General features: G+C 59.4%; 116 protein-coding genes and 3 tRNA genes (1 of these 119 cut by a window edge). 71 read left to right on the plus strand and 48 right to left on the minus strand.

Annotated features, from left to right (window positions below; all coding sequences use genetic code 11):
* The 8 genes from ACIROW_RS20930 to ACIROW_RS20965 all read left to right on the plus strand — a co-directional run.
* Positions 1-107, plus strand: partial view of a helix-turn-helix domain-containing protein gene (locus ACIROW_RS20930; protein ID WP_402278510.1) — the 3' portion only. It extends 472 nt beyond the left edge of the window; the window shows 107 of its 579 coding nt (coding positions 473-579); the start codon falls outside the window, past its left edge; its stop codon occupies positions 105-107.
* A 105-nt stretch (positions 108-212) separates the two neighbouring features.
* The gene (locus ACIROW_RS20935) at positions 213-674 is read left to right on the plus strand and encodes an Rrf2 family transcriptional regulator (protein ID WP_402278512.1); all 462 of its coding nucleotides are present in this window, start codon (positions 213-215) and stop codon (positions 672-674) included.
* The gene (locus tag ACIROW_RS20940) at positions 671-1,369 is read left to right on the plus strand and encodes a class I SAM-dependent methyltransferase (protein WP_402278514.1); all 699 of its coding nucleotides are present in this window, start codon (positions 671-673) and stop codon (positions 1,367-1,369) included. The genes ACIROW_RS20935 and ACIROW_RS20940 overlap by 4 nt, the downstream gene beginning before the upstream one ends.
* A gap of 132 nt (positions 1,370-1,501) precedes the next feature.
* A complete protein-coding gene (locus ACIROW_RS20945; RefSeq protein ID WP_402278516.1) occupies positions 1,502-2,686 on the plus strand; it encodes a glycerophosphodiester phosphodiesterase family protein in 1,185 nt (394 codons plus the stop codon).
* A 261-nt stretch (positions 2,687-2,947) separates the two neighbouring features.
* Entirely contained in the window at positions 2,948-3,592 is a 645-nt protein-coding gene (locus tag ACIROW_RS20950; protein ID WP_402278518.1) for a LysE family translocator, read from the plus strand.
* Between the two features lie 110 nt (positions 3,593-3,702).
* On the plus strand, positions 3,703-5,283 hold the full coding sequence (locus ACIROW_RS20955; RefSeq protein ID WP_402278520.1) for an FAD-binding oxidoreductase: 1,581 nt from the start codon (positions 3,703-3,705) through the stop codon (positions 5,281-5,283).
* Entirely contained in the window at positions 5,252-6,712 is a 1,461-nt protein-coding gene (locus ACIROW_RS20960; protein WP_402278522.1) for a diguanylate cyclase, read from the plus strand. The genes ACIROW_RS20955 and ACIROW_RS20960 overlap by 32 nt, the downstream gene beginning before the upstream one ends.
* The gene (locus ACIROW_RS20965; RefSeq protein WP_402278523.1) at positions 6,702-7,538 is read left to right on the plus strand and encodes a TIGR02285 family protein; all 837 of its coding nucleotides are present in this window, start codon (positions 6,702-6,704) and stop codon (positions 7,536-7,538) included. Before ACIROW_RS20960 ends, ACIROW_RS20965 begins: the two co-directional genes overlap by 11 nt.
* A gap of 70 nt (positions 7,539-7,608) precedes the next feature.
* Here the strand turns inward: ACIROW_RS20965 and ACIROW_RS20970 are convergent, their stop codons facing one another.
* On the minus strand, positions 7,609-8,472 hold the full coding sequence (locus ACIROW_RS20970) for an aldo/keto reductase family oxidoreductase (protein ID WP_402278524.1): 864 nt from the start codon (positions 8,470-8,472) through the stop codon (positions 7,609-7,611).
* Positions 8,473-8,613: 141 nt separating this feature from the next.
* Here ACIROW_RS20970 and ACIROW_RS20975 point away from each other — a divergent pair, with 141 nt between their 5' ends.
* Positions 8,614-9,516, plus strand: a complete 903-nt coding sequence (locus ACIROW_RS20975; RefSeq protein WP_402278526.1) for a LysR substrate-binding domain-containing protein — start codon at positions 8,614-8,616, stop codon at positions 9,514-9,516.
* A gap of 41 nt (positions 9,517-9,557) precedes the next feature.
* Here ACIROW_RS20975 and ACIROW_RS20980 read toward each other — a convergent pair whose 3' ends face one another.
* Complete coding sequence (locus ACIROW_RS20980) at positions 9,558-10,331, minus strand: SDR family oxidoreductase (RefSeq protein WP_402278528.1); 774 nt, start codon at positions 10,329-10,331, stop codon at positions 9,558-9,560.
* A gap of 309 nt (positions 10,332-10,640) precedes the next feature.
* On the opposite strand from ACIROW_RS20980, the gene ACIROW_RS20985 reads away from it, so the two are divergent.
* A complete protein-coding gene (locus ACIROW_RS20985; RefSeq protein WP_402278530.1) occupies positions 10,641-11,546 on the plus strand; it encodes a LysR family transcriptional regulator in 906 nt (301 codons plus the stop codon).
* Positions 11,547-11,928: 382 nt separating this feature from the next.
* On the opposite strand, the gene ACIROW_RS20990 is transcribed toward ACIROW_RS20985, so the two are convergent.
* Positions 11,929-13,425 (minus strand): FAD-dependent oxidoreductase, encoded by a 1,497-nt coding sequence (locus tag ACIROW_RS20990; protein ID WP_402278532.1) that lies wholly within the window; start codon positions 13,423-13,425, stop codon positions 11,929-11,931.
* A gap of 158 nt (positions 13,426-13,583) precedes the next feature.
* Between ACIROW_RS20990 and ACIROW_RS20995 the strand changes: the two genes are divergently transcribed.
* Positions 13,584-13,952, plus strand: coding sequence for a MarR family winged helix-turn-helix transcriptional regulator (locus ACIROW_RS20995; RefSeq protein WP_402278534.1), 369 nt, complete (start codon positions 13,584-13,586; stop codon positions 13,950-13,952).
* Positions 13,953-14,302: 350 nt separating this feature from the next.
* Here the strand turns inward: ACIROW_RS20995 and ACIROW_RS21000 are convergent, their stop codons facing one another.
* On the minus strand, positions 14,303-15,400 hold the full coding sequence (locus ACIROW_RS21000) for an AGE family epimerase/isomerase (protein ID WP_402278536.1): 1,098 nt from the start codon (positions 15,398-15,400) through the stop codon (positions 14,303-14,305).
* A 348-nt stretch (positions 15,401-15,748) separates the two neighbouring features.
* On the opposite strand from ACIROW_RS21000, the gene ACIROW_RS21005 reads away from it, so the two are divergent.
* The 3 genes from ACIROW_RS21005 (at position 15,749) to ACIROW_RS21015 (ending at position 17,676) form a co-directional block, all read left to right on the plus strand.
* Positions 15,749-15,910 (plus strand): methyl-accepting chemotaxis protein, encoded by a 162-nt coding sequence (locus tag ACIROW_RS21005; protein ID WP_402278776.1) that lies wholly within the window; start codon positions 15,749-15,751, stop codon positions 15,908-15,910.
* A gap of 203 nt (positions 15,911-16,113) precedes the next feature.
* Positions 16,114-17,247: a sensor histidine kinase gene (locus ACIROW_RS21010; RefSeq protein ID WP_402278538.1), complete on the plus strand. Its 1,134-nt coding sequence runs from the start codon at positions 16,114-16,116 to the stop codon at positions 17,245-17,247.
* A 78-nt stretch (positions 17,248-17,325) separates the two neighbouring features.
* Positions 17,326-17,676 (plus strand): response regulator, encoded by a 351-nt coding sequence (locus tag ACIROW_RS21015; RefSeq protein WP_402278540.1) that lies wholly within the window; start codon positions 17,326-17,328, stop codon positions 17,674-17,676.
* Between the two features lie 149 nt (positions 17,677-17,825).
* On the opposite strand, the gene ACIROW_RS21020 is transcribed toward ACIROW_RS21015, so the two are convergent.
* The 5 genes from ACIROW_RS21020 to ACIROW_RS21040 all read right to left on the minus strand — a co-directional run bounded on the left by ACIROW_RS21020 (position 17,826) and on the right by ACIROW_RS21040 (position 22,824).
* Positions 17,826-18,617 carry a MetQ/NlpA family ABC transporter substrate-binding protein gene (locus ACIROW_RS21020; protein ID WP_402278542.1) on the minus strand — a complete coding sequence of 264 codons (792 nt, stop codon included), beginning with the start codon at positions 18,615-18,617 and terminating at the stop codon, positions 17,826-17,828.
* Positions 18,618-18,735: 118 nt separating this feature from the next.
* Positions 18,736-19,926, minus strand: a complete 1,191-nt coding sequence (locus tag ACIROW_RS21025; protein WP_402278544.1) for a c-type cytochrome — start codon at positions 19,924-19,926, stop codon at positions 18,736-18,738.
* Complete coding sequence (locus tag ACIROW_RS21030) at positions 19,923-20,723, minus strand: ABC transporter ATP-binding protein (RefSeq protein WP_402278546.1); 801 nt, start codon at positions 20,721-20,723, stop codon at positions 19,923-19,925. Before ACIROW_RS21030 ends, ACIROW_RS21025 begins: the two co-directional genes overlap by 4 nt.
* Entirely contained in the window at positions 20,717-21,745 is a 1,029-nt protein-coding gene (locus tag ACIROW_RS21035; RefSeq protein WP_402278548.1) for an ABC transporter permease, read from the minus strand. Before ACIROW_RS21035 ends, ACIROW_RS21030 begins: the two co-directional genes overlap by 7 nt.
* 41 nt (positions 21,746-21,786) lie before the next feature.
* Entirely contained in the window at positions 21,787-22,824 is a 1,038-nt protein-coding gene (locus tag ACIROW_RS21040; RefSeq protein WP_402278549.1) for an ABC transporter substrate-binding protein, read from the minus strand.
* A gap of 352 nt (positions 22,825-23,176) precedes the next feature.
* Here ACIROW_RS21040 and ACIROW_RS21045 point away from each other — a divergent pair, with 352 nt between their 5' ends.
* Positions 23,177-23,749, plus strand: coding sequence for an OsmC family protein (locus ACIROW_RS21045; protein ID WP_402278550.1), 573 nt, complete (start codon positions 23,177-23,179; stop codon positions 23,747-23,749).
* A 69-nt stretch (positions 23,750-23,818) separates the two neighbouring features.
* Here the strand turns inward: ACIROW_RS21045 and ACIROW_RS21050 are convergent, their stop codons facing one another.
* Entirely contained in the window at positions 23,819-24,721 is a 903-nt protein-coding gene (locus ACIROW_RS21050) for an alpha/beta hydrolase family protein (protein ID WP_402278552.1), read from the minus strand.
* 278 nt (positions 24,722-24,999) lie between these two features.
* On the opposite strand from ACIROW_RS21050, the gene ACIROW_RS21055 reads away from it, so the two are divergent.
* The 3 genes from ACIROW_RS21055 to ACIROW_RS21065 all read left to right on the plus strand — a co-directional run bounded on the left by ACIROW_RS21055 (position 25,000) and on the right by ACIROW_RS21065 (position 28,232).
* Positions 25,000-25,470: a (2Fe-2S)-binding protein gene (locus ACIROW_RS21055; RefSeq protein ID WP_402278554.1), complete on the plus strand. Its 471-nt coding sequence runs from the start codon at positions 25,000-25,002 to the stop codon at positions 25,468-25,470.
* Complete coding sequence (locus tag ACIROW_RS21060) at positions 25,467-27,719, plus strand: molybdopterin cofactor-binding domain-containing protein (RefSeq protein WP_402278556.1); 2,253 nt, start codon at positions 25,467-25,469, stop codon at positions 27,717-27,719. Before ACIROW_RS21055 ends, ACIROW_RS21060 begins: the two co-directional genes overlap by 4 nt.
* A 90-nt stretch (positions 27,720-27,809) precedes the next feature.
* Positions 27,810-28,232: a CHRD domain-containing protein gene (locus tag ACIROW_RS21065; RefSeq protein ID WP_402278558.1), complete on the plus strand. Its 423-nt coding sequence runs from the start codon at positions 27,810-27,812 to the stop codon at positions 28,230-28,232.
* On the opposite strand, the gene ACIROW_RS21070 is transcribed toward ACIROW_RS21065, so the two are convergent.
* Positions 28,214-28,507, minus strand: a complete 294-nt coding sequence (locus ACIROW_RS21070; protein ID WP_402278560.1) for a hypothetical protein — start codon at positions 28,505-28,507, stop codon at positions 28,214-28,216. The genes ACIROW_RS21065 and ACIROW_RS21070 overlap by 19 nt on opposite strands.
* 212 nt (positions 28,508-28,719) lie before the next feature.
* Between ACIROW_RS21070 and ACIROW_RS21075 the strand changes: the two genes are divergently transcribed.
* The 5 genes from ACIROW_RS21075 to ACIROW_RS21095 all read left to right on the plus strand — a co-directional run bounded on the left by ACIROW_RS21075 (position 28,720) and on the right by ACIROW_RS21095 (position 34,929).
* Complete coding sequence (locus ACIROW_RS21075) at positions 28,720-30,102, plus strand: MFS transporter (RefSeq protein WP_402278562.1); 1,383 nt, start codon at positions 28,720-28,722, stop codon at positions 30,100-30,102.
* A gap of 44 nt (positions 30,103-30,146) precedes the next feature.
* The gene (gene garD / locus ACIROW_RS21080) at positions 30,147-31,742 is read left to right on the plus strand and encodes a galactarate dehydratase (RefSeq protein WP_402278564.1); all 1,596 of its coding nucleotides are present in this window, start codon (positions 30,147-30,149) and stop codon (positions 31,740-31,742) included.
* 158 nt (positions 31,743-31,900) lie between these two features.
* Positions 31,901-32,953, plus strand: a complete 1,053-nt coding sequence (locus ACIROW_RS21085; protein ID WP_402278778.1) for a lactonase family protein — start codon at positions 31,901-31,903, stop codon at positions 32,951-32,953.
* Positions 32,954-32,969: 16 nt separating this feature from the next.
* Positions 32,970-33,107, plus strand: a complete 138-nt coding sequence (locus ACIROW_RS21090; RefSeq protein ID WP_402278566.1) for a hypothetical protein — start codon at positions 32,970-32,972, stop codon at positions 33,105-33,107.
* 61 nt (positions 33,108-33,168) lie between these two features.
* Complete coding sequence (locus ACIROW_RS21095) at positions 33,169-34,929, plus strand: methyl-accepting chemotaxis protein (RefSeq protein WP_402278568.1); 1,761 nt, start codon at positions 33,169-33,171, stop codon at positions 34,927-34,929.
* A 165-nt stretch (positions 34,930-35,094) separates the two neighbouring features.
* Here the strand turns inward: ACIROW_RS21095 and ACIROW_RS21100 are convergent, their stop codons facing one another.
* From ACIROW_RS21100 to ACIROW_RS21110, 3 genes are all read right to left on the minus strand, one after another.
* Positions 35,095-36,531 carry an aldehyde dehydrogenase family protein gene (locus ACIROW_RS21100; RefSeq protein WP_402278569.1) on the minus strand — a complete coding sequence of 479 codons (1,437 nt, stop codon included), beginning with the start codon at positions 36,529-36,531 and terminating at the stop codon, positions 35,095-35,097.
* A gap of 118 nt (positions 36,532-36,649) precedes the next feature.
* On the minus strand, positions 36,650-37,564 hold the full coding sequence (gene kdgD, locus ACIROW_RS21105) for a 5-dehydro-4-deoxyglucarate dehydratase (RefSeq protein WP_402278571.1): 915 nt from the start codon (positions 37,562-37,564) through the stop codon (positions 36,650-36,652).
* A gap of 227 nt (positions 37,565-37,791) precedes the next feature.
* Positions 37,792-38,580, minus strand: a complete 789-nt coding sequence (locus tag ACIROW_RS21110; protein WP_402278573.1) for a FadR/GntR family transcriptional regulator — start codon at positions 38,578-38,580, stop codon at positions 37,792-37,794.
* Between the two features lie 260 nt (positions 38,581-38,840).
* On the opposite strand from ACIROW_RS21110, the gene ACIROW_RS21115 reads away from it, so the two are divergent.
* From ACIROW_RS21115 to ACIROW_RS21140, 6 genes are all read left to right on the plus strand, one after another.
* Positions 38,841-39,161, plus strand: a complete 321-nt coding sequence (locus ACIROW_RS21115) for a hypothetical protein (protein WP_402278575.1) — start codon at positions 38,841-38,843, stop codon at positions 39,159-39,161.
* Positions 39,162-39,328: 167 nt separating this feature from the next.
* Positions 39,329-39,688, plus strand: coding sequence for a hypothetical protein (locus ACIROW_RS21120; RefSeq protein WP_402278577.1), 360 nt, complete (start codon positions 39,329-39,331; stop codon positions 39,686-39,688).
* A gap of 625 nt (positions 39,689-40,313) precedes the next feature.
* Positions 40,314-40,925, plus strand: a complete 612-nt coding sequence (locus ACIROW_RS21125; RefSeq protein ID WP_402278579.1) for a hypothetical protein — start codon at positions 40,314-40,316, stop codon at positions 40,923-40,925.
* Positions 40,926-41,326: 401 nt separating this feature from the next.
* Positions 41,327-41,692, plus strand: coding sequence for a hypothetical protein (locus ACIROW_RS21130; protein WP_402278581.1), 366 nt, complete (start codon positions 41,327-41,329; stop codon positions 41,690-41,692).
* Positions 41,693-41,954: 262 nt separating this feature from the next.
* Positions 41,955-42,236: a hypothetical protein gene (locus ACIROW_RS21135; protein WP_402278583.1), complete on the plus strand. Its 282-nt coding sequence runs from the start codon at positions 41,955-41,957 to the stop codon at positions 42,234-42,236.
* A 58-nt stretch (positions 42,237-42,294) separates the two neighbouring features.
* On the plus strand, positions 42,295-42,942 hold the full coding sequence (locus ACIROW_RS21140) for a DUF2026 family protein (RefSeq protein ID WP_402278585.1): 648 nt from the start codon (positions 42,295-42,297) through the stop codon (positions 42,940-42,942).
* 722 nt (positions 42,943-43,664) lie between these two features.
* Here the strand turns inward: ACIROW_RS21140 and ACIROW_RS21145 are convergent.
* Genes ACIROW_RS21145 through ACIROW_RS21160 form a run of 4 tightly spaced genes read right to left on the minus strand, consistent with a single transcriptional unit; the run spans position 43,665 to position 47,003 of the window.
* A complete protein-coding gene (locus ACIROW_RS21145; RefSeq protein ID WP_402278587.1) occupies positions 43,665-44,387 on the minus strand; it encodes a DUF3299 domain-containing protein in 723 nt (240 codons plus the stop codon).
* Between the two features lie 45 nt (positions 44,388-44,432).
* The gene (locus ACIROW_RS21150; RefSeq protein ID WP_402278589.1) at positions 44,433-45,695 is read right to left on the minus strand and encodes an ABC transporter permease; all 1,263 of its coding nucleotides are present in this window, start codon (positions 45,693-45,695) and stop codon (positions 44,433-44,435) included.
* Complete coding sequence (locus ACIROW_RS21155; RefSeq protein WP_402278591.1) at positions 45,692-46,405, minus strand: ABC transporter ATP-binding protein; 714 nt, start codon at positions 46,403-46,405, stop codon at positions 45,692-45,694. The genes ACIROW_RS21150 and ACIROW_RS21155 overlap by 4 nt, the downstream gene beginning before the upstream one ends.
* Before the next feature lie 28 nt (positions 46,406-46,433).
* Positions 46,434-47,003: a DUF2796 domain-containing protein gene (locus tag ACIROW_RS21160; RefSeq protein WP_402278593.1), complete on the minus strand. Its 570-nt coding sequence runs from the start codon at positions 47,001-47,003 to the stop codon at positions 46,434-46,436.
* A 210-nt stretch (positions 47,004-47,213) separates the two neighbouring features.
* On the opposite strand from ACIROW_RS21160, the gene ACIROW_RS21165 reads away from it, so the two are divergent.
* From ACIROW_RS21165 to ACIROW_RS21185, 5 genes are all read left to right on the plus strand, one after another.
* Positions 47,214-47,339: a hypothetical protein gene (locus ACIROW_RS21165; protein ID WP_402278595.1), complete on the plus strand. Its 126-nt coding sequence runs from the start codon at positions 47,214-47,216 to the stop codon at positions 47,337-47,339.
* Between the two features lie 2 nt (positions 47,340-47,341).
* Positions 47,342-48,130: a zinc ABC transporter ATP-binding protein AztA gene (gene aztA, locus ACIROW_RS21170; protein WP_402278597.1), complete on the plus strand. Its 789-nt coding sequence runs from the start codon at positions 47,342-47,344 to the stop codon at positions 48,128-48,130.
* The gene (locus ACIROW_RS21175) at positions 48,127-49,008 is read left to right on the plus strand and encodes a metal ABC transporter permease (RefSeq protein WP_402278599.1); all 882 of its coding nucleotides are present in this window, start codon (positions 48,127-48,129) and stop codon (positions 49,006-49,008) included. The genes aztA and ACIROW_RS21175 overlap by 4 nt, the downstream gene beginning before the upstream one ends.
* An 18-nt stretch (positions 49,009-49,026) precedes the next feature.
* The gene (locus ACIROW_RS21180; protein ID WP_402278600.1) at positions 49,027-49,956 is read left to right on the plus strand and encodes a metal ABC transporter substrate-binding protein; all 930 of its coding nucleotides are present in this window, start codon (positions 49,027-49,029) and stop codon (positions 49,954-49,956) included.
* A 93-nt stretch (positions 49,957-50,049) separates the two neighbouring features.
* Positions 50,050-50,361 (plus strand): putative quinol monooxygenase, encoded by a 312-nt coding sequence (locus tag ACIROW_RS21185; protein WP_402278602.1) that lies wholly within the window; start codon positions 50,050-50,052, stop codon positions 50,359-50,361.
* Here ACIROW_RS21185 and ACIROW_RS21190 read toward each other — a convergent pair.
* Positions 50,337-51,269, minus strand: a complete 933-nt coding sequence (locus ACIROW_RS21190) for a LysR substrate-binding domain-containing protein (RefSeq protein WP_402278604.1) — start codon at positions 51,267-51,269, stop codon at positions 50,337-50,339. The two genes, ACIROW_RS21185 and ACIROW_RS21190, sit on opposite strands and share 25 nt — an antisense overlap.
* Positions 51,270-51,374: 105 nt before the next feature.
* On the opposite strand from ACIROW_RS21190, the gene ACIROW_RS21195 reads away from it, so the two are divergent.
* The gene (locus ACIROW_RS21195) at positions 51,375-51,614 is read left to right on the plus strand and encodes a hypothetical protein (protein WP_402278606.1); all 240 of its coding nucleotides are present in this window, start codon (positions 51,375-51,377) and stop codon (positions 51,612-51,614) included.
* Positions 51,615-52,001: 387 nt separating this feature from the next.
* On the plus strand, positions 52,002-52,424 hold the full coding sequence (locus tag ACIROW_RS21200; protein WP_402278608.1) for a VOC family protein: 423 nt from the start codon (positions 52,002-52,004) through the stop codon (positions 52,422-52,424).
* A 66-nt stretch (positions 52,425-52,490) separates the two neighbouring features.
* Here the strand turns inward: ACIROW_RS21200 and ACIROW_RS21205 are convergent, their stop codons facing one another.
* Positions 52,491-53,285: a uracil-DNA glycosylase gene (locus tag ACIROW_RS21205; protein WP_402278610.1), complete on the minus strand. Its 795-nt coding sequence runs from the start codon at positions 53,283-53,285 to the stop codon at positions 52,491-52,493.
* Between the two features lie 119 nt (positions 53,286-53,404).
* Positions 53,405-55,498 carry an excinuclease ABC subunit UvrB gene (gene uvrB / locus ACIROW_RS21210; RefSeq protein ID WP_402278612.1) on the minus strand — a complete coding sequence of 698 codons (2,094 nt, stop codon included), beginning with the start codon at positions 55,496-55,498 and terminating at the stop codon, positions 53,405-53,407.
* Positions 55,499-55,614: 116 nt separating this feature from the next.
* Here uvrB and ACIROW_RS21215 point away from each other — a divergent pair, with 116 nt between their 5' ends.
* The 9 genes from ACIROW_RS21215 (at position 55,615) to ACIROW_RS21255 (ending at position 61,177) form a co-directional block, all read left to right on the plus strand.
* Complete coding sequence (locus tag ACIROW_RS21215) at positions 55,615-56,838, plus strand: amino acid aminotransferase (RefSeq protein ID WP_402278614.1); 1,224 nt, start codon at positions 55,615-55,617, stop codon at positions 56,836-56,838.
* An 89-nt stretch (positions 56,839-56,927) separates the two neighbouring features.
* Positions 56,928-57,003, plus strand: a tRNA-Asn gene (locus ACIROW_RS21220).
* A 244-nt stretch (positions 57,004-57,247) separates the two neighbouring features.
* A tRNA-Asn gene (locus ACIROW_RS21225) sits at positions 57,248-57,323 on the plus strand.
* A 116-nt stretch (positions 57,324-57,439) separates the two neighbouring features.
* The gene (locus ACIROW_RS21230) at positions 57,440-57,919 is read left to right on the plus strand and encodes an OsmC family protein (RefSeq protein ID WP_402278616.1); all 480 of its coding nucleotides are present in this window, start codon (positions 57,440-57,442) and stop codon (positions 57,917-57,919) included.
* Positions 57,920-58,004: 85 nt separating this feature from the next.
* Positions 58,005-58,427, plus strand: coding sequence for an Rrf2 family transcriptional regulator (locus tag ACIROW_RS21235; RefSeq protein WP_402278618.1), 423 nt, complete (start codon positions 58,005-58,007; stop codon positions 58,425-58,427).
* 332 nt (positions 58,428-58,759) lie between these two features.
* Positions 58,760-60,007, plus strand: coding sequence for an MFS transporter (locus ACIROW_RS21240; RefSeq protein WP_402278620.1), 1,248 nt, complete (start codon positions 58,760-58,762; stop codon positions 60,005-60,007).
* 162 nt (positions 60,008-60,169) lie between these two features.
* Positions 60,170-60,553 (plus strand): DUF427 domain-containing protein, encoded by a 384-nt coding sequence (locus ACIROW_RS21245; protein ID WP_116435512.1) that lies wholly within the window; start codon positions 60,170-60,172, stop codon positions 60,551-60,553.
* A gap of 71 nt (positions 60,554-60,624) precedes the next feature.
* A complete protein-coding gene (locus ACIROW_RS21250; RefSeq protein WP_402278622.1) occupies positions 60,625-61,020 on the plus strand; it encodes a hypothetical protein in 396 nt (131 codons plus the stop codon).
* A gap of 80 nt (positions 61,021-61,100) precedes the next feature.
* Positions 61,101-61,177, plus strand: a tRNA-Pro gene (locus ACIROW_RS21255).
* A 132-nt stretch (positions 61,178-61,309) separates the two neighbouring features.
* Here ACIROW_RS21255 and ACIROW_RS21260 read toward each other — a convergent pair.
* Positions 61,310-62,068, minus strand: coding sequence for a hypothetical protein (locus ACIROW_RS21260; RefSeq protein ID WP_402278624.1), 759 nt, complete (start codon positions 62,066-62,068; stop codon positions 61,310-61,312).
* A 216-nt stretch (positions 62,069-62,284) separates the two neighbouring features.
* Here ACIROW_RS21260 and ACIROW_RS21265 point away from each other — a divergent pair, with 216 nt between their 5' ends.
* The 14 genes from ACIROW_RS21265 to motD all read left to right on the plus strand — a co-directional run bounded on the left by ACIROW_RS21265 (position 62,285) and on the right by motD (position 76,668).
* Complete coding sequence (locus ACIROW_RS21265) at positions 62,285-62,524, plus strand: hypothetical protein (protein WP_402278626.1); 240 nt, start codon at positions 62,285-62,287, stop codon at positions 62,522-62,524.
* A 375-nt stretch (positions 62,525-62,899) separates the two neighbouring features.
* Positions 62,900-64,582 carry a methyl-accepting chemotaxis protein gene (locus ACIROW_RS21270; RefSeq protein ID WP_402278628.1) on the plus strand — a complete coding sequence of 561 codons (1,683 nt, stop codon included), beginning with the start codon at positions 62,900-62,902 and terminating at the stop codon, positions 64,580-64,582.
* Between the two features lie 105 nt (positions 64,583-64,687).
* Positions 64,688-65,551 carry a CheR family methyltransferase gene (locus tag ACIROW_RS21275; protein ID WP_402278630.1) on the plus strand — a complete coding sequence of 288 codons (864 nt, stop codon included), beginning with the start codon at positions 64,688-64,690 and terminating at the stop codon, positions 65,549-65,551.
* A gap of 3 nt (positions 65,552-65,554) precedes the next feature.
* Entirely contained in the window at positions 65,555-66,151 is a 597-nt protein-coding gene (gene cheD / locus ACIROW_RS21280) for a chemoreceptor glutamine deamidase CheD (protein ID WP_402278632.1), read from the plus strand.
* Between the two features lie 80 nt (positions 66,152-66,231).
* A complete protein-coding gene (locus ACIROW_RS21285) occupies positions 66,232-67,311 on the plus strand; it encodes a chemotaxis response regulator protein-glutamate methylesterase (RefSeq protein WP_402278634.1) in 1,080 nt (359 codons plus the stop codon).
* A gap of 118 nt (positions 67,312-67,429) precedes the next feature.
* Complete coding sequence (cheY, locus tag ACIROW_RS21290; RefSeq protein WP_402278636.1) at positions 67,430-67,825, plus strand: chemotaxis response regulator CheY; 396 nt, start codon at positions 67,430-67,432, stop codon at positions 67,823-67,825.
* Positions 67,779-68,477 carry a protein phosphatase CheZ gene (gene cheZ / locus ACIROW_RS21295; RefSeq protein ID WP_402278638.1) on the plus strand — a complete coding sequence of 233 codons (699 nt, stop codon included), beginning with the start codon at positions 67,779-67,781 and terminating at the stop codon, positions 68,475-68,477. Before cheY ends, cheZ begins: the two co-directional genes overlap by 47 nt.
* A 258-nt stretch (positions 68,478-68,735) precedes the next feature.
* Positions 68,736-69,917 carry a flagellar biosynthesis protein FlhB gene (gene flhB, locus ACIROW_RS21300; RefSeq protein ID WP_402278640.1) on the plus strand — a complete coding sequence of 394 codons (1,182 nt, stop codon included), beginning with the start codon at positions 68,736-68,738 and terminating at the stop codon, positions 69,915-69,917.
* Positions 69,914-72,004 (plus strand): flagellar biosynthesis protein FlhA, encoded by a 2,091-nt coding sequence (flhA, locus tag ACIROW_RS21305; protein WP_402278642.1) that lies wholly within the window; start codon positions 69,914-69,916, stop codon positions 72,002-72,004. The genes flhB and flhA overlap by 4 nt, the downstream gene beginning before the upstream one ends.
* On the plus strand, positions 72,001-73,473 hold the full coding sequence (gene flhF, locus ACIROW_RS21310; RefSeq protein WP_402278644.1) for a flagellar biosynthesis protein FlhF: 1,473 nt from the start codon (positions 72,001-72,003) through the stop codon (positions 73,471-73,473). Before flhA ends, flhF begins: the two co-directional genes overlap by 4 nt.
* A gap of 34 nt (positions 73,474-73,507) precedes the next feature.
* Entirely contained in the window at positions 73,508-74,305 is a 798-nt protein-coding gene (locus ACIROW_RS21315; protein ID WP_402278780.1) for a MinD/ParA family protein, read from the plus strand.
* A gap of 55 nt (positions 74,306-74,360) precedes the next feature.
* Complete coding sequence (locus ACIROW_RS21320; RefSeq protein ID WP_402278646.1) at positions 74,361-75,095, plus strand: RNA polymerase sigma factor FliA; 735 nt, start codon at positions 74,361-74,363, stop codon at positions 75,093-75,095.
* A complete protein-coding gene (locus tag ACIROW_RS21325) occupies positions 75,077-75,823 on the plus strand; it encodes a flagellar motor protein (protein ID WP_402278648.1) in 747 nt (248 codons plus the stop codon). Before ACIROW_RS21320 ends, ACIROW_RS21325 begins: the two co-directional genes overlap by 19 nt.
* Before the next feature lie 23 nt (positions 75,824-75,846).
* Positions 75,847-76,668, plus strand: a complete 822-nt coding sequence (gene motD, locus ACIROW_RS21330) for a flagellar motor protein MotD (RefSeq protein WP_402278650.1) — start codon at positions 75,847-75,849, stop codon at positions 76,666-76,668.
* Positions 76,669-76,722: 54 nt separating this feature from the next.
* Here the strand turns inward: motD and ACIROW_RS21335 are convergent, their stop codons facing one another.
* The 3 genes from ACIROW_RS21335 to flgA all read right to left on the minus strand — a co-directional run bounded on the left by ACIROW_RS21335 (position 76,723) and on the right by flgA (position 78,351).
* Entirely contained in the window at positions 76,723-77,196 is a 474-nt protein-coding gene (locus ACIROW_RS21335) for a flagella synthesis protein FlgN (RefSeq protein WP_402278652.1), read from the minus strand.
* Between the two features lie 4 nt (positions 77,197-77,200).
* Entirely contained in the window at positions 77,201-77,521 is a 321-nt protein-coding gene (gene flgM, locus ACIROW_RS21340) for a flagellar biosynthesis anti-sigma factor FlgM (protein ID WP_402278653.1), read from the minus strand.
* Positions 77,522-77,628: 107 nt separating this feature from the next.
* The gene (flgA, locus tag ACIROW_RS21345) at positions 77,629-78,351 is read right to left on the minus strand and encodes a flagellar basal body P-ring formation chaperone FlgA (protein WP_402278655.1); all 723 of its coding nucleotides are present in this window, start codon (positions 78,349-78,351) and stop codon (positions 77,629-77,631) included.
* Between the two features lie 210 nt (positions 78,352-78,561).
* Between flgA and flgB the strand changes: the two genes are divergently transcribed.
* The 11 genes from flgB to flgL all read left to right on the plus strand — a co-directional run bounded on the left by flgB (position 78,562) and on the right by flgL (position 89,507).
* A complete protein-coding gene (flgB, locus tag ACIROW_RS21350; RefSeq protein ID WP_402278657.1) occupies positions 78,562-78,984 on the plus strand; it encodes a flagellar basal body rod protein FlgB in 423 nt (140 codons plus the stop codon).
* Positions 78,985-78,989: 5 nt separating this feature from the next.
* Positions 78,990-79,394, plus strand: coding sequence for a flagellar basal body rod protein FlgC (gene flgC / locus ACIROW_RS21355; protein ID WP_402278659.1), 405 nt, complete (start codon positions 78,990-78,992; stop codon positions 79,392-79,394).
* A 15-nt stretch (positions 79,395-79,409) separates the two neighbouring features.
* Entirely contained in the window at positions 79,410-80,129 is a 720-nt protein-coding gene (locus tag ACIROW_RS21360) for a flagellar hook assembly protein FlgD (protein WP_402278661.1), read from the plus strand.
* 33 nt (positions 80,130-80,162) lie between these two features.
* Positions 80,163-81,443: a flagellar hook protein FlgE gene (flgE, locus tag ACIROW_RS21365; RefSeq protein ID WP_402278663.1), complete on the plus strand. Its 1,281-nt coding sequence runs from the start codon at positions 80,163-80,165 to the stop codon at positions 81,441-81,443.
* Between the two features lie 62 nt (positions 81,444-81,505).
* Positions 81,506-82,249 carry a flagellar basal-body rod protein FlgF gene (gene flgF, locus ACIROW_RS21370; protein WP_402278665.1) on the plus strand — a complete coding sequence of 248 codons (744 nt, stop codon included), beginning with the start codon at positions 81,506-81,508 and terminating at the stop codon, positions 82,247-82,249.
* 33 nt (positions 82,250-82,282) lie between these two features.
* Complete coding sequence (gene flgG / locus ACIROW_RS21375; protein WP_116435537.1) at positions 82,283-83,065, plus strand: flagellar basal-body rod protein FlgG; 783 nt, start codon at positions 82,283-82,285, stop codon at positions 83,063-83,065.
* Between the two features lie 41 nt (positions 83,066-83,106).
* Positions 83,107-83,766 carry a flagellar basal body L-ring protein FlgH gene (locus ACIROW_RS21380; protein WP_402278667.1) on the plus strand — a complete coding sequence of 220 codons (660 nt, stop codon included), beginning with the start codon at positions 83,107-83,109 and terminating at the stop codon, positions 83,764-83,766.
* Positions 83,767-83,782: 16 nt separating this feature from the next.
* Positions 83,783-84,934 carry a flagellar basal body P-ring protein FlgI gene (locus tag ACIROW_RS21385; protein WP_402278669.1) on the plus strand — a complete coding sequence of 384 codons (1,152 nt, stop codon included), beginning with the start codon at positions 83,783-83,785 and terminating at the stop codon, positions 84,932-84,934.
* A 12-nt stretch (positions 84,935-84,946) separates the two neighbouring features.
* The gene (gene flgJ, locus ACIROW_RS21390; RefSeq protein WP_402278671.1) at positions 84,947-85,897 is read left to right on the plus strand and encodes a flagellar assembly peptidoglycan hydrolase FlgJ; all 951 of its coding nucleotides are present in this window, start codon (positions 84,947-84,949) and stop codon (positions 85,895-85,897) included.
* A 179-nt stretch (positions 85,898-86,076) separates the two neighbouring features.
* Positions 86,077-88,356: a flagellar hook-associated protein FlgK gene (gene flgK / locus ACIROW_RS21395; RefSeq protein ID WP_402278673.1), complete on the plus strand. Its 2,280-nt coding sequence runs from the start codon at positions 86,077-86,079 to the stop codon at positions 88,354-88,356.
* Positions 88,357-88,373: 17 nt separating this feature from the next.
* Positions 88,374-89,507, plus strand: a complete 1,134-nt coding sequence (gene flgL, locus ACIROW_RS21400; RefSeq protein WP_402278675.1) for a flagellar hook-associated protein FlgL — start codon at positions 88,374-88,376, stop codon at positions 89,505-89,507.
* 192 nt (positions 89,508-89,699) lie between these two features.
* Here flgL and fliR read toward each other — a convergent pair whose 3' ends face one another.
* From fliR to fliF, 13 genes are all read right to left on the minus strand, one after another.
* Complete coding sequence (gene fliR, locus ACIROW_RS21405) at positions 89,700-90,503, minus strand: flagellar biosynthetic protein FliR (RefSeq protein WP_402278677.1); 804 nt, start codon at positions 90,501-90,503, stop codon at positions 89,700-89,702.
* A 41-nt stretch (positions 90,504-90,544) separates the two neighbouring features.
* Positions 90,545-90,814 carry a flagellar biosynthesis protein FliQ gene (gene fliQ, locus ACIROW_RS21410; RefSeq protein ID WP_116435543.1) on the minus strand — a complete coding sequence of 90 codons (270 nt, stop codon included), beginning with the start codon at positions 90,812-90,814 and terminating at the stop codon, positions 90,545-90,547.
* A gap of 9 nt (positions 90,815-90,823) precedes the next feature.
* The gene (gene fliP, locus ACIROW_RS21415) at positions 90,824-91,594 is read right to left on the minus strand and encodes a flagellar type III secretion system pore protein FliP (RefSeq protein ID WP_402278679.1); all 771 of its coding nucleotides are present in this window, start codon (positions 91,592-91,594) and stop codon (positions 90,824-90,826) included.
* Positions 91,581-92,048: a flagellar biosynthetic protein FliO gene (fliO, locus tag ACIROW_RS21420; RefSeq protein ID WP_402278681.1), complete on the minus strand. Its 468-nt coding sequence runs from the start codon at positions 92,046-92,048 to the stop codon at positions 91,581-91,583. Before fliO ends, fliP begins: the two co-directional genes overlap by 14 nt.
* A complete protein-coding gene (gene fliN, locus ACIROW_RS21425) occupies positions 92,045-92,494 on the minus strand; it encodes a flagellar motor switch protein FliN (protein WP_016833952.1) in 450 nt (149 codons plus the stop codon). Before fliN ends, fliO begins: the two co-directional genes overlap by 4 nt.
* Positions 92,487-93,500 carry a flagellar motor switch protein FliM gene (fliM, locus tag ACIROW_RS21430; protein ID WP_116435545.1) on the minus strand — a complete coding sequence of 338 codons (1,014 nt, stop codon included), beginning with the start codon at positions 93,498-93,500 and terminating at the stop codon, positions 92,487-92,489. Before fliM ends, fliN begins: the two co-directional genes overlap by 8 nt.
* 4 nt (positions 93,501-93,504) lie before the next feature.
* A complete protein-coding gene (fliL, locus tag ACIROW_RS21435; RefSeq protein WP_402278684.1) occupies positions 93,505-94,026 on the minus strand; it encodes a flagellar basal body-associated protein FliL in 522 nt (173 codons plus the stop codon).
* 112 nt (positions 94,027-94,138) lie between these two features.
* Positions 94,139-95,401, minus strand: a complete 1,263-nt coding sequence (locus ACIROW_RS21440; protein WP_402278686.1) for a flagellar hook-length control protein FliK — start codon at positions 95,399-95,401, stop codon at positions 94,139-94,141.
* Positions 95,402-95,421: 20 nt separating this feature from the next.
* A complete protein-coding gene (fliJ, locus tag ACIROW_RS21445; protein ID WP_053197188.1) occupies positions 95,422-95,862 on the minus strand; it encodes a flagellar export protein FliJ in 441 nt (146 codons plus the stop codon).
* Positions 95,863-95,899: 37 nt separating this feature from the next.
* Positions 95,900-97,303: a flagellar protein export ATPase FliI gene (gene fliI, locus ACIROW_RS21450; protein ID WP_402278688.1), complete on the minus strand. Its 1,404-nt coding sequence runs from the start codon at positions 97,301-97,303 to the stop codon at positions 95,900-95,902.
* A gap of 54 nt (positions 97,304-97,357) precedes the next feature.
* A complete protein-coding gene (gene fliH / locus ACIROW_RS21455; protein ID WP_402278689.1) occupies positions 97,358-98,056 on the minus strand; it encodes a flagellar assembly protein FliH in 699 nt (232 codons plus the stop codon).
* 80 nt (positions 98,057-98,136) lie between these two features.
* Positions 98,137-99,132: a flagellar motor switch protein FliG gene (fliG, locus tag ACIROW_RS21460; RefSeq protein WP_402278691.1), complete on the minus strand. Its 996-nt coding sequence runs from the start codon at positions 99,130-99,132 to the stop codon at positions 98,137-98,139.
* On the minus strand, positions 99,125-100,888 hold the full coding sequence (fliF, locus tag ACIROW_RS21465) for a flagellar basal-body MS-ring/collar protein FliF (protein WP_402278693.1): 1,764 nt from the start codon (positions 100,886-100,888) through the stop codon (positions 99,125-99,127). Before fliF ends, fliG begins: the two co-directional genes overlap by 8 nt.
* A 268-nt stretch (positions 100,889-101,156) precedes the next feature.
* Here fliF and fliE point away from each other — a divergent pair, with 268 nt between their 5' ends.
* Positions 101,157-101,498, plus strand: coding sequence for a flagellar hook-basal body complex protein FliE (gene fliE / locus ACIROW_RS21470; RefSeq protein WP_402278695.1), 342 nt, complete (start codon positions 101,157-101,159; stop codon positions 101,496-101,498).
* A 111-nt stretch (positions 101,499-101,609) separates the two neighbouring features.
* Here fliE and ACIROW_RS21475 read toward each other — a convergent pair whose 3' ends face one another.
* The 10 genes from ACIROW_RS21475 to lexA form a co-directional block, all read right to left on the minus strand.
* The gene (locus ACIROW_RS21475; protein ID WP_402278697.1) at positions 101,610-102,365 is read right to left on the minus strand and encodes a flagellar brake protein; all 756 of its coding nucleotides are present in this window, start codon (positions 102,363-102,365) and stop codon (positions 101,610-101,612) included.
* A gap of 81 nt (positions 102,366-102,446) precedes the next feature.
* Positions 102,447-102,734, minus strand: a complete 288-nt coding sequence (locus ACIROW_RS21480; protein ID WP_402278699.1) for an EscU/YscU/HrcU family type III secretion system export apparatus switch protein — start codon at positions 102,732-102,734, stop codon at positions 102,447-102,449.
* Positions 102,721-103,902: a flagellar hook-length control protein FliK gene (locus ACIROW_RS21485; protein WP_402278701.1), complete on the minus strand. Its 1,182-nt coding sequence runs from the start codon at positions 103,900-103,902 to the stop codon at positions 102,721-102,723. The genes ACIROW_RS21480 and ACIROW_RS21485 overlap by 14 nt, the downstream gene beginning before the upstream one ends.
* Positions 103,903-103,904: 2 nt before the next feature.
* On the minus strand, positions 103,905-104,240 hold the full coding sequence (locus tag ACIROW_RS21490; protein WP_402278703.1) for a flagellar protein FliT: 336 nt from the start codon (positions 104,238-104,240) through the stop codon (positions 103,905-103,907).
* 52 nt (positions 104,241-104,292) lie between these two features.
* A complete protein-coding gene (gene fliS / locus ACIROW_RS21495; protein ID WP_402278705.1) occupies positions 104,293-104,712 on the minus strand; it encodes a flagellar export chaperone FliS in 420 nt (139 codons plus the stop codon).
* 26 nt (positions 104,713-104,738) lie between these two features.
* Positions 104,739-106,808: a flagellar filament capping protein FliD gene (fliD, locus tag ACIROW_RS21500; RefSeq protein ID WP_402278707.1), complete on the minus strand. Its 2,070-nt coding sequence runs from the start codon at positions 106,806-106,808 to the stop codon at positions 104,739-104,741.
* Between the two features lie 229 nt (positions 106,809-107,037).
* On the minus strand, positions 107,038-107,397 hold the full coding sequence (locus ACIROW_RS21505; protein WP_402278709.1) for a flagellar protein FlaG: 360 nt from the start codon (positions 107,395-107,397) through the stop codon (positions 107,038-107,040).
* 77 nt (positions 107,398-107,474) lie between these two features.
* A complete protein-coding gene (locus tag ACIROW_RS21510) occupies positions 107,475-108,563 on the minus strand; it encodes a flagellin (protein ID WP_402278711.1) in 1,089 nt (362 codons plus the stop codon).
* Between the two features lie 335 nt (positions 108,564-108,898).
* Entirely contained in the window at positions 108,899-110,866 is a 1,968-nt protein-coding gene (locus ACIROW_RS21515) for a tetratricopeptide repeat protein (protein ID WP_402278713.1), read from the minus strand.
* A gap of 187 nt (positions 110,867-111,053) precedes the next feature.
* Entirely contained in the window at positions 111,054-111,704 is a 651-nt protein-coding gene (gene lexA, locus ACIROW_RS21520) for a transcriptional repressor LexA (RefSeq protein ID WP_402278715.1), read from the minus strand.
* Between the last annotated feature and the right edge of the window lie 202 nt (positions 111,705-111,906).

Genomic DNA, 111,906 nt, shown 5'->3' on the forward strand with positions numbered 1-111,906 from the left:
AGCTCAGTCCCGGCGATTGCCTGCAACTGGGGCCGCCGATGGATTGCGTCTTCACGAATCCCGGCAGCAAGCCTTGCCGATATCTGATTGCGTTGGTGCGTCGCTAAGCATCCGGCGCAGGCGGCGTTTCCGTCATAAAAAATCCGCGGGACCAAGCTGGCTGAAGCCATGCGCGGTTGACTTTCGTCGTTTCATGTAATAAATTAAGTTACATGAAAAAAGATAGCCGGTTATCAGGCGTGCTGCACGTGCTGCTGCACCTCGCCGAACATCAGTCCGAACATCAATCCCCCATGACTTCCGAGTCGCTGGCCAAAGCCATGGACACCAATCCGGTGGTGATCCGGCGCATCATGGCCGGCCTGCGCGAGCAGGGCTACGTCAGCTCGGAAAAAGGCCACGGCGGCGGCTGGACGCTGACCTGCGATTTGGAACAGATCAGCTTGCGCGACGTTTATGTCGCGCTCGGAAGCCCATCATTGCTCGCCATCGGCAGCCGCACCGAAGCGCCGGCCTGCCTGGTGGAGCAGGCGGTCAACGCCGCCCTGAACAAGACATTCGAGGAAGCGGAGGCCCTGCTGGTATCGCGCTTCGACGAGGTAACTCTGGCGATGCTGAGCGCAGATTTCCATCAACGGTTCGAGAAAAAACGGAAGAGGCCAGGCAAACCATGAACGACGAAAAACTCCAGGCCACCTTCAACCAGCAGGCTGCCTCCGCCTATGACAGCCAGTGGGTCCGGCTGGCGCCGTTCCGCGATGCGCTGCATTTGCTGGCGAGCGCAGTGCTGGCCGGCTTGCCTGCCGACGCCCGCATCCTTTGCGTGGGAGCCGGCACCGGCGCGGAGATACTGTCTCTGGCGGAAAAATTCCCGGGCTGGCGCTTCACAGCCGTCGAACCGTCCGCGCCGATGCTGGACGTCTTTCGTCGCAAGGCGCAGGAGCAGGGCATTGCTTCCCGTTGTACGTTCCATGAAGGCTATCTGGATTCGCTGCCGTCGTGCGAGCCCTTCGATGCCGCCACCTCGCTGCTGGTGTCGCACTTCATTCTGCAGCAGGATGAGCGCACCGGCTTCTTCCGCGGCATCCGCCAACGGCTGTGCCCGAAAGGCATTCTGATCAATTCGGACCTGACTTCCGATACGGACGCGCCGCACTACGGTGCGCTGCTGGAAGTCTGGATGCGCACCATGGCCGGTGCGGATCTCAGCCAGGAAAAGCTGGAGCAGATGCGAACGGCATATCGCCGCGACGTTGCCATTCTGGCGCCGGAGATGGTCGCCGGGATGATGGCGTCCGGGGGATTCGACAGACCAGTGCAGTTTTATCAATGCGGGTTGATTCACGGCTGGTTTGCCAGGGCGGCGTAGGCGAGACCGGACGAGCGTACATGGACGTCATGCCAAGGTCACATAAATGCGTTCTACTTTTCCACAGGCAAGATTTCCAGGGAAGCTGATCGTGACGGGCTTTCCGAAACCCAACGTCGAGAAAGAGTACGCATGAACCGCTTATCCACCGTATCTTCAATTTTCACCATCGCAGCGGCAACTCTGCTCGCAGGTTGCGCTGCTCCGCAAAGCGTTGCAAATATCAAAACGCTGGATGGCAAAGCCCCGCTGATTATCGGCCACCGCGGCTTGCCCGGCCTGTATCCGGAAGAAATCATCGCGGGCTACCAGGCCGCCATCGCCGCCGGCACCGACGCGCTGGAAATGGACCTGATGTCCTCCAGCGACGGCGTGCTGTTCGTTTGCCACAATCCCTTCCTGAGCGACACCACCGACGTTGCCGATCATCCAGAATTCGCCTCGCGCAAAAAAGCGCGCACCGTCGACGGCGTGGCGGTGCCGCCGGACTGGTACATCAGCGACTTTACCGCGGCCGAGCTGAAGACCTTGCGCGTCAAACAACCGATCGCCGTGCGCAGCCATCAATACGACGGCAAGTATCCGTTGGCGACGTTCCAGGAAGTGATCGACCTGGCCAAGGCGACGCGTGCGGCGAATCCATCCAGCAAGCTGCTGGTCTATCCGGAAACCAAGAACCCGATCTTCCAGCGCCTGCTGGGCGTGCCGCTGGAAGAAAAGCTGGTGGACATGATCAACAAGGAAGGCTGGAACAGTGTCGACGCGCCCATCATCGTGCAGTCGTTCGAGCCGGAAAGCCTGAAGATGATGCGCCGCCTCGGCCTGAAAACCCGCGCGGTGCAATTGATGGACGGCGACGGCATCAACTTCAAGACCGGCGCGCTGACCTACAATTCGCCGGACACCGCCAAACCATACTCGTGGCTGCAGCATGGCGATCCGCGCACCTTTGCCGCCATGGCGACGCCGGAAGGCCTGGCCGAGATCAAGACCTATGCCGACGGCATCGGCCCATGGAAGGTGTACATCATTTCGGCGCAAGGCGTGGATGCCGCCGGCAATCCGGTCAAGGCGCTGAGCCAGGCATCGAACATGGCGCCGACCTCGCTGGTGGCCGACGCGCACCGGCTCGGCCTGTTCGTGCACCCGTTCACCTTCCGCGACGAAGCAGCGCGCCTGACCGCCACTTACAAGAATGATCCCAAGGCGGAGTACAAGGCGTTCTTTGATGCCGGCGTGGATGGCGTGTTCACCGATTTCAGCGGCACCGGAAGGGCGGCGCTGGAGGAGTGGTTGAAGACGCGGAACGCAAGGTAAGCACTGTCGGCGTCGAACAGAGAGGAGCCTCCGGGCTCCTTTTTTCATGGGGATGCCCGCCTGGAAGGCAGGCAGGATTTCTCCTGCGTCGCTTCGGCAGCGGCGGCGGAAGCAACGGCGAGATATCCCGCGAAATCAGCTGCAAGCAGGCGGGCTTATCCGATTTGTTATAAATTCCCGGATGCGTCCTGCCGTTGCAGTCCGGCAGACGGTAGGTCCGAAGCGGATCCCGAATTGACCTGATCAGCCAGCAACGTCGCCATGCCATCACTCCATCTGTTCTTGCTCTACCTCACCGCCAGCCTGGCGCTCAATCTGACTCCCGGGCCCGACATGGCGCTGACGCTGACGCGGGGCATGACGCAAGGCTTCAAGGTTGCCTGGCTGAGCGTGCTTGGCACCTTCGCCGCCGGGGTCATTCAGATACCCTTGGTCGTGTTCGGACTTGCCGGGATCTTCAAGGAATCACCGGTGCTGTTCGAGTTCGTCAAAATCGCCGGGGCGCTCTACCTGGTTTATCTCGGAGTGCGGGCGATTCGACGTTCCATCCGGGGCGAGGAGACTCTGGGGACTGTCAGCGCCGGCAGCGATCGCGGCGTATTCTGGCAAGGGCTGTTCACCAACTTGTTGAATCCGAAAGTGTTTATCTTCCTGGTGGCATTTCTGCCACAGTTCGCGGATCCCGACATCGGGCCGATCTGGCAACAGATGCTGGTGCTGGCCGTGAGTTCAAAAGTCCTCGGTCTGTTGAACGGCGCTTGTCTTGCCTACGGTGCGTCGAGAATCCGTGTCTGGCTGAGCAGGAACGTATGGTTCCTGCGTTTGCAGGACAGCCTTCTTGGCGTCGCCATGCTGGGAATTGCCGGCTACCTTATCTTCAACCGGTCGCCGGGCGGGCGTGCTTGACGCCGTCCGTTCCGGCCGTTATTGTCAATGTCCGCGGCCGGCCACAAGCGCTCCTGCATGAACCAACATAAGAAAAATTCCGGTTCATTGACCCAGGCAAAAGAATAAAAATGGTCACGTCGGATAGAATTGATTCATCAAGCGGGGCGACTCCGCGCGTACATAAAAAGCAAACTTTCATTGGGGAAACAATGAGTGGTTCCAATTCAATGCCACGGCGCAGATTCTTGCAAGCCGGGGCAGCATTGTTATACGCGGGAAGTTTTCCCGGGGTTCTGAATGCAGCGCCGGCGCTGCACTCTCCGAAAAATCTAAGGGCTTTACGCAACAGTCTGCACGGTCGCCTGATCATGCCTGGTGAAATGGGCTACGCGATGGCTGCAGCGCCCAACAATGCGCGCTATGCCGATGTATTGCCGCTGGCGGTAGCGATGTGCGCAGATGCACATGACGTCCAGCTGTGCTTGCGTTGGGCGGCAGACCATCGCGAAAAGTTTGCCATCCGCTCGGGTGGGCACAACTACGCGGGCTTCTCAACCACCCGAGGCTTGCTGATCGACGTCAAGGCAATGAACAAGGTGTGGTTCGATGTCGACAAGAACCGCGGCTACATCCAGGCCGGCGCCAGTAACCAGAATATGGCCGATGCCTTCAGCGGCTCCAGCTTTGCCATTCCTTCCGGCCGTTGTCCCACCGTGGGCGCCAGCGGGCTGGTGCTCGGCGGTGGCTGGGGCTTCGCCGCGACGCACGCCGGGCTGACCTGCGACAGTCTGGTGCAGACTGACGTGGTGCTGGCCAACGGTCGGCAGGTCAGCGCCGATGCCAACGGCGATTTCAGCGATCTGTTCTGGGCTTTGCGCGGGGGCGGTGGCGGCAACTTCGGCATCAACACGGGATTCAGCTTCGCCTTGCACGAGGTGAAGGATGATGTGACGATTTTCAATATCGTGTGGCCGGGCGAAAAGCAGATCGAACTGTTGAGCACCTTGCAGGAAATACAAAACAACCACGCGCGGCAGATGTCGACCCGCACCAAGGCGTACCCCGATGCGCCAGGACCGCGGCCGCAGCGCCATCAGTTGCAAGTGACCACGCTGGGTCAGTTTTTCGGCCCGCTCGACCAGGCCCTGGAGGCGCTCGCTCCTGCACTCAAGCTGGTCAAGCCGATCAAGCGTGATATTCGCCAGATGAGCTACTGGCAGGCGCGCGACTATCTCATCACCGATGATCCGAACGGCATGTATGACCTGCGCTCCAGCTACGTCGCCGAAACCCTGCCGCCGGAAGCGCTGGAGACGATGCTGCAATGGATGATGAAATGGCCCGGTGGTTCGCTGCTGCCGGAAAACATGGGCATCCTGTTCGCGATCGGAGGCAAGGTCCGCGACGTGGCGGCTGATGCCACCGCTTACGTGCACCGCAACGCCAACTACATCTTTGAAATGGAAAGTGCCTGGGCGCCGATCGATCATCCCGATGTCGTGCGCAGGCAGCAAGCGTGGCTCACCGAATACTTTGCCGCCATGCAGCCGTTCATGCTGCAGCAATCGTATGTCAACTTCCCCAGCCGGGACCTTCCGAACTGGCAGCAAGCCTACTATGGAAAAAACCTGGCACGATTGATGCAGGTTAAAAAGAAATACGATTCCGGCAACTTGTTTGCCTTTCAGCAGAGCATACCGTCGGCGTAACACTATGAATTTTGTATCAAAGCATTCTCTGGCCGTACATTTGCTACGCATTATTTTTGGCAGTTACTTTGTGGTTACGCTGATTGTCACGTGCGTACAGCTGACCGCCGACTACCAGCATACGAAAACCGGTATCGACAATGAATTGATGGCCATGGACGGGACGTTCGGCGCCAGTCTGGCCAGCTCGACGTGGCGTTTTCAGGGCGACGTGCAAAAGGCCACGCTCGCGGGAATCAGCAATCTGCCTGTCGTAACCGGCGTCAAGATCGAAGATCCCCAGGGACGCCTGGTGCTTGCCCTCGGCAATATCTACGACAGCGAGGGAAAGCAGATCCACGTCGACGCCGACGGCGTACGCAGCCCCGTGAAAACCGACTTTCTGAATGCCGCCATCGGCCATCGCTTTCCCATTCTGTATCGCGACGAACATGAGCTCAGCCACGATATCGGCTCCTGGACGGTGTACTCCAGCCGCCATGTCGTGGTCCGCAAAGTCGCGTACGGATTCACCCTCATCCTGATCAACTCCATCATCAAGACGGTGGTGCTGTGGTTTATCTTCCTCTATGTATTTCATCGCTGGCTGGGCGTGCCGATCACCAGGCTCAGTACATTCGTGCAGGGGCAGGACCTGAACCAGCTCGATGCGCAGCAAAGCATAGAGATGCCGGGAAAAAAACGGCATGAACTGCATTTTCTTGCCGACGCCATCAACGCCATGCTGGCAAGCCTGAAAAAACACATGGCGCAGAACCGGACGCTTTACCAGCAGCTGGAACAGGAAAAAGAATCACTGCGTGCGCTCAACAAGTCGCTGGAGCTGCGCATTGACGAACGCACCCGCGATCTGGCCCAGGCCAACGAGCAACTCATGTTGCTCAGCCTGACGGACGCGCTCACCGGCATTCCCAACCGCCGCTGTTTTGATCAGACACTTGAGCAGGAATGGCGACGCTGCGCCCGCAACGACAAGCCGTTGACGGTCGCCTTGTTCGACGTCGACTGGTTCAAACATTACAACGACCATTACGGTCACGTTGCCGGTGATGAGGTATTGCGCCAGGTCGCCGACATGCTGCAGAAGACCGTCCGCAGGGCGGGCGACACCGTGGCGCGCTATGGTGGAGAAGAGTTTGCCCTGATCGCGCCGGACACCAATGTCGAAGCGGGCGTCAGTGTCGTGCACAAGATGTGCGATGCCATTTTTTCCCTGAACATTCCTCATGCATCGTCGGCGTTCGGGCGCATCACGGTCAGCGTCGGTGTGGCCAGCTGCATGCCGTCCCAGCACGAAGGCGGCATCAATGCGCTGCTGCAAGCCGCCGACGCTGCGCTGTATCGGGCAAAAATGGCGGGACGCAACCAGGTCCTGGTTGCCGAATGGCCGCTTCCGCCGTCATTGATGAAAGCAGACGATGTCGTATAGAACTCTGTGCTGCGTTCTGCTCTGCTTGCTGGCGAGCGCTGCATGTACGGCGGCACCGGCTGCCGACCAGATCGTGTGGGGGAAATATAATGTGCCGCCCTACATGATCCGGGGCGGGGAATGGGCCCATCAAGGCATCTTTGACCTGACCCTGAACGTCCTCAAAGATCAACTGCCTCAGTATCAGCATGTGGAACTGGAAGCGCCGTTTCCGCGTATCAACAGCGAGATCAAAAAAGGCAGTCACTGGTGCTATAACGGTACGTTGAAAACACCGGAGCGCGAGGCCTATGGATACTTTTCCCTGCCCAGTTCAATTTTCCTTCCGTTGCGGATTATCGTGCGCCGGGACCGCCTGAGCCAATTCACAGGGAAGCAATCGCTGCAGAGCCTGCTGCAGAACCGCCAGTTCATCACCTCGGTGATGCGCGACCGCTCCTACAGCCCGACCGTCGATAAACTGCTGGCGGCATACCCGCCGAAAGAAAATTATTCCGAACAGATCGAAGCCATCGGCATGCTGCTGGCGGGGCGCATCGACTACATGGTCGAGTTGCCGCTGCTGGCGTTCGACCAGGCCCGCGCGATGGGACACGCCGGCGAGCTGATCGCCATTCCCATGCAGGAAGCGGATGAGGTGGTCTTCAATCGGGTGATGTGCTCCAAAAATGAATGGGGACGCCAGGTCGTGGAGCAGGTCAACAAGGTGCTCATCGCCAATCGCGGGAAAGCCTATTACCGGTCCATTGTTGAGAAGTGGCACGACCCCGAGTCAGTGGCTGAAATCCGCAAGATTTACGATAGCGTGTTCCTCAAGACGCCCTGACAAGCCTGCCGGAAAAAATAGACAGGCTGTCGTGACAGTCGGCGCAGCACCGGCGTCACTCGACCGAACCCTACCTGCCGCCGATGGCGTCAAGTTCCGCCATGATATCGGGCGTGATGGATAACGTCGACGCCTGCAGGTTTTCGCGCAGATGCGCCACCGACGCCGTGCCGGGGATCAGCAGGATGTTGGGTGAGCGATGCAGCAACCAGGCCAGCGCCACCTGCATGGGCGTGGCTTGCAGGCGTGCGGCGATATCCGACAAGGCGCCCGACTGAATCGGCGTGAAGCCGCCCAGCGGAAAGAACGGCACGTAGGCGATGCCTTGCGCCGCCAGTTCGTCAATCAGGGCGTCGTCTCCGCGATGGACCAGGTTGTACATGTTCTGCACGCAGACGATGTCGGCGATCTGTTGCGCCTCCGAGATCTGTGCGGCCGTGACATTGCTCAGGCCGATATGGCGAAGCAGGCCGTCTTGCTGCAACTGCGCCATCACCTCCACCAGATGTCCGATGCCGTCCTCCGTCAGGCCGTGGCCGAATACGCGCAGGTTGACCACGTCCAGCGTGTCCAGTCCCAGGTTGCGTAAATTGTCGTGGACGGCGCTGCGCAATTGCTCCGGACTCGCTGCCGCCAGCCATTCTCCCTTGTCGTCGCGCCGCGCGCCGATCTTGGTGACCAAGGTCAGGTTGGCGGGATAGGGCTGCAAGGCTTCCCGAATGATCTGGTTGGTGACGTGGGGGCCGTAGAAATCCGAGGTGTCGATGTGGTCGACGCCGGCCGCAATCGCCGTACGCAACACGGCAAGACAGGCGGCGCGATCCTTGGGTGGGCCGAACACGTGCGGGCCAGCCAGCTGCATGGCGCCATAGCCCATGCGTGAAACGGTGCGGCCGGCGAAGTCGAAATGGGTGGGAAGGGTAGATGTGCTCATGGATGTTTTCCTTGCAGGACAGGGTGGGCAGCTGGACGGGATTTGCCCGGGGTGCTGCGACCGATCCAGTATCAGTCTATTTGCATCGTTTGATAATCCGATCTAAAGTTCACAGGTTGTTTAATTTAATGAACAATCAAGATGAAACTTAATGACATGGCTGCCTTCGTGGCGGTGGCGCGCGCGGGAGGTTTTCGCGATGCAGCGCGCAGCAGCGGCGTGTCCGCCGCCAGCCTCAGCATTGCGGTGCAGCGCCTGGAGGCGCGGCTGGACTTGCGCCTGCTCAACCGCACTACGCGCAGCGTCGCACCGACCGAGGCCGGCCGCCACTTGCTGGACCGGCTGGAGCCGCTGTTTTCTGAAATGGAAGCTTCGCTCGACGTGTTGAACGGCTTTCGTGACAAGCCATCGGGCACATTGCGCCTGAACGTGCCCGCCAGCGCCGCGCGCATCACGCTGCCGGAAATCCTCGCCGGCTTCCTCAAGCGCTATCCGGACATCCGCATCAAGGTAACGGTGGAAGATGGCTTCGTCGATGTACTGTCGGCCGGTTGCGATGCCGGCATCCGCTATGACGAAAGACTGGAGCAGGACATGATTGCCGTTCCCATCGGACCGCGCGTGCAGCGTTTTGCCACGGCGGCGGCGCCCGGCTATCTCGATGCCCATGGCAGGCCGGAGCATCCGCGCGAGTTGCTGGAACATGCTTGCGTGCGCAGCCAGTTTGCCGGAGGCAACAAGCCCACGTGGAAATTCGAACGCGACGGCGAGCTGATCGAAATCGATCCTCCCGAACGCCTGCTGGCGACGCCGAGCAATGCGCTCGACCTGACCATCGGCGCGGCCGTCGCGGGGGTGGGCGTGGTGCATTTGTTTGAAGACTTGCTGCGCCCCCATCTCGACAGCGGCGCATTGGAACCCATCTTGCAGCCATGGTGGCAAACGTTTTCAGGCCCGTTTTTGTATTACCCGGGACGACGCCATGTCCCGGCGCCGCTGCGTGCCTTTGTCGACTACCTGCGCGAACGGCAGGCCGCGACTTAGCTTGCGTGATCAGCTTGCCTGGCCTGAAGTTCTCCGCGCGTTTAGAAAACGCTGGGAACCAGATTCTCGCCACCGGATACTTCCATGACGATGCCGGTTACGTAAGGATTTGTCATCAGAAACAAGGCGGCGTGTCCAATATCACCGATGGTGCCCGCATGCCGCGCTGGAAAGCTGCTGCGTACTTTTTCTTTCAGCGCATTTCGTTCGTCGTTGGAAAAATCCTTCCACAGATCCGTGTCCACGAAGCCCGGGCGTATCGTGTTGACACGGGTAGGGGACAGTTCCAGTGCAAGCGAGCCAGATAAGGATTCCACCGCGCTGAACGCAGCCAGGACCGCACTGAAGCCGATTTTCGGCCGCACTGCCAAACCACCGGTAAGAAGAGTGATCGACCCGCCTGTCCTGAGGTGAGGGGCCGCATGACGGGCGCAGGCCCAGCTGCCGAAAAATTTGCCATCGAGGTAGTTGCGAACGCCGCGCATATCTGCATCCATGAAATTCCCCCATGATCCGAATTCGGGACCTGCCGTGACGGCAAGATGATCAAATGGCCCGATGGCGTCGAAGGCTTTTTGTACCGCAGCTTCATCGCGGACATCCAGGATTATTTGCTCGTAGTTCGCCAGATCAGGCCGGTCCTCCAGCGAGGTGATGCGGCGACTGGCGACGGTCACCGACGCTCCTGCTGCGAACGCCGCGTGCGCAATGCCAAGTCCAATTCCCGTTTTGCCCCCGACCACCACCACTTTTTTTCCTGCAAGGCTCAGTGCGGCTGGCGATGACGAATCCAGATCATTCAATGCTGTGCTCATATATTCAGTCCTAACTAATTAATCATTCGTTCGATATTGCTACAGGGATTACCGCTACAGAACGGCCGATCCTCATGGGGGCGTCGCGTTTCGGGCTGGGCGAGGAAGCCGCCAGTCAACATGCCGGTGCCCGCTCGCCGTTGCCTGATCTGCTGTTCGGTAAGGCATTCATCATAGGTTGGCGACTCAGAATTGATAATCGGCAGATTTGTCATAAATGCCATTCTTCAAAAGAATCAGTTGGTTCAACCATCAGAAGCGTGTGCATTTGATTTATGACAAAATTCGCATGCCTCGCTCCGAGGGAGAATGAACGATCGTCAAGGGACCGCAATGGATCGCTTTTATGAATTGACTGCTTTCATCACGGTCGTGGAAGCAGGTGGTTTTTCTGCGGCCGCACGTCGGCTTGGCGATTCGCAATCGGGAATCAGCAAATCGATCGGCGCCTTGGAAACACGACTCGGCGTGCTGCTGTTCAACAGAAGCACGCGCAGCGTGACGCTGACGGACCAAGGGCGAAAATACTATGACCGCACCAAGCCGCTTCTTGAAGAAATGGACAAAGCGGACGGCGAGCTGACCAGCAGCACTGTTGATATATCCGGCCTGGTCAGAGTCGCAACACCCTCTACATTCGGCCGTTTGCATGTCCTCCCGCTCATTCCGCAATTGTTGACGCTTTATCCGAAGATCGAGTTGGATCTTCGTCTTTCCGACAGTATTGAAGATTTGCTTGCAGACGGAATTGATCTGGCGATCAGGGTCAGCGCGGTGCACGATCCTGATGCAGTGGTAAAGCGCGTAGCAGGCACTTCGCTGGTATGCGCCGGGTCTCGCAGTTATTTCGATCGGCATGGGATCCCGGCTGTCCCGCAGGACCTTGTCAATCACAATTGTCTTATCTATGGAGAGATGCGGAATTGGACTTTTCTCGGTTCCAAAGGAAAATTCGGCGTGCCGGTGAGCGGCAATCTTTCGTCCAACGCCATGGATACCATTCTCGCCGGTGTACTTGGTGGCGTAGGCATCGGTATGTTTTCCAGAGCTTCATTGAAGGGCGAACTTCAACATCCGGACATCATGACGGTCCTCGATCAATTTATGGATGAACTGAGAGACGTCAGCCTGGTCTGGCCAAAACGCAAATTCGTATCGGCACGCGTGCGACGCGTCACTGATTATTTCGGCACGATGCTTCCCCAGCGGGTTTGAAGCGATGCAGCTGATTAATCCATCATCAAAGACATTCCACCTGATGGGAGAGCGTTGCTGATCAGGATTTTTTAAAACAGGAATCAATCATGTTCAGCATGCTGTCCGTTTTTGGCCAGGGCAGGACCTCTCCTGCGACATTGCCACCGTAGTCACGTTATGATGGGATTTCGGTCACTTCTCTCCTGCTTCGATAGCCATCAGAACGCAATGTTTGCCGTCTTCATTCAATCCCAGGAATCGGATCTTGAACGCCTTGTCGATATGCGCATCGCTGCCATGCGGGAGAGTTTGGAGATGGTAGGGCGATTTGACACACAGCGTGCGCGTGAGCTCCAGAAACATGAACTATGAGGGGCCGCAATCGGCTGGCAGAAAACATCTATCCCACCACTCCTACGCGCTGAAGATATTCCTCGATTGCGTCCAGATTGTCCGATGCGACAATCGCGCCAATATAACCATCTGGTCGCACCAACACCCAGTCACCGCGCTGAAGCGCATAGGCATCTTGGAAGCTGCCGTTCGAATCGATCAGGTTTCCTTCCTCGCCAAAGAGATGGACGTGTAAACCACGAGCCTTCATGACGTGACCGCGCGGCACATGACATCCGATTAACGTCCAATGAGTGCCGCGAAACAGCTCGAAAAGACGTTGCGGCGCGCCCGAGCGAGTTGTCACGGGAGCGTCCGGCGCACGGTCTCCTGCCAGAGGACCGTGCGCGCGCGCGGGGATTTCCAATGCCAGCGATGATTCGGGATAGCCTAGGTCGAGCTGCTGAACTTCCCTGCCGCGACGCATTTCACCGCGCCTGGCTTCCTCAAGCAGTCTGGACGACAGTCCCAACATGGATTCGGCGATCGGACGCCGCTCTTCTTCGTAGGTATCGAGGAGATTTTCTTCGGCGCCGGCCAGCACAGCCGCCAGTTTCCATGCGAGATTGTAGGCATCCTGTACGCTCGTATTGAGGCCTTGGCCGCCGGTGGGTGGATGCACGTGCGCCGCGTCCCCGGCCAGGAGGACGCGGCCGACCCGATACCGCTGCGCCAGTCTCGCATGCATCTGGAACATCGAGGCCCAATGAACGGCGACAACGGTGATATCCGTTCGCCCACTGCGTTCCGATACCATTCTTGTCAGGCCGTCCGCAGAGAGATCGGGCTGTTCATCTCCCGCGAGCGCTGCCTGAATTTGGAACATATCGGTTCCTGCCAACGGGCACAAACCGATTTGACGCTCCGGCGCGCTGCTGCTGAAACGATGCCAGGCATCCCGGCTCAAGCCTTGCAGGGATACGTCGGCAACCACCGCCCTCACTCCGAGTGTCTTGCCGGGAAAGTCAATCTCCAGCAGGTTGCGCACAGAACTGCGCCCGCCATCCGCTGCCACGACATAACGCGCGCGCAACGATTGCTCCCCATCTTTCCCTGCAATTCGCACGAGGACTCCGTGCTCTTGCTGCTCCAGCCCAATCAGTTCGCAACCGAACTGCGGCTGATGGCCCAGTTCACCCAGCCTGGTTCGCATCACATCCTCGGTCAAGAACTGCGGCACCATCCAGGGCGTCAGGTAGGGCTCTGACGCCGTGGGCGACCTCGCCTCGGCAGTGGGGGCTTCCTGCCAGCTGCCGTCGTCCTGATATTCGCGCTGCGGGGGATACGATCCACCAGCAGCCATGATTTCTTGCACGATGCCCAAGTCCTCGAATATCTCCAGAGTGCGCGGTTGCAGCCCTTTGCCTCGCGAACCTTGAAACGGCGACTTCATCTTATCGATGATGCGGAAAGAGACTCCCTGTTGCGCCAGCACCAGCGCCAGCGTCAGGCCGGTCGGACCTGCGCCGCAGATCAGTATGTCGATTTCTTTATTCATCATCATTGTCAGCCTCATAAGTGTAATATGCACATAATTTAGGAGAGTATATGTCGCCAGAAAAAAATGTGCAAGATACACATATATCGTCGCAACTCAAGATCCTGCATGGAAGCTTGATCAGTATTGCAAGTGCGATGAATCGGCCCCAGCGGGATGAGGCGATGATCAGGGAAGCCGGCATTCCCCTGGATCGCGCGTTATTTCCTTTGCTCGTGGGGATAGAAAAGCTGGGCCCGATCGGCGTGGTTGATATCGCAGACCGTGTCGGACGCGACTACACCACCGTCAGCCGCCAGGTCTCGAAGCTGGAAGAGCTGGGATTGGTGCGCAGGGAAAGCAGCGCTGCCGATCGCCGGATCCGCATGGCGTCGGTCACCGCCAAGGGCAAGGGAATGACCGACCTGGTCGACGCCGCACGGGAACGCATGGGCAGAAAAATCTTCGCTTCCTGGGAGCAAACCGAGATGGATGAACTGGTACGGCTCATGCGCAAGTTCGCAGATGCACTGGATACGCTGGACGAGCGCTGACGCGTACTGGTGGCTGTCAGAAAAACGAATTTGAAGAGATTTTTGAAGAGATTTTTGACGAGATAGTCGCCCATCCGTTAGAAGTACGTCAGTACCGGCCAGAAGCGATCATTCCTCTATACTTTCGCCAATGTATTCCAGTGAATTTTGTCACATAGTTCAACAACATCGACATCGACTGTTCAGCAACGCGGACAGTCGACCAGTGAATAGACGTGCTTGATAGACGGATACTGGGAGTGTTGAATGAGGCGTCGCACAAGGATCATCCATACAGATAGCAGAAGGCGTTGATGTGGGGTCGCTGGAGGACGGAGAGTCGCTCCAGCAGATCTCGCGTTCATATTGGATCAGGACAAGGTAGCGTAAGCGGTCGCCAGATGATAAGCCGTGGTGGACGGTAACTCGGCACGCACGATCTTGCCGTCAATGGCCTGGCTTTCAATCCAGCCGGACGCCGTGAGGAAACGCGCACCGAAACGAGCGATCTGCAGCGGGAGCTCGGCGCGCACGATTGCCTCGCGGTGATATGCGAGGGCACGCAGGTATTCGCTTTGCGCCCAAATTCTCTGGGTGCTGTCGGTCAATGTTCCGCGCATGTCCAGCGCCGCCGCCACACCGCCGGTTTGCGCATCGACACCAGTGCGTCGCACGAAGTCAAAGGCACGATACAAGGCCTGCTGCATGCCCGCTTTTTCAAAGGCCGGGTGCTGACTGGACTCCACCAAAAACAGCCATTCGAACTGATGACCGGGTTCGATCCAGTTATTGTCGCTATTCAGTGGCAGCTCGGCTATGCAACCAGTTGCCTCGTCCACGAAGGTGCCGGCAAAGGCGCTGATCAGCTTGTCCAGCCGTCTCGCAAAAATCGCTTGGGAGGTCGTGGCGGCAGCGGCCAGCCAGGCTTCGGTCAGGTGCATCAACGGATTTTGGGTTGGGCCGCTGATCTTGCCGGAGAAATCTTCCGTCATGACGCTGCTGAACAGAGTGCCGTCGACCATGTTGCTTTCAATCAGGGACGAGGTTTCTTCCAGGAGCGCGAGCGCTTGCTGAGCCTGCTTCTCATGAGGATGCCGGGCATATTCGGCGCAGGCAAAAATCACGAATGCGTGCGTATATAAATCTTTTTGCCGTTCCTTCGGTTTGCCGTCGGCGTCGACGCTGTAAAACCAGCCTCCATGCTGTTTGTCTTGGAAATAATGGCGTAGTGAAGCAAACAAGGCATCGGCATGTTGCCACTCCTGCGCCAGCGAAAAGACGAACAATTGTCGCGCGCACGCCATGGCGCGGTAGCGTACTGGCGGCAATGGCGTCTTGCCATCCGCAGCGACGCTTTCGTAGGCGAGTCCCACGTTTTGATTGAAGCCCGCATCGCGCCAGATCGGCAAGATGATGTCTTGGTAATGGCTGCGCAGTGCGCTAGCGGTACTGAAATTTGAATCGACCATGGAATGCGACCAGAAAATAGTGGGGTTACGGTCCCATACAAGCAGACGCTCTCTCGGGACGCAAAGATGCTGTAACAAAACTAGGTGAGGAATTTCAAATGGATTTTTTCGTCAGCGCTAGTCATTCTCTATTTGCGTGATGTAAATCTCACGACCCCGTATTTTCGCTGTTTTCTGCCTTGTGCAGCGCAATTTCGACTTTCTTTTCGCGGTGGTCGCTCAACAAAATTTTCAGAGGGATTCGCCGGCCGGACATTTCGTAGCATCGGGTAACGTGAAATAGCCGGCCAGATAGCTAGTCCGCCCGAAAACGCCAATCAGAACGGCGCACTGTTGAACCCGGCCCAGATGACGTCAATCAGAGCGAATATCCTGGCATTGAATGCCGCGGTGGAGGTGACGCACGCAGGAGAGCAGGGCCGGGGTTTTGCGGTGGCGGCCACAGAAGCGGCTGAGCTCTGTTTCTTGCGGGCTCAGCCTTTTTATGTGGGGTTCAGTTCTCACACATGATTCTGTGGCGGGATAGCGCACATTTTTTTGTCAACGGACCTGAGCAAACAGATTGCAACCGATGCAGGTCGGTGAAATCACGGATTGCGAGGCGAAGCCGCCGTCGATAAGCGATCGGTGAAGAATCGAAACCTTTGATTGCATTTGGGAGGTATTTACTCCACCCTGTCCAGCTAAGGCACTTCGCCGTCATTCTGGATCATATGAAGCTTTCAACATTCATCATCACCAACATGGAACAAGTTCTTGCGGAGTGGGACCGATTCGCAAGGACGCTGGAACTGGAAGGGTTGCTGTCGAGGAAGGGAGTTCGGGATCACGCGGAGCAGATTTTGCGGGCGATCGCCCTGGATATAGACACCCAGCAGAGCGCCGAGCAGCAGCAGAGAAAATCGCAGGGCTTGTCGCCGAGGAACGCCGTGGCCAGCGGAGCGTCCGTTTACGGTACTGCAAGGCAACACGATGGCGTCACGTTATTGCAGCTGACCGCCGAGTTCCGTGCGCTGCGGGCAACGGTGCAGCGCCTCTGGTTCGCCCTTGGAAACGCATTGACTCCCGCGCACAGCGCCGATCTGATCCGATTCAATGAGGCCATCGACCAGGCGCTGGCGGAGTCTGTCGGGACCTACGTCGCACAGGCGTCGCGGGCGAAAGATACCTTCCTCGCCATTCTCGGCCATGATCTGCGCAATCCCCTTGCCACCATTGCGCTGTCCAGTAGTCTTCTGGCCCAACCCGGGATGACGAAGGAGGCGATTGCGCTGCTGGCGCCTCGCATCAAGCGAAGCGCGTCCATGATGAACTCGATGATTAACGATCTGCTGGAGTACGCGCGGGCTGAGCTGGGGGGCGACATGCCGATGGCGTTCGCCGATGCAGATATGCTGGACATCTGCCGTTCCGCCGTGATCGACGCTTCCGCAGTCCATGCACATTGTTCGTTCGTCCTGAATGCGAAAGACCCGGTACTCGGTTGCTTTGATCAAATAAGACTGCAACAGGTATTTACCAACCTTCTCAATAACGCCGCCCAATACCGGGGAGATGAACTGCCCGTCACGATGGCGCTGTCGTCGGATGCGGATAGCGCCACGATCTCGATTCAAAATTCCGGCGCGGTGATCCCCAAAGAGGCCATCGATGCGATTTTCGATCCGATGGTGCAGTTGGCGATCGTTCCCGAGCAGCGGCAACGGGCGACAACCAGCCTGGGGCTGGGCTTGTATATCGCAAAGAAGATTACTGAAGCGCACGACGGCGTGATCGGCGTCGAGTCGCACGATTCCACCGGAACGACATTTACTGTTGTTATTCCGAGGGCAAGACCTCGTTATTGACCTTTGTCCTACGCATTAAAAGCGTTGCGCCTATAGCGCACAAGGAAAAATGGTGTCATGGTCAGTTATGGAGAAAATATGAACAAAAGCATTTTGATCGTGGATGATGAGCCTGATTTTCTGGATGTCATCGAAGTAGCGTTGGTCATGGGCGGTTATCAGGTCACGCGGGCGAAGGACGGTCGCCAGGCTTGGGAAATCCTCGATAACGAAACGCCCGGCATTATTTTGTCCGATTACTCGATGCCGAGGATGAACGGATGCGAACTGTTCGACCTGGTGAGGAGTTCCAGCCAGGGCAAGGACATGCCGTTCATCTTCATGAGCGCGACGCCCGAGCTGATCAGCTCCGTCGGGACCTATTCGGTGCTGCGGAAACCGTTTCAATTTGACACCCTGATGGCCAAGGTCGACGCCATGTGCTCTTGACGAGTCGCACTTGAAGCGCAGTTTTCGCCATGATTTTCCGTACGCAAGGCATACGTCTGTTTGCAACCGGAACAGACGTTCAAGCCAAAGAAAAAGGAGCCGATCGGCTCCTTTTTTTATTCCGCTATCTTTTACTCTTGGATTCCATCTCACCACGCCGGAATCACCGTACCGTTGAATTTCTTGATGATGAATTGCTTGATCTGATCCGATTCGAAGATCTTGATGAAGCGCGCAATACGCGGGTCGTCCTTGCGGTCGGCGCGGGCGGCCCAGATGATGGCCCATTGCGAGGTCTTGTCTTCCAGCAGCAGCGCGTCCTTTGGATTCAGGCCGGCCAGCACGCCCTTGTTGAGCGTGATGACGCCGGCGTCGATGTCGACCAGTACGCGCGGCAATTGCACTTCGTCGAGCAGCACGATGTTGAGTTTCTTTGGATTTTCAGCGATGTCGGCGACGCCGGCATTGGTGTTGGCGTCCGCCTTCAGTTTGATCAGCCCGGCCTTTTGCAGCAGGAACAGGGCGCGCGCTTCATTGGCCGGATCGTTCGGGATGCCGATCTTGGCGCCTGGCGGCAAGGCTGCCAGCGACTTGTGCTTGGCGGAGTAGATGCCTGCGGGAGCGACGTAGGTCGGCTTGATCGAGACGATCTTGTAGCCGCGCGATTCGTTCTGCTTCTGCATGTACGGCACGTGCTGGAAATTGTTCAGGTCAATGTCGCCAGCCTGGGTCGCTTCGTTGATCTGGGTCGGTTCGGTGAACTCGATCACCTTGACCGGGAAGCCTTGCGCATTGGCGATCTTGGCGGCTTCCTGCAGGAAGTCGCTGAACGGGCCGGGCGATGCGCCCACGCGCAACGGCGCATCGGCGGCGAAGACGTTGGCGCAGAAGGTCAGCGCGGCGGTGAAAAGGATTTTCTTGGTCAGGCTGGTTGGGAACACGGCGTACTTTCTGGTCGGTAGGAGAGTCGGCGGAAAGTGTAGCAACCGCCTCTGCAATTGCGAACGACGCATTTCTCACGACGATATGCGGTTTTCTTCTTACCTCGGTACAGGTCGGTCAGGGTGTCGCATGCACGAAACCGCCTTTGATGAAGCGCACCGGCTCCGCGTCCATCGCCGCGATCAGGCCGTCGAGGCCGCCGGGTTTGTTGGATTTGCCTGCCTCCATGTAGGCTGGCGCGCGGCACAGAATGTCGGATTCGGACCAGGCGCCATCGCTGTCGGCGGGCAGCTTGCGCGCGCGCAGCCAGCCGTCGCGGTCGGTCAGCAATTGCGTGCCCGCGAGCTGGTCGCTGTCGATGCCGGTGATGATGGACAGCGCTTGCCAGGCATCCTTTGAGCGGCTCAGGCAATCGATGGCAGGTGCGCCCGCTTGCGGCGCCGGCAGCTTTAATGCGCCGTCGGCGAGGATCACGCTGCGCAGGCGCGGATCGTCGAGTGGCAGCGCTGCGGATTGTCGCGCCGAGGCCAGGATCACGCGTACGCGTTGTCCGCCGCCGTGCGCCGCCTGCTTGCTGCAATCGTCAGCCCCGGCCGGCAGCGCCACCGGCTGGTCCCAGGAGCCGATGGCGCGGATGCTGGCGCCGGCGGCGTTGGCTTTCATGAAATCGATCAGTGCCCAGACGTCGTTGTCGGTGAGTTGGCGCGTGAAGCCCGGCATGGTGGCGGCGCCGTGGCGGTCGCGTGCGCCATAGGCGATCTTCCAGAACAACTCGCCGTCGGCACGGCGCCACAGCAAGCCGCTGGCAAGATTGGGCGGCGACACCGGCAAGGACAGCGCCAGCGGCGTGTCGCCTTTGCCGTCGACAGCATGGCAACTGGCGCAGCGCTGCTCATACACTTGCCGTCCATGGACGATCGCAGCGGCGCTGAAACCGGTAGGGGAGGTATGGAAGCTGGTCGGTTCGGCCGGCGCCACCAGCAGATGGCGATCGGGCCACGGCGTGAAGAAGACGATGGCGATCGTCGCCAGCAGCATGACCACGCGGCCGCGTCGCCACACCAGCGCGATCAGCAACGCCAGCAACGCCACAACGGAGAAACCGAGCGCGCTCAGCAGTTGCCGTGCAATGCTGCGATCGATCAGCAGGACGTCGCCGCTGAGGCGTTCGGCGAACGGCCAGGCCGGCTGCCCGTGGCTGGTTTGCGCCAGCCCGAGCGCCGCCAGCATGTGCAGGAAACCGTCTTGCAATACCTGGATCGCGCCGAGCAGCAGGTTGATCCAGTCGGACAAGGACAACAGATTCACCAGCTGGCATCCAGTCCCAGATGGCGCAACGCTTCATGGCGCAGCTCGGCCAGCCGCGCGTCGCCGCGATGGCGCGGGTAGGGCAGGTCGACCTTGATCTCGGCGCGGATGCGCGCCGGGCGGTCGCTGAAGATGATGACGCGATTGGCCAGGAACAAGGCTTCTTCGACGTCATGCGTGACCAGCAGCGCCGAGAAATTATTGCGCTGCCACAGCGACACCAGTTCGCTCTGCATCTGCAGGCGCGTGAGCGAGTCAAGCTTGCCCAGCGGTTCGTCCAGAACCAGCAATTGCGGATCGTTGACCAGCGCGCGTGCCAGCGCCACACGCTGCGCCATGCCTCCCGACAGCTGATGCGGGAAGGCGTCGGCGAATTCGCTCAGTCCCACCAGTGCAAGGGCATCGTCGACGCGGTGGCGTTGTTCCTTGAGCAGACCGCGCGCCTGCAAGCCAAGCGCGACGTTATCCCACACCTTGCGCCACGGGTACAGCGTCGGATCCTGGAACACCACGATGCGCGAGGGGTCGGGACGCGTGATCTTTACGTCATCCTGCGCGACCTGGCCGGTGGTGGCCGGCTCCAGTCCCGCGACCAGGCGCAGCAAGGTGGACTTGCCGCAGCCGCTCGGGCCGAGCAGGGCGACGAACTCGCCGGGCGCCACCGTCAATGAAATATCATCGAGCACCTGCAGCACACCATTCGGCAACTTGAACCAATGGCTGACGTGCTGGATGTCGATGTGCGCGCCGGTTTTGGCCGGCGCCTCTGTTTGTTGTTCAACCGTTGCGTTTACCATTTGACGGTTCCTTTCTGCCACGACAGCGCGCGGTCGCGCACCTTGAAGAGCAGGGTGATCAGGCTCGAGCACAGGATCGCCATGACGATCAGTGCGGCGTACATGTTGCTGTAGGCGGCCCAGCCTTGCGACCATTGCAGGTACCACCCGAGACCGGCCTTGACGCCCATCATTTCAGCCGTGACCAGCACCGAGAACGCGGCGCCCAATCCCATGAACAGGCCGACGAACACTTGCGGCAACGCCGCCGGGATTGCCACGCGCAGGATCAGGAACCATTCGGATGCGCCCAGCGTGCGCGCCACGTCGTAATAACTCTTGTTGACAGAGGCCACGCCCGACCAGGTCAGCACCGCGACCGGGAAGGCCGTCGCCAGCGCGATCAGGAACACCGCTGCGGCATAGCTCGATGGCGCGAAGAAGAACGCCAGCGGCAGCAGCGCGGAGGCCGGCACCGGCCCGAGGAAACGCAGCACGGGATGCACCCAATAACCGGCCACGCGTGACCAGCCTATCGTCGCGCCCACCAGGAAGCCAACCAGGCCACCGGCGGCGAAGCCATGCACCAGCAGGCGCAGCGAGTAGGCGGTGCTGATGCCGAGACGGCTCCAGTCCTCGCTATACACCTCGATCAGGCTTTGCGGCGGCGCGAAGAAAGGGGATGGCAGCACGCCCAGTTTGGCGGTCAGGATTTCCCATACGCCCAGCAACAGCGGCGCCGCCACCAGCCATTGGCCGGCCGGACGCAACAGATGGACGATGCGGCCGGCGCGGTCGCCGGCCAGCGCCAGCACGGCCAGCACCACGCCCACCGCGATGGTGGCGTAGCCGAATTCATCGGTGTAGGCCCAGTCGCTAAAGCCGACTTCCTTGTTGGGCCAGCGCAGCGTGATCGCGCCCAGCAGCAGCCAGGTAACGGCCGCCAGCAGGCCCGTGCGCCAGACGCCGACGGCGCGCACGCCCTCGAACAGACCGGCCTGGCCGGCCCTGAGCAGGACATCGTTGGTCGTGGTGGTGGTCATGGTGATCTCCGGTAAGGGGAACGACGACGGATCAAATCAGATCAGCCGAGCACGTCGAGCGTGACGTGATTGGCCAGGCGCACCGGATCGGTGGACTTCTTCAGCACGCCGGCGGTGTGGAAATCGCGTGCGAAATATTCGACTTCATCGCGCAAGGATTTTCCGGTCGGATGATGGTGATAGGTCAGGCTGCTCAACAAAGCGCGCAGGTCTTCGACCGGCACCTTGGGCGAATACTTGGCGTAGATCTTGGCGGCTTCGTTGGGATTCTCGGCGACATATTCCGAGGCCTGCACGATCGACCGCACCACGGCCGCTGCCGCCGGCTTGTCGTTGCGCACCAGGTCGCCGCGCGCGCCCAGGATGCAGCAGATCTTGTCCTTGTATTCACCGATGGCGCTGTTGCCGATTTCGGTGAAGACGCCCTTGTTGCGCTTCTCGATCAGGAAGATGTTCGGGTCGCCGTCGGCAATCGCCTGGATCTCGCCTTTCTTGACGGCGACGTCGAGCAGGTCGGCCGGGTAGACGCGCCATTCGACATCCTTCTCGACGTTGAAGCCTTTCTTGGCCAGGTGGATGGCGAAGAAGTTCTTGGCCGGGCTGTTCTGGTCGGACACGCCGATGACCTTGCCCTTGAGGCTGTTGATGTCCTTCACGCCGGCACCGTTGGCGCCGACCAGGCGCAAGCAGCCGCCGTGCGCGCTGCCGATGATCTTGACGTCGAAGCCGGCTTCCAGCGGCTTGAGCCAGCGGTGGATCAGGCCCACGCCGACGTCGGCCTTTCCGGTCGCCAGCGCTTCCAGCAGCTGATCGGTGGAGCCACCCCAGTTCAGCAGCTCGACATCGAGGCCGTTCTTTTCGAAGTAGCCGCGTTCCTGCGCGACCACCACCGGCGACAGGCAGAACGAGATCGCGCTCCAGGCGAAGGTCAGCTTGCGCGGCGGCGCCGACCAGGCGTTGGGTGCGACGATGGCGGCGCCCGCGCCGACTACCGCTGCAGCCGCCCCCGCGCGCAGCACGTCGCGGCGCGACCAGGATGGAACGGAAAGGGCATCTTGCGAGAGACTATTTTTCTTCATTGTTGGGACTCCACTGGGTTGACCGGAGCGGGCTGCGCAAGGACGCGACCAAGACATGGCGCTGACGAGCCGCTGACAAAACAGGCAAATACTAATGAGGACGGGTGGCGCACCCAAAGAATAAGAATGCGTTTATTTATGCGCCGTGCGCGTGATGCAACGTCAATCGGGCAGGGCGGATGCAGGCTTGGCGGAGGGCGACGGCTTTGTCGCAGGATGCGTCGCTATCGCAGACGCTGAGGGCCTTGCGGGCGCATATGAATATGCGGAATGCTTCGTTGTCGGAGGCCAAGGGCGGACGGAAACTGACATCGCATTTTGATCCCTCACAGAAATTCAGAAAGAAACCACCATGACCACGCTCAACCATTACCTCTCCGAAAAACGCAGCGCCGTGCTGGCGCGCGAAGCGGCCATCGACGCCGGCAAGGCCGCGCCCGTTGCGCTGCAAGCAACCGTCAGCGCGGAAGGCCGCAGCGGCGTGCGCCGCATCCGCATCCGCGATCATCAGGTGATCAGCGACAGCCCGCCGGACTTCGCCGGCTACAACCTCGGCCCCAGTTCGCCTGAACTGCAACTGGGCGTGCTCGGTTCCTGCGTGACGCATATCTTCCTGATCCAGGCGGCGCACCGGCAGGTTCCGGTGGAGTCGCTGGAGGTGGAAGTGAGTGGCAAGATCGACGCGCGCGGCGGTCGCCCCGGTTACGAAGACATCCCGATCTATCCGCATGACATCGGCTACACCGTGCATCTGGTGTCGCCGGCGGCGAAGGAAGACGTGGACGCCTTGTTCGAGGCGGTGGAAAAGACGTGCCCGATCCTCAACCTGCTCAAGAATCCGCAGCAGATTCGTGCTGAGATTCGTCATACGCGCAGCGTGGCGTCGGCAGAGTCGGGTGCTGAGGTCGAACAGGCAATTTCCTGATCGTCCGGATCAATTGCGCGGCCGGCGGTCGTGACGCGTCGCCGTGATCCCGGTCTAAAAAATCCGGAATTAGTGCTTGACCGGTTCGGCGTTGAAGCCGAGCTTGCCGAGGAATTCCGAGACGATCGGCGACCAGATTTCGACGCCGTTGGAGAACAGCGTGTGGCCGTTCTTGGCGAAGGGCGGCAGCAGGTGGTATTCGGCGGTGCCGCCGGCCTTCACGAAGGCGGCATGCCAGGCTTTGCTGTGGGCCGGGTTGAAGTATTGGTCGTTCTCGGTGTAGATCCACAGCATCGGCGCCTTGGCGGTTTTGCCGAAGTGAACGTACATCTCTTCCAGCCGGTTACCCTGGCAGGGGATGCCGGGATGCGAAGCCGGGTCCCCGCCGGAGCCGCCGGCAAAGTTGATCGCGCCGACCAGGCCGGCCGGATGGTGCGCTGTGGCAGCCACGGTCGAGTAGCCGCCGACCGACTGGCCGACGATCAGCACGCGCGCAGGATCGACATAGGGCTGCTCCTTGGCGTATTTCAGTACGGCCAGGATCTGCGTGGTGGCGGCTTCCGCCATGGGTGCGTAGTCCTTGGCGCTGCAGCCGCCGCTGTATTCCGGATCGAAATCGGTGCCTTGCTGGCCGTAACCGATGCGGGTAGGTTCAAACACCGCGAAGCCGCGTTCGGTGAAGTAGCGCACCTGTTTGATGTAGCGGAAACGCGGCGGATCGGAGCGGTTGGTCGGGCTGCGTCCGTGGTTGAGGATGACGATGGGGAAGGGGCCGTCGCCGTCCGGTTTGAATTGGGTGACGACGACCTTGCCGGTTTGTTCGCGGCCGTAGAAGTCCTTGACGCGGACGTCAAGCGTGACGACGGATTCATGCAGGTCGCCGGCAAGGTGCTGGGACTGCTGCGCATCCGCGGTCGTGACGGCAGCGGCGAAGCTCAGGCAAAGCAGGAGGTGGCGCAGGAGGTAATGCATGAGTGGTCCCTTGTTGTTCTGATGACGGCGGAGTCGGACGATTATCTGTGAATCGGCTTGCTTGCGCGCGGAAATATGCTCCTTGCTGCAGCAAGTTTTCACGTTCTGTTGTCTGTGTGCCAATCAGTCTTTCAGGATGCTGACAAATCGCCTGAAAAGCCCATTCTGCTGCGAATGTCGCCATGCTAGAATCCATCGCGCACCATGCCTCGGCACTGCAGTGATTTGGAAATCCCCGTAGATTTTTAATAGCCAGCTTTAATGACCCGGAGAGCGTCATGCCCACCATCAATTTCACCGTCAACGGCACGGCCCGTTCCGTTGATGTCCGCGATCCCGACCAACCCCTGCTTTACGCGCTGCGCAACAGCATCGGCCTGACCGGTCCCAAGTTCGGTTGCGGGCTGGGGCAATGCGGCGCCTGTACCGTGCTGCTCGACCAGACACCGCTGCGCAGTTGCGTCACGCCGCTGTCGGCGGTGGCCGGCAAATCCATCACCACCATCGAAGGCCTCGGCACACCCGACAAGCCGCATCCGGTGCAGGCCGCCTTCATCGCCGAGCAGGCCGCACAATGCGGCTACTGCGCCAACGGCATGGTGATGACCAGCGCCGCCTTGCTGGCGTCGAATCCGAAACCGAGCGAAGCCGAGATCAAGGATGCCCTGTCGGCCAACCTGTGCCGCTGCGGCACCCACGTGCGCATCCTGCGCGCGGTGATGCGCGCCTCCGGGAGGACGCCGGCATGAACGCAGCTTTCGACATTCAAATGAGCCGGCGTCAGTTGCTCAAGGCAGGCGGCGCGCTGGTGGTAACGCTGATTGCTCCCGTAACGGTGCTGGCCACCGAGCAGGTCTTGCGCGACAAGGCCGGCAACGCGCAGGCCCCTGCGTTGCTCGACAAGACGCTCGACGCCGGCGCCGTGGACGGCTACATCGCGATCCACCAGGACGGCACGGTGACCTTGTTTTCGGGCAAGGTTGATCTCGGCCAGGGACTGCGTATCGCGATCCGCCAAATGGCGGCGGAAGAACTTGGCATCGGCGTCGACAAGATTGAAATGATCGAAGGCGACACCGCGCTCACGCCCGATCAGGGACCGACCGCCGGCAGCAGCGGCGTCATGCGCGGCGGCGTGCAGATCCGCCAGGCGGCGGCAACCGCGCGCGAGGCGTTGATCGCGATGGCGGCGGCACGCTTGCAGAAACCGGCGTCCGAGCTGATGGTGCAGGACGGCGTGGTGCGGCCGAAATCCGGAGGTGCTGGATTGAGCTTCGCCGAGCTGGTCGGCGGCAAGCGTTTTGATCTCAAGGTCGACGCCAAGGCGCCGCTCAACAATCCGCAACATTATCGCGTGGTCGGCAAGCCGCTGCTGCGTCCTGACGTACCGGCCAAGGTGACCGGCACGCATACCTATGTGCATGACGTGAAGTTGCCCGGCATGCTGCATGGCCGCGTGATCCGTCCCGCTGCCGAGGGCGCGAACATCGTCTCGGTCGATCAATCGTCGATCAAGAAATTTCCCGGTGTGAAGGTGGTCCGGCTGGGCGACTTCCTTGCCGTCGCCGCGCCCGATGAATGGGACGCGATCCAGGCGGCCGCGGCACTTAAAGTGGTCTGGAGCGACAGCAACAAACTGATGGGACACGACAAGGTCGAGCAATGGCTGCGCAGCGGCCCCTTCGATGCCGAAGAAACGCTGGTGAAGAAGGGCGATGCGGTCGCCGCCTTGCAAGGTGCCGGCAACAAAATCAGCGCGAGCTATTACTGGCCGATACAGACGCACGGCTCGATCGGCCCGTCATGCGCGGTGGCTGACGTGGGGGCGAAGCAGGCAATCATTTACACGGCCTCGCAGGGCACGCATCGCTATCGTCCGGCGTATGCGCAGATGCTGGGCTTGTCCAATGAAGCGGTGCGCCTGGTCTACGTCGACGGCGCTGGTTGCTACGGCATGAACGGCCACGACGACGCCGCCGCTGATGCGGCGCTGATGTCGAAGGCATTGGGCAAGCCGGTGCGCGTACAGTGGTCGCGGCAGGACGAGCACGGCTTCGATCCCAAGGGACCGCCGCAGGCGCTGACGCTGGAAGGCGCCTTGAACGCCGACAAGTCGATCGCCGCATGGCGCACCGAGATGTGGCTGCCGCGCGCGACCGCCAGCCTGCCGACGGTGCCTTTGCTGGCGCCGCAGACGGCCGGCATGCCGCAGCCGAAGGGGATTTCGACCGGCCTGATTTCGCAAAACGGCGATCCGCCTTATGAGGTCGCCAACGTCGCGGTCGGCGTGCACTGGCATGATAGTGCGCCGCTGCGTCCGGCCAACATCCGCGCGCCCGGCAAGATCGCCAACATCTATGCGGTGGAATGTTTCACCGACGAGCTGGCGGCGCAAGCGGGCATGGATCCGCTGGCGTTCCGCCTGCAATCGCTCAAGGATGCGCGCGGCGCCGAAGTGTTGAAACGCACGGCGGCACTGTTCGGCTGGCAATCGCGTGCCGCCGGCGCAGGCATTGCCAACAAGGCCAACAAGCGCGGGCGCGGTATCGCCTATTCGCACTACAAGCACAACGAAACCTATGTCGCCATGGCAATGGAGGTCGAGGTCGACCGCTCCAGCGGCGAGATCCGCGTCCTGCGCGTGGCCTGCGCGCATGATTGCGGACTGATCATCAATCCCGACGGCCTGCGCGCGCAGATCGAGGGCAGCATCCTGCAAACCATCTCGCGCAGCCTGTACGAAGAGATTCGTTTCGACACGCGCCGGGTGCAGAACGTCGACTGGGCCAGCTATCCCATCCTGGCGTTCCCGGCGGTGCCGGAGTTGCGCATCGACCTGATCGACCGTCCCACCATGCCGCCACTGGGCGGCGGGGAAGCGGCGGCGTCGCCGGTGACGGCGGCGCTGGCCAATGCGGTGTGGGACGCGGTCGGCATCCGCTTGCGCACGGTGCCGTTCACGCCGGAGCGGGTGAAGGCGGCATTGCAGAGGATTTGAAAAACGGTAGTGACGCTGCAGCGCTCGCGTTTGTGTTCTACACTGCGCGAGCTGTTTCCCAATAAAGTCCAACATCAAGGAGAACCAAGCATGATCAACGTCACCACCACCCGCATCGCTCTCGCATTGGTCGCAGTTCTGTCGTTCAGCAGCGCCGCCATCGCGCAAACCGTCAGCGTCGACCTCAAGGGCGCCAGCGAAGTCCCTGCCAACAGTTCCACCGCCAGCGGCACCGGCAGCATCAGCGTCGCCGCCGACAAGAGCGTGAGCGGCAAAATCACCACCACCGGCATCGAAGGCAAGATGGCGCACATCCATACCGGCGCTGCCGGCGCCAACGGTCCGGTGCTGGTCGGCCTGACCAAGGACGGCGACAACGGCTGGACGGTTCCGGCCGGCGCCAAATTCACCGACGAGCAATACGCCGCCTACCTGGCCGGCGGGCTCTACGTCAACGTCCACACCGCAGCCCATCCGGGCGGCGAAATTCGCGGTCAGCTGCTGCCGAAATAAGGCGCGGCAGATTGCGAGCCGGAATTCTTTCCGGCGTCCAAAAGCCATCCTTTCGCGAGGGTGGCTTTTTTGTGGGCAAACGGTTTGTCTTCCGGGAAATGGTCATACAACCCCGCTGATTCGTCGAGGGAAAAGGGTAGTGGCGGCCTGCCTGCCTGGAGGAAAAAAGCACCGAATTCAGATGGCTTCGGGTAGTTTTGATGGATTAAGCATTTGCTTAACTTCGCTGCTGTAGCGGGCTGCAGAGGTATTTTGGGGGCAGGTGATAATTCCATTGCCAAACCAAAAGCGCGTGTTTATACTGCGATTTATGTTGTATGATGACTGATAACAAAGTCATTTGCAGCTCTTCAATAATAAATACTGCCGCTGCCGCTTGGTCGGACAATGTCAAACATGAGCAGGAGACCGCGCCTTTGCCGCCTCCCGGTTCCTTATTTGTCGTTTCCTTCCAGGTCCGGGCGCAGTTCCGGTCAGGAGACAATCAGTGAGTGTCAATCAAGTGGGTGCCGCCATCAGCGCAAGCGCCAAAGAAAATTTCAAGCCGACCCATGTCCGCTATCTGATTCTGTTCATGTTGTTCATCGTGACGACGGTCAATTACGCCGATCGCGCCACGCTGTCGATTGCCGGCACTTCGATGAAGTCCGAACTCGGCCTCGACCCTGTGATGATGGGTTACATCTTTTCAGCATTCAGCTGGGCCTACGTACTGGCGCAATTGCCGGGCGGCTGGCTGCTCGACCGGTTCGGTTCCAAGAAAATTTATGCCCTGAGCATTTTCCTGTGGTCCTTTTTCACGCTGCTGCAGGGTGGCGTCACCTGGTTCGGTACGGCCGCTGCGGTGGTGCTGCTGTTCCTGCTGCGCTTCATGGTCGGCCTGGCGGAAGCACCGTCGTTCCCGGCCAACGGCCGCATCGTGGCGTCGTGGTTCCCGACGGCGGAGCGCGGTACGGCATCAGCCATCTTCAACTCGGCGCAGTATTTCGCGGCCGTGCTGTTCACCCCGCTGATGGGCTGGATCACGCACGTCTACGGCTGGCACCACGTGTTCACGGTCATGGGCGCATTCGGCATCTTGCTGACCTTCATCTGGATCCGCATCATCCACAGCCCGAAAGATCATCCGATGATCAATCAGGCCGAGTTGCAGCACATCGAGCAGGGCGGCGGGCTGGTGGATATGGACCAGGCCAAACCGAAATCCGCCGCAGGCGCTGTTACCAGTGCTGACGCGGGCAAGGCCAAGTGGGGCTACATCAAGCAACTGCTGAGCAACCGCATGCTGCTGGGCGTGTACATCGGGCAGTACTGCATTAACACGATCACGTATTTCTTCCTGACCTGGTTCCCGGTGTATCTGGTGCAGGAACGCGGCATGTCGATCCTGAAGGCAGGTTTCGTGGCGTCAATCCCGGCGGTGTGCGGCTTTATCGGCGGTGTGGTCGGCGGCCTGATTTCGGATCGCCTGATCAAGCGCGGCAACAGCGTCACCATGTCACGCAAGATCCCGATTGTCGGCGGCATGCTGTTGTCGACCACGATGATCCTGTGCAACTACGTCGATGCGCAGTGGATGGTGGTGGGCATCATGGCCGTGGCCTTCTTCGGCAAGGGTGTCGGCGCGCTGGGCTGGGCCGTGGTGGCCGATACCGCTCCGAAGGAAATCGTCGGACTGTCGGGTGGCCTGTTCAATACCTTCGGCAATATCGCTGGTATCACCACGCCGATCGTGATCGGCTATATCCTGAAGGAAACCGGCTCGTTCAGCGGCGCCCTGATCTTCGTCGGCGCCAATGCGCTGGTGACGGTGATCAGCTACCTGGTGATCGTCAAGGAAATCAAGCGCGTCGAACTGAAGCCGCTTTGATCTTGTAATAACCCGCAGAAAAATTGCAGCAGATGGGAATAGCCATGAGCACCGAAACAAACAGCCAAGCCAGCGTCAGTATCAGCACCAACGTCAACACGCCGCGCTATATCCTGATGCACGAGAACGACAATGTCGCCATTGTCGTCAATGATCGCGGCCTGCCTGCCGGGACGGTTTTTCCGGATGGACTGACGCTGATCAGCCAGGTGCCGCAAGGCCACAAGATCGCCTTGCGCGATATTCCGCAAGGTGAGGCGATCATCCGCTACGACGTCGCCATCGGCTACGCCGCGCGCGATATCGCCAAGGGCAGCTGGATCGAGGAATCGGTGGTGACACTGCCGCCGGCGCGCGAACTCGACAACCTGCCGATCGCCACGCGCAAGGCGCCTGAACTGGCTTCGGTGCCGCTGGAAGGCTATACCTTCGAAGGCTACCGCAACGCCGACGGTTCGGTCGGCACGCGCAACCTGCTGGCGATCACCACCACCGTGCAATGCGTGGCAGGCGTGGTCGAGCATGCGGTCAAGCGCATCCGTGAGGAACTGCTGCCGAAGTATCCCAACGTCGAAGATGTGGTCGCGCTGGAACACACCTACGGCTGCGGCGTCGCCATCGACGCACCCAACGCCGACATCCCGATCCGCACGCTGCGCAACATCAGCCTGAATCCCAACTTCGGTGGCCAGGCCATGGTGGTCAGCCTCGGTTGCGAAAAGCTGCAACCGAATCGCCTGCTGCCGGAAAGCATCATCCCCATCCACAAGGAAGGCGAAGCCTACGTGGTCTGCCTGCAGGATGCGGAACACGTCGGCTTCAACTCGATGATCGATTCCATCCTGAAGATGGCTGAAGCCCGCCTGCAGGAACTCGACAAGCGCCGTCGCGTGACGTGCCCGGCCTCCGACCTGGTGGTCGGTGTGCAGTGCGGTGGCAGCGATGCCTTCTCGGGCGTGACGGCCAATCCGGCGGTCGGCTTTGCCACCGATCTGCTGGTGCGCGCGGGCGCCGCCGTGATGTTCTCGGAAGTCACCGAAGTACGCGACGGCATCGATCAGCTGACCTCGCGCGCCATCAACGAAGAGGTCGCGCAAGCCATGATCCGCGAGATGGACTGGTACGACAATTACCTGCAAAAAGGCGGCGTCGACCGCAGCGCCAACACCACTCCCGGCAACAAGAAGGGCGGCCTCGCCAACATCGTCGAGAAGGCCATGGGCTCCATCGTCAAGTCGGGCAGCAGCCCGATTTCCGGCGTGCTGGCTCCCGGCGACAAGTTGAAGCAAAAGGGGTTGATCTACGCCGCCACACCGGCCAGCGATTTCGTCTGCGGCACCTTGCAGCTGGCGGCCGGCATGAACCTGCACATCTTTACCACTGGCCGCGGCACGCCGTACGGACTGGCGGCGGTGCCGGTGATCAAGGTCGCCACGCGCAACGACCTGGCGCGGCGCTGGCATGACCTGATGGACGTCAACGCCGGCCGCATCGCCAGCGGCGAAGCGACGATTGCCGACGTCGGCTGGGAACTGTTCCAGCTGATGCTCGACGTCGCCAGCGGCCGCAAGCAGACCTGGGCTGAGAAGTGGAAGCTGCACAATGCGCTCACGCTGTTCAACCCGGCGCCGATCACCTGATTCCTTCCGCTTCATTCAGCCTTATTCAGCTTTATTCAGCCCTCATCAGACTGCAAACAAAAAACTACAAGCTCCCGCGTCATCGACAGCGGGAGCATTTTTCATCAACGGGAGGAAGCATGGAATTCGGAAAGTACGCACTGAAGGCCGGTGCAGCAATGTTGGGCTGCACGATAGCTATCGTAGGTATCAGCGCCCACGCAGCAACAATGGTGTACGTGTCCAATGCCGACAGCAAGGACATCTCGGTCTTGCAACTGAACAGGGACGGCAGCCTGAAGCTGGTCGAGCAGGTGCCGACGGGCGGCACGGTGATGCCGCTGGCGTTCAGTCCCGATCACCGTCGTCTGTACGCGTCGCTGCGCTCGCAGCCGTATTCAGTGACGACCTTCGCGGTCGATCAGCAGAGTGGCAAGTTGAAAGCGCTGGCAACGGTTCCGCTGGCCGACAACATGGCGAACCTGGCGACCGACAAGACCGGCCGCTTCCTGTTTGCCGCGTCCTATACCGGACACAAGATTTCGGTCAATCCGATCAGCGCCACCGGCTTGGTGCAGGAGCCGGCCACCGTCATCAACACGGGCAAGAATGCCCACGCCGTCAGCAGCGATCCGAAGAACAATTTCGTCTTCGCTTCCAACCTCGGCAGCGACGTCATCCTGCAATTCAAATTCGACGCCGCCACCGGCAAGCTGACGCCTAACACGCCGCCATCGGTCGCCACCAAGGCCGGGGCCGGTCCGCGTCACTTTGTGTTCCATCCGAACCAGCGCTATGTGTTTTCCACCAACGAGCTCGACGGTACGGTGAACACGTATGCCTACGATGCGGCGCAAGGCACGTTGACGCTGAAGGGCAGCGTATCAGCCGTGCCGTCGGGATTCAAGGGCGACGCCCCGGCTGCCGCGGATATCCATCTGACGCCGGATGGCCGCTTCCTCTATGCATCGGAACGCACGTCGAGCACGTTGACCGCGTATCGGGTCAATGCCGGGACCGGCGAACTGACCGTCATTGGCAACTTCGCCACCGAGACCCAGCCACGCGGATTCAACATCGATCCGCAAGGCAAGTATCTGCTGGCGGTCGGACAAAAATCGAACGGTCTGACCAGCTACGCCATCAACCGTAAAACCGGGGCGCTGAAGCCTTTGCAGCACTATGAACTGGGCAAGAATCCGAACTGGGTGGAGATCGTCGCGTTTCCTTGAGGACGTGCGGTTCAGCTTGAAAAAATCCCTCGCAGGCCATGCCATGCGGGGGATTTTGCATTGGAGCACCGAACTTGCCGATCCGACAAGACGACTTTTGATGTTGCTCAAAAAACGTGCAGAAAATCGCATCGGGCGTTTTGCCTTGCTCTAAGATTGCGCAGGGCGCGTTCGCGTGCATCGACAATTAAAACACCAATAAATGGGAGTGAAGAATGCGGAACATCACCGTTCGTTTCAGTCTGATGAGCGCGCTGGCGCTGTTTGCCGCCATGATCGTGTTCGGCGCCGCAGTCGGCGTGTTTGCGTTGGGGCGCGCCAACGAATCCACCGTGATGGTGCATGACGTCGCTTCGCGCGCGCTGACCATCAACGACGCCTACAAGGACACCACGCGCACCCGCGCCGCGCTGACGCGCGCCTACAGCGCGTTAAAGGAGCAGAACGATCAGGAGATCAAGAACTCAGCCTTGAAGAGCGCGCAAACCAGCTATGACCGTACGCTCAAATTGATCGACGAGTTCGACAAGGCGGCGCCGTTCAAGGGGCAGGATGACAAGCTCAAGGCGGACCTTGTCAGCGCCGGCAAGCAATTGTCGGACGTGCTCAACAAGGCCGCAGATGCCTTGCGAGCCAATGACACCAACGCCTACGTTGAAATCAACGGCCGCGATATCACGGCCCGGGGCGCGAACTTTTCCACGCAGCTGGAAAAATTCCAGAAGCTGACCAAGGATCTCTCCGACGACATCGTCGACCAGCGCAGCCGCGAATACAACATGGTGGTGTGGCTGGTGGCGGTTGGCCTGATTGCCGCATTGATCCTTGTGCTGGCGGTGCATTTCCTGCTGCGCAGTATCGTGCTGAGGCCGCTTAACCGCGCCGTGACATTGCTTGACCAGGTGGCCGGCGGCGATCTCACGATGAAAATCAGCGAGCCTTCCCGCAATGAAATCGGCCGTCTGTTCGCCTCGATCCGCAGCATGCAGCAGGGCTTGCTCAGTACCGTCTCGCGCGTGCGCACCAGCACCGACATCATCAACACCGGCGCGCAGGAAATCGCCTCCGGCAATCTTGATCTTTCGTCACGCACCGAGACCCAGGCCAGCTCGCTCGAAGAGACTGCCGCCTCGATGGAGCAGCTGACCGGCACCGTCAAACAAAACGCCGAGAATGCGCAGCAGGCCAACCAGCTGGCGCACTCGGCGTCCGAGACGGCAGTCAAGGGCGGCGAGGTGGTGGCGCAGGTGGTCGACACCATGACCGCCATCAACGACTCATCCAAGAAGATCGTCGACATCATCAGCGTGATCGACGGTATTGCGTTCCAGACCAATATCCTCGCCTTGAATGCAGCGGTCGAAGCAGCCCGCGCCGGCGAGCAAGGCCGCGGGTTTGCCGTGGTGGCGTCGGAAGTGCGCAGCCTGGCGCAGCGCTCTGCCGCAGCGGCGAAGGAGATCAAGGAACTGATCACCGATTCAGTCAGCAAGGTCGACTCGGGCAGCCGCCTGGTTGAAAACGCCGGCATGACCATGGGTGAAGTGGTCGACAGCGTACGGCGCGTGACCGACATCGTCGGTGAAATCAGCTCGGCCAGCCGCGAGCAAAGCGACGGCATCGCCCAGGTCAACAAGGCGATTGCACAGATGGACGAAGTGACGCAGCAGAACGCTGCGCTGGTGGAAGAGGCTGCTGCTGCTGCGCAGTCTCTGCAGACGCAGGCGATGACGCTGGCCGAGGCGGTCAGCATTTTCCGGATCGATGCGCAGCAAGCGGCAAGGCCGGCGGCGCGCACCGCTCAGGTATCGACACCGGCGGCTGCGCCCAAGGCCGCCGTACCCGCCGCGAAGGCGCCGCGCGCGTTGAGCAAGCCAGCCGGCACCACGGTGGCAGCCGGCACTGCGGTGGCCACTGAGCGGTCGGCGCCGCGCCTGCCGCCAGCGTCGGGGACGGACGACGATTGGGAACAATTCTGAGGCATTGTTGTTGACGCACTGGAAGCACCGCCACGGCGGTGCTTTTTTTATGCCCGCACGGATTTTCCGGCACTCAAAAAAAACGCCGGAACACACGTTCCGGCGCTGAAACCGCCGTTGCCGGCGGCTGTGGATACCTGATGAGGTCAGGGATTGATGAGGTGCTTATGCCGCGGTGTAGGACGTCTTGACCGTGGTGTAGAACTCGGCAGCGTACGCGCCTTGTTCACGCGGACCGAAGCTCGACGCCTTGCGGCCGCCGAATGGCACGTGATAGTCGACGCCGGCGGTGGCCGTGTTGACCATCACCATGCCGGCCTGAGCGTGGCGCTTGAAGTGGGTGGCATACTTCAGCGAGGTGGTGCAGATGCCCGACGACAGACCGAACTCGGTGTCGTTGGCCAGTTGCAGCGCGTGCTCGTAGTTGTCTGCAGGGATCACCGAGGCGACCGGTCCGAAGATTTCTTCACGCGAAATGCGCATGTCGTTGTTGCAGTCGGCGAACAGCGCCGGCGTCATGTAGAAGCCGTCGGTGTCGCGCTTGACGCGCTCGCCGCCGAAGGCCAGACGTGCGCCTTCCTGCTTGCCGATTTCCACGTACGACAGGTTCTGGTCGAGTTGCGATTGATCGACGACCGGACCGATGTTGGTGTCGGCCGTCAGCGCGTGACCGATCTTGAGGCCGGCCAGCTGGGCGCGCGCCGCTTCGATGAAGCGCGGATAGATATCCTTTTCGACGATGATGCGGCTGGACGCGGTGCAGCGCTGGCCGGTCGAGAAGAACGCGCCTTGCACGGCGGCCGTGACGGCGACATTGAGGTCGGCGTCGTTGAGTACCACCAGCGGATTCTTGCCGCCCATTTCAAGCTGGAACTTCGCCATGCGCGCGATACAGCCTTGCGCCACGCGGTTGCCGGTCGAAACCGAGCCGGTGAAGGTCAGGGCGGTGACGCGGCGGTCATCGATGAAGCGCTGGCCGACCACTGAACCGCGGCCCATGACCAGGTTGAACACGCCGGCCGGGATACCCGAGCGGCTGATGATGTCGGCAATCGCCCAGGCGCTTCCCGGCACCAGTTCAGCCGGTTTGAAAACGACGGTGTTGCCGTAGGCCAGCGCCGGTGCGATCTTCCACGCAGGAATCGCCATCGGGAAATTCCACGGGGCGATGATGCCGACCACGCCGACCGGTTCGCGCGTGATTTCGATGTCCATGCCGGGACGCACCGATGCCAGTTTCTGGCCCTGGATGCGCAGCACTTCGGCGGCGAAGAACTTGAAGATATTGCCGGCGCGGCCGGCTTCGCCGATGCCTTCAGCCAGCGTCTTGCCTTCTTCGCGCGAGAGCAGGCGGCCGAGTTCTTCCTTGCGCGCCAGGATTTCCGAACCGATCTTGTCGAGTGCATCCGAACGCGCCTGGATGTTGCCGGTGCTCCAGGCAGGGAAAGCAGCGTGGGCGGCGGCAATGGCGATGTCGGCTTGCGCTGCGTCGGCTTGGGCGTATTCGCCGATGACGTCGGACAGATCGGACGGGTTGACGTTCTTGTTGACGCCGGCGCCTTGCAGCCATTCGCCGTTGATGTAGTTCGCAAATTGGGACATCGTGATCTCCTGAAAGTGGAAGCATGGAAGCCAAAACTGACCGCGGGAATGTTCCGGCGGTCAGTCGTGGCTTGGTTACTTCTTATGGATGAAAAAACTGCTGTGCATTCTGTGCAATTTATTGCGGGCCGAGGCTCTTGATCAGTGCGGCCAGTTCTTCGTGTTCCGCTTCCGTGCAGGCGGTCAGCGGAGTGCGCACCGGACCTGCATCGTGTCCGACGACACGCGCGCCGGCCTTGACGATACTGACTGCGTAACCGGCCTTGCGGTTCCGAATGGCCAGGTAAGGCAGGAAGAAATCGTCAATCAGCTTGCCGACGGTGGCGTGGTCTTCCTTGGCGATCGCGTGGTAGAAGTCCATCGCGGTCTTGGGGATGAAGTTGAACACGGCCGAGGAGTAGACCGGCACGCCCAGCGCCTTGTAAGCGGCAGCATAGACTTCCGCGGTCGGCAGGCCGCCGAGGTAAGTGAAGCGGTCGCCGAGGCGGCGGCGGATGGTGACCATGGATTCGATTTCACCGACGCCGTCCTTGAAGCCGATCAGGTTCGGACAACGGTCGGCCAGGCGTTCCAGCATGTCGGCGTTGAGTTTGCAGACACCGCGGTTGTAGATGATGACGCCGAACTTGACCGATTTGCAGACGGCTTCGACGTGTTCGGCGATACCTTCCTGGCTGGCTTCGGTCAGGTAATGCGGCATCAGCAGAATGCCGTGCGCCCCGAGGCGTTCGGCTTCCTGGGCGTAACCGATGGCTGCGCGGGTGGCGCCGCCGGCGCCGGCAATGATCGGCACCTTGCCTTTGCAGGTATCCACGGCGGTGCGGATAATGTCCGAATACTCACCCGGCACCAGCGAGAAGAACTCACCTGTGCCGCCTGCCGCGAACAGCGCGCTGGCGCCGTAGGGAGCCAGCCATTCCAGGCGCTCGATATAGCTCTTCGGACGGAAGTCGCCTTGCTCGTCGAAGTCGGTCAGCGGGAAGGAGAGCAGGCCGGCGGAGAGGATTTGTTTCAGGTCTTGTGGTGTGTACATGTCGGTGTCGTAGGTGCCAGTGATGAGAGAAAAGTATCGTCGCGCTGCAGTGTTTGTTCAGGGTGCATTGGGTTGAATGAACCCGATGAGTCCGGATGGATGCGTGCCTTCTGAATTCGGGTTAACTTAGGATATCAGTCATCGTACAACATAGATTAAAAGAAAGCCAGCAGTTTTTGCTGCCGGCCGGGTCGTGCCTTGCTATCGAGTTGCTGTTTCGTTCGTTGCTACTTGTCCGACGCCTTTTCCTGTTGCTGCGCATCGGCAGCCGATTCGGCCGCTTCCTGGGCGCGACGCAGGCGTTCGCGGCTATTGGTCAGGTGATTGCGCATGGCGGCGCGCGCGGCTTCGGTGTCGCGGCGGGCGATGGCTTCGTAGATGTCTTCGTGCTCGCGCTGTACGCGGTCGAGGTAGCTGGCTTGCGGATCGCGCGCCAGTTCAGCCGTGTTGAGACGCTTGCGCGGGATCACGCCGGCGCCGAGGTGGCTCAGGATTTCAATGAAATAGCGGTTGCCGGTGGCGTTGGCGATCTGGAAGTGGAAGCGGAAGTCAGGGCCGACGGTGTCGACGCCTTTTTTCAGGTTCTCATGGAAGGCGTCGAGCGCCTGGCGGATTTCCAGCAATTGCGCATCGGTACGGCGCGCGGCAGCCAGGCCGGCGGTTTCGGTTTCCAGGCTGATGCGCAATTCCAGCAGCGCCAGCAGGTCCTTCATCGTGGTGATGGTGGCCGGGTCGATATTGATGTTGCCGGCTTTTTGCGCTTCCAGCACAAAGGTGCCGATGCCGTGCCGCGTTTCCACCAGTCCCGCAGCCTGCAGGCGCGAGATCGCCTCGCGCACCACGGTGCGGCTGACGCCTTGAGTCAGCATGATTTCGGACTCGGTGGGCAGCTTCTCGCCCGGCTTGATCGCGCCGTTGGAAATCATTTCGGAAATCGCGCCGACCACTTCCTGGGACAGGCTTTGGGTCTTTTTGCGAGGGCGCATCAGCGGACTGGGGGTCTCGGTAACTTCCATTTTTTATAGGTCAGTACGTGAAAGTAATGTGAGGTGCGTCTCAAGAAGGCATCGCACGACGGAAGGTTATGCGACATCTTACCAGAGGATGACTTGTTTTCGTAGCGCGAAGTGGCCGCTTAGGAGCCGTTTCCACGTTGCGTGCAGGCTTCAGTGTAGCCCATGGCGAGGGCCAAATTGCATTTGAGAGTTTTCCTATATCGCCGGGCGGGGCAAAAAATCACAATGCAAGGCATCCAACCACTTGCCGAAAGTTTGTCATGAACAGCCTTATCTGGATCTTGGTCGCCTTCTGCGGACTCATCTACGTGTTCAACCGCGTTGCCACAGCCGACCGTGTCGCCGCCACGCCCGAGCAGCGCCGCCACGATTTCATCATCGACGTCTGCGACGGCGATCACCGCAAGGCTGCACGCCTGGTCGAAGAAAAGAGGGCGCTGTTCCCCCATCTGGATGGCTTGCAGGCGCAACAGCTGGTGTATCAGGACATGCTGGACATGACGGCTGAAGAACGCGCCGCGGCGCGTGTCGCCATCAAGCATTCGCCCCGCAAGCCAATGACCGAAGAAACGGCCGCTTAATTTCCTTGCGGCATTGCCAAGCCGGCTGAGCCGGCTTTTTTTACGTCTTGAAAAACATGTGCAAAAGACATGTTGGCGCCTTGGCATCCCTTGCTGGACGCGGTATTCAGGCTTTCACACTAAGTTAAAGTTTGTGCTAGTATGACTTTAATTGCCGTGAGGAAATCATGAAAACTATTGAGCTGGATACCGAATACACGCTAGAAGATCGCGCCGAGAAAATCAGCGAACGCAGCATCCCGAAGAAATCCGTACGCGCCGTCGCCGAGGTCGATCCCAACGTCGAACTGACCGGTGAAGAACTGCGCTGGATGTACAGCGTGTTCAAGGGCGACTTCCGCATCATTCCGCGTCGCGTAGTGCAGAGCGTGATCAGCAAAGGCCTTGGCATTCCCAATCTGGGCGGCGCTTTCAACCTGACCAATGCGGGGCGCAATGTATTCCGCCGCACCTCGCCGGCGGCCAATGATGAATTGCATATCATCAAATCGCGTTCCAGGCATCGTTCCAACTGGCGTCTCGGATAAAACGGTATCGCTGTTGTGGTGCCTGATGGCAGGCCGCGACGAAGATGAAGTGCAGTACGGAAAGCAGTATGCGACGTGGCGTCGGATGCTGCTTTTTTCATGGCAGGATGGTTTTGCTGCGGGCATAAAAAAACCCGGTGCCAGGGGAACCGGCACCGGGAAAGCTCGTCACTCCCCCGAAAAACCTGTCGACCGGAGACGTAGTCCCGGACTCGCGATTGCGCCTGAAGAGGAGCGGCTTCAGGTGCAGGAACCGATAGGGATGCGAGTGACTTGACTGCATTCTTGCAAATCTGGCGGGCGATTCATATCGAATAAATTCGAGATTTTCTAGATAGTTATTTTCGTCAAAATTCAGTACTTGTCCTGACTCGTTTGCAAATAACTTCACTCGTTGATTTGTAAATGTTTTGCTCATTGTTTTGTCGATGAGCGAACGCACGACGCGGTTTACCTGCCGAAAAACGAATCCCCTCATCAATCGTCTGCCTGTCACGGCTGCAAGCCGCAGCCATGGTCCGGCTTGCAGCCGTGGCAGGCAGGCGACGAAATGTGCGCATGTGGCGCGTCAGCGGCATTTCGGTCCCGATGCTAGACTGATTTTTTTGTTATCTAAGGAATCATCATGTCGAGTCGTTCCAGGTTGTTGTCCTTGTTTGCAATTGCTGCGTTGGCGTTGCCCGTGCTGGTCCAAGCGCAGAACGCGGCGCCCAGCAGGATTCGCGGCACCGTCGCCGCGGTCGGCAGCAACAGCGTCGACGTGCTGACCCGCGAAGGGAAGAAGCTCACGCTGCAATTGAGCGACGAGACGCGCTATTCCTCGGTCAAGGCGCTCGAACTGGCGTCGATCAAACAGGGCAGCTTCATCGGTACAGCAGGCAAGCCCACCGCCAACGGCGGCATCGAGGCGCTGGAAGTCGTGGTGTTCCCTGAAGAGGCACGCGGATCCGGTGAGGGGCACTACGACTGGGATCTGCTGCCGGGCAGCAGCATGACCAACGCCACCGTCTCGGCGGTAGTGTCGGGCAATGCGGGTCGTGATCTCGAACTGACCTACCAGGGCAAGAGCATCAAGATCCGGGTGCCGACGGATGTACCGGTCGTGACCTTCGTGCCGGCAACCGTGCAGGACCTGAAGCCGGGCCTGACGGTATTTGTGGTGGCGTCGCGCAGCGGCGAAGACTGGAAGGCCGGACGTTTCGTGATTGAAAAGGACGGCGTCAAGCCCCCGATGTAGGCGGGCGGGAGGGTAGGGAAGCCGACTGTTATGCCGCCATGGCATAAGCGAATGCGATATTGATCGTTTTCACGCGCGTGTTTTGGCCTTACAGTGGCACCGTCTCCTCAATAACCTCCTGGAAGAAGTTTTTTGAGATTGAACCCGCCCGGCCCCCGCCCGGCGGGTTTTTTTTTGCCGGTCTTGGAAGTTGCCGCCCAATAAACAATCAATCTGTCGCCAGGGCAGTTGCCGCAAGGGATTGCGTCGATATCCCACAGCTTGTCCACAGGGCTGTTCACAGGGACTGTGGGTAAGTCGGCCGTCAAGTCTGTGCAGAACGCCGTTTCGCGCGTACCATGACGGCCGTGGCATCCGGTCGGATGTCCGCATACAGCAAGCACCAACCGGAGAACGCAGCAATGAGCAATGATTTGACCAAAGATGAATTTGACGCCCTCGGTCAGATCAGCCGCAAGGAACATCGCGGCCGCCCGAGTGCCTGCGTGGCGCGCAACACCAAGCGCCTGACCGGCATCAAGATGCTCGAGTACACGCGTGAAGGCAATCTGGCCTTGACCGAAAAGGGCAAGCAGACGCTGTTCATCTACCGCTGCATCGAAGCCTTGCGCGGCCTGAATGCGGATGCCGAGGCGGTGGTCGAGGACGACGTCGCGATCTTCCTGGTTCGCAAGGGACATATCGCCGCCAAGGAAGGCAGCAAGCAGTACGAGATCACCCAGCGTGGTCGCGAATCTCTGGCCGATATCGACGCACAGTCGGACTGATGCGCCGGCGCCCCGATCATGGGGCGCAGCCGCCGTAATTCTTCTACGGGAACTCCGTTTCCCAAGCTCGTTTCTCCTCTTCTTTTTCTCCCCGTTTTACTCTTGTAGCGCGCCGTCCACAATGCCGTGCAGACATAGGGAATTCCCCGATAGATTGTGCCTGCCTGCGTGTCTATGATGCACTCCATGGACAGACGGTTTGCAACACGGCGACAGCCCTGCGACAACAGACCTTCTGCGTAATCAAGCCAACGGAGGTCATATGCAATTCATCGTCGAAACAGTGCCGAACGACATCGCCCTGATGTTCGTCACTTACCTGGGTTTCTGCATGTTGCTGATGTACTTGTTCATCCGTGCCGATTGCGAATGGAACAAGCGCGAAATGAAGATGTCCCGTGAGCGCCTGCGCGTACTCTCGGCCGATCACGAAAAATCGGACCGCTTGCGTGAACTGACCGCCTGCTCGGTACACCACGACGTCAACTGCGCCTGCTTCCTGCACAGCAACGATGCGGATGCAAGCAGCAAGAATGCGGCGTGAGCGAACCTGACCCGGCTTGACCCGACTTGACCCGCATGCGGTATGAGAAAATACGCGGATGAAATCATCAAACATTCGCCCCCTCATCCCGCTTGCGGATTACCAACGTATTTTTCGCGTCATTCACTCGGTACTCGATAGTGTCGACGCCAATATCCCGGCCGCGAGTTTTTTCTTCAGCGTCACCGCGGCGCAGATATTGAAAAAGTTTTACAAGAAGAATGCCTTCCCGGTTGCCGGCGCGGCGTTCTACCTGATCAGCAAAGACGGCAGCGGCGCCTTGTCTTTCGGCACGCTGGACGGCGACAAGGTCGACAGCAACAGCGACGCGTTCCACTGCTGGGTGCAATGCGACGGTTATGCGCTGGACTTCATGGCGCCGGTGTTTGAAGAATTGCTGACAGACGCGGGCCATCCGATGGCGGTGCCGCGGCAGATGTTCCAGAAGGACCTGGCGCGCATGTCGGCGTCTCCGACTGAGTTGAAGGCGTTGGGTGACTTCCGGCTGGAGCCGAACCTGGCGCTGACACGCGATTTGTTGCAGCAGTTCATGAACAAGCCGGCGCTGAGCAATCTGTCGCAGGTCTGCATGGACTGGTATCAGAAACCGCCGAAGGAACTGGGCAGCGGGCTGGTCATGCAGGCCGCCGAAGGCGACGGCACCAAGATGACGCTGAGCCGCTTGCAGGTGACCGGCGCCTGGTGACGGCAGTCAGGCAGACGAATTTGGAATTTTGGGGGTAGAGGGGAAGTAGCAGTAGCAGCAGAAGTACGTACAGCACTTGGGGAAGTGAACTGTAGTTGTCGTCTTGAGGGAAGCAGGAGCAGAAGAGGCGGGCGGAGAGTGGTGCACCGGACGATTGGTCCGGCACACCGTGCAATCATGCATATCGGTTGCATGTATCGCGAAAGAGTAGACAGGATAAGCTGGCTTTGTGACTTGTTGATGACAGCTGCAACCATCCCATTATGGTTGCAGCGGGATTCAGGGATGCGCGAAACCGATTTTTGAGTGTCACGAAGCCGTCATACGTTGTCGATAGAATCTCGTTCGTCTCCTCTAAACTTGCTTTAGATTCACCTGCGATACACACGTATCGCAGGTTTTTTTTTCTCAGAATTTTGTACTGCTGCACATGTTGAACAAGCTGCGGCAGCGTCCGTTGAGTAGCCAATGCCGGATAGTGGCGTCGTAACCCGGCTGCACGCACACGTCATGGAAGCCGCCAATCTCCCTGCTGGTGATCCAGCCCGGTGGCGCGGGGTGCGTTTTTTCCTTCAACTTGCCCAGGAATAACCAGAAATGGAATTTCCCTTGTTATCAAGCACTTAAGCAAGTTCTCCAGTGCTTATCCACAGGCTTGCTACCAAAATGTGGGGATAACTTCCCTACAAATCCACAGCAATTTCTCTGCATTTGAACCTGGCTCAGCCGCCCTGCGGCGCACCGTCCGTGTACGGTTCCACCTTGACCGAGCTCATGCTGTAGCCGGCGCTGCCCATCATCGTGTCGGAACGCTCGATCTTCAGCACGCCGCTGATCCAGACTGCATCCATGGTGCGGGTGTTTTTGACCGGCTTGTTGCTGTGCACGTGGATGATCTGGTTGGCCGGCGGCGGCGGCACGTGGATGCAGGCGCCGAAGTACGGCACCAGCAGGAATTCCTTCAAGGCCTCGCCTTCGCGCTCCAGCGACACGACGAAACCGGGAATGCGGATCGACGCGCCGTTCATGGACGGATCGACGGGCGCATTCTTCCAGTACTTCTTGGCTTTCCACAGCGCCTCCATGGCGCGCGGATCGCCGTCTTCCATCTTGTCGAGCTTCAGGCCCTTGAAGGGCGCCATGGCGTCCCAGTCTTTCGGCATGAGTGACTCCCAGGCGATCTCACGGAAGCCGCCATCGGTCTTGCCGGACGGCTTGTAAGGCGTCTTTTGCAGGTCGGGCGCCTGTTGCAGGTGGTCGCCGACTTTGTATTGGGCATTGTCGGAGTAGGGGGCTGCTGTTGTGGTCGGGGCGGGCGTAGTTGCTTCGGCTGCCTCGGCAGCCGAAGCAACCTTGGGTGCGTTCGGCGTTGCCGCCAGATGCACCGAGTAACCGACCAGTAGTCCGGCGGCCACGATGCCGCCTATCCAGGTAATACTTTTCATGAGATTGCTTCGTCAAAGTTGCGGTCGCCAGACCGCGAAATCAAATCAGATCCGGGGCGTCAGGCCGTCGGCCAGGCTCAGCCGGTAGGCGCGCAAGCCGGGCAGCAGGCTCGCGGCAAAGCCGGCGAGGATGGTCCAGCCCAGCAGCTGCAGTTCGCCGGCGGCCGGCAAGGCAGGATGCAATGTTACGCCAAATTGCGCACTCAGCAAGGGCCCCAGCGCGAACAGCGCCAGCGTCAGCAGGACCACGCCCAGCACCACGCCGGCCAGCATCACCGCCAGTCCTTCCAGCGCCAGCAACAGGAACACGTCGCCTGGGCGCGCCCCCACCGAGCGCAGCACCGCCAGTTCTCGGCGCCGTTCTCCCAGGCTCGCCAGGATCGCCGACACCAGCCCGGCCAGGCCGACGATGACGACCATCCCCGACACCACCAGCAAGGCGTTTTCGCCGATGCCGACCACTTGCCACAATTCATCCAGCGCCACGCCCGGCAGTACCGCCATCAGCGGTTCGCTGTTGTCGTCGGCGATGTCGCGCTGCACGCCAAAGACCGCGGCGCGGCTCTTCAGGCCGACCAGCACGGCGGTGACGGTCTTGGGCGTAAGGTCGAATTTTTTCACCAGCGCCGGCGCAATCGACAGGCCCGGCATCGGCGCGCCGCCTTCCCAGTCGAGATGGATCGCTTCCATCGCGTCGAGGCCGATATGCACGGTGCGGTCGACCGGCGTGCCGGTGCGCGCCAGGATGCCGGTGACCGTGAACGGCTTGTCGGCGTGATCGGTCAGGTGCAGGCTGCCCATGCCGTGGCTCAGCACGATGCGATCGCCCAGCTTGTAATGCAGGCGCTGCGCCACTTCCGCGCCGAGCACGGTTTCAAAGACGCTGGCGAAGACGCGGCCTTCGCCGAGTTGCAGCGCCTGGCCGTCGCCGTAGTGGAAATGTTTGAAATAGTCGCCGTTGGTCGCCAGCACCGGGAAGCCGCGATGTGAATCGCCCAGCGACAGCGGGATGGTCCAGGCGACGGCGGGATTCTTCGCCAGCTTTTGCGCGCTGTCCCAGCCCATGTTGTTGGTGGCGCCGCCGATGCGGAAGATCGCGTACAGCATCAGCTGGACCGGGCTGGTGCGCGCGCCGACCACCAGATCCGTGCCGGACACCGATTGCGAAAAACTGTCGCGCACTTCATGGCGCACGCGTTCGATGCCGAGCAGCATGGCGCTCGACAGCGCGATCGCCAGCAGCATCAGGCCCAGCGTGTAGCGGCGATTCCAGGCGCTGCGCGCGGCCAGGCGGAACAGGAAGCTCATGCCGATTCCTCCACCTGGGCGCAGCGGTTGATGTCGTTCAGGGCGATGCGGCGGTCGAAGCGCTCGGCCAGGCGCTGGTCATGGCTGACGAACACCAGGCTGGCGCCGGCCTGTTCGCATTCGTGCCGGATCAGGTTCAGGAAAGCCTGCTGGCGGTCGCTGTCGAGCGCCGAGGTCGGTTCGTCGGCGACCACGATTTCCGGCCGGCCGATCAGCGCGCGCGCCGCAGCCACGCGCTGTTGCTGGCCGATCGACAATTGCGTCGCCGCCCGGGTCCACAAAGCCGGCGCCATGTCGAGGCTGCGCAGCAGCGATTCGGCCGCTGCACGCAAATCGCTGCCTTGCGCCAGCGCACGCTCGCGGCGCAAGGCCGAGAAGCGGCAGGGCAACAGCACATTGTCGAGGATCGAGAGATAAGGAATCAGATTGAACTGCTGGAAGATGAAACCGATGTGATCGACACGAAAACGATCGCGCCGCGACGCCGGCAACGCCTCCAGCGGTTGGCCGAGAATGGCGACGCTGCCGGCCTGGGCGCTGCTGATGCCGCCGATCAGCGCCAGCAGCGTGCTCTTGCCGCTGCCGCTGGGGCCGCTGACGAAGACTTGCTCGCGCGCTTGCACCTCGAACCGGTCCAGCGCCAGCGTCGGCGTTTTCTGGCCGGGCCAGGTGAAGGTGATGTCGCGCAAGGCGATGGCGGCGTCGCTCATATTGTGAAGTCTGTTTGCTGAATAAATATCAGGGGACGGCGATGCTGTTGGCGGCCGGCGTCAGTTTGGCTGCACCCTGGCGCTTGCCCGTCACCAGTTGCACGTCGATGCTGTTGAAGCCCTTGAAGGTGTCGAACAGACGGACTTCAATTTTCTGCAGCCGCTCCGGATGGGCGCAGCGGAACGTGAAATCGGCGTCGAGATCGGCGTGACCGTCATGGTCGGCCGGCGCTGCCGGTTTGGCTGTTTTGTCCACTTGCGCTTCACCGAGCAATGCCGGATCCAGCGCGGCGGATTCCAATTTGACTCCATTGAGCTTGCATTCCGCTGACGGGCTGGCGACGAACACGGCGCCGGCGTTGCGCAGGCTCTTGGTCATGGCCTGGACGGCGGCTTTGTCCTTGGCGCTGTTGGCGGCATGTTCGAAGCCGACCAGATTGACCAGCGGCGAATCAAGGTGCAGCGACAGCGTCTGGCCGTCGAGTGCGACGTCGAGCTTTCCGACGCCGTGCACGTGCGCTTCATGGGCGTGGGTCAGCGGGACGGACAACAGCAGGGTGGCGGCGAGGACGGCGGCGGGGCGGAAATGGAGATACATGGGCGCGATCTTTCTTCAGGTGAACTGCCTGGAACGATCCGCAAAGCGGAAAGCCGTCCCGGGCTGCATTTTGACTGGGTTGAAGGATTTATTGGAGCTTTGTCACATCTTGCAACAATGTTGCATTATAATTCCGATCTTTCATCAATTTGCAACTGGGTTGCAGATTGATTTGATTCTCCCGATTGATCAATAAAAATATTCGCGCCCATGTTCTCCCGTCTCCTTCAACAAACCAGCGTGCTTGCGCTGCCGTGGTGGCAGCGCGTGCTGCTGGTCGCGCCCGTGTGCCTGCTGCTGTGGCTGGGCGTGATGTGGGCCCTGGGAGGAGATTGACCATGTCCGCCGCCATCTCGCTGGAAAACCTCACCGTCACCTACCGTCGCCATCCGGCTCTGCATCACGTCAGCGGAGAGTTCAAGCGCGGTTCGCTGACCGCCGTCGTCGGTCCCAACGGCGCCGGCAAGAGCACGCTGCTGAAAACCATCATGGGACAGGTCCGTTGCAACAGCGGTCGCGTGGTCACGCACCTGGCCGCTGAGCGCATCGCTTATCTGCCGCAGCAGGCCGAGATCGATCGCAGCTTTCCGATCTCGGTGCTTGATTGCGTGCTGCTGGGCTACTGGTCGCGCGCCGGCCTGTTCCGCCGCATGAGCCGCGACATGGTGCAGCGCGCGGAAGGCGCACTGGCCGCAGTCGGACTCGACGGCTTCGCGCAGCGTGCCATCGCCAGCCTGTCGGTGGGGCAATTCCAGCGCGTGCTGTTCGCGCGCATCCTGCTGCAGGACGCCGAACTGATCCTGCTGGATGAACCGTTCAACGCCATCGACACCCGCACCACCAGCGACTTGCTGCGCATCATCCAGTCCTGGCACGCCGAGCAGCGCACCGTGATCGCGGTGCTGCACGACTACGACCAGGTGCGCAAGGCCTTCCCGCAATCGCTGCTGCTGGCGCGCAATGTGGTCGCCTGGGGCGAGACCGAAGGCGTGCTGTGCCACGAAAACCTGCACCGCGCGCGTTCCATGGCCGAAGCGGTCGACGAGCATGCACCGCTGTGTGCGGTTGATGTCGTCGATGCAGGTGACGTCGGTGCTGCCGGCAATGAAGGGAGGGCGTTGCGATGATGCTGCTCCATGATTGCTATCAATTCGCGATCGCGCCGTTCCAGGAGTTCGCCTTCATGCGCCGTGCGCTGGTGGCAACGCTGGCCTTGGCATTGTCGAGCGCGCCGCTGGGCGTGATGCTGACGCTGCGCCGCATGAGCCTGTTCGGCGAAGCGCTGAGCCATGCAGTGTTGCCGGGTGTGGCGGCCGGTTTCATTTTCTTTGGCCTGTCGCTGCCGGCGCTGAGCATCGGCGGTTTCCTGGCCGGCGTGATCGTCGTGGCACTGGCAGGCTGGATCAGCCGCCATACCGAACTCAAGGAGGACGCCAGCCTCGCCGCCGTCTACGTGGTCGCACTGGCGCTCGGCGTGATCATGATTTCCGGCCACGGCACCCAGCTCGATCTGCTGCACATCCTGTTCGGCAACGTACTCGGCGTCGACACCGAAGGCCTGCTGCTGGTGGCCGGCGTGTCCAGCCTGAGCGTGCTGCTGATGGCGGGTTTGTACCGCGGCCTGCTGCTGGAAAGTTTTGATCCGTCTTTCCTGGCCGCCAGCGGCGGGCGCAATACGGTGTACCAGCAATTGTTTCTGATGCTGGTGGTGCTGAACCTGGTGGCTTCGTTCCAGACCTTGGGCACGCTGATGGCGGTCGGCCTGATGATGCTGCCGGCGGTATCGGCGCGCCTGTGGCACGACACCTTGCCGGCGCAGTTGGTCAACAGCGCCGTGCAGGCTGCGCTGGCGGGCTATGCCGGGTTGATGCTGTCGTACTACGCGTCGGTGCCGTCCGGCCCTGTGATCATCGTGTGCGCCGGCGGCTTCTATTTCCTGTCCCTGATCTTTGCCCCGCGCGGCTGGTTGCCGCGCATCCTGCGCCGGCCGCATCTGCGCGCTTAATTCTTTTTGGGAGTCATCGTGAAATTGTTTCGCCAGATCTTGTTGTCGATCGCAGCCGTGTTGGTTGTCCAGAGCGCATCCGCCGCTGACGCTCGCTTGCCGGTAGTGGCCAGCTTCAGCATTCTCGGCGACATCGTCGCCAACGTCGGTGGCGACCGCATTGCCGTCACCACGCTGGTCGGTCCCGACCAGGATGCCCACGTGTTCCAGCCGGCGCCGGATCACATCAAATCGGTGGCGCGCGCCAAACTGGTGGTGGTCAACGGCCTCGGCTTTGAAGGCTGGATGGAGCGGGTCGCGCAGTCGGCCAATTATCGCGGCGACATCGTCGTGGCATCGAAGGGCATCGCGGTGCGCGACCGTGCCGAAGAAGAACATGATCACGACGGGCACGACGGGCACGATCGCCAGCATGGCAAGAATGATCCGCACGCCTGGCAGAATCCTGCCAACATTGTGATCTACACGCAAAACATCGTTGCCGCGCTGAGCAAGCTCGATCCGGCCGGCGCAGCGCTGTATCGCAAGAACGGCGACGCTTACATTGCTTCGCTCAACGAGCTGGACCGCTGGGCCATACAGCAATTCAGCCAGTTCCCGCCGGCCAAGCGCAAGGTGATCACCTCGCATGACGCCTTCGAATATTTCGGCGCGCATTACCAGGTGCGCTTCCTTGCGCCGCAAGGCGTGTCGACCGACAGCGAGCCGAGCGCGAAGGAAGTCGCGAACCTGATCCGCCAGATCCGCAAGGAAAAAATCCGCGCCGTCTTCATCGAGAACATGAGCAGCCCCAAGCTGCTGCAGCAGATCAGCAAGGAAGCCGGCGTCACGCTGGGCGGCAAGCTGTATGCGGATGCGTTGTCGCAGGCCGACGGCCCGGCGCCGACTTACCTCAAGCTGATGCGTTACAACATCGAGCAGCTATTGGCGCAAATGAAACTGAATTGATCTGAGCGGCGGTGTCCGAAGCAGGGGGCCGTCACGCCTGCGCAACTTCGCGTATGCTTGTCGTTTTCCCTCACAACAACAGGAGATGACAACATGGTCCACGTAGTCGCAATCATTACCGCCAAGCCCGGCAAGCGCGAAGAACTGCTCAAGCTGGTGCGCGCCAATCTGGCCGCCGTCCGTGCCGAACAGGGCTGCATTGCTTACGACCCGGTCATCGACGTGCCCGGCTTCGGCGGCGCCCAGGCCGAACTCGGCCCGGACACCTTTGCCTTCATCGAAAAATGGGAAAGCGCCGAAGCGCTCAAGGTTCACTTCACCCAACCGCACATGCTCGATTACCGCGACAAGTCAAAAGACCTGATCGCCAATCGCGCCGTTCACATCGTGGAGTCGGCGGAGTAACGCTTGTCAGGATCGTAGGCTGATGCCGCTCCCATCTGCATCAGCCACGTAATGAAGGTCTTCAGGGCATTGCCATTGGTTTCGCCGGTACGATGCAACATATGGAAGCCCTGGCCGTGCAGCACCACTTCCGGAAACAGCTGGCGCAGGCGGCCGTGCGACAAGTCGTCGTCCACCAGCGCCAGCGAGCCCATCGCAATCCCCAGGTCAGTCGACGCCGCCTGCAAGCTCAGGAAAAAGTGTTCGTAACTGGTCCCCGGCAATTTCTTCTTCACCGGTACGCCCGCCTTGATCAGCCACTGCTGCCAGGCCTCCGCACGCACGCTCAGATGGATCAATGAGGCCTGCAGCAGGTCCGCCGGTTTGTTGATGGGGTGCAGTTCCAGGTAGTGCGGCGAGGCCAGCGGCGCCGACACGTCGTCGAGGAAGCGCACGCATTCAAAGCCGCTGCGCTCCAGCGGGCTGCGCCACAACACCACGTCAAAAGGGTCCTTGAGGTCTTCGAAATGCTCCGACACGGTGGTCGTCACACGCACCTCGATGCGCGGGTTGTCGATCTGAAACTGCGACAGGCGCGGAATCAGCCAGCGCATCGCCACGGACGGCGCCGTGATCACGCGCACGATGCGGTTCTTGCCGGTCAGCGTCAGTTGTTCCGCCGCCATGGCGATGCGATCAAGCGCGGCGCGCACTTCGGTATAAAAGGTCTGGGCCGCTTCCGTTGCTTCCACGCCACGCGGCAAGCGGATAAACAGGGGTTGGCCGAAATGTTCTTCCAGCAATTTTATTTGCTGGCTGACCGCGCTGTGCGTGATGTGCAACTCGTGGGCGGCAATCGTCAGACTACGCGTGCGGGCGGCCGCTTCGAACACTTTGAGCGCCTTCAAGGGCGGCAGGGAAAGGGACATAGTGTAAGTTTTTCTAATGCAGGTGTCGGAAAATATTGCTTTTTAAAGTGAGGGGGAGCCCCTATTCTCACTATCACTGCAACGTTATTCATGTGAAAGAAAGAAATGTCTACTTATCAATCCGCCGGTTTTTCTAATAATTTACAGAGTTTGCTGGAAGCTTTCCAGTTCTTTGTCGAGCGCGCGTTCAGCTCGCCTGCCAAAGCCGTCGACGGCGCGCTGTTCGACCTCAACGATGCTCCTTATCTGGAAGGCGTCACCAGCCACGCCGAGATGGAACGCCGTCTGCGCGAACTCGATCGCAGCCATTTGCGTGCACTGTCGCAACTGCAAGCACAGTTCTGATTTGTTGTTGCGGCCGTAACGGCTAAAACAAGCTGTAATCAGCTGAAATTCAGCTGCAATGTTGGCGTGAAGCCAGAGATGTAAGCGATGGGCGCCGGTTTTAACCTTGAAGCCTGAAATGCGCCACCCAGGAGACCGAGCCGGAACGATGTGCTTCCCGGCTCGCGGCAATCAAGATGTCGTCCCGCATGTACGGGATACGACCACACCGCAGCAGATGTATCGCTGCCCTCTGACTCGACACCGCAAGTTTTCGCCTGCGCAGAATCTGCTGCAGGCGGCGCGAATTCGCCTCATGTTTTCCCATGCCCGCAATCGGCAGGCGTGCTGCCGTCCCGATGCGGGCGAATGCGATAAGCTACGCATTTGCCCAACACGGAACGGAACATGAACGCATTGCACCCATTTCACCTGGCTTTCTTTGTACGCGATCTCGACGAGGCGCGTGGTTTCTACGGCGGCGTGCTGGGATTTTCCGAGGGACGCAGCACTGAGCGCTGGGTTGATTTCGACTGCATGGGACACCAGCTGTCGCTGCATCTGAAAAAAGACCTGGTGGTGCCGGGCGGCGCCGGCAATGTAGATGGCGACAATGTGCCGATCCCGCACTTCGGCATCATCCTCGACCAGGTGTCGTGGGATGCATTGGCTGCGCGCATTGCCGCAGCAGGCGTCACGTTCGTAGTCGAGCCGCATACACGCTTCAAGGGCGAGCCGGGCGAACAGTCGACCATGTTCTTCAAGGATCCGTCGGGAAATTCACTGGAGTTCAAGGGCTTCACCTCGATGAACCGGATTTTTGCGAAGTAGTTGAGATGAAAAAAGCCGGCCCGGGGACATTCCCGGGGCCGGCTTTTTTACGTTCCGAGGTATTGTTCAGACGTGTTTTTTCAGCAGATGCATGGCGCCGAACAGTTCCTGCATGCCGCCGTGGGCGATGAAACTCAGGTTGTAGGGATGCTCCGCCACCGCACGCGGGAAGCGTCCGACCACCGGCAAACCGTGCAGCTCCTCGGCGATCTTGCCCCACAGGACCAGCGTCGGCAGTGTCTTGTTCTTTTCCTCTGCGTACTGCGCCAATCCCTTCAACACGGTTTCAAAGAACGGCTTCCAGGCTTTGGCATCCTTGACCGGCTTCACGTGCGTGCGGAACACCAGGCTGGCATTGAGCAGCAGGAAGCCCTGCGCGGTCAGGTTGTCCTGCAGGTCGGCCAGTGTCTGGATGGTGCCGGCAGTGTCGGCCTGCGCCTTGGCGGCGATATCGAGCAGGGCGTCGCCGCTGGTCTTGTCGACCGGCACGCGGCCGTCGGCAACCAGCAGCATCTTCATGAAGTTGCGCAACGACGTCGCGCGGTTGACCTGTTTGGACAAGCCCTTGTCGGACCACAGCGAGCCGACCGCGCCATCCATGAAGCAGACACCGGTGGCGCTGGCAGCGCGCGGGTAGGGGCCTTCGCCGACCAGGACGTAACGGACCTCGTCAATCGGCTGTTTGAACGCGGCGAAGAGGCGGCCTTCCGTTGGCAGGTAAGTGGTGTCTTGCACCAGCGCCGGCAAATAGTCGGAATCGAGAGCAGCGATGGCTTGCAGGCCGGTTTTCAGGATGGCGTGCCAGGATGGATCGGCAGTGGCGCAGAGATCGAGCAGGGCGGTGGGGACGGTAGCCGGCATGAGCAGGTATGAGCAGGTGTGAGATGAGGTCAGGTTGATCGGAAATGAAAAACTGCCCGCATGCGAAGTCAATGCGAAATCACAGCGGGCAGTCAGGGATGCTTCTTGACCGAAGCGAGTTACGCCACGGCCACCGTGTCGTCGCCCGCAGCGCCAAACAATTGCTGCTTGAGCTGATGCAACTGGTCGCGCACCTTCGCGGCTTTTTCGAACTCCAGGTTCTTGGCGTGATCCTGCATGAGCTTTTCGAGGCGCTTGATTTCCTTGCTGACCTGCTTCTCGCTCATGGCTTCGTAGTTGGCCTGTTCCTGCGCCACCATCAGTTCCACGCGCGCTTCCTGCGGGCTGTAGACGCCATCGATCAGTTCGCGGATTTCCTTCTTGATGCCCATCGGCGTGATGCCGTTGGCTTCGTTGAAGGCGACCTGCTTGGCGCGGCGGCGTTCGGTTTCGCCGATGGCCTTGTGCATCGAATCGGTGACCTTGTCGCCATACAGGATCGCCATGCCGTTGAGGTTACGCGCGGCGCGGCCGATGGTCTGGATCAGGCTGCGCTCTGAACGCAGGAAGCCTTCCTTGTCGGCGTCGAGAATCGCCACCAGCGATACCTCGGGAATGTCCAGGCCTTCGCGCAACAGGTTGATGCCGACCAGCACGTCGAAGGTGCCGAGGCGCAGGTCGCGGATGATTTCGACGCGCTCGACGGTGTCGATGTCGCTGTGCAGATAGCGCACCTTGATGCCGTTGTCACTGAGGAACTCGGTCAATTGCTCCGACATGCGCTTGGTCAGCGTGGTCACCAGCACGCGTTCGTTCTTCTTCACGCGGATGGTGATTTCCTGCATCAGGTCGTCGACCTGCGTAGTAGCGGGGCGTACCTGAATGAGCGGATCAACCAGGCCGGTCGGACGCACCACCTGCTCGACCACCTGGTCGGAATGGGTGTTTTCATATTCTGCAGGCGTGGCCGAGACGAAAATGGTCTGGCGCATCTTGCCCTGGAACTCGTCGAACTTGAGCGGCCGGTTGTCCAGCGCCGACGGCAGGCGGAAGCCGTAGTCGACCAGGTTGGTCTTGCGCGCGCGGTCGCCGTTGTACATGCCGTTCAACTGGCCGATCAGCACATGCGACTCGTCGAGGAACATGATCGCGTCCGGCGGCAGGTAATCCACCAGCGTCGGCGGCGGATCGCCGGGCTTGGCGCCGGACAGATGGCGCGAATAGTTTTCGATGCCTTTGGTGAAACCGATCTCGGTCATCATTTCGATGTCGAAGCGGGTGCGCTGTTCGATCCGTTGTTCTTCGATCAGCTTGTTTTCCTTGCGGAAAAATTCCAGCCTTTCGCGCAGTTCGTCCTTGATGGTTTCGATGGCGCGCAGCATGGTGGCGCGCGGCGTGACGTAGTGCGAACCGGGGTAGACGGTGAAGCGCGGAATCTTCTGGCGCACGCGGCCGGTCAGCGGATCGAACAATTGCAGGCTGTCGATTTCGTCGTCGAACATCTCGATGCGCACGGCCAGTTCGGCATGCTCGGCCGGGAACACGTCGATGGTGTCGCCGCGCACGCGGAAAGTGCCGCGGCCGAAGTCGACTTCGTTGCGTGAATATTGCATCTGGATCAGGCGCGCGATGACGTCGCGCTGGCTGACCTTGTCCTTGGCGCGCAAGGTCAGGATCATCTGATGGTATTCGTTGGGGTTACCGATACCGTAAATGGCCGACACCGTTGCCACAATGACAACGTCGCGCCGTTCCATCAGCGACTTGGTGCAGGACAAGCGCATCTGTTCGATGTGCTCATTGATCGAGGAATCTTTCTCGATGAACAGATCGCGTTGCGGGACGTAGGCTTCCGGCTGGTAGTAATCGTAGTAGCTGACGAAATATTCCACTGCATTTTGCGGAAAGAACTCGCGAAATTCGCTATAAAGCTGCGCCGCCAGCGTTTTGTTCGGCGCGAAGATGATCGCCGGCCGGCCGAGGCGGGCGATGGTGTTGGCCATCGTGTAGGTCTTGCCCGAACCGGTGACGCCCAGCAGGGTCTGGAAGAACAGGCCGTCATGCACCCCTTCGACCAGCTTGTCGATGGCGGCCGGCTGGTCGCCCGCGGGCGGGAACGGCTGGTACAAGCGATAGGGAGAATCCGGGAACGTCAGGAACTTGCTCTCGTCGAGCGTAGAAGATGCGGCGGTAACGGGGGATAAATCAGCCATTGTCATTCGACCTTTGGTAAAATTAGATGTTGCAAAACGGTGCTCGGCTCGCGGCTTTGCCCTGCATCCATCCCGACTGCAATCTACGTTTGCAGCTAACTTTTTATGTTATCACGATGAACGCACCTCTCTCAGCCTCCTCTTCTCTTTTCACCGCCATCGAGATGGCGCCACGCGACCCTATTCTCGGCATCACTGAAGGTTTTAATGCCGACAAGAATCCCGGCAAGACCAACCTCGGTGTTGGCGTCTATTACGACGATAACGGCAAAGTGCCACTGCTGGAATGCGTGAAAAAAGCGGAAGCTGAACTGGCTGCCAAACTGGCTCCACGTACTTATTTGCCGATCGATGGTCTGGCAACGTACGACAAGGCAGTCCAGGAACTGGTATTTGGTGCCGACAGCGCCGTTGTTCAAGAGAAGCGTGCGATCACCGTGCAAGCCCTGGGCGGCACCGGCGCACTGAAGCTGGGCGCCGACTTCCTGAAGCATTTCTCGCCGGCAGGCACCCAAGTCTGGATCAGTGATCCAAGCTGGGAAAACCATCGCGCGCTGTTCGAGATGGCCGGTTTCACCGTCAACAACTATCCTTACTACGACGCGGCCACCCGCGGCGTGAACTTCGCCGGCATGCTCGATGCGCTCAAGACCATGGCCTCCGGCTCGGTCGTGCTGCTGCATGCTTGCTGCCACAACCCGACCGGCGCCGACCTGACCGCCGATCAATGGACCCAAGTCATTGAAGTTGTGACATCGCGCGGCCTGATCCCGTTCCTCGACATGGCCTACCAAGGCTTTGGCGACGGCATCGAAGAAGACGGCAAGGTCGTGCGCCGCTTTGCCGAAGCAGGCGGCCCGCTGTTCGTGTCGAACTCGTTCTCGAAATCGTTCTCGCTGTACGGCGAGCGCGTCGGCGCGCTGAGCATCGTCGCTTCGTCCAACGAAGAAGCCGCACGCGTGCTGTCGCAACTCAAGCGCGTGGTGCGCACCAACTATTCCAACCCGCCGATCCACGGTGGCCAGGTTGTCGCGACTGCGCTGGCTTCGCCGGAACTGCGCGCCTTGTGGGAAAGCGAACTGGCCGAGATGCGCGTGCGCATCCGCGAAATGCGCCAGCTGCTGGTTGCGAAACTGAAAGAAAAAGCGCCTGCGCACGATTTCGACTTCGTCATCAAGCAACGCGGCATGTTCTCGTACTCGGGCCTGACCAAGGCGCAAGTCGAGCGCCTGCGCAACGAGTTCTCGATCTACGCCGTCGACACCGGCCGCATCTGCGTGGCCGCACTGAACACCAAGAACATCGATGCCGTTGTCGACGCCATTGCCAAGGTGCTCTAAAGAGAAAGGTGTTCCGGTCCGAAACGGCCGGGGTACAAAAAGGTTTTGACAGGACGTAAAAATCAAGTCATAATCTTTTTCTCAGCTGTTCCCTGATAGCTCAGTCGGTAGAGCGACGGACTGTTAATCCGCAGGTCCCTGGTTCGAGTCCAGGTCGGGGAGCCAAAAAATTCGAAAAGCCTCGCATTCGTGCGGGGCTTTTTCAATTTCGAAAACGCGTTTCCGTGCGTCGCCGATATGTTCGATGGCGATCATGTGCGGCCTGTTTTTGGATCGTTTTTCCTTGTCACGCATCGCTTGCGGCGCGTGATGAAGAAGAGGGCGGTGCGTAGCGAATTATTTAGCAATTTTCTGTCGTGGAGATATAGCCGCGAAGGAAGATTTAGTTCATAATCGCGCCCTCTGCTGTTCCCTGATAGCTCAGTTGGTAGAGCGACGGACTGTTAATCCGCAGGTCCCTGGTTCGAGTCCAGGTCGGGGAGCCAAAAAATTCGAAAGCCTCGCATCCGTGCGGGGCTTTTTCGTTGGTCGGTGCCAAAGCGCTTGCCTGCAGGTTGGGAAATTTGCAGGTATGCTGGCGCACTTCGACGGGAGATTTCGCATGATAGAAATCGAGGCAAGCATCTTGTGGACGCGCGGCAGCGACGAAGCGTTCACCGACAATCGCTACAGCCGGGTGCATCGCTGGCGTTTCGACGGCGGCGTGGAAGTGCCGGCGTCATCCTCGCCGCACATTGTTCCCTTGCCGTATTCGTCGGCGGATAACGTCGACCCCGAAGAAGCCTACCTGGCGTCGCTGTCTAGCTGCCATATGCTGACCTTCCTGGCCATCGCCGCCAAGCAGGGTTTTGTCGTCGACAGTTATGCCGACCATGCCAGCGCTGTGATGGAAAAGAACGCCAAGGGCAAACTGATGGTCAGCAAGGCGACCTTGCAACCGGCCATCGCGTACCGCGGCCGCGTGCCGACGCCGGATGAGGACGAGGCCTTGCATCATGCGGCGCATGAGCAATGCTTCCTGGCCAGTTCGGTGCTGACAGAGATTACGGTTGCGCCGACTTCAACGGCCACGGAAGCCTGACTAGGCTTGCAGTTTTTTTACAGGGGTATAAGCATATTTGGACAAGTTGCTTGACTTCGCTATCTGTATCGAATATAAATACAGTATGAAGTCGAGTCGATTTGCCGTGGCGGCACACATATTGGTTAGCGTCGAGCACGCGACCCGGGGAGGAGAAGCGTTTTTATCCTCCGCTGCCATTGCGGCCAGCGTCAACACTAATCCTGTGTTCGTGCGCGAGCTGCTGCGCAAGTTGTCGAAGGCGCATCTGGTCGTGACCAAGGAAGGCAAGGGCGGCGGCGCACAATTGGCGCGCGCGGCTTCACAAATCAGCCTGGCGGAAATTTACCAGGCGGTGGAAGAAGAGCCGGTGCTCAAGCACAATACGCGGCCCAAGGATCCATGTTGCCGCGTCAGTTGCGGCATGGACATGGCGCTGGATCCGGTGATTTCCGAAGTCGAAGGCGCGATGTTGAAAGTATTGAAGAGCAGGAAACTGTCCGAATTGGTCAACACGATCTGTGACTAGCAAGTCGGCAGGATCGCACCAGGTTCACAAGGAAATTCTCGACAAGGCCAATTGCGCAACTATCTGGCCTTGCAAATATATAAGGCGAAAAGCCACATTCAGGGATGCTCGAAAAAGGAGGATCGGTTATCGGTCCTCATTTTTATTTCAAAACTGTCATTAAAAATAAGACAGTTTGAGCGGTGAGCATCTGCAAGACGGACGACGAAACAAGCAGGACATTGCATTTCGCTGCAGTCGGCATCGCCGGTCGGCGGCGGTTGCATGCATTCATACACAATCGGTTCAACGCGCTGGGGTGGCGCAGGGCCAAACAGATTCAGGAGTTTTCAATGGAAAAGAATATCGCGGTGAATAACGCGCCGGTCGAGGTCGCACACGACCCGCTCAGCGCGGCGGAAAACGCGGCCTCGCCCTTGCGTTCATGGTTATCGGTGGTCGCCGTGGCGACCGGCGCATTTGCTTTCGTGACGACCGAGTTTTTGCCGGTCGGCCTGTTGCCGCAGATCGCGCATGACCTCGGCGTGTCGCCGGGCACAGCCGGTCTGATGGTGACGACGCCCGGAGTGGTCGCCGCCATTTCGGCGCCGGGCCTGATGCTGGGAGCAGGGCGCATCAATCGTCGCTTCATCTTGTTGATGCTGTCAGTGCTGTTGCTGGCGTCGAACCTGGTGTCCGCGTTCGCACCGACCTTCGGCGTGATGCTGCTCGGTCGTGCACTGCTGGGCGCGGCGCTGGGTGGTTTCTGGACGCTGGCGCTGGCAACTGCCGGCCGTCTGGTGCGCCAGGAGCATGCGGCCAAGGCCACGGCGATGATCCTCAGCGGCGTGACGTTCGCGACCGTGATCGGCGTACCGCTGGGCACCTTCATCAGCGGCTTGTCGTCGTGGCGTGCATCGTTCATCGCCACCGGCATCCTGGCCGCGCTGGCACTGGCTGCGCAAACCTTGTTGCTGCCGTCGCTGCCGTCAAAGGCGGCGATCCGCTTCCGCGATCTGACCACGCTGGTGAGCCGCCGCAATCCTCGCAAGAGCTTGTTGATGGTGGCGTTGGTGTTCGGCGCGCATTTTTCGTCGTACACCTATATCGCGCCTTTCCTCGGTCAGAACGGTTTCAGCCTGACGCTGATTACTTCGGTGCTGCTGGCGTTCGGCTTCGTCGGCTTCGTGTCGAATCTGGTGATTTCGGCCTTTGTCACGCGCCACTTGCAGGCATCGCTGTTCTCGGTGGTGGTGTTGCTGATGCTGGCCTTGTTCGCCATGCCCTTGGTGCATGCCTCGCAACTCGGCGTGACCGCGATGGTGATTGCCTGGGGCGTCGCCTTCGGTGCGATTCCGCTGTGCCTGAGCATCTGGCTGCAACTGTCGTCGCCGGATTTGCCGGAAGCCGGTTCGGCCCTGTTCGTCAGCATCGTGCAGGTTGCCATCGCCGTCGGCTCTTTCGTCGGCGGCGTGGTGGTCGATGCGATGGGTATTCCATCCACCTTGTGGTTGGGCAGCGCGCTGGGCTTGTTGGGTCTGATTGCGATTGCCAGCTTCGGCATGGGCAACAAGAAACTTGATGAAATATTGAGCAAGTAACAAAGAAGGCCCGTGCACTGAAACGCACGGGCTTTTTTCATTGGCGAAGTCGTCACGCCGAACGCGGAACTAGTCGCGGCAGCGCCTCTCACATCATTATGATGTGCGGCCATATTGCGCGGTCCTATCGGCCGTGTTGTCGTTTCAATAAGGAGTCATTCCATGAGCATACGACCTGTCAAGGTTCCCGGACCTGATCATCCCATTACCATCACGCCGACTGCGGCCCGCGTCGTCGTCTCGCTGGCCGGCCGCACCATTGCCGACACACGCGCCGCGCTGGCGCTGAAGGAGGCGAGTTATCCGCCGGTGTACTACATCCCGCGCGCAGACGTCGACTTCAGTCTGCTCGAACGCACCGATCACCAGACCTACTGCCCCTACAAGGGCGAATGTTCCTACTACAGCATCCCGCTCGGCGCCGATCGTTCGGTCAACGCAGTCTGGAGTTACGAGGAGCCGTATGATGCGGTGGCGGCGATCAAGGGCTATGTTGCCTTCTACCCGGATCGCGTTGATGCGCTTGAGGTGCGCGACGTCGCCTGATTGTTCATGCACTAAAGATGTATCGATGGCGGCCGTTACCTGAGGATCACAATAATCAGAGGGAGCAAGTCATGTTGATCGGCGCAAACGGTAATTTGCCGCAATCGGCGTACGCGGACAACGCAGCAGAAGTCAAAACTGCCAGCGTCGCGCCTGTCCCGGCCGCCGCTGCGCCGTCCGCGCCGCTCGACAAGATCACGCTCTCGGCCGCTGCATTGAGACTGATCGCGGAAAACAACCAGCTCGCCCAAATTGCTTCGAGCGCCAGCCAAATTCCGCCACCGGTAAGTTCGGACAGTCGCAAGGCAAAGAAGCGTCAACCCAGCGCCTCGCCGATGCTCGACGTCGATGCCTTCCGCCTGATCCGCGACAAGCTGCGCGCCGAGAATCTGGAGATCAAGGCGCCTGATCCGCAAAACCAGAAAAACAAGGACGACAAGGACCAGGCCACGGCGGTGTCGCTATAAGCCGCAGCCCATCGGTAATATCGATGATGGATGTTGGCAGAGACAAAACAAATTCCACTCTGCTATAATTGTCGGCTCGTCGGGGCGTAGCGCAGCCTGGTAGCGTACTTGCATGGGGTGCAAGGGGTCGAGTGTTCGAATCACTCCGTCCCGACCAATAGATCCAAACCTTGCGGAGCAATCCGTAAGGAAAAACAGCACTGAATCGGCATCGCCGGCTCAGTGCTGTTTTGCTTTGTGCAATCGAAAAATCATCTGCAGATTTGTGACCAACCAAGAGGCGTGAACTTCAGAACGCGTACTGCACCCGCATCGTAAAACTCTTCGCCGGCCGCCCGCTGTTCTTGCCGATCAGATAAGCGCTTTCGTACAGAATCTTGTGCCCGTTCGGCAGGTACCAGGTGCCGAACAGCGCGGGGCCGACGCGATGGGATTGGTCGGCCTTGCTGTTCCAGTTGTCCCAGCGGCCGAGTTCGCCGAAACCCTGCACGCCGAAGTTGAGCAGCGGTTTCCAGTGCTGGCGCACCTGCCACTGATACACCAGTTGAGTGGCGTTGTTCTGGCTGGTGCGGTAGTCGCGCTGCAGGAAGATGTTGGCGTTGAGTTGCGTGCGCCAGATCTCGGTCTGGAACACCGGGCCCCATTCCAGGCCGTAGCCGTCGCGCCGCGTATACTGCTCGACGTTGGTGTGGATGGCCAGGTCGAACCAGTATTGGCCTTGCGTCAACAGGAAATCGTTTTGCCAGTTGAGGCTGCCGAAGCGCGTGCCTTGCGCCGCAGTCTGTGTGTAGACGCCGTAGACTTCGGTGTACCACTGCGAGGTGACGCCATAACCGATACCGATTTCGGGCGAGCCGAACGGCGCACTGTCGTGTTTTTTGGCGTTCCAGTATTTGTAGTCGACGGAGAGCTGGTTTTCGGCGCTGTAGACGGAGACGAGGTAGTAGCCGGTGGCGGCATGCGTACTGCCGCAGGTGATCGCATTAGCGGCAACCACCAGCGCTGCGGCACAAAGCCGTGTCGCGCCGGTCAGCTTTTTTACCTGCATCGGTATTTCCCCTTCCCGTTTTTCGCCTCCGGCATTGCGCCGCAAGCTGTCGCCAGATTATCTGTTTCCCCGTATATGTATTATCGCGTTCAAACGCTTATTGTCACGGGAGTATAGCGTGCCCGCGCATTTGCCTGCGCCGTTGGCGGAATATCTTTTCTGCATCTGAGCGCGCAGCTTTTCATGCTAGGATTCTGCGACTTTATGGAGATCGATATGGACACACCTGATGCATGGAAACTGCGCGCCGATGAACTTCGGTTGGAGATAGAGGCGCTGCTGGAAGCGCAACTTTGCGAGTACGAACTGTTGAACGCGAAGCTGGAAGAGTGGAAGAAGAATCCGGGTGCCGAGTGGTTGACGATGGCCGACTATGAACCTTGGCAGGCGGCGCTCAAATCGCTTGAGCTTGCGCAGCGCGCACTGGATGAGCACATCAGCGTTCGTCCCAGGTAATCATCCTGCATCATCCCGTCGCCCCGGCCTGATCGGCGGGCGGCGGCGACCTTTTCTCATCCCCCTCATCTCCTCAAACGATCGCCTTGCATGCCTACCTGCGGGTATGGCGGCTGCGGTATACATTCCTCTAAGCGTTGTCCTGCCAGAATCCTCCACCAAACGGTTCGGCATAAGTTACGCGTAAGTTATCCCTTGTAAGCTGGGCCAAAAATAGGGGAAGGCTGCGCGCCGATTTTGCTCGAATCAGAACAACGGATAGCGGACGGCGCAGCGTAGTCAGACTTTCTTCCTGATAAAAGTTGTTCGGATGACATCCGTACATGCCAATAGACCAAGACCAGGCATGACGGCAACTCGTGAGGAGACTGCTGTATGTTCGAGAGGAAAAGCAGGGCGCTTTCGCGCTCGCTGGACGTGCTGATTCAGGTCGTTGTTCCCATTGCTGTCGGCGCCGGCATCTTCGCCGGTCTCGGCGCGCTGGCCTTGCCGTTGTCGCCGTTATGGCTGGCGGTGATTGCGACGGCGGCGGCGGTGATCCTGTCGCGCCTGGCGCGGCGCGGCGAATCCGACCAGGGCGGCGGCTTCGTCGACAAGATCGGCAGTGAGATCGACCACATCATGATCGGCGCCGCCGAGACCTCCTATTTCGTCGACTCCATCAAGAACAAGATCGCCCAGGACGTGCAGGCCGCCAACGGTATTGTCACCGGTTCGGAGCAGAACGCCAGCACCACCGAGCAGATTGCCGCGAATGCCGAGCGTGCTTCCAAAGTAGCCGCCGACGTGCGCGCCGAAAGCGTGGCCGGCCGCGCGGAAGTGGACCTCGGCCTGGAACAGATCGGCAAGGCGCGCACCGATGCGCAGAACGCGTCGGCGATGATGTCGGCGCTACAGGAAAAATCCAAGCGCATCCACGGCATCACCGAAGTCATCAGCGAAATCGCCGCACGCACCAATCTGCTGGCGCTCAACGCCGCCATTGAAGCGGCGCGCGCGGGCGAACACGGGCGCGGGTTTGCGGTGGTGGCGGGCGAAGTGCGGCAGCTGGCTCAGCGCACCAAGGAAGCCACCGACGACATCGGCGCCATGGTGCGTTCGATCACGGAAGAAGCCGAGCGCGCTTCCGGCGGCATGCAGTCTCTCAGCGCCAAGGTGCTGGAGGCGTCGCAGAACGTCGAGCGGGTGCATGGTTTCCTCGGCAACATCGAGCGCTCCGCCGGTATTTCGGAAGAAGAGATCCAGCAAATCGCACGCGCTTCCCGCGAGCACGTCGAGACCACCCATCGTATCGCCGAAGCCATCCTCAAAATCCGTGACGGCATGCTGGCGACCGACATTGAGTTGCCGCGCGTGGCGGCGTCGGCCATGGCCTTGTCGGAGCGCGCCGAGCTGGTCTATGACGCCATCGCCGCGAGCAATGCCAAGACCCAGCACGACGACATCCAGAAAGTCGCGACTGCCGCCGCCAAGCGTATCGGCAAGTTGTTCGAGGAAGCCATCGGTGCCGGCCGGATCAGCGAAGCGGCCTTGTTCGACCGCACCTACAAACCGCTGCCGAACACCAATCCGCCCAAGCACACAACGCAATTCGACGCCTTCACCGATCGTGTCCTGCCGGACGTGCAGGAAGCCATCCTTGATTCCATGCCGCAACTGGCGTATGCCGGTGCTGTGGACAACAACGGATATTTTCCTACGCATAACAAAAAATTCTCCAAGCCGCTGACCGGCGATTACGACACCGATCTGGTCAACAATCGCACCAAGCGCATTTTCAGCGATCGCACCGGAAAGCGTTGTGGCGCGAATACAAAGCCGTTTCTGCTGCAAACTTATAAACGCGATACCGGCGAGGTCATGCACGATCTTTCGGTGCCGATTTATGTGAACGGCAAGCATTGGGGAGGCTTCCGCGTCGGCTATCGCTCCAGCCAGGCGCAGGAGGCAGCGCCCGTCCAGACGGTCACATTGGCGGCAGCGCCGACGCCAAAGCAGCTTAAGCAAACGGGTAAGACGGAGAACAGCAAGGGATTGGTGCGCCAGATCTCGGCTTGAACAGCTTGACCGGGCAGGGCAGGTTGATAGACTATTCGACAACGGGGGTAACCTATCGAGAATGCTGAGAATGCGATAGGTCCGGATTAGAAAAGGAACATCAACTTGAAACCTGCTCCGCAGAATAAGCTCGATTCTGTCAAAGAATTCGATTTTACGAATCGCGATTTTGACAGGGTGCGGGATCTTATCTATAAGCGCGCCGGCATTGCGCTGGCCGAAAGCAAGCAGGAAATGGTCTATAGCCGCCTGGCGCGGCGCCTGCGTGCGACCGGCATCGCTTCCTTCGTGCAATACCTGGACATGCTGGAACGCGGCGGCGACAGCGACGAGTGGGAGGCATTCACCAATGCGCTGACCACCAATCTGACGTCGTTCTTCCGCGAGTCGCATCATTTCCCCATCCTTGCCGATTTCGTCAAGACGCTCAAAGAGCCGGCCACGGTCTGGTGCTCGGCCGCCTCGACCGGCGAAGAGCCCTATACGATCGCCATGACGCTGTGCGAAGCCTACGGCACCCTGACGCCGCCGGCGCAGATCATCGCCACCGACATCGACACCAACGTGCTGGCGACCGGCGCCAACGGCGTCTATCCGATCGAGCGCATCGACAAACTGTCGCCCGAGCGCATCAAGAAATTCTTCCTGCGCGGCAAGGGCAACCAGGAAGGCTATGTTCGGGTGCGCCCGGAACTGCGCAAGCTGGTGACCTTCAAGCAACTCAACCTGCTGGGTGACAACTGGCCAGTGAGCGGGCAGTTCGATGTCATCTTTTGCCGCAACGTGATGATTTATTTCGACAAGCCGACGCAGAGCAAGATCCTGTCGCGCTTCGTGCCGCTCATGAAACCGCATGCGCTGTTGTTCGCCGGTCATTCCGAAAACTTCCTGTATGTCTCCGACGCCTTGAAGCTCAAGGGAAAAACGGTCTACGAGCTCGGTGCAGCACAACGCAAGGCGGGGAAATAAGTCATGAACCAGGACCAATTCGCTTCCAACGTCTATTACGACCGCACCTTCGATTGCGACGCGGCCAAGATATTGCCGGGCGAATACTATTTCACGCACAAGGACATGATGATCGTCACGGTGCTGGGTTCGTGTGTGTCGGCCTGCATCCGCGACCGCGTCACCGGCATCGGCGGCATGAACCACTTCATGCTGCCCGACAGCGGCGACGGCGACAGTCCGATTTCGGCATCGATGCGCTACGGCACTTACGCCATGGAAATTCTGATCAATGATGTTCTCAAGGCCGGGGCCCGGCGCGAGAACCTGGAAGCCAAGGTGTTCGGCGGCGGCAACGTGCTGCGCGGCTTCATCGCCATCAACGTCGGCGAGCGCAACGCACAGTTCGTGCGCGACTACCTGAAGGCGGAAAATATCCGTGTCGTGGCGGAAGATCTCAACGATATCTGGCCGCGTAAGGTATATTTCTTCCCCCGCACCGGCAAGGTGCTGGTAAAGAAGCTCAAACAATTGCATAACAACACACTGGTGAATCGCGAACAGGATTACGCCAGCAAGCTGGTCGCCAAACCGGTGGGCGGCGCGGTCGATCTGTTTTAAGGTCGGTTGAGTCGGCAGAGAAGGGTTTTTCGGCCCCGTGCGGAGACCGCAGGGGCCCGTTTCAGGAAAGTACGCATCGTATGAAAATAAAAGTATTGATCGTCGACGACTCGGCATTGATCCGCAGCGTCATGAAAGAGATCATCGGCAGCCAGCCTGACATGGAAGTCGTGGGCGTTGCCCCCGACCCCATCATTGCGCGCGATCTGATCAAGCAGACCAACCCTGACGTCCTCACGCTGGACGTCGAAATGCCGCGCATGGACGGCCTCGACTTCCTCGAGAAACTGATGCGCCTGCGGCCGATGCCGGTGGTGATGGTGTCGTCGCTGACCGAGCGCGGTTCGGAAATCACGCTGCGCGCGCTGGAACTGGGTGCGGTCGACTTCGTCACCAAGCCGAAGATATCGATCCAGAGCGGCATGCAGGAATACACCGACATGATCGCCGACAAGATCCGCGCGGCGTCCAAGGCCAGCATCCGCCCGCGCACGATTCCGCATCCGGACGCGCCCAAGGCGAGCGGCGGCGAGACGTTGCCGCAGATGCGCAATCCGCTGCTGTCGAGCGAAAAGCTGATCATCATCGGCGCTTCCACCGGCGGCACGGAGGCGATCAAGGAATTCCTGATCCGCATGCCGTCCGACTGCCCGGGCATCCTGATCACCCAGCACATGCCGGAAGGCTTCACGCGCTCGTTCGCGCAACGCCTCGACAACCTGTGCAAGATTTCCGTCAAGGAAGCGGCCGGCAACGAGCGCGTCCTGCCGGGCCATGCGTATATCGCTCCGGGCCACTCGCATCTCAAGCTGGTGCGCAGCGGCGCCAATTACATGACCCAGCTCGACCAGGGGCCGCCGGTCAACCGTCATCGGCCGTCGGTGGACGTGCTGTTCAACTCGGCCGCCGCCTGCGCCGGCAAGAATGCGGTCGGCGTCATCCTGACCGGGATGGGCAAGGACGGCGCCCTGGGCATGCTGGAAATGCGCAATGCCGGCGCCTACAATTTTGCGCAGGACGAAGCATCGTGCGTGGTCTTCGGCATGCCCCGCGAGGCCATTGCGGTCGGTGCGGCACACGAGGTGCTGGCGCTGCAGGCCATGCCTGGCCGTGTGTTGAGTTATCTGAACGAGCACGGCAGTCGTGCATTGCGGGTGTAGTTCGAGTACCATTCAGCCATCCGGAAAATTTGACCGGTTGCTAGCTGTCGGGCCTTAAGTTTTGCCGAATTAGTGTCGTTATCGTCAACAATAGTTTCGAATCAATGGAGTAATAATCATGGCTGGCCCAAATACCAAGTTTCTCGTTGTAGACGATTTCTCCACGATGCGCCGCATTGTCCGTAACCTGCTCAAAGAGCTCGGCTACACCAATGTGGACGAAGCCGAAGACGGCGTGCAAGGTTTGCAGAAGCTGCGCAGCGACACCTTCGATTTCGTCGTGTCGGACTGGAACATGCCTAACATGGACGGCCTGACCATGCTGCAGGAAATCCGCAAGGATCCTGCGCTGTCCAAATTGCCGGTCCTGATGGTGACTGCCGAAGCAAAGAAAGAAAACATCGTTGCCGCCGCGCAAGCCGGCGCCAATGGTTACGTGGTCAAGCCGTTCACGGCTGCTACTCTGGATGAAAAGCTCGGCAAGATCTTCGAAAAGCTGGAGGCCGGAGGCTAACGTGGATACAGCATCCCAGGGAGCAGTGACGCCGGGCGCGCCGGTAGCTGAACAGCAGGATCAGTTCCTCGCGCGTATCGGGCACATGACGCGCAGCTTGCATGACAACCTGCGTGGACTCGGTTTTGACCGGTTGCTGGAAAAAGCCGCAAGCGACATGCCCGACGCGCGTGATCGCCTCGAGTACGTGGCGATGATGACCGAGAAGGCTGCCCAGCGCGTGCTGACGGCGACCGAAACCGCCGGCCCGATGCAGGATGCTATCGGCGACGGTGCGAGTACGCTGGCTGCAGAGTGGAAGGCCGTCACCGATGCGCCGTTTTCAGAGAGTGATTACCGCGCTCTGGCGGAAAAGACACAGGCTTACCTCGGTGCAACACGCGAAAATGTCAGCCTGACCAAGCAGCAACTGCTCGATATCATGATGGCGCAGGACTTCCAGGACCTGACCGGGCAGGTGATCAAGCGCGTGACTGAGGTCGCGCACGACATCGAAAGCCAGCTGGTGCAATTGCTGGTCGACTATTCACCGCCGGAAGCCAAGCGTGAAGATAGTGGCCTGCTGAACGGTCCGCAGATCAATCCCACCGGTCACAACGTGATTGCCAACCAGAGCCAGGTTGACGATTTGTTGGAAAGTCTGGGTTTTTAAGTTGTTTTAACGATAATTTTCATGCTTGCGGTGTTGTTGCGGGTGGTTTTTTACGACCGCTCAACAACACCGCAGATCGCCGTCCCGCCTGCCTTCACCCTCTGAAGGCAGATATGGCGCGCTTCCCCTGCTCCGAAATACGGGGCGTTTCGCCCCTTATTCCCGTGATGATTCGAGGCTTCCCTCGCCAATAATTCTGCCTGATAGTCTCAAAATTCCGCCTTCGTCAGCGGAAAGAAGCAATACAGGGGAACGGCAGTGGCCGAAGATAGCGATCAAGAACGGACCGAACAGCCCACCAGCAAACGCATTGAAAAAGCGCGTGAGCAGGGCGACGTGCCGCGCTCGCGCGAGATGGCGACGTGCGTCATGCTGCTGATCGGCGGTTGCACCCTGTGGATGTTCACCGGTCCGCTGGTGACCAGCCTGAACCGTTTCATGGTGTCGACCATGACCTTCGAGCGTGAAATGGCCTTCGATCCGGCCTTGCTGTTCGAGCGCATGAGCGGCCATTTCATGGAAGTGGCGGTCGCCTGCATCCCTATCGCCTTCCTGATGACGCTCGCGGCCGTGGCATCGCCGCTGATCCTCGGCGGCTGGCTGTTCAACGGCAGCTCGCTTGAGCCCAAGTTCGACCGCCTCAATCCCATCAAGGGCATCATGAATCTGTTCTCGCTCAATTCGCTGGTCGAGTTGGGCAAAGGCATCCTGAAGAGCGTGCTGGTCGGCTTCATCGCCTGGTTCGCCATGCGCAGCCATCTCGACGCCGTCCTCAACCTGAGCGTCGAACCGCTCAAGGTGGCCAGCAGCCACATGCCGAATTTGCTGTGGACCTGTTTCATCATGATGGTGTGCGCGCTGATCGCGATTGCCGCCATCGACGTGCCGTATCAACTGTGGAATTACACCCGCAAACTCAAGATGACGCGCCAGGAAGTCAAACAGGAACACAAGGAGTCCGACGGTGATCCGTTGATTAAGGGCAAGATCCGCGCTCTGCAACGCGCCGCCGCGCGCCGCCGCATGATGTCGGCAGTGCCGACTGCGGACGTAGTGGTGACCAACCCGACCCACTTTGCCGTGGCGCTGAAGTACAGCGAAGGCGGCATGTCGGCGCCGCAGGTGGTGGCCAAGGGCACCGAAGCGGTGGCGGCCAACATCCGCAAGATCGCTGCAGAAAACAACGTGCCGATCCTCGAAGCGCCGCCGCTGGCGCGCGCATTGCACTATCACACCGAAATCGGCGATGAGATCCCGGAGTCGCTCTACACCGCGGTCGCCGAAGTCCTCGCTTATATCTTCCAGCTGCGCACGTACAACAGCAATGGCGGCGTCCGTCCGGATGAGCCGAGCGACCTTGAGGTGCCCAAGGAGCTGGACGACCCACTGTACAAACGCAAGGCCGCCATGGCTGCCGCACAAGCTAAGGCTGCGCAATGAACATCAACAGCATGAAACTGCCGGCCTGGGTGCCGGTCAAGCATACCAAGGCGCTCGCAGCGCCGGTCCTGATCGTCATGATGCTGGCGATGATGGTGCTGCCGCTGCCGGCGTTTGCGCTCGATATCCTGTTCAGCTTCAATATTTCGCTGTCCGTGATCGTGCTGCTGACCGCGTTGTACACCGTCAAGCCGCTCGACTTCGTGGCGTTCCCGGCCGTGCTGCTGGTGAGCACGATGCTGCGCCTGTCGCTCAACGTCGCCTCCACCCGCGTGGTGCTGACCGAAGGCCACACCGGTCCCGACGCTGCGGGTAAAGTGATTGAGGCTTTCGGCCACTTCCTGATCGGCGGCAACTACACCGTCGGTATCGTCGTCTTCATCATTCTGACGATCATCAACTTCACCGTCGTCACCAAGGGCGCCGGCCGTATCGCCGAAGTGGGGGCACGTTTTACCCTCGACGCGATGCCCGGCAAACAGATGGCGATCGACGCCGACCTCAACGCCGGCATGATCGGCGAGCCGGAAGCGCGCGCCCGCCGCAAGGAAGTGGCGCAGGAAGCCGAGTTCTATGGCGCCATGGACGGTGCCAGTAAGTATGTGCGCGGCGACGCCGTGGCCGGCATCATCGTGACCGTGGTCAACATCGTCGGCGGTCTCGTGGTCGGTATGATCCAGCATGACCTGGCCTTCGACATGGCGTTGAAGAACTACACGCTGCTGGCCATCGGTGACGGCCTGGTCGCACAGATTCCTTCGCTGATCATCTCGACCGCCGCCGGTGTGGTGGTCTCGCGTGTGGCCAACGACCAGGACGTCGGCGGCCAGCTGATCAACCAGTTGTTCGCCAAAGCCGAAGTCCTGTACCTGACTGCCATCATCATCGGCGGCATGGGCCTGATCCCCGGCATGCCGCACGTCGCCTTCATCATCATCGCTGCCTTGCTGGCGGCTGCGGGTTACTCGGTGAACAAGCGCAAGCAGGAGGCGGGAGCGATTGCCGAATTGCCGGCGCCGGTCACGACGCCGCAGGAAATCGAAGAGGCCACCTGGCAGGACATCCTGCCGGTCGATACGCTCGGGCTGGAAGTTGGTTACCGCCTGATCCCGCTGGTGGACAAGGGGCAGGGCGGCGAACTGCTGCGCCGGATCAAGGGCATCCGCAAGAAATTCGCGCAGGAAGTCGGTTTCCTGTCGCCGCCGGTGCATATCCGCGACAATCTCGAACTCAAGCCGTCGGCTTATCGCATCGCCTTGAAGGGCGTGGAAATCGGCAAGGGCGAGGCGACTTTCGGTCAGTTCCTGGCGATCAATCCAGGCATGGTCACCGGCCCGTTGCCGGGTCTCATGACCACCGATCCGGCGTTCGGCCTGCCGGCGGTCTGGATCGAAAGCAACATGCGCGAAATGGCGCAGACCATGGGCTATACCGTGGTCGATACCGGCACCGTCATCGCGACGCACCTGAACCATTTGATCACCATCCACGCTGCGGAATTGCTGGGTCGCCAGGAAGTGCAGCAGTTGCTCGATCACATCGGCAAGGATGCGCCGAAGCTGGTCGAAGATCTGGTGCCGAAGGCGTTGCCACTGGGCACAGTGCAAAAAGTGTTGCAAAACCTGCTCATCGAAGGCGTGCATATCCGCGATATGCGGACTATTATCGAAACCCTGGCCGAGCATGCACCGCGCGTGCAGGAACCGAACGAACTGACCGCCATCGTGCGCATCGCCCTGGGTCGCGCGATCGTGCAGCAGATTTTCCCGACCGAGAGCGAGCTGTCGGTCATGACGCTGGACAATAAATTGGAACGTCTGCTGATGCAGGCGATGCAGGCAAGCGGACCGGAAGGCGGCGGCATCGAGCCGGGCCTCGCCGATACACTGATTACGCAAACAGAAAACGCAGCACGTCATCAAGAGCAGTTGGGTTTAACCCCGGTATTGTTGGTCCCGGGTCCTTTGCGAGCATTGCTGGCGCGCTTCTTGCGACGCGCAATGCCACAACTCCGGGTGCTTTCACACGCTGAAGTTCCTGATTCGAAAACGATTAAAGTTACCAGCCTAGTTGGAGGGCAAGCATGAACGTCAAAAAATTTATAGCAGGTTCGTCGCGAGACGCATGGCGCCAAGTGCGCGAAGCGCTGGGTCCTGACGCCGTCATTCTCTCCAACCGGAATATCGACGACGGTGTCGAGATCCTCGCCATGGCCAACGAAGACATGTCGTCGCTGGTGGTGCCGGCCATGTCCAAGGACGCCATGCCGCGTCCGGCCGTACGCCGACCGCCTGCCCAGCCGGCACCGCAGCAGTCGCTGCAGGCCGCCGTGCCGCGCACGCGCGCCGAACCGCAACCGCAGGGGCCCGGCGCATCCATGCCGGTCGAACACAATACGGCACAGGCCGACGCCCGCGTTTGGCGTACCCGCAATGCCGCGCGCGCCAGCGCCAAGGAACAGCAGGCGCAAGCGCTGACACCGGCGCAAGTCGCTGCCGGCCCGAAAGCAGCAGTGGCCGCTGCAGCTGCAGCGCGTCCGCAGCAGGCTGGCGTGATGGCTGAATTCGACGGCAAGGACTACGACGAAATCCTGTCCGACGTCATGAGTGAAATCCGCTCCATGCGCGGCGTGCTGGAAACCCAGCTGGCGGAAATTTCCTGGGGCGGCACGCAAAAGCGTGAGCCGGCCAAGGCCGCGATCATGCGTGAAATGCTGGCCGCCGGTTTCAGCGCCAGCCTGTCGCGCCTGATCACCGAGAACCTGCCGCAAAGCCCGAAATCGCAAGACGCCATGTTCTGGGTCAAGTCGGTGCTGGCCAAGAATCTGATGACCATGGCCAACGAAAACGAATTGCTGGAAGAAGGCGGCGTCTACGCGCTGGTCGGTCCGACCGGTGTTGGCAAAACGACCACGACCGCGAAACTGGCGGCGCGTTGCGTGATGCGCCACGGTCCGGGCAAGCTGGCGCTGATCACCACCGACGGCTACCGTATCGGCGGCTACGAGCAACTGCGCATTTACGGCAAGATCCTCGGGGTGATGGTGCACTCGGTCAAAGATGAATCCGATTTGCGTATCGCACTCGACGAACTGCGCGGCAAACATACTGTCCTAATCGATACCGCCGGCATGGGCCAGCGCGACCAGATGGTGGCTGAACAGGCTGCCATGCTGTCGGGCGCAGGCACTGACATCAAACGCCTGTTGTGCCTCAATGCAACGGCGACCGGCGGCACGCTCAATGAAGTCGTGAGCGCGTATTCCGGCGACGGCCTGGCGGGTTGCATTATTACCAAGCTCGACGAAGCGGCAACCATCGGCAACGTGCTCGATGTTGTCATCCGTCAAAAACTGAATCTGTATTACGTGGCGAACGGTCAGCGCGTGCCGGAAGATTTGCATGTTGCCAACAGGTTGTATCTGGCCGACCGCGCCTTTAAACTGAAACGTGAAACTGCGCCGTTCGAATTCCAGGACGCCGAGTTGCCGGTTGTGGTCGGACCGACGGCCACGGCCATGAATGACAAAAGCCTGCGGGAGGTGATCCTTGGCTAGCTATGACGTTGATCAAGCGGAAGGACTGCGACGGATGCTGGAGCGTCCGACGCCGCGCGTGTTTACTTTCTTCTCGGTTCTTCCCGACGACGAAAAAGGCGCGATGCTGATCAATCTGGCAGCCTCTCTTGCCGCCGCCGACCACAACGCATTGTTGGTCGACGCTTGCATGACGCCCTCAGTGATCTTGTCGCGTTTTGGCGGTGTTGCCGTGGCGACGCTGCTCGACGTCGCTCGTCAGGAGCGGCATCTGGATGAAGCGGTGCGCATGGTGCCGGAAGGTTTTGCACTGGCGCGCCTGTCGCGCAAGAACGTATCGGCCTCTACCCATCCGCAAGCCTCGCGGCTGGCGCAGATTTTCGACGGACTGACCGAAGAATCCGACATTACGCTCATCAACGGCGAATTGAATGACGAGGAGTTGCTGCCGGTCCCGGCCATGGAAATGGGCGAAATCGTGGTGCATATGTCGACCAGTCCGACCTCGATCAAGGCCGCATACGTCTTGCTCAAGGGCCTCAGCGACAAGCTCGGTCGCCGTCCTTTCAATCTGCTCGTGAGCGGTGGTTCGGACGCGGAAGCGCAGATGGTCTACGCCAACATGGCGCAGGCGGCCAATCGTTACCTGGCGGCGCAATTGCATTTCATGGGCTCGATCCCGGCAGACGAACACATCCGTCGTGCATCCGGGCAGGGGCGCACCGTACTGGAAGCATTCCCGTTGGCCGGCGCTACGCTTGCGTTCAAGCGCCTGGCGGATCAGTTTTCGTTATCCAATCTCACCAAGGGCACGTACGGTATGGCGACCGATGGTGCAAGTCTCGGAGTATGACGCGCCTGGCATTGCATGATCGTTCGTACTCACCATTATTGACGAGATGAGTTCTATGTATAACGTCAAAGGAAAGACGACCAAGAACGATTTGCTGGAGCTGCATGCGGCGCTTGTCAAAAAGCTGGCGCATCAGATGAAGGCAAAGCTTCCACCCAGCGTGGAAGTCGACGACTTGATTCAGGCAGGCATGATCGGTCTGCTTGATGCCGTCAATCGCTATGAAGAAACGCACGGCGCGCAGTTCGAAACCTACGCCGTGCAGCGTATCCGCGGCGCCATGCTGGATGAATTGCGCAGCAGCGACTGGCTGCCGCGCAGCATCCGCCAGAATACGCGCAAGATCGAAGAGGCCATCCATGTCCTGCTGCAGCAGCTCGGCCGTCCGCCGCAGGAAACCGAGGTCGCCACGCAGCTCAAGATGAGCTTGGTGGAGTACCAGGATATGCTGACCGAATGCGGCGGCCATCAGTTGATCTATTACGAAGACTTCCACGACGCCGACGGCGGCCACGAGCATTTCCTCGATCGCTACCAGACCCGGGACACCGACGACCCGTTGCAGAACCTGATCAACGGCGGTTTCCGCGACGCCGTCATCGATTCGATCAAGGCCCTGCCCGAGCGTGAAAAAATCCTCATGGGCCTGTACTATGAGCAGGAAATGAACTTGAAGGAAATCGGCGCCGTCATGGGCGTGTCCGAGTCGCGGGTTTGCCAGCTGCACAGCCAGGCTATCGCCCGCATGCGCTCGACTTTGAGGGAGCAGGCGTGGACTGGAGTAGCGTAGGAGGGATACTGCTGGCGTTGGGAGGCATCCTCCTTGGTTTGCTGCTTGAAGGCGGTCATCCCGGTTCTATCCTGCAGCCGACCGCTTTCCTGATCGTCTTTACCGGCACCGTAGGCGCCGTTCTGCTGCAAACCAGGCTCGACAATTTCGTCCATGGCGTCAAATTGCTGTCCTGGGTATTTTCTCCCCCGGTTCACAACCACCGCAAACTGATCGATAACATCACGGTCTGGAGCGGCATCTCGCGGCGTGAAGGTCTGCTGCATCTTGAAGAGCACATGAACGACAGCAGCGACCCCTTCGTCAAGAAGGGCCTGCGCCTGCTGATCGACGGCATCACACCGGCCAAGTTGCTCGAGATCCTCGAGGTCGATACCACTGCTTACGAAACCCGCCAGCGCCAGGCGCTCAAGATATGGGAAGCCGCCGGCGGCTATTCGCCGACGATCGGCATCCTCGGCGCGGTGCTCGGCCTGATCCACGTGATGGAAAATCTATCCGACCCCGCCAAGCTGGGTGGCGGCATCGCCGTGGCTTTCGTGGCGACGATTTACGGTGTCGGCCTGGCCAACCTGTTCTTCCTGCCGGTGGCCAACAAGCTCAAGGAATTGCTGGCCATGGAAGTGAACCGGCGTGACATGGTCGCCGACAGTCTGTTCGGCATCGCCAGCGGCGACAATCCGCGCGTGATCCAGGAGCGCGCTGAATCCTATTTCACCACCGCATGACCTACTGACGCACAACGCACATCATGGCGCGCAAAAAACATGAAGAAGAGCATGAGAACCACGAGCGCTGGCTGGTTTCGTATGCCGACTTCATTACGCTGCTGTTCGCGTTTTTCGTGGTCATGTATGCCATTTCCCAAGTCAACGAAGGCAAGTACAAGATCCTTGCCGACTCGCTGATCAACGCCTTCGGCAAGGAGCCAGTCTCGACCGCGCCCATCGTTGTCCAGGCGGGAGGCCAAGGCGCCCAGCAATCTGTTGCCCCTAAAATTACCCTGCAAAAGCCGCGCAACAGCGAGGCGCTGCGCCGCGAAAAAGAGCGCATGACCGACATGGCGCGCGACATCATGCAGGTGCTGGCGCCGCTGGTGCAGGAGGGCAAGGTGCGCGTGACGCAAACCAGCGTGGGCGTCAACGTGGAGATCAATGCCAACGTCCTGTTCGCGCCCGGCGATGCGAAGGTGAGCAAGGAGTCGGAAGAAACCCTGATCGCCATTGCCCGGGTGCTGAAAAACGACGATCACGCTATCCAGATCGAGGGGCATACCGACAATACGCAGATCAACACCAGCGTCTTTCCTTCCAACTGGGAGTTGTCGGCGGTCCGTGCCAGTACGGTGGCGCGGCTGTTCAACAACCAGGGCATCGCAGACCTGCGCCTGACGGCGGTGGGGCATGGATCGAATCAGTCTGTGGCTTCCAACGATACGCCCGAGGGGCGGCTGCGCAATCGCCGTGTCGATGTGATGATCCTGTCGCGATTGGCGGAGCAGGCGACCGAAGTGCCGTTTGCGGAAGAGGGTGGCAAGCTCGTTCCGCCCGCTCAGCCCAAGCCTGGGCCATAAAGCAAAAAGCCCGTTCGCAAGAACGGGCTTTTTAAATTCCGGAGGGCGAAAAAATCAGCCGATGCCAAGCGGTCGGCCCGAGCTACGCAGGCTCGATTGGCCATCCGGGCCATAGAAGGAGCCGTTGCTCTTGCCTTGCAGGATGTTCATGGCGTTCTGGTTGATTGCCATTTGCTTGCCGATCAGCAAGCCGTTGAGGCGATTCAGTTCGCGCGCGGATTGCGCCAGCGCAAACAGTTCTCCCCACACTTGTTTGTCGTCGGCAGAGCCGTGTTGTTCGATCCAGGTCTGCATGCCGTTTTCGCCGGCGAGGAAGCCCAGTGCAGCCAGCGCCTTGTGGCGCTGATCGGCCAATGCTGCCATGTTGGCAACGATATTGGCCTTCTCGTTGATGATGTCGGGAATCTTGTCCGCATCGCCGTTGCCGCTGAGCAAATCCTGCTCTTGCTGCAACGCCGCCACCAGGCGCGACGTAACCAGCTTTTCATCGGCGAGTGTATGGGACGGCAGGAGCGAATTACTTGTCATTGCATTAAGCCTTGCGTGAACCGATCAGATCTTTGACTGTGTCGAGCAAGCCGTTGGCGACTTTCTCGGGATCAACCTGGAAGGTGCCATTGGCGATGGCAGCCTTGATTTCAGCAACTTTCTTTGCATCGAAAGTACCGCCGGCATTGGTGGCCTTCACGCCCAGCGCTTGATATTGAGAGGACAGCTGGACATTGGCCGCGGTGGAACTGTCGCTGCCTGTCTTTGCTGCGGTGGTACCGGCATTGCTGTTCGCGGGGCGCGCCTGGGGTTGCGCGATTTCCGGTAAGCCTTTGCCTGTTTTGAGGGCGTCATTAACGTTCACGGCATCATCCTTAATGGGTTAGGGTTCTGTGACCCGCCTGTTGCCTAGATTATCGGCCATTTTTCCGCAAACTTTAATTCTTTTATCGCCCGTCAGAATGTTTCTTGTCAGTAATTGATTTCGAGGATGCCGCCGGCCTTCGCAATCCCGCTCACAACCTGGCCTGCCGCCGTTTTGGCTTGCACCATCTGGCCCTCGCTGCCGTTGGTCAAGGCGCGCGCTTCGGTGGAGATCTGGAAGCCGGGACCGATGGACACCACGCGTACTGCCTGGCCTTGCTGCACCACGCGGTTGCTGCGTAGTGCATCCTGGCGAATCGGGGCGCCCAGCGCCAGCGAAATGTTGGCGGTGCGGCCGACGGCCTGGGCGGCATCGGTAATGATGCCGTTGGGCAAATTCGACAGGTCGCCCTTCATCTTGGTGATGTCGTTCGGACCGATGACCTGGCCTTGCGCCAGCGGCGCTGCGGTGACGATATATTCGGCAATGACCTGCACGGTGGCGCGCACGTAAACCGTCCAGGGCGACGGCGCAATGCACTTGATGCCGATAGTGGTGCGGCCCCACAGGCGGCCGCCGTTGGGCATGAAAGCTTGCGGCGACGTGCAGGCGGCGAGGTTGAGGCGATTGTCGACCGGTTCGACGGCGATATTGACGGTGCCGGACAGGCCGGTCGTCTGCACTTTCATGAACTGTTCGGCAATTTTTTGCAGAGCGCCCAGATCCTGGCGCGGCGGCGTGTTCTGTTCGGCGGTTTGCGCCAGTGCGGGCAGCCCGAATGCGGGCAGCAACAACAGCAACGACAATAGCGCTTTTGACAATAATTTCATAACAACAACTTTTCAACCCGTGTGATCGGAGGCAGGGCCATCCTGTCAGCAATAGTACTGGCGGCCGATTCTGTCAAAAGGTCGAACAAGGCATAGTTTTCTCTCTTTCTCGGGCATTAGAGTTTGAGGGGGAGCCTTATGATCCAATGGTGTGTAAATCCCATTATCGGCGTAAAACGTACTTTATGAAGGGTACGTCAGGAGGATTAGATGGCTGCAAAACTGGATGATTATCTGCGATTCAATGAAACGGCGCTGAATTTGCGCGCCCAGCGTCAGCAATTGCTGGCGTCGAATATCGCCAACGCGGATACGCCGAATTACAAGGCGCGCGACATCGACTTCGCCAAAACGCTGCAGGGCGCCATGGCGGGCAAGTCCAGCACGGTGCCTCCGGTCGAACTGGCGCGCACGTCGTCGGCCCACATCGCCGGCAAGGCGACGGGCGACAGCGGCATCGGCGGCTCGCCGCTGCTGTATCGCAAGGAAACCCAGAGCAGTGTGGACGGCAATACCGTCGACATGGACGTCGAACGCAACCAGTTTACCGACAACGGGGTGCGCTATGAAGCAGGCATCACCGCCGTCAATGCGCAGATCAAAGGTCTGCTCGCTGCCATCCAACCAGGCTGATCATCATGTCTCTTTCCAATATTTTCAACGTCGCCGGTTCCGCCATGAGTGCGCAATCACAGCGCCTCAATACGGTCGCCAGCAACATCGCCAACGCCGACAGCGCAACCGGTCCGGACGGCAAGCCGTATAAGGCCAAGCAAGTGGTGTTCAAGGCGGTCCCGTTCGGCAGCATCGAAAACAGCGGCGTGCAGGTCAGCCAGGTCGTCGAAGACCAGGCGCCGCCCAAGCTGATCTACGATCCCAAGCATCCGATGGCCGACACCAACGGCTACGTCGCCATGCCCAACGTCAATCCGGTAGAGGAGATGGTCAACATGATCTCCGCATCGCGCTCGTATCAGACCAACGTCGAGACGATGAATACCGCCAAGAATATGTTGATGAAAACCCTCACCATCGGTCAATAAGGAAGATCTTAAATCATGACTACTGTCTCCAACGATCTGCTGTCGTCAATGAATGGCACGTCGACTTCGACCTCCAATACTTCGAGCCTGAACGACAACAGCCCGGAAGCGATTCAGAATCGCTTCCTGAAGCTGCTGACCGTGCAGATGCAGAACCAGGATCCGACCAATCCGATGGACAACTCGCAGCTGACCACGCAGCTGGCGCAACTGTCGACCGTGTCGGGCATCAGCCAGCTGAACACTACGCTGGCTTCGCTCATGTCCAATCTGGGTTCGGCGCAGTCGCTGCAAGCAGCCAACATGATCGGCCACAGCGTGCTGGCCGCGGGCAACAACCTGACTCTGACTTCGGATACGACCAAGGCAGCCGACGGCACCGAGACTACCACTCAGAAGGCCGTCTTCGGCGTGCAGCTCGGCGCCAACGCCGACAGCATTCAGGTCACCATCCGTGACGCGACCACCGGCGCCGTCGTGCGTCAGATGGATCTGGGCAGCCAAGCTGTCGGCACCGTGCCTGTCATCTGGGACGGCACCAACGACGCCGGCACAAAGGCTCCCGATGGTCAGTACACCTTCACCGTTGCAGCGACCAGCGCCGGCACCGCCGTGGATGCTACTGCGCTGTCCTTCGGTACGGTCGCCAGCGTCAGCACCGGTGCCGACGGCGTCAAGCTGAATGTATCGAATATCGGCACCATCAAGCCGACCGACGTTATCCAAATCCTCTAATCCACTGACGGCTTCCAGCACAAGGAGAATCAAATGAGTTTTCAACAAGGCCTGAGCGGTCTGGCAGGGGCATCGAAGAGCCTCGACGTGATCGGCAATAACGTTGCCAACGCCAGCACAGTGGGTTTCAAATCGGCACAGGCGCAGTTCGCCGACATGTACGCCAACTCGATGAACCGTTCCGGCAACTCGCCGGTCGGCATCGGCGTCGCGGTCGCGAACGTGCAGCAAGCGTTCACTCAGGGTAACGTCACCACTACCAACAATCCGCTGGACATCGCCATCAACGGCGACGGCTTCTTCCGCATGCAGGGCAGCCTGACTGACCAGTCGCCGATGTACGGCCGCAATGGTCAGTTCCAGCTGGACAAGGATGGCTACATCATCAATCCGAGCGAAAAGGGCGCGTACCTGACCGGCTGGCTGGGAAGCGTCGTTGGTGGTGATCCTGTTCCTCTGAAGATCGATACATCGAATATTCCTGCTACTGCGACAACCAAGATTTCTACCAAACTGAATCTTGATTCACGTCTGCCGGCTATTGACTCAACCGTCGTGCCTTTCAGTCCGACAAATGCGGCCAGCTACAGCAGTACGACCGGCGTCACCATGTATGACAGTTTGGGCAATAGCTATAACGTTCAAACGTACTACGTGAAAAAGACCACAGCAGCAACGCCTCCCAATACAGACTGGGATGTCTATGCGACCATTGACGGCAAGCTGTATCCCGCGCCGGCAGCCGCAGTGGCCACACCGTTGACGACGCTGTCTTTCAATACTTCCGGCGTATTGGTCGGCGGTGCGACTGCCGGCACATTTGCTGCAGCGACATTGAATGGTCCTTTCGTCAAGCCGGGCGCGACATTCCCTGCCGCGGTTGCTGTCGATTACACCGGCACCACCCAGACCGGCCAGGCGTTCACTCCCGTCGCGCAAGACCAGAACGGCAAGGCGCCAGGCGTGCTGTCGAGCTTTTCGATCGGCAAAGACGGTCAGATTATCGGTAACTACTCCAACAACGACACCAAAGTGCTGGGTCAGGTTTTGTTGGTCAACTTCGCCAATCCGAACGGCCTGTCGCCGTTGGGCAGCAATCTGTACACCGCAACCGCCGACGCCGGCGAGCCGCTGGTCGGCAAGCCGACCACAGGTCAGTTTGGCGTGTTGCAGGCGCGCGCCGTGGAAGACTCCAACGTCGACCTGACCACTGAGCTGGTCAACATGATCGTGGCGCAACGCGTTTATCAGGCCAACTCGCAGACCATCAAGGTGCAGGATACCGTCCTGCAAACGCTGGTCAGCCTGCGCTAAGCAATTTGAAATAAGTGGGGAAGCGCGCGGCAGCGATGCCGCGCGCGCACAAAGGGGTAATTATGGATCGTGTGATTTACACCGCCATGTCCGGCGCCAAGCACACAATGGAACAGCAGGCCACCGCCAGCAACAACCTGGCGAACGCGACAACGACCGGCTTCCGTTCTCAGCTCGACACTTTCCGCGCCGTACCGGTGGTGGGCGGGGAAGGGTTGGCGACACGCACGTTCGTGGTCGATTCGACCGCAGGCACCAACTTCGCGTTGGGCCCGATACAAGACACCGGCCGTGCGCTGGACGTCGCTGTGGCGGGAGATGGCTGGATTGCGGTGCAGACCGCAGACGGCGGTGAAGCCTATACCCGCAACGGCAGCTTCAAAATGAGCGAAAACGGCATCCTGCAAACGCAGACCGGCCTGAGCGTGCTGGGCGACGGCGGTCCGATCAGCATTCCTCCCGACGTCACCGTGGCGATTGCTGCGGACGGCACGGTATCCTCGATCCCGACGATGGGTACGCCCAATGCCGTCAACGTGCTGGGCCGCATCAAGATGGTCAATCCGGATGAGAAGTCGCTCAAGCGCGGCGACGACGGCCTGTTCCGCCTGACTACAGGCACCCAGGCTCCGCCTGACGCCAACGTCCGCCTCGTCGGCGGCGCGCTTGAAGGCAGCAACGTCAACGTGGTCGATTCCATGGTCAACATGATCAACCTCGCGCGCCAATTCGACCTGAACATGAAGGTGGTGACAACCGCCCAGAGTGATGCAGACAAAGCCAACCAAATTCTGTCGTTGTCCTGACGCTAGACCGACTATTCAGGTACTGGAGAAAACATGATTCGTTCCCTGTGGATTGCCAAAACCGGCCTCGATGCGCAACAAACGCAACTCGACGTCATTTCGAATAACCTCGCCAACACCAGCACCAACGGCTTCAAGCGTTCGCGCGCCGTGTTCGAGGATCTGATGTACCAGACCCTCCGCCAGCCGGGCGCGCAGTCGTCGCAACAGACACAACTGCCGTCGGGCCTGCAGATCGGTACCGGTGTGCGTCCGGTTGCGACCGAGCGTATCCACACGCAAGGCAACACCAACCAGACCAGCAATGACAAGGACGTCGCGATTCAAGGCGCAGGGTTCTTCCAGGTGCTGATGCCTGACGGCACGACGCAATACACGCGCGACGGTTCGTTCCAGTCGGATGCGCAGGGGCAGCTGGTGACCTCGAGCGGCTACGTCGTGCAGCCGCCGATCACGATGCCTGCCAACATGACCAAGCTGACCATCGGCCGCGACGGCACCGTCTCGATCATGCAAGCCGGTTCGACGGCAACCACGCAGATCGGCACGCTGCAGATCGCCACGTTCATCAACCCGGCCGGTCTTGAAAGCAAGGGTGAAAATCTCTACGCCGAAACGGCCGCCTCCGGTACGCCTGCACCGAATACTCCGGGCACCAACGGCGCCGGCGCATTGTGGCAAGGCTACGTCGAAACCTCGAACGTGAACGTGGTCGAGGAAATGGTCAACATGATCCAGACTCAGCGCGCGTACGAAATGAACAGCAAGGCAATCACGACATCCGACCAGATGCTGGCCAAGCTGTCGCAGTTGTAATCTGTTTTTGTAATGTTTTGATGAAATGGGATGAGGCAAACATGAAAAGCCTGCTGAAACTTGCCGCCATCGTAGGGATGATTGCTCTTGCCGGATGCGAAACGGTGCCGGATTCGATCGTCAAGATGCCGTTGACGGCGAAGCCGCAGCCGGCTGCTTACGCACCGGCAACCAACGGCGCGATCTTCCAGTCGGCCGCATATCGTCCGTTGCTGGAAGACCGCCGTGCACGCCTGGTGGGCGACACCCTGACCATCGTCATCAATGAAAAGACCAGCGCCGCCAAATCGGCGGGCAGCTCCGGCAGCAAGACCGGTAGCGCCAGCGCCATCGCGCCGACGCTGTTCGGAACCAGCATCAAGGAACTGTCCGGCAGCGGCGGCAGCACCAACAAGTTTGAAGACAAGGGCGCGATCAGCTCCAGCAACAACTTCACCGGCACCATCGGCGTAACCGTCATTGAAGTAATGCCGAACGGGAATATGGTCGTCAGCGGCGAGAAGCAGGTGGCGCTGGACAAGGGCGTCGAATACGTCCGCTTCTCGGGTACCGTCAGTCCGGACAACATCGCGACCGGTAACACCGTGTCGTCGACGCTGGTAGCCGACGCCAAGGTCGAATACCGAACCAATACACGTGTGGATATGGCGGAATTCATGTCTTCTTTGTCGCGCTTCTTCTTTAGCGTGTCGCCGTTCTAGTCCCAAGGTGGTATCCATGATTTTCCGTTCGCTTTCTCAGTCTTTGACTCTGTTCCGCTTCAACCGCCTGGCGACCATGCTGGTGGCTGCGGCATGCCTGCTCAGCGCCGGCGTCAGCCACGCGGAACGTCTCAAGGACCTGGCCAGCATCCAGGGCGTGCGGCAGAATCAACTGGTGGGTTACGGCCTCGCTGTCGGTCTCGACGGCAGCGGTGACCAGACTACGCAAACACCGTTCACCGTGCAGAGCGTGATCAGCATGCTGCAACAACTGGGTGTCAATCTGCCCAGCACCTCGACCAGCAACATGCAGCTCAAGAACGTCGCGGCAGTGATGGTGACAACGTCGTTGCCGGCATTTGCGCAGCCGGGACAGACGCTGGATGTGACGGTCTCCTCGATCGGTAACGCCAAGAGCATCCGCGGCGGCACGCTGCTGATGGCGCCGCTGAAAGGCGCCGACGGCCAGATCTATGCGATCGCCCAGGGCAATATCGTGGTCGGCGGTGCGGGTGCTTCCGCGGCCGGCAGCAGCGCCACCATCAATCATCTGAGCGTCGGCCGCATCTCCGCAGGCGCCACCGTCGAACGTGCGGTGCCATCGGCGCTGGGACAGGGCGACACGGTCAACCTGGAACTCAACGACAACGATTTCTCCACCGCCAGCCGCGTGGTGGAAGCCGTCAACAAGCGTTTCGGCTTCGACACCGCAATGGCGCAGGACGGTCGCGTGATCCGGATCCGTGCACCGATCGGCAGCGGTGATCGCGTGGCTTTCCTCGGCGCGCTGGAAAACATCGACGTCATCCCATCACGCGTGCAAGCCAAGGTGATCCTGAATGCGCGCACCGGTTCAGTGGTGATGAATCAGGCGGTGACGCTGGACACCTGCGCGGTATCGCACGGCAATCTGTCGGTAGTGATCAACGCGGAGAACAGCATCAGCCAGCCCGGCGCCTTGTCCGGTGGCCAGACCGCTGCCAACCAGAATGCACAGATTTCCATCAGTTCGGCTCCCGGCAAGGTCATGTACCTGAAGGGCGGCGCCTCGCTGGCCGAAGTGGTCAAGGCGCTCAACGCCATCGGCGCAACGCCGCAGGATCTGCTGGCGATTCTGCAAGCCATGAAGGCTGCCGGCTCCTTGCGCGCCGAGCTGGAAATCATTTAACCGGGGTAGTACATGATCAACAACATCAAACCGGGTAATCCAACCGAAAGCCTTGCCGCCGACGCCAACAGCCTTAACAGCTTGCGTTCCGCCGCGGCTACGCAATCGCCGGAATCGCTCAAGGGTGCGGCCAAGCAGTTCGAAGCGCTGTTCCTGAACATGATGTTGAAGAGCATGCGCGATGCGACACCGCAGGACGGCATGTTCGACAGCCCCCAGACCAAGATGTTTACCAGCATGCTCGACCAGCAGTTGAGCCAGAACATGGCGCAGCGCGGTGTCGGCCTGGCCGACATGCTGGTGCGCCAGCTATCCAGCAGCCTGAATAAGCCGTTGCCGACCGACGAAGACGGCGCATCTGCCTTGCCGCTCGACATTCCGCTGGCCAACACGCTGAGCGATCTGGACAAGTCGCGTCTGGTGCAGGGCCTCGCCAATGCGGCCACTTACGACAGCACATCTTCGCAAGGCGGCAGCAAGCGCAAAGGCGGTCAGCAGCGTCCGGCGCACGTTGAAGCCTTCCAGAATCGTTTGCAGGCCGATGCCGAGGCCGCCAGCCGCGTCACCGGCATCCCCGCCAAATTCATGCTGGCGCAAGCTGCGCTGGAAACCGGTTGGGGCAAGAAAGAAATCCGCGCCCGCGACGGCAGCTCCGCGCACAACCTGTTCGGCATCAAGGCGACCGGCAACTGGACCGGCAAGACGGTCGATGCGACCACGATCGAATACGTCAACGGTGTGGCGCAGCGCAAGGTGGAGAAGTTCCGGGCCTATGATTCTTATTCGGAAGCCTTCCAGGATTACGCCAAGCTGCTGCGCAGCAACCCGCGCTATGAAAAAGTGTTGGCCAATGCGCAAGACGCCCACGGTTTTGCCTACGGCCTGCAACGCGCAGGCTATGCAACCGATCCACACTATGCGGAAAAACTATCGCGCATCATCCGCCAGTCGCTGTCGGCCTGATACGAGGTTTGCTACCCGAGTCGCTCCATGGGCTGATATCGGCCCGGACGGGATCTTTCCAAACGCTGCGGGGAACACCAGGCGCTTCCTGCACTCTCAAAATCATTGGTAACGCGTCCTAAAGTTTCCCTGCAGGATGCCGTTCACTAGGTTATTCCGTTAAAGAACAGACAGATAGCATGGCAACCAATATCTTCAGTATCGGGCAAAGTGCACTGGCCGCAGCTCAGGCGGCCCAGGCGACCACCAGCCATAATATTTCCAATGCGACAACCCCGGGCTATAACCGCCAGGTAGTCGTGCAAAGCACGGCCGGCGGCATCAACTACGGCTACGGCTTTATTGGGCAGGGTACGCAGGTTGCCGAAATCAAGCGCGTCTATAACGATTTCCTCAACAAGCAGGTGATGGCGTCGCAGACCACTGCGAGCTCGCTGGACTCCTACCTGTCGCAGATCAGCCAACTGAACAATCTGGTCGCCGATACGTCGGCAGGCCTGTCGCCTGCACTGCAGGACTTCTTTACGAAGATGCAGAACCTGGCGTCGACGCCGAACAACGACGCCGCTCGTCAGGCTGTGTTGTCCGCCGGTTCGACGCTGGCTGCGCGTTTCCAGAGCCTGAACGATCAGATGGCGCAGAGCCGCACCAGCGTCAACGCGCAGATCACGTCGAGTATCGGCACCATCAATTCGTTTGCCACGCAGATCCAGGAACTGAACCAGGCGATCATCAAGGCGCAGGGCAGCGGCGGCGGTGCAGCACCGAACGATTTGCTCGACCAGCGCGATCAGGCAATCGCCGATCTGAACAAGATCGTTAAAGTAACGACTTTGCCGCAAAGCAATGGCTCAATGAGCGTGTTCATCGGCAACGGGCAGCCCCTGGTGCTGGGTGATCAGGTTTCGCAATTGGTGCCGACGCCGGCGGACGACGATCCGACGCGTCTGCAAGTATCGATCAAGACCAGCAGCAACGCCACCATCCTGTTGCCGGACGGCGCCTTCACCGGCGGCAGCCTGGGCGGCATCCTGCAATACCGCACCGAGACGTTGGATACTGCGCAGAATACCTTGGGTCGGGTAGCGATTGTCATGGCCAGCGCGTTCAATGCCCAGCACAAGCTGGGGCAGGATCAGAACGGCGCGCTGGGCACCAACTTCTTCAATGTGCCTGTGCCTTCCGTTGTGGCCAATGCAAAGAATCACGTAGCGCCGCCTGCAGTGGCCACCGCCACGGCAACCATCAGCAATCCTTCACTGCTGTCGACCAGCGACTACCGTCTTGATTTCGACGGCACCAATTATTCGGTCACACGTTTGTCGGACAACACCAAGACCACATCGGCGACGATGCCGGTTACGGTCGACGGTGTGGATTTCGGTTCTACCGGCATGGTGGCCAAGGACAGTTTCCTGATCAAGCCGACCATCAACGGCGCCAACGGCATCAGTGTCGCGATCACCAATACGCAGAAGATTGCGGCCGGAACACCGATCGTGACATCGACCAATGCGGTTACCGACATGGGGCTGGTCACGACCGGCAATACAGGTACCGGTGTAGTGACTTCGGCGACAGTGAACAAGGCTGCATTCACACCGAACTCGACGCAGACTTACACCTATAGCAGCGGCACGACGTCGCTGGCGCTGACGCCGCCTGCAGCCGTGACGGTCACGACGACAGCCGGCGTGACGACTACGTATGCAGCCGGTGCAGCGGTTCCTTATTCGGCTGGCGCGACGATTAGCAGCGGCGGCGTCAGTTTTGTGCTGAGCGGCGCTCCCGCCAATAACGATAAATTCGTGTTTTCCCCGAAACCGGCGAACACCGGCACGGCGACGATTTCATCGGGAACAATCAATTCGAGCTTCACCGCGACTTCGTTGCCGGCGGGCTCCAAACTGAGCTTTACCTTTGATAGCGGGACCGGGACACTGGTGCCATCGCCGGCAATAGGATCGGCGACCATGGGTACCGTGACCGTCAAGGACGCCAGCGGCAACGCGGTGACGGTGACGCCACCCAATCTGCCTTTCGGCCCTGGTTACAGCTACACCACATCCACTGGCATGAGCTTCAGCATCACCGGGCAGCCTGCCAATGGCGATCAGTTTTACGTGTCGCCGAACACCGGTGGCGTGACCGACAACCGCAACGCGCTCGCTTTGAACGCGCTGCAGACTGCCAACACGATCGGCAATACCTCGTTCCAGGGCTCGTATTCGCAGCTGGTCAGCCTGATCGGCAACAAGACCAACGAGATCACTGTTACCAACAAGGCTGAAAATGCGCGTCTGACCGCGATTCAGCAAGAGCAGCAATCTGAATCCGGCGTCAATCAAGACGAGGAATTGGCCAACATGATCAAGAATCAGACGGCCTATCAAGCTGCGGCAAAAATCATTCAGGCTGCCAGCGACATGCTGAATGTCTTGTTCACGCTCGGCGGCTAGTTTTAAGGAAGATCAAAATGCGTATTAGCACAAGCATGCTCTATCAACTGAGCAACACAGAATTGACCAGCATGCAGGGTTCGATCCTGAAGCTGAACCAGCAGGTTACCCAGCAGCAAACCGTATTGCTGCCGTCCGATGATGCCGTGGCCGCTGCGCGCGCCCTGGACCTGTCGCAGACGCAGGCGCTCAACGATCAGTACAAGATCAATCGCAACAATGCCGACAGCTCGCTGTCGCAGGTGAACGCGGCCCTGACCAACGTCACGGCGATGCTGACCAAGATCAAGTCGAACATCACCCAGGCCGGCAACGCTGCGTTCTCCAACAGCGAACGTGCCAACATGGCGACCGAGCTCAAGGGTAACCTGAAAGAAATGCTGGGGTTCGCCAACGCGACCGATGCGCTGGGCAACTACCTGTTCTCGGGGTTCAAGGCCACCACCCAGCCTTTCGACTACGACAGCATGGGCAACATCGTCTACAACGGCGACCAGGGCCAGCAGTCGTTGCAGGTGGATTCGACCCGCAACATGGAAATCAGCGTTTCCGGCCAGGCGGTGTTTCAGGGCGCGGGCCAGGACACCTTCAAGAACATGCAGGACCTGATCACGCTGTTGCAGGTGCCGGTGACTGAAGCGGCCAATAACGCCGATACACAGGCTGCCAATACCTATGAATATCCGGCCGGCTCAGGACAGTTCCCTATCCAGGCCTACAAGACGGCCCAGGCAGCAGTGGATGCCGCTTCGCCTACCGCTCCGAATTACGGAACTTTGTTGACACAGGCGGCCAACGCCAAGCTGGCGTCGGACAAGGCGGATGCCGCCCGCACGCCGATTCCAGGCAGCCAGGCGGCATTGACCCGCGGCCTGAACAAGCTCGGTGGCGCAATTGACCTGCAGATGAACAGTGTCGGCGCCGCGACGGCGTCGGTCGGTGCACGTCAATCTGAAATCGACAACCTGAACGCAACCGGCGACGTGCTCAAGGAGCAGTACACGCAAAGCGTCAATGACCTGTTGGGGCGCAATCCGTCGGACCTCGCGGCAAACATCAGCGCGCTGTCGCTGCAGCAGACTTACCTGCAGGCTGCACAAAAATCCTTCGTTACCACCAGCAGCCTGACGCTGTTGAACTATCTGAAGTAATCCTTCCCGGCCGGGCGAACTTAGGTTCGTCCGGTGTCTCAATCTTCTCTGTAACAGTCCTTCTCCCGCTTATTCATTTGTCCGCTATCAGGGCGTGATGATTCTTGCCCTGTGCCGAGCAGGATCCTTTGTCTGGTCAAGCTTGAAGTGTTTGTCGCGACGTTGCAAAACGCCGGCTCTCCCGCCGTATGGCTAGCGTTTGGGTATCGGCGGGATGGTCGCCATGCCGCCGAGCATGCGCACGGTTTCGATGGTGTCGTTGAGGAAGTGCTGCAGTGGCGTCAGCATGTAGGGCAGGCAGATTGCGATCAGCAGGAAGCCGGCGACCATCGTGATGGGGAAGCCGATACCGAACAGATTCAGCGCCGGCGCCGCGCGCGTCAGGATGCCCAACGCCATGTTGGTGATCAGCAGGGCGACGATCATGGGCAGCGACAACTGCAGCCCCATGCTGAAAATGCGTGCGCCGGAGAGCGCAATGTAATGGAAGCCTTCGGCAGTGACGGGGGCGGCGGTGATCGGCAGGGTGTTGAAACTGTCCGCGATGACGGCCACCAGCACCAGATGGCCGTTGATGCTCAGGAAGACCAGCGTGGCCAGCAGGGAAAACAATTGACTGATGGCGGACGTGCGTCCTTGCGATTGCGGATCGAAGAAGACGGCAAAGCCCAGGCCCATGGTGTTGCTGGTCATTTCCCCGGCCATTTCCACTGCGGCAAAAACCAGGCGCACGGAGAATCCCATGGCCGCGCCAATGATGAATTGCTGGATCAGGATCAGCAGTCCCGTCATCGACATCGGGTCGAGCGCCGGCGGCACCGGCACGTTGGGTGCGATGACCAGCGAGGTCATGACGCCCAGAAGAATCTTCACCAGCATCGGCACGCTGGCGCTGCCGAACGGCGGCGCGACAGCCAGCAATCCGAGGATACGCGTCAGCGGCCAGATGAATGCGGCAATCCAGATGTAGAGCTGAGCGCTGGTGACGTTGATCATGATGTTGCGATTGCCGGTGGGCGTGGCAATCCTTGCATGCCTTACTGCACCATGGCGGGAATGCCGGTAAACATCAGGCGCATGTAATCGAGCATGATGCTCAGCATCCACGGACCGGCAATGATGAGTGCAAGGAAGACCCCGACCAGTTTCGGAATGAAGGTCAGCGTGGCTTCATTGATCTGTGTCGCGGCTTGAAAAATACTGACGATCAGGCCGATGATCAGCGCGGTGAACAACATCGGCGCGGCGATCATCAGAGTGACTTCCATGGCTTGGCGGCCGAGGGTCATTACGCTTTCTGGTGTCATGGCGGGGCCTTAGTAAAAACTTTCTGCCAGCGAGCCGATCAGCAACTGCCAACCGTCGACCAGCACGAACAGCATCAGCTTGAACGGCAAGGACACGATCGCCGGCGACATCATCATCATACCCATCGACATCAGGATACTGGCGACCACCATGTCGATGATCAGGAAGGGAATGAAGATGGCGAAGCTGATCTGGAATGCGGTCTTCAGTTCGCTGGTGATGAACGCCGGGATCAGCAGGCGCAGCGGCACGTCTTCCGGGCCTTGCAGGTCGGGGCTGTGCGACAGCTTGACATACAGGGCGAGGTCGGACTGGCGCGTTTGCTTGAGCATGAACTCCTTGAGCGGCCCGGCGCCTTTTTCCATCGCATCGATCATGGAGATCTTGTTTTCGGAAAATGGCAGATAGGCATCGGCGTAGATCTTGTCGAACACCGGGCCCATCACGAACAGGGTCAGGAACAGCGACAGGCCGACCAGCACTTGCGTGGGCGGCGTCGATTGCGTACCCAGGGCCTGGCGCAGCAGCGACAGCACGATGACGATGCGTGTGAAGCAGGTCATCATCAACAGCGCCGCCGGAATGAACGACAGCGAAGTGAGCAACAGCATCGTCTGGATGCTGAGGTTGTAGGTCTGTCCGCCGCCTGGCGCCGGCGTGCTGGTGAAAGCCGGCAATCCTTGTTGCGCCGCCGCCGCAAGCGGCAGGCAGAGCAGGAGAGCCGGCAGCAGGCGCAGCCAGAGAGATGAGCGTACCGAAGAAGTTCTAACTGCTGCCATTACGTTTGTCGATCGTGTTTTTCAGCCAGGATGCAAAGTTGGCAGAGGCGGCCGAGGCCGGCGCTGCAACGTGTTCCTGACGAGGCATGGTGGCCAGTGTATTGACGCGTCCCGGCGCAACGCCGATGACGATCCATTGATCCGCGACTTCGATGACCATCACGCGCTCACGCGTGCCGACGCTGACGCCGCCAATGATCTTGGCGACCGCATTGCCCTGCGCGCGCTGCACCAGGCCGCTGCGCTTGAACAGCCAGGCGATGCCGGCCATGATCGCCAGCACGGCCGTCAACCCCAGCAGCATGGTGAACACGCTGCCGGTAGTGGAGGGCAATGCAGGGGCTGTTTGCTGTTCCGCCGCACGCGCTGCGCCGGCGGCAAGCGCTGCCGGCACGAGGGCGATGCTGCAGCGGATGCAGGTCAGCAGGTTGCGGGGACGGCGCGGACGGATCATCTATTGAGTTTGCGGATGCGCTCTGCAGGAGTGATGATGTCGGTCAGACGGATACCGAACTTGTCATTGACCACCACCACTTCGCCTTGTGCAATCAGGCAGCCGTTCACGAGCACGTCCATCGGTTCGCCGGCCATGCCGTCGAGTTCCACCACGGAACCTTGCGCAAGTTGCAACAGGTTCTTGATGGCGATCTTGGTGCGACCCAGTTCCACCGTCAGCTGGACGGGAATATCGAGGATGAAGTCGATGTCGTTGGGCGTGTTGGTCTGAATATCAGATGCGCTGAGATCCTTGAAGATGGTTGCTTCGGCCGGCTTGGTTGTCAGGCCTTCTTCTTCAGGAATGTGTTTCTTCTGCGACTCTTCCGCTTCTGTTTGCTCGGCCAACGCGGCGCCCCACGGATCGTCTTCCGCCGCTGTTTGGTCAACGTTATCTTCAGCCATTCTGCTCTCCTTGAATACTTTCTGGTGTTTCGTTGTGCGTGATGGATAGCAGTTTTTCTACGCGCAACGCGTATTGACCATTCAATTTGCCATAGCTGCACTCCATCACGGGAACGCCATCGACTTGCGCGGTGACCGGGTTGGCGGTCTGCAGCTGGATGACGTCGCCGACTTGCATGTTCAGCAAATCGGTAAATGTGACGCGGGCGGTGCCGAAGTTGGCAATCAGCTCAACTTCAGCGGTCTGGATCTGCTGCTTCATCAGGCGGATCCAGCGTTTGTCAACTTCCAGGGCTTCACCTTGCATGCTGCTGGTGAGTTTGTCCCGGACCGGTTCGATCATCGAATACGGCGTGCAGATGTGGATTTCACCGCTGACGGGGCCGAGTTCGATGGTGAACGAGGTCGACACCACAACTTCATTGGGCGTGGCGATGTTGGCGAACTGGGTATTCAGTTCCGAGCGGATGTACTCGAATTCAATCGGGTAAATCGGCTCCCACGACTTGGAATAGTTTTCAAACACGATGTCCAGCACGCGCATGATGATGCGTTGCTCGGTCGGCGTGAATTCGCGGCCTTCGATGCGGGTATGGAAGCGTCCGTCGCCACCGAACATGTTGTCCACCAGCAGGAACACGAACTGCGGATCGAAAACCACCAGGCCGATACCGCGGAACGGTTTGATGTGGACCAGGTTCAGGTTGGTCGGCACCACCAGGTTGCGGATGAATTCGCTGTACTTCGAGACTTTCACCGGGCCGACCGAAATCTCGGCGGTACGGTGCAGGAAGTTGAACAAACCGATGCGGAACAGGCGGGCGAAACGTTCGTTGATGATTTCAAGCGTCGGCATCCGGCCGCGAACGATACGCTCTTGCGTTGCAAGATTGTAGTTGCGTACCGTCCCGGGGGTTTCTTCGACGCTTTTTTCTTCGTCTTCGTCCCCCGTCACTCCTCTTAGGAGTGCATCGACTTCTTCCTGCGATAGAAAGTGTTCTGCCATGATGCTACTGCTGTTGAATGACGAAAGAGGTGTAGAACACGTCGGTGATCGACGGGCCCTTGCCGCCGCCGGCAAACGGCTCGCCCAACTGATCGATGATCTCGTCGGTGAGGTTGCGCTTGCCTTCGCTGGTCAGCAGCTCGGAAGCCTTCTTGCTCGACAGGACCATCAGCAGACGGCTGCGCACTTGCGGCATGAAGACCTTGAGGCTTTCGGCGGTTTCCGCGTTCGGCACTTGCAGTGTCAAGGCGACTTGCAGGAACTGGTCGCCGGTTTCCTGCTGCAGGTTCACTACGAACGGTTCGATGACAACGAATACAGGCACCTTCGAGGTGGCCTTTTCTTCGGCGTGTTCTTCATCGGCTTTCTTGGATTTGCCGCCCATCAGCATGAAGGCTGCGCCGCCGCCGATTGCCAGCACCAGCACTGCACCGATGATGATGAAGAGCATCTTCTTCGATTTCGCCGGTGCCGCCTCTGCAGCGTCCGCCCCCTTGGCTGCCGGTTTTGCTGCTTTTGTTGCCATCTAATTTTCCCTTTCGTGCGTGTTCGTTGAGCACATCACAATACTATCGGCAAGAAACCGCCGATATTGATACTGCCGGCTGAACACCTGTTTTTATTGAATGCTGTCCAACTTATGCAAATGTGTCCACGAGGCCTTGGCCGCCACGAGCGACCGGACGAGGCACGACGGCCACATTGACGTCTGTTTCATTGTCGCGGCCGCCAAAGTTCGACGAGTTGCCGCTGGTGCCGCGCGCCTGTTGTTGCTGGTTCGCGCCTTGTTGTTGGTTCGGGTTGCCGGTGTTGACGGTGGCCTGGCCCAACTGGATGCCCGCCTGGTCCATCATTTCGCGCAGCTTTGGCATGGCGGCTTCGAGCGCCTGCTTGACTTCGGGCTGAGCGGTGATGAAGGTCGCATCGGCTTGTTGATTGTTGACGTGCAGGACCACTTGCAATGGGCCCAGATCCGGTGGGTTCAGCGTCAGCGATGCACTTTGCAGGCCGCCGTTGGCCATCCACAGCACCTTTTGGCCGACGGCCTGATCCCAACCCTGGCTGCCGACGGCCGGCGTCAGGCGTTGCACTGCCTGGCCGCTGATGGCGGCTTGCTGGCTCAGGGACATCGCCTGTTGAAGGGCGGGGACCACGGTGGCGGCGGTTGGTTGCACGGGTGTTTCGATTGGTTTGACAGCGACTTCCGGCGTGACCTTGGCGGCGCGGGCTGCAGCGGCGGAGTCCTGCAAATCTGCCTGGAAGGACTTTGCGGTTACCGGCGATTCGGCCTGACTCTTTTCGGTGGTGGCACGTGTTGGCAGCGCTGACTTGCCGTCCGTTGCGTCTTTTTCGCTGTCCTTCAACGCCGCCAGGTCGAGCGGGTTGTTCTTGCCCTTGCTCTTGTCGTCACCCTCAGTATCGGCCAGGGCAAGGTCGGTCTTCGCCTCGGTGCCGATCTCGCCGATCGGCTTCTTGCCTTTCTGGCCGGCCAGGACATCCATGTCCTGGTCAGTGGTTTTCTTGGACAGCGGCTGAATGCTCATCTGGCCCATGTTGGTGACCAGTGCCAGCATTTGCTGTGCAGAGGCGGCATCGGTAGCGGCGCTGGCGTCCTCGGCAGCCTGGTCTTCATCCTGTTTCTCGTCGGATGAAGCGGTCTTGTCCGTATCCGACTTTGGCGGCGTCGAGGCGGTTGGTGCAGGAGCGGCTTTGACCGGTTCCGGCGACTTGTCCTTGGCGGCATCGCTGGGCTTGCTTTGATTTTCGGTGTTGCGGTTGCTGACTTCCTTGTTCAACACCTGGTTGAACGGAACCTCGGCCGTGAAAGAGTCGGCTTGCGTGGCAGGGCGTGCAGAGTTCTGCAGGTTTGCGACGTTCAAGATCGGCAATTGTGTTTTCATCGTTTCCGCCAGTTCCTAGCCTACCGTTTGTAAAACGTGATCCGCGACGCTTGTTCATCCGTCTGCTTCTGATCACGTCGTGTTTCGCGCAATTGCGCCGTTTGTTTCGCCCGCGTCGCCAGTGTGTCATAAGACATCCGTTTGCGCTCGCATGCCTGCCATGCAGCCCGTGCTTCCGCCACGCGTTGCTGGGCGTTTTTCACCACATTTTGCTGCCCTGTGATGGCGCTGTCGATTTTCTCGATAAACAGCTGAAAATTCCGATAGCTCATCGCCGTCAAACCGGAGGACAGGCTTTCCTGAAAACGCAAGGCATAGTCGTCACGGTATTGTTCCAGAATGACAAGTTTCTGCTGCGCCTCTTCACTCGTACGAACAGACCGGCCCAAGCGTTTTGTCGCTTCGTCGGTCTCTTTGGTCGCCAATTCGATCAGCGTTTCGAGTGCAGTGGTCGTAGCCATGGTAACTTTGATTATATTTTCGGGGCGAAGTGCTCAATCACTGGAATAGAGCGGTAAGTTGCCCCAAGCTCTCGGAAACACCTGCGCGTTCCGGGATGCCCTGCTGCAAGAACGCCTCGATACGCGGCATCAACTGGATCGCCTGGTCCAGCACCGGGTCGGATCCGGCTGAATACGCGCCCACGCTGATGAGGTCGCGGTTGCGTTGATAGCGGGAGTACAACTGTTTCAGCCGACGTGTATCGCGCTGATGTTCCGCGGAAGTAATGCTGTGCATGGCGCGGCTGATCGATTGTTCGATATCGATCGCCGGGTAGTGCCCGGCCTCGGCCAGCACCCGGTTAAGCACGATGTGGCCGTCGAGAATCGCGCGCGCCGCATCAGCGATCGGGTCCTGTTGATCGTCGCCTTCGGTCAAGACGGTGTAGAACGCCGTGATCGAGCCGCCGCCGACGTCGCCGTTGCCGGCGCGTTCGACCAGCGCCGGCAGTTTGGCGAAGACGGAAGGTGGATAACCCTTGGTGGCCGGCGGTTCGCCGATGGCCAGGGCGATTTCACGTTGCGCCATGGCGTAACGGGTCAGCGAATCCATGATCAGAAGCACGTTCTTGCCCTGGTCGCGGAAGTATTCGGCGATCGCAGTCGCATAGGCGGCGCCTTGCAGGCGCATCAGCGGCGGCGTGTCGGCAGGTGCGGCTACGACGACCGAACGGACCATGCCTTCATCGCCAAGGATGTGTTCGATGAATTCCTTCACTTCGCGGCCGCGTTCGCCGATCAGGCCGACCACGATGACGTCGGCGCTGGTGTAGCGGGCCATCATGCCGAGCAAAACGCTCTTGCCGACGCCGGAACCCGCGAACAGGCCCATGCGCTGGCCGCGTCCGACTGTCAGCATGCTGTTGATGGCGCGTACGCCGACGTCGAGGATGTCTTCGATAGGTGCGCGTCCCAGCGGATTGGCGGCGCGCACGCTGAGCGGGGCTGAATTTTCTGTATGCAGCGGTCCGAGATTGTCGAGCGGACGTCCGGCACCGTCGAGCACACGGCCCAGCAATTCATCGCCAACCGGGAGGCGGCGCGAGTGTTCGTCGGTACGGCGGATGTAGGCGATCGGGCCGGTGCGCGGCGGCGGTTTGACTGGCTCGACCGGATAGACTCGGGTGCCCGGCACGATGCCTTCGACATCGCTCTGTGGCATCAAAAACAGGCGTTCATCCTGGAAACCGACGACTTCTGCCTCGATCAGGGTGCCATTTGGCAGCGGGACGGTACACGGGCTGCCGACCGGCAATTTCAGGCCGACTGCTTCCATGACGAGTCCGGCGACGCGGGTAATGCGTCCGGAAAGCTGCGTCGGTTCAGTCATCGCCACCAGGCCGCTGCAATTATGCAGATAGGCCTGCCAGCGGCTGAAATGGGAGGGCATCGGCGAATTCATCGTTGCACCTTGTACACGTTGAGCGAGACAGCGGGGAGTGGTGCTCGCATGGCGCTACTCCAGCCAGTCAAGCTGTTTGCTGAGTGATTCGGCGATGCGGCGCCAGCGCGTCTGCATGGTGGCGTCAACCTGATTGGTGCCGGTTTCCATGCGGCAGCCGCCGCGTTGCAGTTCCGGGTCTTCGACCAGGCGCCAACCGTTCTGGCTGAGCTCTTCGCCGAGATGTTCACGCACCAGTGCAGCATCGTCCGGCTGCAAATAGAGCAGGGCGGGCAACTGCAAGCTTGGCAAGGAATGGATCGCGGCGCTGATGGTCGGCAGGATCAGTTCCGGCTTGACGGTGAGTGCCGTCTTGATCATCGCCTTGCTGATATCGAGACCGAGATTGAGCAATTCGGGCGCCATGGTTTCGCTGGTCTGCGAAACTTCCGTGCCGAACGACACCGCGATCTGGCGCAGGTGCTGGATGGTCTCGTTGATTTCCGTCTGGCCTAGCTGCAAACCGGCCATGTAGCCTTCCGAGCGGCCTGCCTGCATGCCTTGCTGCTGGCCTTCGGCGTAGCCTTCCTGGCGCGCTTGCTCGCGGATGGCCTCGATCTCTTCAAGGGTCAGCGAGGGCGGCGGCGGGATTTCTTCGACAAACTGTTCTTCGGGCGTCGGAATCTCTTCCTGCGGCTCATCGAAGGACGCCATTTCCCAACGCTGGTAAGGCGTCATCTGTTCTTTGGGAATGATGTTGTTTCTTGAAGCCATTTCAGATCCGGTGAGGCTGAGCCATGGATGCAATCGGCGTCATGCGGCCATGGGGGCAGCATGCGCCGGTCGCAGCGGCGTTAGACGAATGCATCTTCGCCCTTCGCGCCGAGCACGATCTGGCCTTCGTCGGCCAGGCGGCGGACGATTTGCAGGATGGCCTTTTGTTGCGCGTCGACTTCCGACAGCCGCACAGGTCCCTTGGATTCCAGGTCTTCCCGCATCATTTCCGCAGCACGTTGCGACATGTTGCCGAAAATCTTGTCGCGCAGCGCTTGCGAGGCGCCCTTGAGTGCGACGATGAGCGATTCCGATTGCACTTCGCGCAGCAGCAGCTGGATACCGCGGCCGTCGATGTCGATGATGTTCTCGAACACGAACATTTCGTCCATGATCTTTTGCGCCATGTCTTCGTCGTAGGCGCGCAGATTGCTCATCACCGATGTTTCGCTCTCGCCGGACATGAAGTTGAGGATCTCCGCAGCAGTGCGGATACCGCCCATTTGTTGCTTCTTCAGGCTTTCGTTGCCGGTCAGCAGCTTGGTCAGCACGTCGTTCAATTCGCGCAATGCCGTCGGCTGCACGCCATCCAGGGTTGCGATACGCAAAATGACATCGTTGCGCAGGCGTTCGGTGAAATTGTTGAGAATATCGCAAGCATGATCGCGTTCGAGGTGAACCAGGATCGTCGCAATAATCTGAGGGTGTTCATTGCGAATAAGTTCAGCGACCGATTGCGCATCCATCCACTTGAGGCTTTCGATGCCGCTGGCGTCGCGACCACCAAGGATACGGTTGAGCAGGGATGTGGCCTTGTCGTCACCAAGCGCCTTGGTCAGCACGCTGCGGATGTATTCGTCCGAATCGAGGCCGATCGACGACGCCTGGCCTGTCTCGGCCAGGAAATCATCGAGCACGCCGTTGATTTCCTCGAAACTGATGTTTTTCAAGGTGGTCATGGCCGCGCCCAGCTTCTGGACTTCCTTGGGGCCGAGGTACTTCATGACCTCGGCGGCCTCGTCCTCGCCCAGCGCCAGCATCAGGATGGCACCTTTTTGAACGCCTTCGTTACTCATTGTTCACCCATGCCTTAATGATGCTTGCAACCAGTTTCGGATCGGACTTGGCCAGTTGCTTGACGGATTCGAGATTCTTCTTGTACTCGGAGCGGGCGTCGGCCTCTGCTGCTTCGGGCGACAGCTCGACGATGGCGTCCGGATTGTCCGGATCGTACATCGCGGCGGCGGCTTCGGCGGCAGCCTTGGCTTCGGCTTCGGCGCGTTCCTTGGCTTCGCGTTCTTCGCGGCCGGAGAGCTTCCAGATGATCGGGCGCAGCACGCCGAAGTAGAGGTACAGCAACACGGCCGCCAGCAGGACGTACTTGCCGATTTCCTTGGCCAGCTGGATCATGTCCGGCTGTTTCCACAATGGCAATTCCGGTTCCATCTCGCTGCTGAACTGTGTGTTGACCACATTCAGCGAGTCGCCGCGATCCTTGTTGAAGCCCATGGCTTCCTTGACCAGATCCGATATCTGATTGCGCTCGGCTTCGGTCAGCGGCTTCATCACGACCTTGCCGGTCTGATCCATGGTGCGCTTGTAATTCACCACCACCGCGACCGTCAGACGCTTGACGCCACCCATTGGTTGCTGGACGTAACGTACGGTCTTGTCGACCTCGTAGTTGATCGTTGCGTCTTTATGCGAGGTGCCGGAGCTGGTTGCCGGTGCAGCTGCCGTACCGGCGGCGCCCGCAGTACCCGCTACCGCAGGCGGATTGACGATCGGTGCAGTGGCCGGAGCAGGCGGCTGGTTAGTCAGCGCGCCCGGGATACCGGATGTGCTTGAATTGCCGTTTTGCGATTCGCTGCTTTGCTTGCTGCGAACGGCGGCGGTATCGGCAGTTTGGTTAGGCTTGTAGGTTTCTGCCGCTTGTTCGCTGCGCGAGAAATCGACATCGGCGGTCGCTTCGGCGCGAACGTTGCCCGTGCCGACGATAGGAGCGATGATCGATTCGACGCGCTTGATGATGTCCTGCTGCAGATCCTGAACGTACTTGAGCTGAGTCGGATCAAGGCCGTTGGCGGGCTGCTTGGTGGTGTCCGACAGCAGATTGCCGTTTTGGTCGACGATCGTCACGCTCTTGGGCGATAGTTCGGGAACGCTGCTGGCCACCAGGTGGACGATGGCGCTGACTTGTTGGGCGTCCAGTCCGCGGCCAGGATACAGGCTGAGGATGACAGAGGCGGTCGGCTTTTGCTGGTCGCGTACGAACACCGACGCCTTGGGCAGGGCCAGGTGGATACGGGCCGCCTGCACTGCCGACAGTGATTGAATTGAACGCGCCAGTTCGCCTTCAAGGGCGCGCTGGAAGTTAACTTGTTCAAGGAACTGGGACACGCCAAGTTTCTGGTTTTCCATCAGTTCGAAACCGACGTTGCCGCCCTTGGGCAGACCTTGCGACGCCAGTTTCAGGCGTGCGTCGTGCACCATGGTCTCAGGCACCAGAATGGCGCTGCCACCTTCAGAGTACTTGTACGGCACGTTCATTTGCTGCAGGGACGCGACAATGGCGCCGCCGTCGCGGTCGGAGAAGTTGGAGAACAGGACCCGGTATTCGGTCTTCTGGCTCCACATCCAGATGCCGATCATCAAGGCGATGACCGCTGCTGCAGCGACCATCAGCAGGACGCGGCGCCCCTGGGGCGATTGCGCATAGCGAACGACGCCATTGCGCGGCGGCTCCTGGGACGAATGTTCTCCCGAAGTCGTGCCGTCCGTGGCTGAGGCATTGCTGTCGTTGGTCAGCGTGCCATCGGCTGCTACCGCCATGATTTCCCCTTGCATGTGCTGCCGAGCTTGTGGCTATGTATGATTTGCTTCACTGCTTCCCTACCCATATAGGTTTTTTGCTTAGTGTGGATTGTCCTGCCAGAGCGAAAATTTGATCTCTGGAACAGAATGGCTATTTCCCCGCTTATTGTTGCGAAATGCAGGGGATGGCATGCTAATCTGCCGTTGTAGAAGCGGGAATTGTGATTGCGAGGTGTAATCGCAGATGCTTGATTGAATTCGAAGAGGTGCAAAATTGGCAACGAGTATGATCGATACGAGCAGGATTGAAGCGATGGTGTCCCAGCTGAAGGCTGCTGCTGCGCGCGCTCAGGGAAATGTTGCTCCGGTGGAAAGTATCACCGGCGGCGAAAAACCTGCGTCCAGAGTAGATTTTGCCAGCGTTCTGAAAAATTCGCTCGATGAAGTGAATGCATCGCAAGAAAAATCCAAGAAGATGTCTGAAGCCTTCGCCATGGGCGACGACAACATCAATTTGTCGGATGTGATGATTGCCATGCAAAAATCAAGTATTTCCTTCCAGACCAGTATCCAGGTGCGCAACAAGCTGGTTTCGGCTTATCGCGACATCATGACGATGCAGGTGTGACCGGCATTTTTCCGGCGATTCTTTGCCGTTTATTGTCGGATGAAATAAAAAGAGCTGCCGCGGCAGCTCTTTTTATTGCGCGGCGCATTTTGCGACGCGGGATTACCTGACTTACATCATCCCCGATGCTTTGGCGTTTTGTTCGCGCTCCAGTTTGGTAATGAATCGCTGAACCGCCGCCAGAACGGCGCGGGGGAGATCGACAAACTCGCAGCCGAAGCGATTGACGGTCTTGCCGGAAGTCAGCTTGGCTTCCTTGCAGTCGCGCACCACCAGCTTCACGGTGACGATGGTGTTGTCAGTCATTTCGAGCGAAACGTCTTCGTAAACGCGGCCGACTGTGCTGTCCAGGATCTTCTTTTCATCAGTCAGGCCAACGCCGCCGGCGCTGATATTGTTCAGCAGCGTGACGATCGTGGTGAATGAGCCGTCATCCTGCGTCACGCGGAACGTGCAACGCAAAGGCTTGGCGATCGGCGTGGGAATGCGGAAATATTCGCGGCGCTGCAGGCGCACCAGGCTTTCCGGAATATCGATCTTGAGCGCCGGACGCGATTGGAATTCGCAGTGCTTCGCCCGGTCGACGTTGAACGTGATGCGGATATTGTTGTACAGCGCTTCAAAACCGATGCGGTTGCTTTGCAGGATGCTGAGATTGAGCGAGGCGCTTGGCGCCGCGTCGATGACGACGCTGTTCGCGTCTTCATCGATGTCCAGAATCGACGTGATAATAGACTCTGAGCCACCCTTGATGAGCAGGCTCAGCAGCTGATTGCGTTCCATCATGCTATTCAGCAGGGATACGATTTCCCGGCGCGAATGTACGCGGTACGGGCTGTCGTCTTTAATCTCGTCGTTGTTTGCCATCTGTGCGTCTATGCGTCTCAAATCAAAGGATAGAAGGGTAGACTTATATCCCAAAAGGGCAGTATTTAATCTAACCCCTAATCATACATCACTGCCGTCCAATTGCATATTTTCAATGCGGTACAACCAAGCCAAAAGTTCCGCCACCGCACGATAAAGAGCGGGGGGAATTTGCTGGTCGAGGTCCACCTGCATCAGCAGCGAGACGAGTTCCTTTGATTCGTGCACAAATACGCCGCTTTCCTTGGCGCGCGCGATGATGGCTTCGGCGACCAGGCCGCTGCCTTTGGCGACGACCTTGGGGGCCGCCTGATTGGTATTGTAGGCCAGCGCAACAGCATTCTGGTAGGGCAGCTTAGGCTTGTTCATCCCGTTTCACAATCAAGGAGTCGAGAGAAGAGCCGGCCGCTTCCATGGATTCGGACAGCATGCGGCCGTTGGCGCGCAAGGCCGCTGCGGTGACATCGTTGTCGGTGCGCACCTGCATGTGGATCTGCTGGCCGATAAGTCGTATCGAAGCCGATACCGCCCCCAGATGTTCGAAGTTGAAGCGCACCACGCTGTGCCAGGAGGGCGCGTGTTCGTCTTCCTGGGGGGCTTGCTGCTGCTGGTCAGGGCTATCCCGGTGAATTTCCCATTCCATCTGCTGGCCTGGCCAGACTTCACCATGCCAGACGATGCGTTGTTGCTCCAGCGCATTGAGTTGGAGGTTGATCAACTGCCCCATTTGCGTATTGGCGGGGTCCGTGGTGTTGAGCAGGCTGGCCACTCCGGACTGCGTCTGCTGCGCCAGTTGCGCCAGTTGCGCCTGGGGTTCTTTGAGCAGTTCCGCCATCGGTCGCTTGCCGTCGGCCCATTCGGCCACATGGGACTCGTAAAAAGCGCCGCTCAAGGCGACCGAGTCGCGCAGGGCGTCTGCCAGTTGCGGGGTGTTGCTGGTCGGATTGGCGACCAGCGGGCGGCTCGGCTTGATGGCGCTGGGCAGGTCGCTTTCTTCGGAGGCGTGGAGCAGGGCGTCGACTAGCTTGCCGGCGCTGCTGAGTGAGGTTTTGGTGCTTTCGGGCGCAAGCTGGTTCGGCGCTGCATTCTTGGCGTCGCCCTCGTCGAGCTGATTGTCGCGCGCACCGACGTTGGTGAGGCCTTGCTGAGTCGCCTTGAGCGACTTCATGTCCTTTTCCATCGCCCGGCCGGCAGTGCTCAGCGAGACTTCCGTGCTCTCCTCATCCTCGCCGCGGAAACTTTCGGTCAGCAGGAAAGTAGGGCGCGGATCCTTGCCGACCATGGTCAGCTGGAGTGTGTCGCCGGTGCGCGTGGAGGTCGGCAAGACCATACGCGCAGCAGTATTGGCGATGCGAACGAGATAGCTACCGTCGTTGTAGGTAGAGAGAACTTTGGCCTGCAGTTGCTGGCCGTTGGCGATTTGCGCGAGGCGGCTGAAGGCTTCCTGCTTTGCGTCGGCGACCGAGACTATCGCCGTTGGCGCATCGACGGCGGCTACGGGCTGGACGGTCATCGCTATGTCGGCCCGGGGAATCATTGCTAGCCTCGTTGATTCATGCCGTAGGTATTGGCCAGTTTTCTCTCAGTGCTGGTGCTCTGTATCAGGGACGAGAGTTTTTGCAGGCCTGGTTCAGTGAGCTTGCGGATGTCGCGATCGTCTTCCAGGATTTTTTTCAGGATCTCGATCTTGCGGTCACGCCGGTCGTCGCTGAGCACGACCTGCAGTTCGTTGCGCTTGAGAAAGTCGACGACATGCGCGCAGTCGGCTTCGAGCTTGGTCAGCAATGCCCAGTCTTCCTTGCGTGCTGCGGCCAACATCTGGTCGGTCAGATCGGCAATCGACTCGTAAAGGGAAATGACTTCTGCACCGTCCATGGTGTTTTGCTTTCGGGTGACTGTGAGTGAAGAAAAACGTCGCTTGTCGAGATCAGGCGGCTGCCTGGGAGCTGTCAGCCGCGTTTGGGGTGATCTGTTCCCATGCATCACGCAGCCCGTCGAGCAAGTCATGCACTTCGTGCAGAGTTTCCTGCGAATTTTCGATATTTGCCGAAAGCAGGCGACGCCCCATGTACTCGTACAGCGCGTCGAGGTTCATGGCGATCTCGCCGCCGACGTTCTTGTTCAGGCTGGCGCGCAATCCGCTCTCGATGATCAGGATGGCCTTGGTGATCGATTCGCCCTTGTTTTTGATGTCGCCGGCCGACATGTATTTCTGGCCCATTGCAATCGCGACCAAGGCACCGTCGAACAGCATGGTGATCAGCTTGTGCGGACTTGCTGCAATAACACCGGTTTCAACACCGATATTCGCATAGGCATTTGCGCCTCGTTGCATGGTTCCGAACATTATCCTCTCCTGTGTTCGCTTAACGATCAGCTGCCGGTTTTAGGCAGATTGGCCAACTGCTGCGTCAGATAGCTTTGCGTAGCCGCCATGCTGGCCAGCGTCAAGTTCAGTGCATTGAACTGATTGGTGTATTGGTCCTGCATATTGGTCAAGCGGGTACTGATGACAGTCTGGCGATCCGTGTTGATCTTCAGGCTGGCCTGCAATCCCTTGGTCTTGGTATCAATAATACCGCCATCAGCGAGGAAGCCGTCGACCAATTTTTGCACGCTGGTCAAAATACCATTGGTTCCGGTAGTCGTACCGTCGGCATTGGTGGTCGCGGTCGACGTGAACAAATTGGCAATGCCCGCAAAATTCTTGGTTGTCGCAGTCGACAATTTGGTCGCATCCAGCGCCAGCGTGCCGTCTTTTTGGAAGCCGATGCCGATGTCGGTCAGCGAACTGATGCCGCTGCCCCCTGGGACGTTGCCAAGCAATGCACTGCGCAACTGGGTCAGGATGCTTTGTACCGAGCTCTCGCTAGCCAGTGGTGAGGAGGTGCCGGCCTGGCCGAGCGTGGTCGACGGCGTCTGTTGGGTGAGAGATGTGATGGACTTTGCAAGCGCGTTGTACGCGGAGACGAAGGTGGTCGCGGTGGACGTCACGCCAGTCGTGTCGTTGGAGATGGTCAACGAGAAATTATCCGCCGCCGTGGTGACTTTGGTCAGATTCAGCGTCACACCAGAAATCGCGTCCGTGACGGTGTTCGATGCGCTCGTGACGGCGGTTCCGTCAATGCTCAGTTTCGCATCCTGGGCAGCTTGCAGTTGCCCCATGGTGCTGCCGGACAGGTTGGAAAAGTCGCCGGTACCGGTCAGTGACACCGGGCTGGTCGCACCGGTGCCGGACGGCGTCAGGACCAGATGGTCTTGCGTACCGTCATTGGTAATGCTGGCAGTAACGCCCGCATTGGCGGTGTTGATCGCGTCGCGCACGTCCTGCAAAGTCTTGCCCGCACCGGACAAGGCGACATTAGTGGTCGTATTGCCGACTTTCAGCGTCAGCGCGCCTGTGCCAGCGTCATAAGTCTGGCCAGGGGTGACGCCCGGCGAGGAATACTTGCCGCTCGGGTCGAAGGCAAGCGCGGCATAGCTGCCGGTGCCGCTGACGCGAATCGAATTGGCGGAACCGCTGTCCTTGGCAGTGAGAACCAGATGGGCAGCTGTGCCATCGCTGACGATGGTGGCGCTCACGCCTGCATCGCTAGCATTGATGGCGTCGCGTACGCCGGCCAATGTATTGGTCGCCGGTTTGATGATGGCGGTCGAGCCGGTGCCCGTCTTGATTGCAAGAATGCCGGTGTCGAACGCATAACCCGCAGCAAAACCGGTAGATGTGATTTTTTGCGCTTGCGCCAATTGCGATACCGACACGGAATAGGTGCCTGAAGCTGCCGCAGTTGCATCGCGTGGTGCCTGGATTTGAGTCACGGTGCTCGGATTCGAGCTCGAGGGATCGTAAGCCAGGCCGGCAAGGCTATTGTTTGCCTGCACTTTGATGGTGTTGGCGGTACCTGCAGTGTTCGATTCCATGACCAGGTGATCGCCGGTGCCGTCAGTCACGATGCTGGCGGTGACGCCTGCCTTGGAGGCATTAATTGCATCACGAACGCCGGCCAGGGTGGCGTTTGCCTGCAGAGTGACGAAGGTCGGTGGATTGGTGCCGATCTTGATCGCTATCGAGTCGCCGGCAGTGAACTGTTGCGAGCTGGAGTAGCCCGCCGACTGGATCTTTTGCGCAAGGATCTTGGTGGAGTTGTCGGTATTTACGTCGGCCGTGAACGGATCAGTCGTCAGCGGTGTGCCTGTGCCGCTATTGGACACGCTGGATTTTTGCGCGGCGAAGCTTGCTGCAGTCAGCGCCTTCAAGGCGCTTTGATATGTGGAAACAGCGTTCTTCAGATTGCCGTAGGCGGAAATCAGGCTGTTGTAGCTACTGGCTTGCGAGGTGAGCGGATCAAGAACCTTTGCCTCGGCGCCCATCAGTTTGGAAACGAGGGTCGCTACGTCGAGGGGACCGGCCGAGGTCGAGATTGTCCCGGTAGAGGTGGCCATGCTATCTCCTGAATTCTATGCGTTGAACGCAAAACACGATGCTGAAATCAGACAAGAGTGATAAAGCTGGCTGGCTTCACATCAATTGAGTGTCAACTCTTGATGGGGTTCTGATGACATGCAACAGAAAAATGAAATCTGTTATGAACTATCGGGGCGAAATATACCATGCGCAAAATGTTGCGCTTGCGCATGAATATTAAAAATGCTCCAACAGTTCGTAGCAGACTTACGCCTTGTGATTGATCAACAAACCTTGCATCTTATCAATCGACTTTGCGATAGCAACGGCTTCTTCGGTAGGAATCTGGCGAATGACGACGTCAGTTGCCGTATCAACAACCTTCACAATCGTTTTGCCGGTTTCCTGATCACGCGAAAAATTGAGATCCGATGCGTTCTTGCTTGCAAAGTCATTCAATTTATCGACGGCATCGGCCACATCGCTTTCGGTGGAACGCTGCGCTTGCGGGGTTGCTGCAGGCGCAACTGTCGATACCACTGGATCTGGTTTGGTGTTGGACGGCTGCACCGGCACGTACGAACCGGAGTCACCTGCAGCTGTGATATTAAGCGGGGAAATCGACATGTTTTTACTCCTTCATCAAGGAATATGCGGAGAATATCTACATATTCTCCGCATATTATCCTACATGGCTCTTAAGACTACTTCAACAGAGACAGGACGCTTTGCGGTGCGGAGTTCGCCTGCGAGAGCATCGCCGTACCTGCTTGTTGCAGAATTTGCGCACGTGTGAGGTTTGCAGTTTCTGCCGCGTAGTCTGTATCCATGATACGGCTGCGCGAGGCGGTGATGTTTTCGCTCGAAATCTGCAAGTTGCTGATGACGGCGCTGAAGCGGTTTTGGACCGCACCGAACTCGGCGCGCTTGGACGAGATCAGGTTGATCGCGTTGTCCAGGTTCTTGATCGCTTTTTGTGCATCGCTTTGTGCCGATGGATCGGCGATTGCCTTGTCCAGCGACAGCTTGGCGCTGTCGATAGCGCTTTGCAGAGTCACAGCCGAAGCTGCCAGTGCTGTTGCTGTCAGTGTCGAACCTGTCGAGAACAAGCTGTCCAGAGCAGCCTTGGCCGAAGTGTAAGTCACTTGAGCAGCATCAACCGAAGTTGTCGTGCCCAGACCAATCAGACCCTTGGCGCTGGTACCGATGACGTTAGCCATGGTCTTGTCGTTGGACAAGTCGGACAGCGAAATGCTGATTTGGTCGTTCAGTTTGTTGTCGGTAACGTTGGCGCCGACTTGGAAAGTCAGTGTCAGGGAAGCCGAAACGTTGGCGCTGTCGGAACCTGTACCAGCGCTTGCACCGGAACCAATACCTGTGAACAGGTTTTGACCGTTGAAGTTTGTACCGTTCAGAACGCGGAAAGTTTCGTCCGACAGTTGCTTGTATTCGTCGTTCAGGGTCTTGCGATCCTGAGCGCTGTTCGAGCCGTTGGAAGCTTGAACCGCCAGTTCGCGCATACGTTGCAGGTTGTCGGTAACTGTGCTCAGTGCGCCTTCAGCGGTTTGAGCCAGGGAGATACCGTCGTTGGCGTTACGTTGCGCAACTGCCAGGCCTTTGACCTGAGCATTCATGCGGTCGGCAATTGCCAAGCCTGCAGCGTCGTCCTTTGCGCTGTTGACGCGCAGACCGGAAGACAAACGTTGAATCGAAGTGTTCAACGACGATTGCGACATGTTGAGGTTGCGTTGCGTGTTAAGCGACGCAATATTGGTATTAATGACTGATGCCATGTTAATTCTCCTAAGATTTGAGGCCGATAAATCCGAGTTTCAGTGCTTAACTTTGGTTTTTACCTAAAGCCTCAGGCGTTCAAACCGCTGTTGTTAGCTATATCGGACGGTATCGGAAAAAGTTTAATGTTTATCGCAAAAAAATTTTTCCAATGCTGTCCGACCTAAAACTGCGTGCTTCTATACGTCAAGCAAATCTTATTTCGACGCTATTTAAGAAAACTTTAGTAGGTATTCTTGAAAAGTTCCGTTTTGAGGCGTAGAAAGGTGGCGAGGGGGCTTTCAGCGGACTTTTTTGCAACTTGCCGCATAGGGTGAATGCGGCAAGTATTTGATTACGCTGTCCTTTTTTTCTTTTCTTGTGCCAGGATTGCGAGCTCCGAAGCTACTTTGCTGATAACCGCAGGCCAGTCGTTGCGAGTTGGCTGGCGGAACAAGCGCATGCTCGGATACCACGGCGAATCCTCCCGGTCGTTCAGCCAGCGCCAGTCGGGCGTATGGGCCAGCAACGTCCAGGTTGGCCGGCCGAGCGCGCCGGCCAGATGGACCACAGAAGTGTCGACGCTGATGATCAGGTCAAGATTGGCCATCACCGCGGCCGTATCGGCAAAGTCATTAAGGGCATCGCCTATATTGTACACAGGCAATTCTTTAGGGAGCTTGGCCAACTCAGATGTGACAAGTCCTTTCTGGATGGAAAAGAACTGGACACCGGACGTATTAAATAGAGGAGCGAAGGTCTCAAGTGGAATGGAACGTTTCCGGTCATTGCCATGCTCCGGATTACCGGCCCAGACGAAGCCGACGCGCAGGTCGCCGGTATTGTCTGCGAACATGTCCATTTTGTCTTTCCAGCGCTTGATGTCCTGCGGATCGGCAGATAAATAGAACGGATAGGAAGGGATGTCTTCGACGCGATCGGTACCGAGCGCGTGCGGCAGGCTCATCAGCACGTAAGCGTAGTCGCACTTGGGCAGAGGATCGTTCTCACGCACCAGTGTCACCTGATCGGACACGCTGCGGAACAGGCGGGCCAACGGATCCTTGACGTGCAGCGCCACACGGGCGCCTTGTTCCAGCAACTTGTGGACGTAGCGTACGAACTGAATGCTGTCGCCGAAGCCTTGTTCGTGCATCAGCAGAATGTATTTGCCCTGGAGCGAAGACTTGCCATCCCATTTCGGGATCAGTTCGAAAAGCTTGTGGATCAATTTATAGACGTGGCGACGCTCTTTGACTTCCAGTCTGCTCTCATGATTGGCCCAGCCATCCTTCAGGTCGCCTGCCAGAAGTTGTCCAAGTGCAAGATTGTGCTGGGCGGTCAAATAATTGGGTTTGAGCGCGAGTGCATCTTTGAAATATTGCAGTGAGGACACCGTCTCACCGTAATCGTACATCGTCGCGCCGATATTGTTGTGCGTCAACGGGTGTTTCGGATCGACTTCAAGTGCCTTATGGAACAGCGCCATGGCTTCTTCATAGCGATCTTGGTGGGAAAACAGGCTTGAGGCGAGTTTCGTATAACTGTTGGGATCTTTGGGGGCCAGTTCGATGATGCGCTGGTAATGCTCGTTGGCCTTGTCGTATTCCTTTAGTTTGATATAGGTGTCGGCGATCTTGGTCTGCGCGTAGATGTCGGTCGGATCCAGCAGCAAGGACGTCTTATGGCTTTCCAGTGCATCCTTGAGCATGTCCATTTCCTGGAGAGCGATGCCCAGATTGGTGTGTGCCGGCGCGAAATTTATTTGCAACTGCAGTGACTTGAACAGTACGTTGATCGCTTCCTTATATTGCTTTGCATCAATCAGTGCCTTGCCAAGGTGGGACAGCGGTCCGGGCGCCTCAGGATTGCGTCTGACGGCATCCTCGAAATAGGCGATCGAAGCATCCGGATCGTTCTTTTCATGCAGGGCGTTGGCGAGGCCGATACGCGCGTCTTTATTCTCGCTGTTGAGTTTGATGGCTTCCTCGTACAGCGCGATCGAATCGTCGATCCGGTCTTGCTTGAGGACGGAGGTGGCCAAGTTTGCAATATATTCCGAATTGGTCGGATCTGCCGCCACCGCTTTGCGCAAGGCGGCTTCTGCGCCGATGAAGTCGTTCTCATGCATGGCGACCAGGCCCCATGCATGGTTGGCATAGACCAGATTTGGCGCGCGTTTGAGCACTTGGGCACACAGCTCTTTTGCTGCGTCGACTTTGTGATCATCCAGCAAGTTTAAGCATTCTCTTACGGCCAGGAGATCCTTGATGTTGGGTTGAGCGCTCTTGTTGGCGGGCTTGTTGCTGCTACGCGTTGACATTGTGGTTCCTTACCGGATTGAGTAATGGTGCTGCTTTGCGAGCGGAAAAGCTATTTTTGCAATGCTTTGCCCGGTCGCAGTTAGCTATCGGTATCATATGATGCAATTCTGCTTTCGATCTGGCAAACAGACGTAAAAAAAGCCCGCGATTTAGCGGGCTTTAGTTTGGGTGGGGTCCGAGGCGAAATCAATTCCAGCTGCGCAGCAAGCCGACGGCCAAGCCTTCCAGGGCGAAGTTTTCCTCTTCGGATGAGACCTTGATCACCTTGAAGTCGGGATTTTCAGGCAGCAACTCGATCAGCGAGCCGGTCTTGCGATAGCGCTTGACCGTGACGTCATCGCCGATTCGCGCCACCACGATCTGGCCATTGCGCGCCTGATCGGCCTTTTTTACCGCGAGCAGATCGCCGTCCAGAATGCCGGCGTCGCGCATCGACATGCCGCGCACCTTCAGCAAGTAGTCCGGCTTGGCCGAAAACAGCGCCGGGTCGACGTTGTAATTGCTCTCAATATGTTCTTGCGCCAGGATCGGCGAGCCGGCAGCGACGCGGCCGACCAGCGGCAGCGACAGCTGCATGAGTGCAGGGTGGGGCAGCGCCATCTGGCGGCCAGGATTGGTAATCGATCCATCTCGCAGGCGGATTCCGCGCGAGGTGCCCGGAGAAATTTCGATGGCGCCTTTGCGCGCCAGCGCCTGCAGATGCTCTTCGGCGGCATTGGCGGAGCGGAAGCCCAGCTCATTGGCGATTTCTGCTCGTGTAGGCGGGAAGCCGGTGTTTTCGATGGCGTCTTTGATCAGATTCAGAATCTGTTCCTGGCGAGCGGTCAGTTTGAGCATGTCGGCTTTCGGGGAAGTTATGCTGGTTGCATAAACAGTCTGTATTTTTATACAGTTATAAAGCAGTGTCAATCTGCAATATTGAAATCATGTCATCGACCGTTTTCCGATCTGTGGGCGCTGTTCCACGGCAAATGCCTGAAAGTATTGAGGTTTTGGGCGTTCTGGTATATGATTGCGGGCTTTCCTCTTCCCACACTCG

The organism is Herbaspirillum sp. NPDC101397 (assembly GCF_044767325.1).
GTDB lineage: Bacteria > Pseudomonadota > Gammaproteobacteria > Burkholderiales > Burkholderiaceae_D > Herbaspirillum.

Bases quoted from the DNA above. Each gene is read 5' to 3' on its own strand.
- ACIROW_RS20935 (WP_402278512.1), top strand. From the start codon at position 213: ATGAAAAAAGATAGCCGGTTATCAGGCGTGCTGCACGTGCTGCTGCAC.
- ACIROW_RS20940 (WP_402278514.1), top strand. From the start codon at position 671: ATGAACGACGAAAAACTCCAGGCCACCTTCAACCAGCAGGCTGCCTCC.
- ACIROW_RS20945 (WP_402278516.1), top strand. From the start codon at position 1,502: ATGAACCGCTTATCCACCGTATCTTCAATTTTCACCATCGCAGCGGCA.
- ACIROW_RS20950 (WP_402278518.1), top strand. From the start codon at position 2,948: ATGCCATCACTCCATCTGTTCTTGCTCTACCTCACCGCCAGCCTGGCG.
- ACIROW_RS20955 (WP_402278520.1), top strand. From the start codon at position 3,703: ATGGTCACGTCGGATAGAATTGATTCATCAAGCGGGGCGACTCCGCGC.
- ACIROW_RS20965 (WP_402278523.1), top strand. From the start codon at position 6,702: ATGTCGTATAGAACTCTGTGCTGCGTTCTGCTCTGCTTGCTGGCGAGC.
- ACIROW_RS20970 (WP_402278524.1), bottom strand. From the start codon at position 8,472: ATGAGCACATCTACCCTTCCCACCCATTTCGACTTCGCCGGCCGCACC.
- ACIROW_RS20975 (WP_402278526.1), top strand. From the start codon at position 8,614: ATGAAACTTAATGACATGGCTGCCTTCGTGGCGGTGGCGCGCGCGGGA.
- ACIROW_RS20980 (WP_402278528.1), bottom strand. From the start codon at position 10,331: ATGAGCACAGCATTGAATGATCTGGATTCGTCATCGCCAGCCGCACTG.
- ACIROW_RS20985 (WP_402278530.1), top strand. From the start codon at position 10,641: ATGAACGATCGTCAAGGGACCGCAATGGATCGCTTTTATGAATTGACT.
- ACIROW_RS20990 (WP_402278532.1), bottom strand. From the start codon at position 13,425: ATGATGATGAATAAAGAAATCGACATACTGATCTGCGGCGCAGGTCCG.
- ACIROW_RS20995 (WP_402278534.1), top strand. From the start codon at position 13,584: ATGATCAGGGAAGCCGGCATTCCCCTGGATCGCGCGTTATTTCCTTTG.
- ACIROW_RS21000 (WP_402278536.1), bottom strand. From the start codon at position 15,400: ATGGTCGATTCAAATTTCAGTACCGCTAGCGCACTGCGCAGCCATTAC.
- ACIROW_RS21005 (WP_402278776.1), top strand. From the start codon at position 15,749: ATGACGTCAATCAGAGCGAATATCCTGGCATTGAATGCCGCGGTGGAG.
- ACIROW_RS21010 (WP_402278538.1), top strand. From the start codon at position 16,114: ATGAAGCTTTCAACATTCATCATCACCAACATGGAACAAGTTCTTGCG.
- ACIROW_RS21015 (WP_402278540.1), top strand. From the start codon at position 17,326: ATGAACAAAAGCATTTTGATCGTGGATGATGAGCCTGATTTTCTGGAT.
- ACIROW_RS21030 (WP_402278546.1), bottom strand. From the start codon at position 20,723: ATGGTAAACGCAACGGTTGAACAACAAACAGAGGCGCCGGCCAAAACC.
- ACIROW_RS21035 (WP_402278548.1), bottom strand. From the start codon at position 21,745: ATGACCACCACCACGACCAACGATGTCCTGCTCAGGGCCGGCCAGGCC.
- ACIROW_RS21040 (WP_402278549.1), bottom strand. From the start codon at position 22,824: ATGAAGAAAAATAGTCTCTCGCAAGATGCCCTTTCCGTTCCATCCTGG.
- ACIROW_RS21045 (WP_402278550.1), top strand. From the start codon at position 23,177: ATGACCACGCTCAACCATTACCTCTCCGAAAAACGCAGCGCCGTGCTG.
- ACIROW_RS21050 (WP_402278552.1), bottom strand. From the start codon at position 24,721: ATGCATTACCTCCTGCGCCACCTCCTGCTTTGCCTGAGCTTCGCCGCT.
- ACIROW_RS21055 (WP_402278554.1), top strand. From the start codon at position 25,000: ATGCCCACCATCAATTTCACCGTCAACGGCACGGCCCGTTCCGTTGAT.
- ACIROW_RS21060 (WP_402278556.1), top strand. From the start codon at position 25,467: ATGAACGCAGCTTTCGACATTCAAATGAGCCGGCGTCAGTTGCTCAAG.
- ACIROW_RS21065 (WP_402278558.1), top strand. From the start codon at position 27,810: ATGATCAACGTCACCACCACCCGCATCGCTCTCGCATTGGTCGCAGTT.
- ACIROW_RS21070 (WP_402278560.1), bottom strand. From the start codon at position 28,507: ATGGAATTATCACCTGCCCCCAAAATACCTCTGCAGCCCGCTACAGCA.
- garD (WP_402278564.1), top strand. From the start codon at position 30,147: ATGAGCACCGAAACAAACAGCCAAGCCAGCGTCAGTATCAGCACCAAC.
- ACIROW_RS21085 (WP_402278778.1), top strand. From the start codon at position 31,901: ATGTTGGGCTGCACGATAGCTATCGTAGGTATCAGCGCCCACGCAGCA.
- ACIROW_RS21095 (WP_402278568.1), top strand. From the start codon at position 33,169: ATGCGGAACATCACCGTTCGTTTCAGTCTGATGAGCGCGCTGGCGCTG.
- ACIROW_RS21100 (WP_402278569.1), bottom strand. From the start codon at position 36,531: ATGTCCCAATTTGCGAACTACATCAACGGCGAATGGCTGCAAGGCGCC.
- kdgD (WP_402278571.1), bottom strand. From the start codon at position 37,564: ATGTACACACCACAAGACCTGAAACAAATCCTCTCCGCCGGCCTGCTC.
- ACIROW_RS21110 (WP_402278573.1), bottom strand. From the start codon at position 38,580: ATGGAAGTTACCGAGACCCCCAGTCCGCTGATGCGCCCTCGCAAAAAG.
- ACIROW_RS21115 (WP_402278575.1), top strand. From the start codon at position 38,841: ATGAACAGCCTTATCTGGATCTTGGTCGCCTTCTGCGGACTCATCTAC.
- ACIROW_RS21120 (WP_402278577.1), top strand. From the start codon at position 39,329: ATGAAAACTATTGAGCTGGATACCGAATACACGCTAGAAGATCGCGCC.
- ACIROW_RS21125 (WP_402278579.1), top strand. From the start codon at position 40,314: ATGTCGAGTCGTTCCAGGTTGTTGTCCTTGTTTGCAATTGCTGCGTTG.
- ACIROW_RS21130 (WP_402278581.1), top strand. From the start codon at position 41,327: ATGAGCAATGATTTGACCAAAGATGAATTTGACGCCCTCGGTCAGATC.
- ACIROW_RS21135 (WP_402278583.1), top strand. From the start codon at position 41,955: ATGCAATTCATCGTCGAAACAGTGCCGAACGACATCGCCCTGATGTTC.
- ACIROW_RS21140 (WP_402278585.1), top strand. From the start codon at position 42,295: ATGAAATCATCAAACATTCGCCCCCTCATCCCGCTTGCGGATTACCAA.
- ACIROW_RS21145 (WP_402278587.1), bottom strand. From the start codon at position 44,387: ATGAAAAGTATTACCTGGATAGGCGGCATCGTGGCCGCCGGACTACTG.
- ACIROW_RS21150 (WP_402278589.1), bottom strand. From the start codon at position 45,695: ATGAGCTTCCTGTTCCGCCTGGCCGCGCGCAGCGCCTGGAATCGCCGC.
- ACIROW_RS21155 (WP_402278591.1), bottom strand. From the start codon at position 46,405: ATGAGCGACGCCGCCATCGCCTTGCGCGACATCACCTTCACCTGGCCC.
- ACIROW_RS21160 (WP_402278593.1), bottom strand. From the start codon at position 47,003: ATGTATCTCCATTTCCGCCCCGCCGCCGTCCTCGCCGCCACCCTGCTG.
- ACIROW_RS21165 (WP_402278595.1), top strand. From the start codon at position 47,214: ATGTTCTCCCGTCTCCTTCAACAAACCAGCGTGCTTGCGCTGCCGTGG.
- aztA (WP_402278597.1), top strand. From the start codon at position 47,342: ATGTCCGCCGCCATCTCGCTGGAAAACCTCACCGTCACCTACCGTCGC.
- ACIROW_RS21175 (WP_402278599.1), top strand. From the start codon at position 48,127: ATGATGCTGCTCCATGATTGCTATCAATTCGCGATCGCGCCGTTCCAG.
- ACIROW_RS21185 (WP_402278602.1), top strand. From the start codon at position 50,050: ATGGTCCACGTAGTCGCAATCATTACCGCCAAGCCCGGCAAGCGCGAA.
- ACIROW_RS21190 (WP_402278604.1), bottom strand. From the start codon at position 51,269: ATGTCCCTTTCCCTGCCGCCCTTGAAGGCGCTCAAAGTGTTCGAAGCG.
- ACIROW_RS21195 (WP_402278606.1), top strand. From the start codon at position 51,375: ATGTCTACTTATCAATCCGCCGGTTTTTCTAATAATTTACAGAGTTTG.
- ACIROW_RS21200 (WP_402278608.1), top strand. From the start codon at position 52,002: ATGAACGCATTGCACCCATTTCACCTGGCTTTCTTTGTACGCGATCTC.
- ACIROW_RS21205 (WP_402278610.1), bottom strand. From the start codon at position 53,285: ATGCCGGCTACCGTCCCCACCGCCCTGCTCGATCTCTGCGCCACTGCC.
- uvrB (WP_402278612.1), bottom strand. From the start codon at position 55,498: ATGGCTGATTTATCCCCCGTTACCGCCGCATCTTCTACGCTCGACGAG.
- ACIROW_RS21215 (WP_402278614.1), top strand. From the start codon at position 55,615: ATGAACGCACCTCTCTCAGCCTCCTCTTCTCTTTTCACCGCCATCGAG.
- ACIROW_RS21230 (WP_402278616.1), top strand. From the start codon at position 57,440: ATGATAGAAATCGAGGCAAGCATCTTGTGGACGCGCGGCAGCGACGAA.
- ACIROW_RS21235 (WP_402278618.1), top strand. From the start codon at position 58,005: ATGAAGTCGAGTCGATTTGCCGTGGCGGCACACATATTGGTTAGCGTC.
- ACIROW_RS21240 (WP_402278620.1), top strand. From the start codon at position 58,760: ATGGAAAAGAATATCGCGGTGAATAACGCGCCGGTCGAGGTCGCACAC.
- ACIROW_RS21245 (WP_116435512.1), top strand. From the start codon at position 60,170: ATGAGCATACGACCTGTCAAGGTTCCCGGACCTGATCATCCCATTACC.
- ACIROW_RS21250 (WP_402278622.1), top strand. From the start codon at position 60,625: ATGTTGATCGGCGCAAACGGTAATTTGCCGCAATCGGCGTACGCGGAC.
- ACIROW_RS21260 (WP_402278624.1), bottom strand. From the start codon at position 62,068: ATGCAGGTAAAAAAGCTGACCGGCGCGACACGGCTTTGTGCCGCAGCG.
- ACIROW_RS21265 (WP_402278626.1), top strand. From the start codon at position 62,285: ATGGACACACCTGATGCATGGAAACTGCGCGCCGATGAACTTCGGTTG.
- ACIROW_RS21270 (WP_402278628.1), top strand. From the start codon at position 62,900: ATGTTCGAGAGGAAAAGCAGGGCGCTTTCGCGCTCGCTGGACGTGCTG.
- cheD (WP_402278632.1), top strand. From the start codon at position 65,555: ATGAACCAGGACCAATTCGCTTCCAACGTCTATTACGACCGCACCTTC.
- ACIROW_RS21285 (WP_402278634.1), top strand. From the start codon at position 66,232: ATGAAAATAAAAGTATTGATCGTCGACGACTCGGCATTGATCCGCAGC.
- cheY (WP_402278636.1), top strand. From the start codon at position 67,430: ATGGCTGGCCCAAATACCAAGTTTCTCGTTGTAGACGATTTCTCCACG.
- cheZ (WP_402278638.1), top strand. From the start codon at position 67,779: ATGAAAAGCTCGGCAAGATCTTCGAAAAGCTGGAGGCCGGAGGCTAAC.
- flhA (WP_402278642.1), top strand. From the start codon at position 69,914: ATGAACATCAACAGCATGAAACTGCCGGCCTGGGTGCCGGTCAAGCAT.
- flhF (WP_402278644.1), top strand. From the start codon at position 72,001: ATGAACGTCAAAAAATTTATAGCAGGTTCGTCGCGAGACGCATGGCGC.
- ACIROW_RS21315 (WP_402278780.1), top strand. From the start codon at position 73,508: ATGCTGGAGCGTCCGACGCCGCGCGTGTTTACTTTCTTCTCGGTTCTT.
- ACIROW_RS21320 (WP_402278646.1), top strand. From the start codon at position 74,361: ATGTATAACGTCAAAGGAAAGACGACCAAGAACGATTTGCTGGAGCTG.
- motD (WP_402278650.1), top strand. From the start codon at position 75,847: ATGGCGCGCAAAAAACATGAAGAAGAGCATGAGAACCACGAGCGCTGG.
- ACIROW_RS21335 (WP_402278652.1), bottom strand. From the start codon at position 77,196: ATGACAAGTAATTCGCTCCTGCCGTCCCATACACTCGCCGATGAAAAG.
- flgA (WP_402278655.1), bottom strand. From the start codon at position 78,351: ATGAAATTATTGTCAAAAGCGCTATTGTCGTTGCTGTTGTTGCTGCCC.
- flgB (WP_402278657.1), top strand. From the start codon at position 78,562: ATGGCTGCAAAACTGGATGATTATCTGCGATTCAATGAAACGGCGCTG.
- flgC (WP_402278659.1), top strand. From the start codon at position 78,990: ATGTCTCTTTCCAATATTTTCAACGTCGCCGGTTCCGCCATGAGTGCG.
- ACIROW_RS21360 (WP_402278661.1), top strand. From the start codon at position 79,410: ATGACTACTGTCTCCAACGATCTGCTGTCGTCAATGAATGGCACGTCG.
- flgE (WP_402278663.1), top strand. From the start codon at position 80,163: ATGAGTTTTCAACAAGGCCTGAGCGGTCTGGCAGGGGCATCGAAGAGC.
- flgF (WP_402278665.1), top strand. From the start codon at position 81,506: ATGGATCGTGTGATTTACACCGCCATGTCCGGCGCCAAGCACACAATG.
- flgG (WP_116435537.1), top strand. From the start codon at position 82,283: ATGATTCGTTCCCTGTGGATTGCCAAAACCGGCCTCGATGCGCAACAA.
- ACIROW_RS21380 (WP_402278667.1), top strand. From the start codon at position 83,107: ATGAAAAGCCTGCTGAAACTTGCCGCCATCGTAGGGATGATTGCTCTT.
- ACIROW_RS21385 (WP_402278669.1), top strand. From the start codon at position 83,783: ATGATTTTCCGTTCGCTTTCTCAGTCTTTGACTCTGTTCCGCTTCAAC.
- flgJ (WP_402278671.1), top strand. From the start codon at position 84,947: ATGATCAACAACATCAAACCGGGTAATCCAACCGAAAGCCTTGCCGCC.
- flgK (WP_402278673.1), top strand. From the start codon at position 86,077: ATGGCAACCAATATCTTCAGTATCGGGCAAAGTGCACTGGCCGCAGCT.
- flgL (WP_402278675.1), top strand. From the start codon at position 88,374: ATGCGTATTAGCACAAGCATGCTCTATCAACTGAGCAACACAGAATTG.
- fliR (WP_402278677.1), bottom strand. From the start codon at position 90,503: ATGATCAACGTCACCAGCGCTCAGCTCTACATCTGGATTGCCGCATTC.
- fliQ (WP_116435543.1), bottom strand. From the start codon at position 90,814: ATGACACCAGAAAGCGTAATGACCCTCGGCCGCCAAGCCATGGAAGTC.
- fliP (WP_402278679.1), bottom strand. From the start codon at position 91,594: ATGGCAGCAGTTAGAACTTCTTCGGTACGCTCATCTCTCTGGCTGCGC.
- fliO (WP_402278681.1), bottom strand. From the start codon at position 92,048: ATGATCCGTCCGCGCCGTCCCCGCAACCTGCTGACCTGCATCCGCTGC.
- fliN (WP_016833952.1), bottom strand. From the start codon at position 92,494: ATGGCTGAAGATAACGTTGACCAAACAGCGGCGGAAGACGATCCGTGG.
- fliM (WP_116435545.1), bottom strand. From the start codon at position 93,500: ATGGCAGAACACTTTCTATCGCAGGAAGAAGTCGATGCACTCCTAAGA.
- fliL (WP_402278684.1), bottom strand. From the start codon at position 94,026: ATGGCAACAAAAGCAGCAAAACCGGCAGCCAAGGGGGCGGACGCTGCA.
- ACIROW_RS21440 (WP_402278686.1), bottom strand. From the start codon at position 95,401: ATGAAAACACAATTGCCGATCTTGAACGTCGCAAACCTGCAGAACTCT.
- fliJ (WP_053197188.1), bottom strand. From the start codon at position 95,862: ATGGCTACGACCACTGCACTCGAAACGCTGATCGAATTGGCGACCAAA.
- fliI (WP_402278688.1), bottom strand. From the start codon at position 97,303: ATGAATTCGCCGATGCCCTCCCATTTCAGCCGCTGGCAGGCCTATCTG.
- fliH (WP_402278689.1), bottom strand. From the start codon at position 98,056: ATGGCTTCAAGAAACAACATCATTCCCAAAGAACAGATGACGCCTTAC.
- fliG (WP_402278691.1), bottom strand. From the start codon at position 99,132: ATGAGTAACGAAGGCGTTCAAAAAGGTGCCATCCTGATGCTGGCGCTG.
- fliF (WP_402278693.1), bottom strand. From the start codon at position 100,888: ATGGCGGTAGCAGCCGATGGCACGCTGACCAACGACAGCAATGCCTCA.
- fliE (WP_402278695.1), top strand. From the start codon at position 101,157: ATGATCGATACGAGCAGGATTGAAGCGATGGTGTCCCAGCTGAAGGCT.
- ACIROW_RS21475 (WP_402278697.1), bottom strand. From the start codon at position 102,365: ATGGCAAACAACGACGAGATTAAAGACGACAGCCCGTACCGCGTACAT.
- ACIROW_RS21480 (WP_402278699.1), bottom strand. From the start codon at position 102,734: ATGAACAAGCCTAAGCTGCCCTACCAGAATGCTGTTGCGCTGGCCTAC.
- ACIROW_RS21485 (WP_402278701.1), bottom strand. From the start codon at position 103,902: ATGATTCCCCGGGCCGACATAGCGATGACCGTCCAGCCCGTAGCCGCC.
- ACIROW_RS21490 (WP_402278703.1), bottom strand. From the start codon at position 104,240: ATGGACGGTGCAGAAGTCATTTCCCTTTACGAGTCGATTGCCGATCTG.
- fliS (WP_402278705.1), bottom strand. From the start codon at position 104,712: ATGTTCGGAACCATGCAACGAGGCGCAAATGCCTATGCGAATATCGGT.
- fliD (WP_402278707.1), bottom strand. From the start codon at position 106,808: ATGGCCACCTCTACCGGGACAATCTCGACCTCGGCCGGTCCCCTCGAC.
- ACIROW_RS21505 (WP_402278709.1), bottom strand. From the start codon at position 107,397: ATGTCGATTTCCCCGCTTAATATCACAGCTGCAGGTGACTCCGGTTCG.
- ACIROW_RS21510 (WP_402278711.1), bottom strand. From the start codon at position 108,563: ATGGCATCAGTCATTAATACCAATATTGCGTCGCTTAACACGCAACGC.
- ACIROW_RS21515 (WP_402278713.1), bottom strand. From the start codon at position 110,866: ATGTCAACGCGTAGCAGCAACAAGCCCGCCAACAAGAGCGCTCAACCC.
- lexA (WP_402278715.1), bottom strand. From the start codon at position 111,704: ATGCTCAAACTGACCGCTCGCCAGGAACAGATTCTGAATCTGATCAAA.